The sequence below is a fragment of the Actinokineospora xionganensis genome, assembly GCF_014323725.1.
Taxonomy (GTDB): Bacteria; Actinomycetota; Actinomycetes; order Mycobacteriales; family Pseudonocardiaceae; genus Actinokineospora; species Actinokineospora xionganensis.
The window spans coordinates 230,685-346,027 of record NZ_JABVED010000004.1 but is presented as its reverse complement, the minus strand read 5'-3'; the positions used below and the strand labels follow the sequence as shown (position 1 = coordinate 346,027).

Annotated in this window: 87 protein-coding genes (2 of these 87 cut by a window edge); 66 read left to right on the top strand and 21 right to left on the bottom strand. The window is 70.5% G+C overall.

What is annotated here, in order from left to right; all coding sequences use genetic code 11:
• The 6 genes in view from GPZ80_RS10200 to GPZ80_RS10175 are tightly spaced (at most 24 nt apart) and all read right to left on the bottom strand, a layout consistent with a single transcriptional unit that may run on beyond the window.
• Nucleotides 1–1,004 carry the 5' portion of a TrpB-like pyridoxal phosphate-dependent enzyme gene (locus tag GPZ80_RS10200; protein ID WP_187220054.1) on the bottom strand. 361 nt of this gene lie to the left of the window's left edge, so only the first 1,004 of its 1,365 coding nucleotides appear in the window; the start codon lies at nucleotides 1,002–1,004; the stop codon falls past the left edge of the window.
• 24 nt (nucleotides 1,005–1,028) lie between these two features.
• On the bottom strand, nucleotides 1,029–1,703 hold the full coding sequence (locus GPZ80_RS10195) for a transglutaminase-like domain-containing protein (RefSeq protein ID WP_187220053.1): 675 nt from the start codon (nucleotides 1,701–1,703) through the stop codon (nucleotides 1,029–1,031).
• A gap of 16 nt (nucleotides 1,704–1,719) precedes the next feature.
• Nucleotides 1,720–2,859, bottom strand: coding sequence for an acyl-CoA dehydrogenase family protein (locus GPZ80_RS10190; protein WP_187220052.1), 1,140 nt, complete (start codon nucleotides 2,857–2,859; stop codon nucleotides 1,720–1,722).
• A gap of 18 nt (nucleotides 2,860–2,877) precedes the next feature.
• Complete coding sequence (locus tag GPZ80_RS10185; RefSeq protein ID WP_187220051.1) at nucleotides 2,878–3,252, bottom strand: ectoine synthase; 375 nt, start codon at nucleotides 3,250–3,252, stop codon at nucleotides 2,878–2,880.
• On the bottom strand, nucleotides 3,249–3,518 hold the full coding sequence (locus tag GPZ80_RS10180; protein WP_187220050.1) for a phosphopantetheine-binding protein: 270 nt from the start codon (nucleotides 3,516–3,518) through the stop codon (nucleotides 3,249–3,251). Before GPZ80_RS10180 ends, GPZ80_RS10185 begins: the two co-directional genes overlap by 4 nt.
• Nucleotides 3,502–4,878 carry an AMP-binding protein gene (locus GPZ80_RS10175; protein ID WP_187220049.1) on the bottom strand — a complete coding sequence of 459 codons (1,377 nt, stop codon included), beginning with the start codon at nucleotides 4,876–4,878 and terminating at the stop codon, nucleotides 3,502–3,504. Before GPZ80_RS10175 ends, GPZ80_RS10180 begins: the two co-directional genes overlap by 17 nt.
• A gap of 685 nt (nucleotides 4,879–5,563) precedes the next feature.
• Here GPZ80_RS10175 and GPZ80_RS33655 point away from each other — a divergent pair.
• Both GPZ80_RS33655 and GPZ80_RS10165 read left to right on the top strand, forming a co-directional pair.
• Entirely contained in the window at nucleotides 5,564–7,411 is a 1,848-nt protein-coding gene (locus tag GPZ80_RS33655; RefSeq protein ID WP_187220048.1) for an ABC transporter ATP-binding protein, read from the top strand.
• Between the two features lie 144 nt (nucleotides 7,412–7,555).
• On the top strand, nucleotides 7,556–9,292 hold the full coding sequence (locus GPZ80_RS10165; RefSeq protein ID WP_187220047.1) for an ABC transporter ATP-binding protein: 1,737 nt from the start codon (nucleotides 7,556–7,558) through the stop codon (nucleotides 9,290–9,292).
• Between the two features lie 76 nt (nucleotides 9,293–9,368).
• Here the strand turns inward: GPZ80_RS10165 and GPZ80_RS10160 are convergent, their stop codons facing one another.
• Together GPZ80_RS10160 and GPZ80_RS10155 are read right to left on the bottom strand one after the other, a co-directional pair.
• Nucleotides 9,369–9,725: a DUF5684 domain-containing protein gene (locus GPZ80_RS10160; RefSeq protein ID WP_187220046.1), complete on the bottom strand. Its 357-nt coding sequence runs from the start codon at nucleotides 9,723–9,725 to the stop codon at nucleotides 9,369–9,371.
• 129 nt (nucleotides 9,726–9,854) lie between these two features.
• Nucleotides 9,855–12,245 carry an HAD-IC family P-type ATPase gene (locus GPZ80_RS10155; RefSeq protein WP_187220045.1) on the bottom strand — a complete coding sequence of 797 codons (2,391 nt, stop codon included), beginning with the start codon at nucleotides 12,243–12,245 and terminating at the stop codon, nucleotides 9,855–9,857.
• Nucleotides 12,246–12,557: 312 nt separating this feature from the next.
• Between GPZ80_RS10155 and GPZ80_RS10150 the strand changes: the two genes are divergently transcribed.
• Nucleotides 12,558–12,695, top strand: a complete 138-nt coding sequence (locus tag GPZ80_RS10150; protein WP_187220044.1) for a hypothetical protein — start codon at nucleotides 12,558–12,560, stop codon at nucleotides 12,693–12,695.
• Between the two features lie 430 nt (nucleotides 12,696–13,125).
• Nucleotides 13,126–14,817, top strand: coding sequence for a fatty acyl-AMP ligase (locus GPZ80_RS10145; RefSeq protein ID WP_187220043.1), 1,692 nt, complete (start codon nucleotides 13,126–13,128; stop codon nucleotides 14,815–14,817).
• Between the two features lie 29 nt (nucleotides 14,818–14,846).
• On the opposite strand, the gene GPZ80_RS10140 is transcribed toward GPZ80_RS10145, so the two are convergent.
• Nucleotides 14,847–15,128, bottom strand: coding sequence for a hypothetical protein (locus GPZ80_RS10140; RefSeq protein ID WP_187220042.1), 282 nt, complete (start codon nucleotides 15,126–15,128; stop codon nucleotides 14,847–14,849).
• On the opposite strand from GPZ80_RS10140, the gene GPZ80_RS10135 reads away from it, so the two are divergent.
• The 4 genes from GPZ80_RS10135 to GPZ80_RS10120 all read left to right on the top strand — a co-directional run bounded on the left by GPZ80_RS10135 (nucleotide 15,127) and on the right by GPZ80_RS10120 (nucleotide 19,368).
• Entirely contained in the window at nucleotides 15,127–15,357 is a 231-nt protein-coding gene (locus GPZ80_RS10135) for an MbtH family protein (RefSeq protein WP_187220041.1), read from the top strand. The genes GPZ80_RS10140 and GPZ80_RS10135 overlap by 2 nt on opposite strands.
• On the top strand, nucleotides 15,354–16,793 hold the full coding sequence (locus GPZ80_RS10130; RefSeq protein WP_187220040.1) for a cation:proton antiporter domain-containing protein: 1,440 nt from the start codon (nucleotides 15,354–15,356) through the stop codon (nucleotides 16,791–16,793). The genes GPZ80_RS10135 and GPZ80_RS10130 overlap by 4 nt, the downstream gene beginning before the upstream one ends.
• A 168-nt stretch (nucleotides 16,794–16,961) precedes the next feature.
• Entirely contained in the window at nucleotides 16,962–17,462 is a 501-nt protein-coding gene (locus GPZ80_RS10125) for a helix-turn-helix domain-containing protein (protein ID WP_187220039.1), read from the top strand.
• Nucleotides 17,463–17,559: 97 nt separating this feature from the next.
• Entirely contained in the window at nucleotides 17,560–19,368 is a 1,809-nt protein-coding gene (locus tag GPZ80_RS10120; RefSeq protein WP_187220038.1) for a non-ribosomal peptide synthetase, read from the top strand.
• A 121-nt stretch (nucleotides 19,369–19,489) separates the two neighbouring features.
• Here the strand turns inward: GPZ80_RS10120 and GPZ80_RS10115 are convergent, their stop codons facing one another.
• From GPZ80_RS10115 to GPZ80_RS10100, 4 genes are all read right to left on the bottom strand, one after another.
• A complete protein-coding gene (locus tag GPZ80_RS10115; protein ID WP_187220037.1) occupies nucleotides 19,490–21,064 on the bottom strand; it encodes a flavin-containing monooxygenase in 1,575 nt (524 codons plus the stop codon).
• A gap of 57 nt (nucleotides 21,065–21,121) precedes the next feature.
• A complete protein-coding gene (locus GPZ80_RS10110; protein WP_187220036.1) occupies nucleotides 21,122–22,333 on the bottom strand; it encodes a cytochrome P450 in 1,212 nt (403 codons plus the stop codon).
• Nucleotides 22,334–22,411: 78 nt separating this feature from the next.
• A complete protein-coding gene (locus tag GPZ80_RS10105; protein ID WP_187220035.1) occupies nucleotides 22,412–23,089 on the bottom strand; it encodes a response regulator transcription factor in 678 nt (225 codons plus the stop codon).
• Nucleotides 23,086–24,318 carry a sensor histidine kinase gene (locus GPZ80_RS10100; protein ID WP_222719112.1) on the bottom strand — a complete coding sequence of 411 codons (1,233 nt, stop codon included), beginning with the start codon at nucleotides 24,316–24,318 and terminating at the stop codon, nucleotides 23,086–23,088. The genes GPZ80_RS10105 and GPZ80_RS10100 overlap by 4 nt, the downstream gene beginning before the upstream one ends.
• A 164-nt stretch (nucleotides 24,319–24,482) precedes the next feature.
• Here GPZ80_RS10100 and GPZ80_RS10095 point away from each other — a divergent pair, with 164 nt between their 5' ends.
• Both GPZ80_RS10095 and GPZ80_RS10090 read left to right on the top strand, forming a co-directional pair.
• Nucleotides 24,483–24,902: a DUF6220 domain-containing protein gene (locus GPZ80_RS10095; protein WP_187220034.1), complete on the top strand. Its 420-nt coding sequence runs from the start codon at nucleotides 24,483–24,485 to the stop codon at nucleotides 24,900–24,902.
• A complete protein-coding gene (locus GPZ80_RS10090) occupies nucleotides 24,899–26,860 on the top strand; it encodes a multicopper oxidase family protein (RefSeq protein ID WP_187220033.1) in 1,962 nt (653 codons plus the stop codon). Before GPZ80_RS10095 ends, GPZ80_RS10090 begins: the two co-directional genes overlap by 4 nt.
• A gap of 13 nt (nucleotides 26,861–26,873) precedes the next feature.
• Here GPZ80_RS10090 and GPZ80_RS10085 read toward each other — a convergent pair whose 3' ends face one another.
• The 5 genes from GPZ80_RS10085 to GPZ80_RS10065 form a co-directional block, all read right to left on the bottom strand.
• Nucleotides 26,874–27,398: a winged helix-turn-helix transcriptional regulator gene (locus GPZ80_RS10085; RefSeq protein ID WP_187220032.1), complete on the bottom strand. Its 525-nt coding sequence runs from the start codon at nucleotides 27,396–27,398 to the stop codon at nucleotides 26,874–26,876.
• 68 nt (nucleotides 27,399–27,466) lie between these two features.
• Nucleotides 27,467–28,015: a flavin reductase family protein gene (locus GPZ80_RS10080; protein ID WP_187220031.1), complete on the bottom strand. Its 549-nt coding sequence runs from the start codon at nucleotides 28,013–28,015 to the stop codon at nucleotides 27,467–27,469.
• A gap of 37 nt (nucleotides 28,016–28,052) precedes the next feature.
• Nucleotides 28,053–29,285 (bottom strand): pyridoxal phosphate-dependent aminotransferase, encoded by a 1,233-nt coding sequence (locus GPZ80_RS10075; protein WP_222719111.1) that lies wholly within the window; start codon nucleotides 29,283–29,285, stop codon nucleotides 28,053–28,055.
• Nucleotides 29,286–29,344: 59 nt separating this feature from the next.
• The gene (locus GPZ80_RS10070; RefSeq protein ID WP_187220029.1) at nucleotides 29,345–30,091 is read right to left on the bottom strand and encodes an SDR family NAD(P)-dependent oxidoreductase; all 747 of its coding nucleotides are present in this window, start codon (nucleotides 30,089–30,091) and stop codon (nucleotides 29,345–29,347) included.
• Nucleotides 30,088–30,858, bottom strand: a complete 771-nt coding sequence (locus GPZ80_RS10065) for a thioesterase II family protein (RefSeq protein WP_187220028.1) — start codon at nucleotides 30,856–30,858, stop codon at nucleotides 30,088–30,090. The genes GPZ80_RS10070 and GPZ80_RS10065 overlap by 4 nt, the downstream gene beginning before the upstream one ends.
• Before the next feature lie 120 nt (nucleotides 30,859–30,978).
• Here GPZ80_RS10065 and GPZ80_RS10060 point away from each other — a divergent pair, with 120 nt between their 5' ends.
• The 14 genes from GPZ80_RS10060 to asnB all read left to right on the top strand — a co-directional run bounded on the left by GPZ80_RS10060 (nucleotide 30,979) and on the right by asnB (nucleotide 55,225).
• The gene (locus tag GPZ80_RS10060; protein ID WP_187220027.1) at nucleotides 30,979–32,595 is read left to right on the top strand and encodes a (2,3-dihydroxybenzoyl)adenylate synthase; all 1,617 of its coding nucleotides are present in this window, start codon (nucleotides 30,979–30,981) and stop codon (nucleotides 32,593–32,595) included.
• 45 nt (nucleotides 32,596–32,640) lie between these two features.
• Nucleotides 32,641–33,402 carry a tryptophan 2,3-dioxygenase family protein gene (locus GPZ80_RS10055; RefSeq protein WP_187220026.1) on the top strand — a complete coding sequence of 254 codons (762 nt, stop codon included), beginning with the start codon at nucleotides 32,641–32,643 and terminating at the stop codon, nucleotides 33,400–33,402.
• 71 nt (nucleotides 33,403–33,473) lie between these two features.
• Nucleotides 33,474–35,078: a tryptophan halogenase family protein gene (locus GPZ80_RS10050; protein ID WP_187220025.1), complete on the top strand. Its 1,605-nt coding sequence runs from the start codon at nucleotides 33,474–33,476 to the stop codon at nucleotides 35,076–35,078.
• 77 nt (nucleotides 35,079–35,155) lie between these two features.
• Nucleotides 35,156–36,184: an alpha/beta hydrolase gene (locus tag GPZ80_RS10045; RefSeq protein ID WP_312880231.1), complete on the top strand. Its 1,029-nt coding sequence runs from the start codon at nucleotides 35,156–35,158 to the stop codon at nucleotides 36,182–36,184.
• A complete protein-coding gene (locus GPZ80_RS10040) occupies nucleotides 36,132–40,631 on the top strand; it encodes a non-ribosomal peptide synthetase (protein WP_187220024.1) in 4,500 nt (1,499 codons plus the stop codon). Before GPZ80_RS10045 ends, GPZ80_RS10040 begins: the two co-directional genes overlap by 53 nt.
• On the top strand, nucleotides 40,628–44,674 hold the full coding sequence (locus GPZ80_RS10035) for a non-ribosomal peptide synthetase (protein ID WP_187220023.1): 4,047 nt from the start codon (nucleotides 40,628–40,630) through the stop codon (nucleotides 44,672–44,674). Before GPZ80_RS10040 ends, GPZ80_RS10035 begins: the two co-directional genes overlap by 4 nt.
• Nucleotides 44,674–45,750, top strand: a complete 1,077-nt coding sequence (locus GPZ80_RS10030; RefSeq protein ID WP_187220022.1) for a Gfo/Idh/MocA family oxidoreductase — start codon at nucleotides 44,674–44,676, stop codon at nucleotides 45,748–45,750. Before GPZ80_RS10035 ends, GPZ80_RS10030 begins: the two co-directional genes overlap by 1 nt.
• A 133-nt stretch (nucleotides 45,751–45,883) precedes the next feature.
• Entirely contained in the window at nucleotides 45,884–47,725 is a 1,842-nt protein-coding gene (locus GPZ80_RS10025) for an ABC transporter ATP-binding protein (protein ID WP_187220021.1), read from the top strand.
• Entirely contained in the window at nucleotides 47,722–49,437 is a 1,716-nt protein-coding gene (locus GPZ80_RS10020) for an ABC transporter ATP-binding protein (protein ID WP_187220020.1), read from the top strand. The genes GPZ80_RS10025 and GPZ80_RS10020 overlap by 4 nt, the downstream gene beginning before the upstream one ends.
• 5 nt (nucleotides 49,438–49,442) lie before the next feature.
• Nucleotides 49,443–50,243, top strand: a complete 801-nt coding sequence (locus GPZ80_RS10015; protein ID WP_187220019.1) for a thioesterase II family protein — start codon at nucleotides 49,443–49,445, stop codon at nucleotides 50,241–50,243.
• 51 nt (nucleotides 50,244–50,294) lie between these two features.
• The gene (locus tag GPZ80_RS10010; protein ID WP_222719110.1) at nucleotides 50,295–50,912 is read left to right on the top strand and encodes an MptD family putative ECF transporter S component; all 618 of its coding nucleotides are present in this window, start codon (nucleotides 50,295–50,297) and stop codon (nucleotides 50,910–50,912) included.
• On the top strand, nucleotides 50,909–51,679 hold the full coding sequence (locus tag GPZ80_RS10005) for an energy-coupling factor transporter transmembrane component T family protein (RefSeq protein ID WP_222719109.1): 771 nt from the start codon (nucleotides 50,909–50,911) through the stop codon (nucleotides 51,677–51,679). Before GPZ80_RS10010 ends, GPZ80_RS10005 begins: the two co-directional genes overlap by 4 nt.
• On the top strand, nucleotides 51,676–53,106 hold the full coding sequence (locus GPZ80_RS10000; protein ID WP_187220018.1) for an ABC transporter ATP-binding protein: 1,431 nt from the start codon (nucleotides 51,676–51,678) through the stop codon (nucleotides 53,104–53,106). The genes GPZ80_RS10005 and GPZ80_RS10000 overlap by 4 nt, the downstream gene beginning before the upstream one ends.
• 274 nt (nucleotides 53,107–53,380) lie before the next feature.
• Nucleotides 53,381–55,225 carry an asparagine synthase (glutamine-hydrolyzing) gene (gene asnB, locus GPZ80_RS09995; protein ID WP_187220017.1) on the top strand — a complete coding sequence of 615 codons (1,845 nt, stop codon included), beginning with the start codon at nucleotides 53,381–53,383 and terminating at the stop codon, nucleotides 55,223–55,225.
• Between the two features lie 64 nt (nucleotides 55,226–55,289).
• On the opposite strand, the gene GPZ80_RS09990 is transcribed toward asnB, so the two are convergent.
• The gene (locus tag GPZ80_RS09990) at nucleotides 55,290–55,991 is read right to left on the bottom strand and encodes a TetR/AcrR family transcriptional regulator (protein WP_312880230.1); all 702 of its coding nucleotides are present in this window, start codon (nucleotides 55,989–55,991) and stop codon (nucleotides 55,290–55,292) included.
• 145 nt (nucleotides 55,992–56,136) lie between these two features.
• Here GPZ80_RS09990 and GPZ80_RS09985 point away from each other — a divergent pair, with 145 nt between their 5' ends.
• From GPZ80_RS09985 to GPZ80_RS09975, 3 genes are all read left to right on the top strand, one after another.
• Nucleotides 56,137–57,573, top strand: a complete 1,437-nt coding sequence (locus tag GPZ80_RS09985) for an MFS transporter (RefSeq protein ID WP_187220015.1) — start codon at nucleotides 56,137–56,139, stop codon at nucleotides 57,571–57,573.
• A 762-nt stretch (nucleotides 57,574–58,335) separates the two neighbouring features.
• Nucleotides 58,336–58,926, top strand: a complete 591-nt coding sequence (locus tag GPZ80_RS09980; protein WP_187220014.1) for a response regulator transcription factor — start codon at nucleotides 58,336–58,338, stop codon at nucleotides 58,924–58,926.
• A 662-nt stretch (nucleotides 58,927–59,588) separates the two neighbouring features.
• Nucleotides 59,589–61,337: a fatty acyl-AMP ligase gene (locus GPZ80_RS09975; RefSeq protein WP_187220013.1), complete on the top strand. Its 1,749-nt coding sequence runs from the start codon at nucleotides 59,589–59,591 to the stop codon at nucleotides 61,335–61,337.
• A gap of 51 nt (nucleotides 61,338–61,388) precedes the next feature.
• On the opposite strand, the gene GPZ80_RS09970 is transcribed toward GPZ80_RS09975, so the two are convergent.
• The gene (locus tag GPZ80_RS09970) at nucleotides 61,389–62,357 is read right to left on the bottom strand and encodes an alpha/beta hydrolase (RefSeq protein ID WP_187220012.1); all 969 of its coding nucleotides are present in this window, start codon (nucleotides 62,355–62,357) and stop codon (nucleotides 61,389–61,391) included.
• 312 nt (nucleotides 62,358–62,669) lie between these two features.
• On the opposite strand from GPZ80_RS09970, the gene GPZ80_RS09965 reads away from it, so the two are divergent.
• From GPZ80_RS09965 to GPZ80_RS09890, 16 genes are all read left to right on the top strand, one after another.
• Nucleotides 62,670–64,469 (top strand): carbamoyltransferase family protein, encoded by a 1,800-nt coding sequence (locus GPZ80_RS09965; protein ID WP_187220011.1) that lies wholly within the window; start codon nucleotides 62,670–62,672, stop codon nucleotides 64,467–64,469.
• Nucleotides 64,470–64,543: 74 nt separating this feature from the next.
• Complete coding sequence (locus GPZ80_RS09960; protein ID WP_187220010.1) at nucleotides 64,544–64,870, top strand: hypothetical protein; 327 nt, start codon at nucleotides 64,544–64,546, stop codon at nucleotides 64,868–64,870.
• 304 nt (nucleotides 64,871–65,174) lie between these two features.
• Nucleotides 65,175–66,149 carry a hypothetical protein gene (locus GPZ80_RS09955; RefSeq protein WP_187220009.1) on the top strand — a complete coding sequence of 325 codons (975 nt, stop codon included), beginning with the start codon at nucleotides 65,175–65,177 and terminating at the stop codon, nucleotides 66,147–66,149.
• Between the two features lie 38 nt (nucleotides 66,150–66,187).
• Nucleotides 66,188–67,069 carry a diiron oxygenase gene (locus GPZ80_RS09950; RefSeq protein ID WP_187220008.1) on the top strand — a complete coding sequence of 294 codons (882 nt, stop codon included), beginning with the start codon at nucleotides 66,188–66,190 and terminating at the stop codon, nucleotides 67,067–67,069.
• A complete protein-coding gene (locus GPZ80_RS09945) occupies nucleotides 67,066–67,311 on the top strand; it encodes an acyl carrier protein (RefSeq protein ID WP_187220007.1) in 246 nt (81 codons plus the stop codon). Before GPZ80_RS09950 ends, GPZ80_RS09945 begins: the two co-directional genes overlap by 4 nt.
• The gene (locus GPZ80_RS09940; RefSeq protein WP_187220006.1) at nucleotides 67,308–68,135 is read left to right on the top strand and encodes an aminoacyl--tRNA ligase-related protein; all 828 of its coding nucleotides are present in this window, start codon (nucleotides 67,308–67,310) and stop codon (nucleotides 68,133–68,135) included. The genes GPZ80_RS09945 and GPZ80_RS09940 overlap by 4 nt, the downstream gene beginning before the upstream one ends.
• Nucleotides 68,135–69,121 (top strand): NAD(P)H-dependent flavin oxidoreductase, encoded by a 987-nt coding sequence (locus tag GPZ80_RS09935; protein ID WP_187220005.1) that lies wholly within the window; start codon nucleotides 68,135–68,137, stop codon nucleotides 69,119–69,121. The genes GPZ80_RS09940 and GPZ80_RS09935 overlap by 1 nt, the downstream gene beginning before the upstream one ends.
• Entirely contained in the window at nucleotides 69,121–69,987 is an 867-nt protein-coding gene (locus tag GPZ80_RS09930) for an alpha/beta fold hydrolase (protein WP_187220004.1), read from the top strand. Before GPZ80_RS09935 ends, GPZ80_RS09930 begins: the two co-directional genes overlap by 1 nt.
• Nucleotides 69,980–70,252: a phosphopantetheine-binding protein gene (locus GPZ80_RS09925; protein ID WP_187220003.1), complete on the top strand. Its 273-nt coding sequence runs from the start codon at nucleotides 69,980–69,982 to the stop codon at nucleotides 70,250–70,252. The genes GPZ80_RS09930 and GPZ80_RS09925 overlap by 8 nt, the downstream gene beginning before the upstream one ends.
• Before the next feature lie 9 nt (nucleotides 70,253–70,261).
• A complete protein-coding gene (locus GPZ80_RS09920; protein WP_187220002.1) occupies nucleotides 70,262–70,846 on the top strand; it encodes a 4'-phosphopantetheinyl transferase superfamily protein in 585 nt (194 codons plus the stop codon).
• A gap of 74 nt (nucleotides 70,847–70,920) precedes the next feature.
• Nucleotides 70,921–71,181 carry an acyl carrier protein gene (locus tag GPZ80_RS09915; RefSeq protein WP_187220001.1) on the top strand — a complete coding sequence of 87 codons (261 nt, stop codon included), beginning with the start codon at nucleotides 70,921–70,923 and terminating at the stop codon, nucleotides 71,179–71,181.
• Nucleotides 71,178–73,907 carry an aminotransferase class III-fold pyridoxal phosphate-dependent enzyme gene (locus GPZ80_RS09910; protein ID WP_187220000.1) on the top strand — a complete coding sequence of 910 codons (2,730 nt, stop codon included), beginning with the start codon at nucleotides 71,178–71,180 and terminating at the stop codon, nucleotides 73,905–73,907. The genes GPZ80_RS09915 and GPZ80_RS09910 overlap by 4 nt, the downstream gene beginning before the upstream one ends.
• Nucleotides 73,904–75,592, top strand: coding sequence for a fatty acyl-AMP ligase (locus GPZ80_RS09905; RefSeq protein WP_187219999.1), 1,689 nt, complete (start codon nucleotides 73,904–73,906; stop codon nucleotides 75,590–75,592). The genes GPZ80_RS09910 and GPZ80_RS09905 overlap by 4 nt, the downstream gene beginning before the upstream one ends.
• 177 nt (nucleotides 75,593–75,769) lie before the next feature.
• The gene (locus GPZ80_RS09900; protein WP_187219998.1) at nucleotides 75,770–76,210 is read left to right on the top strand and encodes a hypothetical protein; all 441 of its coding nucleotides are present in this window, start codon (nucleotides 75,770–75,772) and stop codon (nucleotides 76,208–76,210) included.
• Entirely contained in the window at nucleotides 76,207–76,386 is a 180-nt protein-coding gene (locus GPZ80_RS09895; RefSeq protein WP_187219997.1) for a cupredoxin domain-containing protein, read from the top strand. Before GPZ80_RS09900 ends, GPZ80_RS09895 begins: the two co-directional genes overlap by 4 nt.
• Before the next feature lie 70 nt (nucleotides 76,387–76,456).
• The gene (locus tag GPZ80_RS09890) at nucleotides 76,457–76,873 is read left to right on the top strand and encodes a hypothetical protein (RefSeq protein ID WP_187219996.1); all 417 of its coding nucleotides are present in this window, start codon (nucleotides 76,457–76,459) and stop codon (nucleotides 76,871–76,873) included.
• A 105-nt stretch (nucleotides 76,874–76,978) separates the two neighbouring features.
• Here the strand turns inward: GPZ80_RS09890 and GPZ80_RS09885 are convergent, their stop codons facing one another.
• The gene (locus tag GPZ80_RS09885; RefSeq protein ID WP_187219995.1) at nucleotides 76,979–84,940 is read right to left on the bottom strand and encodes a non-ribosomal peptide synthetase; all 7,962 of its coding nucleotides are present in this window, start codon (nucleotides 84,938–84,940) and stop codon (nucleotides 76,979–76,981) included.
• A gap of 334 nt (nucleotides 84,941–85,274) precedes the next feature.
• Between GPZ80_RS09885 and GPZ80_RS09880 the strand changes: the two genes are divergently transcribed.
• The 23 genes from GPZ80_RS09880 to GPZ80_RS09770 form a co-directional block, all read left to right on the top strand.
• The gene (locus GPZ80_RS09880; protein ID WP_187219994.1) at nucleotides 85,275–85,502 is read left to right on the top strand and encodes a hypothetical protein; all 228 of its coding nucleotides are present in this window, start codon (nucleotides 85,275–85,277) and stop codon (nucleotides 85,500–85,502) included.
• A 236-nt stretch (nucleotides 85,503–85,738) separates the two neighbouring features.
• Entirely contained in the window at nucleotides 85,739–87,004 is a 1,266-nt protein-coding gene (locus GPZ80_RS09875; RefSeq protein WP_187219993.1) for a helix-turn-helix domain-containing protein, read from the top strand.
• 525 nt (nucleotides 87,005–87,529) lie between these two features.
• On the top strand, nucleotides 87,530–88,486 hold the full coding sequence (locus GPZ80_RS32585; protein ID WP_187219992.1) for a LuxR C-terminal-related transcriptional regulator: 957 nt from the start codon (nucleotides 87,530–87,532) through the stop codon (nucleotides 88,484–88,486).
• A gap of 241 nt (nucleotides 88,487–88,727) precedes the next feature.
• Nucleotides 88,728–89,990, top strand: a complete 1,263-nt coding sequence (locus GPZ80_RS09865) for a beta-ketoacyl-[acyl-carrier-protein] synthase family protein (RefSeq protein WP_187219991.1) — start codon at nucleotides 88,728–88,730, stop codon at nucleotides 89,988–89,990.
• Complete coding sequence (locus GPZ80_RS09860; protein ID WP_187219990.1) at nucleotides 89,987–91,114, top strand: beta-ketoacyl-[acyl-carrier-protein] synthase family protein; 1,128 nt, start codon at nucleotides 89,987–89,989, stop codon at nucleotides 91,112–91,114. Before GPZ80_RS09865 ends, GPZ80_RS09860 begins: the two co-directional genes overlap by 4 nt.
• Entirely contained in the window at nucleotides 91,111–92,058 is a 948-nt protein-coding gene (locus GPZ80_RS09855) for a beta-ketoacyl synthase N-terminal-like domain-containing protein (protein WP_187219989.1), read from the top strand. Before GPZ80_RS09860 ends, GPZ80_RS09855 begins: the two co-directional genes overlap by 4 nt.
• On the top strand, nucleotides 92,058–92,906 hold the full coding sequence (locus tag GPZ80_RS09850) for an alpha/beta fold hydrolase (protein ID WP_187219988.1): 849 nt from the start codon (nucleotides 92,058–92,060) through the stop codon (nucleotides 92,904–92,906). Before GPZ80_RS09855 ends, GPZ80_RS09850 begins: the two co-directional genes overlap by 1 nt.
• The gene (locus GPZ80_RS09845) at nucleotides 92,903–93,901 is read left to right on the top strand and encodes a thioesterase family protein (protein ID WP_187219987.1); all 999 of its coding nucleotides are present in this window, start codon (nucleotides 92,903–92,905) and stop codon (nucleotides 93,899–93,901) included. Before GPZ80_RS09850 ends, GPZ80_RS09845 begins: the two co-directional genes overlap by 4 nt.
• Entirely contained in the window at nucleotides 93,898–94,251 is a 354-nt protein-coding gene (locus GPZ80_RS09840) for a DsrE family protein (RefSeq protein ID WP_187219986.1), read from the top strand. Before GPZ80_RS09845 ends, GPZ80_RS09840 begins: the two co-directional genes overlap by 4 nt.
• On the top strand, nucleotides 94,251–94,658 hold the full coding sequence (locus tag GPZ80_RS09835) for a hypothetical protein (RefSeq protein WP_187219985.1): 408 nt from the start codon (nucleotides 94,251–94,253) through the stop codon (nucleotides 94,656–94,658). Before GPZ80_RS09840 ends, GPZ80_RS09835 begins: the two co-directional genes overlap by 1 nt.
• Nucleotide 94,659: 1 nt before the next feature.
• The gene (locus GPZ80_RS32580; RefSeq protein WP_187219984.1) at nucleotides 94,660–95,046 is read left to right on the top strand and encodes a hypothetical protein; all 387 of its coding nucleotides are present in this window, start codon (nucleotides 94,660–94,662) and stop codon (nucleotides 95,044–95,046) included.
• A 37-nt stretch (nucleotides 95,047–95,083) separates the two neighbouring features.
• Nucleotides 95,084–96,196 carry a beta-ketoacyl synthase N-terminal-like domain-containing protein gene (locus GPZ80_RS09825; RefSeq protein ID WP_187219983.1) on the top strand — a complete coding sequence of 371 codons (1,113 nt, stop codon included), beginning with the start codon at nucleotides 95,084–95,086 and terminating at the stop codon, nucleotides 96,194–96,196.
• Nucleotides 96,193–97,635 carry an acyl-CoA carboxylase subunit beta gene (locus GPZ80_RS09820; protein ID WP_187219982.1) on the top strand — a complete coding sequence of 481 codons (1,443 nt, stop codon included), beginning with the start codon at nucleotides 96,193–96,195 and terminating at the stop codon, nucleotides 97,633–97,635. Before GPZ80_RS09825 ends, GPZ80_RS09820 begins: the two co-directional genes overlap by 4 nt.
• A 41-nt stretch (nucleotides 97,636–97,676) precedes the next feature.
• Nucleotides 97,677–97,937: an acyl carrier protein gene (locus GPZ80_RS09815; protein WP_187219981.1), complete on the top strand. Its 261-nt coding sequence runs from the start codon at nucleotides 97,677–97,679 to the stop codon at nucleotides 97,935–97,937.
• 2 nt (nucleotides 97,938–97,939) lie between these two features.
• Nucleotides 97,940–98,332, top strand: coding sequence for an ApeI family dehydratase (locus tag GPZ80_RS09810; RefSeq protein WP_187219980.1), 393 nt, complete (start codon nucleotides 97,940–97,942; stop codon nucleotides 98,330–98,332).
• On the top strand, nucleotides 98,329–98,814 hold the full coding sequence (locus GPZ80_RS09805; protein WP_187219979.1) for a 3-hydroxyacyl-ACP dehydratase FabZ family protein: 486 nt from the start codon (nucleotides 98,329–98,331) through the stop codon (nucleotides 98,812–98,814). Before GPZ80_RS09810 ends, GPZ80_RS09805 begins: the two co-directional genes overlap by 4 nt.
• 26 nt (nucleotides 98,815–98,840) lie before the next feature.
• Nucleotides 98,841–99,587, top strand: a complete 747-nt coding sequence (gene fabG, locus GPZ80_RS09800) for a 3-oxoacyl-[acyl-carrier-protein] reductase (RefSeq protein ID WP_187219978.1) — start codon at nucleotides 98,841–98,843, stop codon at nucleotides 99,585–99,587.
• Nucleotides 99,588–99,782: 195 nt separating this feature from the next.
• A complete protein-coding gene (locus tag GPZ80_RS09795; protein WP_187219977.1) occupies nucleotides 99,783–100,490 on the top strand; it encodes a 2-hydroxychromene-2-carboxylate isomerase in 708 nt (235 codons plus the stop codon).
• Nucleotides 100,491–100,540: 50 nt separating this feature from the next.
• On the top strand, nucleotides 100,541–104,461 hold the full coding sequence (locus GPZ80_RS09790; RefSeq protein WP_187219976.1) for a non-ribosomal peptide synthetase: 3,921 nt from the start codon (nucleotides 100,541–100,543) through the stop codon (nucleotides 104,459–104,461).
• A gap of 23 nt (nucleotides 104,462–104,484) precedes the next feature.
• Complete coding sequence (locus GPZ80_RS09785) at nucleotides 104,485–104,685, top strand: MbtH family protein (protein ID WP_187219975.1); 201 nt, start codon at nucleotides 104,485–104,487, stop codon at nucleotides 104,683–104,685.
• A 298-nt stretch (nucleotides 104,686–104,983) separates the two neighbouring features.
• Entirely contained in the window at nucleotides 104,984–105,235 is a 252-nt protein-coding gene (locus tag GPZ80_RS09780; RefSeq protein ID WP_187219974.1) for an acyl carrier protein, read from the top strand.
• 132 nt (nucleotides 105,236–105,367) lie between these two features.
• The gene (locus GPZ80_RS09775) at nucleotides 105,368–113,308 is read left to right on the top strand and encodes a non-ribosomal peptide synthetase (protein WP_187219973.1); all 7,941 of its coding nucleotides are present in this window, start codon (nucleotides 105,368–105,370) and stop codon (nucleotides 113,306–113,308) included.
• Nucleotides 113,305–115,343, top strand: the start of a protein-coding gene (locus GPZ80_RS09770; RefSeq protein WP_187219972.1) for a non-ribosomal peptide synthetase. Its footprint extends 5,056 nt past the window's final position; 2,039 of the gene's 7,095 nt are visible here — the first part of the coding sequence; its start codon is at nucleotides 113,305–113,307; its stop codon lies beyond the right edge, outside the window. Before GPZ80_RS09775 ends, GPZ80_RS09770 begins: the two co-directional genes overlap by 4 nt.

Sequence of the window (115,343 nt, the reverse complement as noted above, 5' to 3'; positions counted from 1 at the left end):
GCGTGGAAGGCGGGCGGGACGAACTTGTGTCCCAGGGTGTGCATGCGGAACAGCGGCGTCAGGCCCTGGGAGTCGGCGTGGTCGTAGGCGATGCGGCCGCGGGTGAGCGTCGGGCAGGCGGCGGGCTCGACGGCGATGAGCCGCAGGTCCGGACCGCCGCGCAGTTTGTTGCGCAGGAAGGGGAAGGCCAGGCCCGCCAGGTTGCTGCCGCCGCCCGCGGCGCCGACGACGATGTCGGGGTAGTCGTCGGCGAGTTCCATCTGCTTGATCGCTTCCTGGCCGATGACCGACTGGTGGGCGCACACGTGGTTGAGCCCGCTGCCCCTGGTGTAGCCGTAGTCGGGGTTGGCGAAGGCGAACTGCAGTGCCTCCGACTTGGCGGTGCCGAGGCTGCCGGGGTGGTCGGGGCGTTCGCCCAGGATCGTGCGGCCCGCCTCGGTCTCGGTGCTGGGGCTGGCCGAGCAGGTCGCTCCGTAGGTCTCCATCAGGGTGCGGCGGTAGGGCTTCTGCTCGAAGCTGACCTTGACCATGAAGACCTTCGCCGCCATGCCGAAGAAGGCCGCGGCCAGCGCGACCGCGCTGCCCCACTGGCCCGCGCCCGTCTCGCCGACCAGGCCGGTTTTGCCCGCGAGCTTGTTGTAGTACGCCTGCGGAATCGCGGTGTTGGGCTTGAAGCTGCCGGTGGGCGCGACGCCCTCGTACTTGTAGTAGATCCGGGCGGGCGTGCCCAGCGCCTGCTCCAGGGCGCGGGCGCGGTAGAGCGGGGTGCAGCGCCACTTGGCGTAGTGCTGGCGAACCGGCTCGGGGATCTCGAACTCGTCCGCGGTGCTCAGTTCCTGCTCGACCAGCGGCGGCGCCATCGTCGCGGCGAGCGCGTCGAAACTCACCGGCTTGCGGCTCACCGGGTCGATGATGGGGGCCACCTCGCCGATGTCGGCGGCCGGGTTGAGCCAGGTGCGGGGGATCTCCGACTCGCCGAGCTCGTATTTGATCGGGTCGGTCATGTGCTTCGTCCTTAGTGTGCGTTGCTAGCGAACGGCTTCGGTGGCGAGCGAGCCCTCGGCCTTGAACAGCAGCGGATGCGCCTGGCTGATGCCCTCGACGACGGTCTCGTAGGGGAAGTCGGCGAACTCGCCGCGCATCCGCAGGAACTCCATGTGCCTGCGGCCTTCCTCGTCGTACGGGTGGTAGAGGCTGTCCGTGCGGCCGTCGAAGTCCAGCGGGGCGATCCGGTAGACGCGGCAGAGCAGCTTGTTGAACACCGGCGTGGCCTTCACCCACTTGCCGTCGAGGAAGACGGAGGCGAGGCTGTGGAAGCAGAAGACGTCCCCGCCGACGAGTTCACGTAGTCGGGGTGAGGACAGGTGGTTGCGGACGTCGCCGTAGACAATGCGGCTCGGGATGCCCAGCGCGCGCACGGCGGCCGCGTACACGATCGACTTGTGCACGCAGAAGCCCATGCCGCGCTGGATGATCGCGCTCGCGCGGAACGCGCCGCGGGCGGCGTCCGCCCCGTAGACCTCGTAGTGCAGGCCGTCGCGCACCGCGTAGTACAGTGCGACGGCGCGCTCGATCTCGTCGGTCGGGTCGCCCTTGCCGCGCAGCGCCTTCTCGATGAACGCCTGGACCACCGGGCTGGTGAAGTCCAGGAACTCGGTCTCCCGCAGGTCCTCGTCGGTGACTTGGACCGTGGATTCGGTCATGCTTCCCCCTCGTGATTCACAGGCCGACCATCGCGGCGATGCGCTGGCGCTGGACTTCGGAGGTGCCCGAGTAGATCGGGCCCGCCACGGCGTCGCGCAGTTCCTTCTCGATCCCGTACTCGGCCAGGTACCCGTAGCCGCCGTGGATCTGCACGGCGGCCATGGCCGAGGCGACGTTGGCCTCGCTCACCACCAGCTTGGTGATGGCGATGTCGGTGGTCACGTTCTCCCGTCGGACGAGCTTCGCGGCGGTGTCGTAGAGCCACTTGCGCGAGGTCTCGAGGCCGACCAACATGTCGACGATCTTGTTGGACACCGACTGGTACGACCCGATCGGCTGACCGAACTGCTCCCGTGTTCTCGCGTAGTCCACACAGGACTGGAAGCGGTGCCGCATCTCGCCGGTGTTGATGACGAACGAGACCAGGATCTCCCACTTCATCACGTGGTCGAGCACCAGGAAGCCGGATCCGACCCCGCCGACCGCGTTCGCGCGCGGGACCCTGCAGTCGTCGAAGAACAGCTCGCACAGCGGCGAGGTCCGCAGGCCCATCTTGGCCACCGGCTTGCCCACGTGCAGGCCTGGGGTGTCCCGCTCGACGAGCAGAGCCGTGATCGCCCCGGGACTGCCCGGTTTCCCGGTCAGCGTGTAGACCACGTACAGCCCGGCGATCGGGCCGTTGCTGACGAAAGCCTTGCTGCCGTTGAGGACGAACACGTCACCGTCGGCCTTCGCCGTCGTGCGCATCGCCATCATGTCCGACCCGGCGTCGGGTTCGGTGATGGCGTGCGCGCCGATCGCCGAGCCGTCGCACACCATCGGCAGGTACTTGGCCTTGAGCGCCGCCGAGCCGAACCGCTGCAACGCCACGCCGGTGCTGACCATGTGGGTCGACACCGAGAAGTTGAACCCGCCGTCGCGGCAGCTCTCCCCGAGTCCCTCCAGGACGTACATCGTGGTAAGCAGGTCCGCGCCCAGCCCGCCGAAGGCCGGGTCGAACGGCAACCCGAGCAGGCCGGTGTCGCGCACGAGGTCCCAGGCGGACCGGTCGAACTCGCCCGCCTGGTCCCGTTCGACGTGACCGGCGCCCAGCTTCTCCCCGAGATCGACCATGGTCCTGCGCAGCGCCCGCTGCTCGTCATTCCAGTCGATCACCACATGCTCCTCGCCGAATCAGTACTGGGAGAACCCGTCGGCATCCAGGTTGTGCCGCTCGTCGCCGCGCAGAGGCGGGTTGAAGATGCTGATCAACTCGAGGTCCGTGTCCGGGTCCGCGATCAGGAAGTGGGCGTCGTGCTGGTCGAGCGCGTAGAGCACGCCCGGCTCGATCCGGTAGGAGCGGCCGTCGGGGGTCTGTACCTCGCCCGCGCCCGCGATGCAGTAGCAGGCCTCCAGGTGCAGCCGGTACTGCAGGCGCGACTTGGTGTTGGCCCGCACCACCGTGTGCGCGACGGTGAAGCCCATCCCGTCGGCATCCAACAGGAAGCGGTAGCTGAGTCCATTGCCCCAGTCGACGCACTTCACCTCGGATCTGGCACGCACGATCATCGCAAGCCCTCCTGGGCCAATAAGGGGAGGTGGGAGTCGACGAAGTGGGCGATGGCCTCGACCGAGCGGAAGTCGTCGGGGGTCAGTTCGACCTCGTCGACCGCGATGTCGTAGCGCTCGCCGACCCAGGCGATCAGCCTCAGCAGCCCGAGGCTGTCGACGATGCCGTTGTCGAGCAGGTCGAAGTCGTCGGCCAGGTCGTCGGCCACGACATCGGGGGCGAACTCGTCCAGCACGAACCGTTTTATCTCAGCGAGCCGCGACATGTTCTCGAACTCCTTCACGCAGGGATGCCTGTACTGCCGCGCGGTCGACCTTCCCGTTGGGACTGACGGGAAACGGATCGAACACGATGTCCATAGTGGACGGAATGGCCGTCCGGGGCAGCCGCGTCGCGCAGTGCTGTCGCAGCTGGAGGCTGTTGAGCGTGGCGTCCGGACACAGCCGGACCACCGCGTGCAGCCGGTGGCCCGCGACGTCGTCGGGCAGGCCGAGCACGACCGCCTCGTGGACCGCGGGGTGCGCGGTGACGACGTGCTCGACCTCGAGCAGGTTCGTCCGCACGCCGCGCACCTTGACCTGCAAGTCGGACCGGCCGTCGAGCCGCAGCACGCCGTCGGCGTCGCGGGTCACGTTGTCGCCGGTGCGGAAGTAAGTGCCATCGCCGGTCGGGGCGTCGACCCAGCCGCGGGCGGTGAGCGCGGGGTCGAGGTAGCGGCCGGACTGGAAGGGCGTCGCGGTCCACAACTCGCCCGAGCCCGCCCCGGTGACCACCTGTCCATCGCGCACGACCAGCGCCCGCACGCCGTCGATCGGTCTGCCGATCGGCGTGGCCACCCCGGCGACCGGGTCAATGTCGTGGATGAAGCTGTCGTTGGTCTCGGTGGATCCGTAGACGTTGCGCAGGCGGGCGTTGGGGAACGCCTCGGGCAACCGAGCCGCCAGCGCGGGCGGCATCGCCTCGCCGGTCGAGACCAGTTCGCGCACGGCCGGGAAGCTTCGGCCGTCGGCGGCGTCGAGCAGCAGGCGGAAGAACAGTGGGACGGCCTGCACGACCTCGACAGCGGCTTCGGTGAAGACCCCGAGCAGGTACTTGCCGTCCACCGCCCGGTCCTGTTCGGCCAGCACGACGTGCCCGCCCTTGGCCAGCGTGGTCCACACGTCGAGCAGGCTGAGGTCGAAGTTCAGCGGGGCATAGCTGAACACCACCGTTCCCGGCCCGATGCCGAACTCTGTGGCCGCCCAGTCGATGAACGCCGCCGTAGCGTTGCGCGGCAGGGGGACGATCTTGGGGATCCCGGTCGACCCGGACGTGGTCAGGAGCAGGCTGACACCGTCGAGGTTCGGCGCCGCCGCGGGCGCGCGGACCTCCTCGACGGCGTGGGTGTCCGCGCGCAGCAGGAATCGGCATCCGGCCTGGTCGAGCAGGGCCGCGCGGCTCCGCGCGCCAAGATCGACCGGCAACAGCAGGCAGGGGCGTTCGAGGTGGGTGCTCGCGGCGACCAGGGCGAGGCCTTCTGGCGACTTGTGCGAGATGATCGCGAGGGGCTCCTCGCCCGGCAGTCCGGCCAGCAATTCGGCCGCTCTGGCGACCTTGGACCGCAGGTCACGGTATCCGATGGCCACCCCTTGCCACGAAAGTGCCGTGGCGGAATCGCCAGGCCATAAATGTCCTGCCGGCGCGTCAGACATCATTCTCCCGACATTCACGGCCGACAACGAGTTCGGCGAATAACGACATTGTTAAACGACATTGAGGACCGCGTTCGGGGGAGAATTCCCGGCCCGTCGCGGGCCAAACACTAGCTACGAAATCGGCCCACGCCAAACCTCCAACCGGGTGATCACCTGAATGGAGGTGCCGCTGATACGGTCGCCCTGTGTCGACAAACCGGTCCAATCCGGACGGCTGGACTTGGGCTTTACGGGTGAACAGTCGTCCTGATCGGCCTAGTGATTCGGCATGCTCAATCGCCAAAGTGACGACAACTCGTCGGGTGGGGACATACACAGAATTGCGTAAGACAAATGGGAACGGTGACGAGGGTGCAACGCCATTACGCTTAATGCCTCAGCGGCAACTGGTACGAGCGAACTAGGTGCGGATCTCGCGGCCGTGCCGGAGTGCTTGACCCGCGTCCGGCGGGTGGTCTCGCCTCGAACTTGACAGTGGGGACGGGCTCGGCAATGGTCTTGCCAGGGATTGGGGAGCAGTTGGTCCAAGGGCGTTCTGGGGGAATGCTGAAGTGCTTACACGCGTTGGTGGCGATTCGCGGGCGGGGTATGCGGTATTCACACTGAGGGTTTCCGCGTGAGGCGTGCCGAGGTCGGGCACCGGCTTGAGGTGTTGCGCCTGCGTCGCGCGCTGCTCGCCCTGCTGCCCGGGGCGGGCCGTGGTGTGCTGGGCGCGTTGGTGGGCGCGCACCTGCTCGGGAGCCTTGCCCCAGGCGGCATCGCCGTCGCGACGGGTTGGCTGCTCACCAGCGCGCTGGACACCGCGGGTGCGGGCGGGATCGTGGCGCCGCTGGCGCTGGTCGCGGTCCTGGTCCTGCTGGGGCAGTGCGTCGAGATCGCCAGGGAGCCGCTCGACCTGCTGGCGGTTCGCCGGATCGACGGCAGGCTGCGCTCCGAACTCCGACGGCGGGTGACCGGACCCCGGGGGATCGCCCACCTCGACGAGGTCGGCTACGCCGACGACGTCGCCAGGGTCTCGGAAGCGGGCGGCTGGCGTACGCGCACCCCTGGCACCGGCGCGGTGGGTCAACTCACTCTGGCAGGGCGCCTGCTCGGCGCGACTCTGTCCGCGTTCGTGCTCGCCTGGTACGCCCCTGTGCTGGCTGTCGGGCTGCTGGGTGTAACGCTGCTGATGCGTGCGGGCATCCGCCGCCAGTGGGTTCGCCTCGGCGGGATCTGGGACTCGCGGTCGGGCGACCGGCGCCGGATGAAGTACTGGGCAGACACCCTGAGCGGTCCACGGGATGCCAAGGAGATCCGGCTTTTCGGCCTCGGGGTGTGGATGACCGAGCGGCACACCGACCACGGGCGAGCCTGGCTGACCGAGATCTGGGCCGAGCGCCGTGGCATCCTGCGCCGCCAGTGGTGGACGTTCCTGCTCGCCCTGGGCGCGGGACTCGCCGCGCTCTCCCTGCCGGGTGCCGCCCTCGCCGCGGGCGAGATCGGGGCGGGCGAGCTGATCACGATGGTGCTCGCCGCGTGGGGCGTGTTCACCGCGGGCGCCATGGGACACGAGGCGTTCGACATCGAGTACGCGGTCGGGGCGCTGCGGGCGTTCGAACGGCTGGCCGCACACCCGAGCGCCGCCGAGGGCGGTTCGGGCGGGACTCTCCCCGCGCCCACGGCACCCACCCACATCTGTTTCAAGGGAACGGGATTCCGGTACCCCGGATCGGACCGCGTCGTCCTCGACGGACTGGACCTCGACATCCGGCCCGGCGAGGTCCTCGGGATCGTCGGGCGCAACGGTGCGGGCAAGACCACGATGCTGAAGCTCCTCACCGGGCTGCAGAGCCCCACGGCGGGGTCGATCACACTCGACGGCGTCGACCTCGCCGACTTCGACGTCGACTCCTGGCGGCGTCGGGTCTCGCCCGTGTTCCAGGACTTCCTGCACTATCCGCTCACCGCCCGCGAGAACATCGCTCTCGGCGCCCCCGAAGTCGACGCCGACGACGCGGCCATCCTTTCCGCCGCCGACGCCGCGGGCGCCCGCGAGCTGATCGAGCGGCTGCCCGACGGGCTGGACACCTTGCTGACCAGGGAGCACACGGGCGGGGTCGACCTCTCCGGCGGCCAGTGGCAGCGGATCGCCATCGCCAGGGCGCTGTTCGCGGTCGCCCACGGAAGGCACCTGCTGGTGCTGGACGAGCCGACCGCCCACCTCGATGTCCGCGCCGAGACCGAGTTCTACGACCGGGTCGTCGCCGCGGTCTCGGGAGTGCGCGGGTCGACGGTCGTGCTCATCTCACACCGGCTGTCCACCGTGCGCAGAGCCGACCGCATCGTCCTGTTGGAGGGTGGGCGCACGACCGAGGCGGGCAGCCACAGCGAGCTGATGGACCTCGGCGGCGACTACGCCGACCTCTACCAGTTGCAGGCGAGCCGGTTCGTGGCCGACGAGACCGAGTGGACGGTGGTATGAGCGAGCTTGCGAGTGAATCAGTGTCACAGTGCCTTCGCGAGTGGAGTCACCGAGCTTGTGAGGTGGCCGTATGAGCGAGCTTGCGAGTGAATCAGTGTCACAGTGCCTTCGCGAGTGGAGTCACCGAACCTGTGAGGTGGCCGCATGAGCGGGCGTCCCTCGGTGGTGACAGGAATCCTGCGTATCGCCTACGCCGCCGATCCTCGCGCCACCAGCGCCGTTCTGGTCCTCGCGTGCGTCAACGCCCTGTCGGTCGCCGCCAGCGGGCTCAGTGTGCGCCAGTTGGCCAATTCGTCGAGCACCGCCGCCTTGTGGCTCGCCGTCGTCGTCGGAGCGGTCGCCTACGCCATGATCGCGGCAGTGCTGCGGGTGCAGCACAACCTGCAGGTCGACCTGACCGAACGTGTGGACCTGGTGCTCTCCCAGCGATTGTTCGGCCTCGCGTCCAGGACGCCGACACTGGAACACCTTGAGCGCCCGGAGTTCCTCGATCGGCTCAGCTCCATCCGATCGGGCACCGAGACCTTGGCCGGTGCCTGCTGGGGCGCGGTGGGCGCTGGATCGTCGATGCTCAGCCTCGGGCTCAGTGTTTGGCTGCTGACCGACGTGCACCCCGCGCTCGCCTTGCTGGTGTTGCTCGCCGTGCCGCCGCTGGTGTTCTCCCGACGCGCATCGAGGCTCCTCGGGCAGGCCAGGGACCGTATGGCCGACGCCGAGCGGCGCGAGGAGCACCTGCACCGGCTGGGCACCGAGGCGGAGGCGGCGAAGGAGTTGCGCATCAGCCAAAGCCACCGGGTGATCGGCGCACGCGCGGACGCGTACTGGGAATCCGCCACGGCGGTGTTGGTCCGCGCGCAGGGACGCGCGGCGCTGTGGCAGGCGGCGGGCTGGGGCTGTTTCGCCGTGGGCTACGTCGGTGCGCTCGCGTTCGTCGCGCACCTGGTGGCGCGGGGCAGCGGAACCGTCGGCGACCTGCTGATGGTCGCGAGTCTTTCCGGGTACCTTCGGATGCAGCTGCAGGCCACGGTCACCGGCGCGAGCCAACTCGCCGAGGGCAGGCACACCATGCGGCGCCTTTGGTGGCTGGAGGACCACGCCGAGCGGCAGTCGCACACCGGCACCGAGCCCGCGCCGCGTGGGCTGACCCGAGGCATCTCGCTGCGCGGCGTCAGCTTCACCTACCCGGGGACGGACAACACGATCCTGCGCGAGATCGACCTCGAGCTGCGCGCGGGCTCGACGGTGGCGATCGTCGGTGTCAACGGGGCGGGCAAGACCACCTTGGTCAAACTGTTGACCGGCATGTACGAGCCCACGGCCGGGGAGATCGCCGTCGATGGCGTCGCGCTCAAGCGACTCGACCTCGACGCCTGGCGCGCCCGACACGCGATCGGCATCGGCGACCTGCCGCGCGCCGACGATCCCGACGCGGTGGCGCGGGCGGTCGAGTCCGCGCACGCGCAAGCCGTGGTCGACCGGCTGCCCGCGGGCCTGGACTCCCAACTCGGCCGGATCTTCGACGGCGCGGAGCTGTCGCGGGGTCAGTGGCAGAAGGTGGCGCTCGCCAGGGCGATGATGCGCGGGGAGTCGCTGCTGTGGATCCTCGACGAGCCGACGGCGGCCCTGGATCCGCAGACCGAGCACGATCTCTACGAGCGATTCGTGGGCGCCGACAGCGCGGGCCGTGGCGCGGAGGGCGCCATCACCCTGCTGGTGTCGCACCGGTTCTCCACGGTGCGCATGGCCGATCACATCGTGGTGCTCTCGGACGGCGAAGTGGCCGAGGAGGGCACTCACGCCCAGCTGATGGAGCGCGCGGGCCCGTACGCCGAGCTCTACGGCACCCAGAGCCGCGCGTACACCGCCGCGCAAGACTCATGAGCTGCGGTCACTGGTGGGCGGCCGCACCCTCGGGTGTGAGTGGATCCGCGCCGCGAACCCACTCACACCGGAAGGCTTACGCAGCGGCCAGGTCGTCCTGATACCGGGCGTCGCCGAAGCCGAGCATCGGTGCGCCGATGAACGGGAACAAGAACAGGCCGACCACGCCGAAGGCCGTGCTCTTGCCGAACTTCTTCGCGAGGTCGATGGCGACGATGACCGCGATCACGATGTTGACGACCGGGATAAGGAACAGCAAGATCCACCAGCCTGCGCGGCCCGCGATCTTGATCGTCACGAACAGGTTCACGATCGGGACGATCGCCCACCAACCCGGCCTGCCCGCCTTCTTGAACACCATCCACAGGCCGGCGATCGCGATGATCGACAATACGAGGCTCACCACTGTGTACGCGGTGGATTCCGATTCCATGATTCTCCTTGGCACAGCAAACCCACAAGCGGACAGTGGCTTGCGGTATGCGCCACGGTAGTGCCGCGACAGAGCGGAAAGCAGCCGCCGACTGTCCACTTGACCCCGCCAGGTGGCTGGACTCGTCCGCTAGTTCTCCGGCAGCGGTGCGGGCTTCTCGCCGCGCAGCCTGGCGCCGATCCACCAGGACGCCTCGATCAGCACGACGCCGACGCCCGCGCACGCCACCGCGATCCCGGTGTACGCGCCATTGCTCGGGTCGAGCAGGAACAGCCGCTGCGTCAGCGGAAGCAGGAACATCAGCGCCGACGCGGCGGCCATGACCACGACCAGCGTCACCTTCCACCACGTGTACGGCCGCGCCACCATCGCCAGCACCCACAGCGCCAGCGCTATCACCGTGATCAACGCCGTGGTGCTGGCCTGCACGACCTGCGTCTGGCTCGCGCCCGCACCCGGGTAGGTCAGCACGTAGGACACGAAGCAGGCCACCGAGATCACCACGCCCGCCGGGATCGCCATCCGCATCACCCGGGCGACGAAGCCGCTGCGCGCGCGTTCGTTGTTGGGCGCCAGGGAAAGCACGAACGCGGGCAGGCCGATGGTGAACCAGCCGGTGATCGTCACATGCCGGGGGAGGAACGGGTACGGCAGGGCGTCGAAGCCGATCAGGCCGGGGATGCCGACCAGCAGGGCCAGCAGCACCGAGTACACCGTCTTGGTGAGGAACAGGTTCGCGACCCGCTCGATGTTGCCGATCACCCGCCTGCCCTCGGCGACGACGTGCGGCAGCGTGGCGAACTTGTTGTCCAGCAACACGATCTGCGCCACCGCGCGCGTCGCCGGGCTGCCCGCGCCCATGGCGACGCCGATGTCGGCGTCCTTGAGCGCCAGTACGTCGTTGACGCCGTCGCCGGTCATCGCGACGGTGTGGCCCTTGGATTGCAGGCCGCCGACCATGGCCCGCTTCTGCGCGGGGGTGACCCGCCCGAACACGGTGCCCGCCGCCACGGTCTCGGCGAGCTGTCCCGGGTCGGTGGGCAGGGTGCGGGCGTCGACCGCGTCGCGCGCGTTGGGCAGGCCGAGTGAGCAGGCGACCGCCGACACCGACAGCGCGTTGTCTCCGGAGATCACCTTCACCGTGACGTTCTGCTCGGCGAAATACTCCAAAGTGGACTTGGCGTCCGGCCGGACCTTCTGTTCCAGCACCACCAGCGCCACAGGCGTGACCTCCCCTGGGGCGTCCGGTGCGGACACCGGCAGCGCGCACCGGCCCAGCAGCAGCACCCGCAGACCCGTTGCCCCGATCTGCTCGGCGTCGGTGCGCTGCGGGCTGTCGGCGGGCAGCAGGACGTCCGGGGCACCGAGCACCCAGTCGCCGTTGTCGGTGAAGCTGACGCCGCTCCACTTGCGTGCCGACGAGAACGGCACGACGTCGGCGATGTCCCAGCCCGGGTCGTCCGGGTGCGCCTCGGCGATGGCCAGCAGGCTCGCGTTCGGCCGGGACTCGGCGGCGACCAGCGCGGCGAGCACGTCGGACACCGACTCGCCGCTGTCGAGGACGCGGGTCTCGGCGAGTCGCATCGCGTTCTCGGTGAGGGTGCCGGTCTTGTCCGCGCACACCACGTCGACCCTGGCCAGGCCCTCGATCGCGGGCAGCTCGTTGACCAGGCACTGGCGCTTGCCCAGGCGGGTGACGCCGACGGCGAACGCGATCGCGGTGATCAGGATCAGGCCCTCGGGGACCATCGGCACCAGCGCGGCGACCATCCCGCGCAGCGCCTCCGGCAGCGCCTGGTCGCCGGAGAGCTGGTTGTAGATCGACAGGGCGCCCGCCGGGATCAGCAGGTAGGTGATGAACTTGAGGATCTTGTTGATGCCGTTGCGCAGCTCGGAGTCGACCAGGGTGAACTTGCTGGCCTCCTCGGCCAGCTTGGCCGCGTACGCCTCGCGGCCGACCTTGGTGGCCCGGTAGGCGCCGCCGCCCGCGACGACGAAACTGCCCGACAGCACCGGGTCGCCGGGACCCGCGACGACGGGGTCGGACTCGCCGGTCAGCAGGGACTCGTCGATTTCCAGGGCCTCGCCGTGCAGCAGTTCGCCGTCGACCACGATCTGGTCGCCAGCGCCGATCTCGATCACGTCGTCGAGCACGACCTCGTTGGGCGCGACCTCTTTCGACACGCCGTCGCGGAGGACTCGCGGCTTCGTCTGGCCGACGATCGCGAGCCGGTCCAGGGTGCGTTTGGCCCGCACCTCCTGGATCACACCGATGACGCTGTTGGCCACGATCAGGCCGCCGAACAGGCCGTCGAGGAAGTACCCGGTGGACATGATGATCAGGAAGAGGACGCCGAAGATGGCGTTGATCCTGGTGAACACGTTGGCCCGGACGATGTCCCACACACTGCGGCTCGCCCTGGTGGGAACGTCGTTGGTCTGCCCGTCGGCCACGCGCTGGGCGACCTCGGCCGCGGTGAGCCCGGTTTCCGGCGCGACCATGGTCTGTTCTGCTGACATGGCGGCACTGTATTGGCCTGCCGCGCTTCCGGCAGCCCACGTCACCACCGGGCAGGCTGCGCCGAACACACGACCGCGTGAACTTTGACCAGCATGACGAGGGATAGGTCCGAAAGCCGATCCCCGTGACAACAGCGAGAACAGCCCGAGTACCGGCGGCTTCGCGTCTCTCCGTCCCGGGCAGGCGCCGACCGTCGGCGGCGCGGGACGACCAGCCAAGTGGCTGGACGGTCTGGCCGGTCGTCGGGGCCGTTCGTGGCGGTGACGGGGTTAATCTTCGGCAGTCCGCGCGAAGTCCTTGAAAGGAAGCACATGGACGCGCTTTTCCCGCTGCTGCGGACCTTGGGGATCGTAGTCGTCGCGGGGATCACGCTCGCCGTGGTGCTGGGTGGGAGCACTTCGGAGGAGGACCCGCCGCGGGGTGGGGGAGCGGGCGGCGGGAGCCGATAACCGTCCGGGTGCTCGGTGGATCTTCGATGTCCAACCGACGTGTGCTCTCGCTTGCCACGGTGAAACCGTGGCCGAAAGCCTCTGCTGATGAGTTCCTAATACCCGCCCAGGCGATCCTCACTACTGTGGTCGACCGGCGGGTCACGGCCTCTTGCCCGTGCTAGCGTCGAATCGAATCAAGGGCGGCACTTGGGGTGGGGCGATGCCATTGAGGGGCAGCGACGGGTGGCGGGCCGCGAATGTCGGCGGGTCTTATCCGTATTTTTTCGAATGATGTCCGCATCTTCTTCACGCTTTTGTCGCGGGCTTTTGTGCGCGTCGGATGCGACGCCTGTGCCTGGTGAATCTCGGGCGATGTTTCGAATGGTGAACAAGACCTAGGAGACAAGGGTTCGTGGTCGATTTGGGGTCCGCCGCGAGCGTTGCCGTGGTGCTTCGCGAAAACATCCTTTCGGTGCCGGAGCGCACCGCGGTGGTCTTCGTGGACGACGTGGAGGCGCCCGACGGCGCGCCCCGGTGGTCCTACGCCCGGTTGGACGCCGAGGCGAGGAAGTCCGCCGCCTGGCTGAGCGCCCGCGTTCGTGCCGGTGAGCGTGTCCTGCTCCTGCACCCGACCGGGCTCGACTTCGCCGCGGCCCTCGTCGGCTGCCTGTACGCCGGAGTGGTCGCGGTGCCCGCGCCGCTGCCCGGCCGGTATCGGCACGAGCGGGCGCGGCTGTGCGACCTCGCGGCGAACGCCGGGATTTCGGCGATCATGACCGACGTCGACAACCTGGCCGCGGTGACCGAGTGGGCCGTGGAGGAGGGATACGCCGGCCTCGCCGTGGTTGCCACGAATTCCGGTGACCTCGCGGACGCCGACTCGTGGACACCCGTGGCGGTCGACCGCGACTCGCTCGCGGTGATCCACTACACCTCGGGTGCCACCGGCGCGCCCAAGGGAGTGGCGCTTACCCACGACAACCTCCTGCGCAACATCGAGAACCAGTGCGCCGCCTCGGGTCTGGCCCCCGGTTGGCGGGTGGGCGGATGGCTGCCGCACCACCACACGATGGGGCTGCTCGGCCAGCTGCTGCCCGCCCTCGTGGCCGGCGCCACCGCCGTGGTGATGCGCCCCTCGGCCTTCCTGAAGCGGCCGTACCACTGGCTACGGGTGATCGACAAATTCGACGTCACCGCCACCGCCGCACCCGGTTTCGCCTTCGAGATCTGCTGCGGCCGGGTGACGGACGACGAGGTGGCGGGCCTCGACCTGTCGCGGTGGCGGGTCGCCGCCATCGGCGCCGAGCCGCTCCACGCGTCCACAGTGGACGCTTTCGTCAAGCGGTTCGCGCCCGCCGGGTTCCGGGCCGACGTGTTGAGCCCGTGCTACGGATTGGCGGAGGCGACGGCCTTCGTGGCGGGCGACGCGTTCCGCCCGGCCGTGGTCACCAAGGTCGACCCCCACGAACTGGAGCTCGGCCGGTTCGTCCCCGCGACGGCGGGTGTCGACCTGCTGAGCTCGGGGACGCCGCGCGACTTCGAGGTCCGCGTAGCCGACCCGCGAACCGGGGAGGTGTCGGTCCCCGGCGCCCTCGGCGAGATCTGGCTGCGCGGTCCGAGCGCTGCCCGCGGCTACTGGCGCGACGACGCCGCGACGGCCAGGACGTTCACCCCCGACGGCTTTGTCCGCAGCGGTGACCTCGGCACCCTGTACGACGGCGAGCTGTACGTCGTCGGACGGGTGGACGAGGTGCTGCGCGTGGAGGGCCGCGTGTTCACCCCGCAGGAGGTCGAAGGGCGGATGCGGTCGGGCTACGCCGAGACCGCCCTGATCGGCGCGGTGTTCACCGTCTCGGCCGCCGAAACCGGGGTCGGCCCGATGCTGGTCGCCACCCACGAGATCACCGGCAGGCCCGGCGACGAGTGCCTCCGCGACCTGTCGGCCCGGATCAAGGCGATGGTCGCCGACGAGTTCGGGGTCCGCCCCTCGGTCGTGGCCTTCTACCGGCGCAACGGCATTCCACGCACCGCGGCGGGCAAGATCCAGCGCACGGCGATGCGGAGATTGTTCTTGGCGCGTTCCCTGAACGCGCTGTATATCGATTACGATCCGTCGGTTCCCGAATCGCTGCGGGAGTAGCGGCTTTAAGAAATGCGCTTGACAGTATTTCACTTCGCCGCGACGCGCTGAGTCGCGGCGGGTGGATCGGTATTTATCGCTCCGCCCGTGATATGTGAAACGCATGGCCAGGTATGTGAACCTAATCTGTTGTCGGGGTGGGCGACGCTGGTACGGTCGATATCGTTGGCGCGGATCGTCGCGGCGCAGTCGAGGGATATGTAAAGATCGGCGCAAATGCGGCCGCGGTCGGAGAGTCGGAAAAAGTCGGCGATTCCGTCCGCGTGTTTCCGGATCCTAAGCAGGCAGACAGGGAAAAGGTAGAAACGCATGTCCACTCCGTTCGAGGACGACAGCCGGGACTGTCTGGCACTGGTCAACGACGACGAGCAGTACTCGGTCTGGCCCGTCGACCTGGCTGTTCCGCGGGGCTGGCGGGTCGCGCACGGTCCGGCGTCGACTCGGGAGATCGCCGACTACATCGACCAGACCTGGACTGACATGCGGCCCAAGAGCCTGCGGGACGCGATGGCCGGGCATGCGGGCGGGTCGTCGGCATGAGCGCGCCCAACGATGTGCTGGTCGAGCAGGCCGAGCAGCCGCGGTTACCCGGCGCGGGCCGCACGGGGGGCAGGCCTCCGTCCGGCCGCGCGCGCACGGCGCTCGGAGCGGTCGCGGGGCTTGCCGCGCTCGGGGCGTCGACGCCCCTGTGGGGCGTGTTCGGCTCGCACGCCACCGACGCGGTCACCCACTTCCTCATCGCGGTCGTCGTCATCCTGGTCACCTGCCAGCTGCTGGCGGCGCTGGCCCGCATGGTCGGCCAGCCGCCGGTGCTCGGCGAGATGGTCGGCGGCCTGCTGCTCGGTCCGTCGCTGCTCGGCATGACGTGGCCGCAGGGCAGCGCGTTCCTGTTCCAGAAGCCGGTCATCGAACAGCTCGACAAGGCCGCGCAACTGGGGCTGGTCATCTTCGTCTTCCTGCTGGGCTGCGAGTTGCGCACCGACCGGATCAGCCGCAAGGGAATGGTCGCGGGGTCGGTGATCGGCGGCATGGCCCTGCCCCTGCTGGCGGGCATGGGAATCGTGTACGTGACCGGCGACCTGCTGGCGGGCGACAAGGCCACCCCGCTGCGGGCGATGCTGTTCGTCGGGCTGGCCATGGCGGTGACAGCGCTGCCCGTGCTGGCGCGCATCCTCACCGACCTGAAACTGGAGAAGTCCAGCATCGGCGCGCTCTCGATCTCGGCGGCGGCCATCGGTGACGGCGTGCTCTGGGTCGGGCTCGCGTTCCTGCTGGCCGGGGCGGGCAGCGACGGGCACGGGATCAAGATCCTGGTGCTGGCGTTCGTGCTGGTGCTCGTGACCGCGCTGTGCGTGCGGCCGCTGCTGGCGATGCTCGTGCGGCGGCTCGGGTCGAGCCCGTTCCTGACGATCGTGCTGGTAGCGGGGGCGATCGGCTATTCCGTGCTGACCCAGACCATCCAGCTGCACGCGGTGGTGGGCGCGTTCCTGTTCGGTGTGGTGGTGCCGAGGGACTCGCCCGCGGTGGAGGAGATCGGCCGCAAGCTGGAGGGCTTCACGCTGATCATCCTGCTACCCCTTTTCTTCGCAGGCGTCGGACTCAAGATGTCGGTCGGGCTTCTCGGCACGGACCCGACAGCCTGGCTGGTGCTCGCCGCGGTCCTCGTCGCGGCGGTGGCGACCAAGGTGATCGGCGCGGGCGGCGCGGTGCGGCTGGCGGGCCTGCCCGCCCGGGAGGCGTGGTGCTTCGGCGTTCTGATGAACTGCCGCGGCGTGACAGAGGTAGTGGTGCTGACCATCGGCTACCAGGCCGACCTCATCAACCAGCTCGCCTACACGGTCATGGTCATGGTCGCGGTGATCACGACGGCGCTGACCGGGCCCCTGGTGCGCCGGTCACTGAACCGGATACCGCACGACACCCTCGCGGCGCCCAGCACGCGCACCGCGGGGAAGGGCGACACCGTCAGGCAATGACGAGGCAGGCGAACCGGTCGCACGGGGGCGAACTGGGTGGATCACCCGTGCGGCACGTGCCGGGCAGGCGGTCGGGGACAGCGATCCAGACACCGCCATGACGCCCGCTTCTCAACAGCGACAAGGCAATTCTCGGCAGCGACACCGCAAGGAGTTCCGGGGGGTCCAGTGAAGTTGGATGTCAAGAACCGTGTCAAATTCGTCCGCTGGCCCGCGGAGAGCGATCTCCGCGAGGAGTGCACCGCGTTGCGTCACCTCTGCCTGCTCATCGTCGAGCACGGCGCGCCACCGCCGGAGGACCTCAGTCCCAACGAGGACTGGGTTCGCCCGCCCATCGTGCCGCAGGACCTCCAGGCCAGGGTCCGCCAGCTCGCCGCGCGGGCGGTGCTCAACACCAAGCCCGTGCTGGATCCCGCGGGGATCCTGTACTTCAGGGACGCGTCGGTCACCTTGTCCCTGACCCAGTGCGACATGTTGGCTCCGCTGATCTCCCGCTTCTGCGGGCTCGTCTACCGCGACGAGCTTCGGGAGATCCTCGAGCAATCCGGTGCCAGCTCGTCCAGCAACGCGCTCGACCTGCACGTCATGCGACTGCGGCGCAGGCTGCAACTCGTCGGGCTCGGCGTGCGCAACGTGTGGGGTCGGGGGTTCGTCGTCGAACCTCTGTAAGCCGCTCCACCGAACGGTTCCAGTGTCGCGGACTTCTCGACCGGACGGGTCGCGGCCGAAAGAGATCTTTCACGGTCGGAGTCTCAACGCAATGATCATGACGCATACACAGTCGGAGGCGGGCGAGTTGACAACGGTGCCTGATTTGTTCGAGTCCATGGTCGCCAGGTCGGGTGACACCGCGGCGGTTGTCTTCGGTGACACCGAAGTCGGCTACCCGGAGCTGAACGCGCGCGCGAACCGACTCGCCCGAAGGCTGATCGCCGAGGGCGTCGGGCCGGACGCGCTGGTCGCGATCGCGGTGCCCCGCTCGACCCGGCTGATCGTGGCGGTCCTGGCCGTGCTGAAGGCAGGCGGGGCCTACCTGCCGCTGGACCCGACCTACCCGGCCGACCGGCTCACCCACATGGTCGTCGACGCCAAGCCGATCCTGTTGCTGCGCACGCAGTGCGTCACCTCGCTCGACCTCGGCGTGCCCGAGCTGGTGGTGGACGACCCGGCGGTCGACGCCGCCGTGGCGGGGGAGCGGGACGACAATGTCACCGACGCCGCGCGCCGCGCGCCGTTGTCGCGTGACCACCTGATGTACGTCATCTACACCTCCGGATCGACGGGCGTGCCCAAGGGCGTCGCGCTCACCCACGACGGTGTCGCCGACCTGGTCTCGACCCAGGCGAAGCGCTACGGCATCGGCGCGGGCGAGCGGGTGCTGCAGTGGGCGTCGTTCAGCTTCGACGCGTGGTTCTGGGACGTCACCCTGGCCCTGCTGCAGGGCGGCACGCTGGTGATGGCCGAGCAGCACGAGCTGCTGCCGGGGGAGTCGCTGCGCGAGACAATGCTGCGCCACGACGTCAGGCACGCCGTGCTGCCGCCGGTGGCGCTCGGGATCACCGAGAGCGATGGCCTGCTGGTCGACGGAACGATCACCTCCACCGGCGACGTGTGCACCCGGTCGCTGGCCGAGGAGTGGTCCAAGGGCAGGCGCCTGCTCAACGGCTACGGTCCGACCGAGGTGACCGTCGGCGCGTCGCTCGGCGGCCCGATCGAGGGCGTGCAGGACGAGGTCACCATCGGGACGCCCTGGGAGGGCTCGGTGGTCCACGTTCTCGACGAGAAGCTCGACCAATGCGGCGACGATGGGGAAGGCGAGTTCTACCTCGCGGGCACGGGTTTGGCCCGCGGCTACCTCAACCGGCCGAGTCTGACCGCGAGCCGTTTCGTCGCGAACCCCTACGGGCCGCCCGGCAGCCGCATGTACCGGTCGGGCGACAAGGGCAGGCGGGCCGCCGACGGCGAGCTCTACTTCACCGGCCGAGTCGACAACCAGGTCAAGGTGCGCGGTTTCCGGGTCGAACTCGGCGAGATCGAGACGCGGCTGGAGAGCCACCCCGCCGTGGAGCTCGTCGCGGCGGTCGTCGGCGGGGAGGACGCCTCGACCGAGTACATCGTCGCCTACGTCAGGACTTCGGCCCGGCACGAGCCCGCCGAGGCGGACACCCTGGCCGCCGACCTGCGCGAGCACGCCCGCCAGGCCTTGCCCGAGCACATGGTTCCGTCGATCGTCCTGGTGGACGAGTTCCCGACCCTGCTCAACGGCAAGATCGACCGCAAGGCCTTGGCCGAGTGGGCGGCCGGCGCCAGGAGCGAGCAGGCGGCCCCGGCCTCCGCGCCCGCCGAGGGTTCCTTCGAGCAGCTCCTCATCGCCATGGTGATGGACACGCTGAAGATCGCCTCGGCGACGCCGCGGGACAACTTCTTCGACCTCGGAGGCCACTCGGTGCTGGCCGCGAAGCTGGCCGGACGCATGCGCAAGGAGCACGGGGTGGTCGTGCCGATGCGGTCGCTGTTCGAGGCGGAGAACTTGGCCGACCTGGCCAGGATCATGCAGGACGCCAAGCAGGGTTAGGGCATGTCCTGTGGATCACGAATCCCACCTACCATGATCCACAGGACAAGCCCTGGCCGTCACGAACCCGGGCCCCGCACCCGGATCACCGGGTGCGGGGCACGGAGGTTTGTCGCGTCGATCAACCGCGGTAGACCGGGTCCGGCTTCAGCAGGCCCAGGGCGATCAGCAGCCGGGACACCGCGATGACGGCCAGGGCGCCGACGACCATCCGCGGCTTGAACGCCACCGGCACGCCCATGATCGAGCGTCGCGCTGCCGTGAAGTCGGCGTGCGGGCCGAACAGACGGAACACGGTGGGCATCTGGGAACCCGCGAACAGGCGGTAGACCAGGCGGGGGTCTCGGAAGGCGGCGGCACGCCACGGCGAGCACCCGAGCACCTCAGCGAAGTCGAGCATGTAGTGGTTGTAGTGCACCAGGGTCCGCAGGTCCGGGTTGCCGTGGAACACGGTGTTCTCGTAGGCCGACTGCCGCTCGATCAGCTTCTTCAGCTGGTAGCGGTCCGGCAGCTCCCGTTTGCCGCTGAGCAGCAGGGCGAAGTAGCGGGCCTGCATCTCCGAGCAGGCGGGCACCCCGCCCGCGGCGGGCCGCGCCCAGCCGATGAACACCACGCCCGCGCCCAGATCCGGGTGGATCATGTGCTTGTACATCGTGCGCACGTCGCTCGCGTCGACATCCTTGACGATGTTGAAGTCCTCGCGGTAACCGGTGTTCAGCATGATCGTGTCGATGGGCCGCCGGGTGCCGTCCTTGAACTGGACGTAGTCCTTGCCGAGCCGTTCGATGCCCGAGGCGTTCACCGTCAACCTGCCATCGACGATGCGGTGGATGAAGCCTTCGTTCTTGGTCAGGAAGTGGTTGAAGAAGTCGGGATTCTTCGAATTCCACTCGGCCACCGCCCGGCTGACCGGGTTGTCGGCCTTCTTCCGGTTGCGCTTGTTGCCCAATCGCATGACCGGGTTTGCGACCGCCAGCGGCACCGAGAGCAGCAGCTGCGAGGTGAAGGCGTCGTTGGTGTGCGGGCCGTCGCCGGGGTAGCGCTCCACCACCGGCTGGAAGCGTCGCACCGACAGCGTGCAGGTCGCCGCGACGCGGGCGATCTCGTCGACGACATCGGCCGCCGTCTCGCCGATGCCGACGCAGAGCACCTTGCTGCCCTCGAAAGGTTTGTTGTTGCGGTAGTGCGCCGAGTGGAGGATCTCGCCCTCGAACTTCTCCTGGCCGGGCAGGTCGGGGTAGTTCGGGACGCGGTGAGTGCCCGTGGAGATGGCGACCGCGTCGAACCGGTGCGAGACAACACCCTGAGGGTCGTCGGCGGTGGCGACGTCGACGGTGTAGCCGCCCGCGTTGTTCTTCGCGATGCCCAGCACCTCGGTCCGGTACCGGATGGTGTGGCCGAGGTCGAACATCTCGGCGAAGTCCAGCAGGTACTGCCGGTACCTGGCCGCCGACCAGAACTGGCGTGGCTCGTGCGACGGCGGCGGGAAGCTGGAGAACGTCATCATGTAGTTGGAGATGGTCAGCATCGTCGAGTCATAGGCCCCCGCCTCGTCGCTGCCGATGTTCTCGCGGAACACGCCGCCGAGCTCGCCCGCCTGGTCGAAGCAGGTCACAGAGTGGCCTTCGTCCAGCAGTTCCTTGATCGCGACCAGGCCGGACGGTCCCGCGCCGATCACACACACATTCCTTTTCATGGCCCCCCTTGGCAATCGATGGTGCTTCCGCATGTGCCTGGTCTCGCGCCGCTCGGATCAGCGGCCCCGGAACGTGACCGGCAAACTCTTGTAGCCGTTGAGGAAGTTCGAGTAGATCGGCCGGGGCGCGCCGCGCCGCTCCATCCGGCCGACCTTGGCGACCAGAGCGCTCAGCAGCGCGTTCAGCTCCGCGCGCCCGAGGAAGGCGCCCAGGCAGAAGTGGGGTCCGTGGCCGAACGAGAGGTGCTTGTTGGGCGAGCGCGACAGGGTGAACCGGCGTGGCTCGTCGAAGACCGCCTCGTCGTTGTTGCCCGAGATGGTCCACAGGGTGACGATGTCGCCCTCGCGGACCTCGTGCCCGTCGATGGTGAAGTCCGCCTTGGCCGTTCGGGCCAGATGCATCGCGGGCGACGACCAGCGCAGCACCTCCTCCACGGCCGACTCGACCGACACGTGTCCCGCGCGCAGCGCGTCCCACTGGTCCGGGTTCTCGATCAGCGCGAGCACGGCGCAGATCGCCGACACCCGGGAAGTCTCGTCACCGCCGAGGATCAGGCTGTAGCAGTTGACCGCCAGCTCGGCCTCCGTCAGCCGCTCGCCGTCGACCTCCGCGGCCGCGAGGGTGCTGATGACGTCGTCGCCCGGGGTTTCCCGGCGCTGCGCGGCCAGCTCCATGAAGTAGAGGACGATCTCGTTGCGGGCGCCCAGCGCCTCGAACTCGTCGCTGTCGGCGTGGTCGGACGACAGCGCCATCTTGTTCCACCGCAGCAGATCGGCGCGGTCGGCGGCCGGGATCGACAGCAGGTCGCAGATCGTGGTCATCGGCACCTGCTCGGCGACCTCGGTGGCGAAGTCGAAGGTGTCCAGTTCGATGACCTTGGCGATCAGCTCGTCGGTGCGCTGCCTGACCTTCTCGACCACGGCGCCGAGAACGCGGGGGGTGAACGCGCTCCAGATCAGGTTGCGCAGCGGGCGGTGCCGCGGCGGATCGGTGACCGCCACCATGCTCCCGCCCGCGGAGTCGTCGCCGCGCAGCACGACGTCGAGAACGTTGCCCCGCGCGGAACTCAGCGCCTCGTGGTGCAGCAGCGACTGGATGTCGCGAAAGCGGGAAACCACCCAGAATCCCGGGTTGCGGTCCGTGGGCTCATGCCAGTACACGGGACTGTCCGCGCGCACCGCGCGCCAGAACTCGTGGACGTCGTTCTCGACGAAGGTGGCCGGGGCGGCGAGGTCCAGGGCACGAACACCGAGAGCTGGCTGAGTCATTGGCCGATCGTGGCAGGCTGCGGGGACGGGCCGCCCGAACTCTTCCGGATTCCTTTCCTGGGTGTTCCTCGCACGGACTCAGTCGCTGAAGTGGCTCAGCCCGGTCTGGTAGGCGATCGCGACCAGCTGAGCCCGGTCCCGCCCGCCGAGTTTGCCCATGATGCGGCTGACGTGGGTCCGGGCGGTCGCCGGGCTGAGGAAGAGCGTGGCGCCGATCTCGTGGTTGCTCATACCCTGTCCGACCAGGGCGAGCACCTCGCGCTCCCGGTCGGTCAGCACGGCGAGCCGGTCCTCACCGGACTTCGCGGCGCGGCGCTGTGCGGTGAACTGGCTGATCAGCCGTCGGGTGATCCGGGGAGCGAGCAGCGCGTCGCCCGCGGCGATCACCCGGATGGCGTGCAGCAACTCGGCCGGGCCCGCGTCCTTGAGCAGGAACCCGCTCGCCCCGGCCTGCAGCGCCTCGAACACGTTCTCGTCGGTGTCGTACGTGGTCAGAATCAGGACCTTGACCTGCTCGAGGCCCGCCGTCTCCGCGATCTCGCCGGTGGCGCGAATGCCGTCGAGGCGCGGCATGCGGATGTCCATGAGCACGACATCCGGGCGGGTGGCGCGAGCCAACTCCACGGCCTCCGCGCCATTGGTTGCTTCCCCGACGACGGTGATGTCGTCCTCCAGGTCCAGCAGCACCTTGAACCCGGACCGCACCAGCCTTTCGTCGTCGGCCAGCAGCACCTTGATCGGCGAAGGTGCGGTCACAGCCGGGACCCGACCGGGGCCAGGGGGAGCAGGGCGGTGACCTCGAACCCGCCGCCCGGGCGCGACTTCGCGTCGAGCTCGCCGCCGAGCAGCCTGCAGCGTTCGCGCATCCCGACGATGCCGCGGCCCGAGGTGGGCGCGTCCACGGCCGCGGCGGCGCCCCGGCCGCCGCGGCCGCCGCGGCCGCCGTCGTCGGTGACCCGGATCCGCAGCGCGTCGTTCCCCGGTTCGAGGGAAACCGTGACCTTGGTCGGGCCGACGTGGCGGATCACGTTGGTGATCGACTCCTGCACGATGCGGTAGGCGGCGCTGCCGACCGCGCTGGGCAGCGGCGTGTCCGGCTCGGTCTGCCGCAGGGCGATCTCGAGCCCGGCGTCGCGGGCTTTGGTGGTCAGCTCGTGGATCTGGTCGAGGCCGGGGTAGGGCTCGCGGTCGTCGCCGTCGCGCAGCACACCGAGGATGGCGCGCATCTCCCGCAGCGCCCGGGAACTGGTTTTCTCGATGGTGCCCAGCGCCTCGCGGGCCTGCTCCGGCCGCTTGTCGAGGACGTGGGCGGTCACCCCGGACTGCACGTTGATGATGGCGATCGCGTGGGCGACGGTGTCGTGGACCTCGCGGGCGATTCGCAGCCGCTCGGCGTTGACCCGGGCCCTGGCCTCCTCTTCGCGGGACCGCTCGGCGAGTTCGGCCCGCCGCTGCGCGTCGGCCGCGATGACCCGGCGGGAGTGGATCGACACCCCGAGCGTCATGCTGATCACGGCCGCGCCGATGCGGAAGAACACCCAGCCGATGGCGGCGGGTGGGTTGATGTCCGCCGCGGCGATGAGCCAGCCGAGGGAGGTCAACCCGGTGCCCACGCCCGCGATCAGCAGGGACCTGCGTCCGCCATGTGCGGCCAGGGTGTAGATGGCGACGAACAGCCCGAGGCAGGCCAGTCGGTCGGGGTAGCCGAGCGCGAAGTAGACCAGGCTGGCCAACGACGTGATCGCGAACACCGTGACCGGCAGGCGGCGGCGGGCGGCCACCGAGAGCCCGCTGATGGCGAGCAGGAGGTAACCGGTATTCCCGTAATCGGTGACCGGGCGGGCCACCGGTTCGGCCCCCATCGCGTATCCGGCGCTCTGGAGTTGGACCGCGGTGACGAACAGCGCCAGCACGACGTCGAGGAACCAGGCAGGCCGCCGCGACAACCACGCGGAGATCTGTCGCGACATCATCCGCGGATCCATACCATGATCGTAGGGTATCCCCGGTTTCCCCGACTCCCGTTCGAAGGCGCGTTCCGGTACGACGACAGGCGTAGTGCGCGCCCCGGCTCGTACGCGCACTGGCGTACCCGGTCTCATCTCCACGCCGGAAGCGGAACACCCTGCCGGGTCGAGAAGATCACGGTATGAAGAAGGCAGTCAGCATCCTGGCCACCGTGCTTCTCGCGGCCATCATCGTCCAGTTCTACCTAGCCGCCAGCGGCGCGTTCGACAGCGCGCCCAAGGAGGAGTCCTTCGCGCTTCACCGCGGCCTCGGCAACGGCATCCTGCTCACCGCGGTCCTGCTGGCCATCGGCGCGGCCATCGCCCGCTTCCCCGGCAAGCTGATCGGGATGTCGGGTCTGGTCGCCGTGCTGGTGCTCGTCCAGTCCCTGATCCGCGAGGTCTCGAAGTCCATCGCCGACGGCGGATCCGACGCGGGCAACTACATCTTCGGTCTGCACGCGGTGAACGGGGTGATCATCATGGGCATCACCATCATGCTGGTGCGGACGTTCCGGCAGGTCGCCTGGAAGACGGCGGAACCGGCCGCTGTCTCGTCATGACGACTGGCACGTTACTTATCCTGGACCACGCGATCGCGGCGCTCACCGTGGTCGCGTGGTTCGCCGCCGCGGTCACCGCGGCGATGCGCTCCAAGCCCGCCTACCTCTTGCTGGTGGTCGCGTTGGCCGTGACCGCGGTCAGGGCAGTCGCGATCGTGCCGCTGGCCGACCGCGGCTGGTGGTTCGTCGAGGAGAAGGTGGTGTTCGGCCTGCCGATTCTCGGTGTCGCGGCGGTCGTCGCCGCGGTGCTCGCCGGGCCCCGGCTGCGTGCCGCCGCCCGGTCGCGGGAAACCACCCGATCCGGTGACACCACCGCGGCGATCGTCGCACTGTTCGCCGCCGCGTTCACGGCGCTGGTCTCGTTCGCGGTGGCGTTCGTCATCGGCTATCCCCTGACTCTCCCGACCGTGCTGATCACACTCGCGGTCGTCGTCGTGGCCACGATGCTGACCGCGCGCGTGCTGACGAACCCGGATGAGGACAAGTCCGACAGCGCGAACCCGGCGCCCACTGCGTCGGAGTTGAGTCGCCGCCGGTTCCTCGGCGTCGCGGGAGGCGTCGTCGCGGTCGGCGCGGGCGGCACCGGGATCGGCCTGGCGCTGACCTCCGGCGCGAGCATGACCCAGGGCGGCGGGCCCGGCCCGGCCTCGGTGCCGACCATCTCGGTCGCCGACCTGCGCGGCCCGCGGGACCCGGCGCCCGGTGGAGTCGTGCGCACCCAACTCGTGACCGCGCGCAAGGCCACGGTGAAGCTGGAGTCGGGCCGCGACATCGACGCGCTCACCTTCGACGGCACCCTGCCCGGCCCGCCGATCACGGCGACCCAGGGCGACGTCATCGAGGTCAGGCTGCGCAACCAGGACATCGACGACGGTGTGACCATTCACTGGCATGGCTACGACGTGCCGTGCTCACAGGACGGCGCGGAACGGCTCACCCAGGACACGGTCAGGCCGGGCGGCGAATTCGTCTACCGGTTCCGCGCCGACCAGGTGGGGACCTACTGGTACCACACCCACCACGCGTCGCACGTCAACGTCCGTCGGGGTCTCTACGGCACGCTGGTGGTGAAGCCACGCGACGACGGCGAGATCGAGGGGGCGCTCGACCTTCCCTTGGCCGTGCACACCTTCGACGGCGGCGTCACCGTGATCTCGGGCGGCGGCGAGCATGTCGCGGCGCCGGGCACGAAGGTCCGGCTGCGGCTGATCAACACCGACTCCGACCCGCACCGGTTCACGCTGTCCGGCACCCCGTTCACACTCGTCGCCGTCGACGGCCGCGACCTCAACGGGCCGGGTGAGATCAGCGAGCAGGTGCTGAGGTTGGCCGCGGGAGGCCGCTACGACGTCGTGTTCACCATGCCGGGTGAGCCGGTGGTGCTCAGCCTCGACGAGGGCAACGCGAAGGTGTCGGTGCTGCCCAGGGCAGGCGCCCACACCATCACCGGGCCCGATACGGGGGCGTGGCCGGAGCTCGACTTGCTGGCGTATGGCACTCCCGCCCCGGTCGCACTGCGCGACGAGGCCGCGAACCGGCACTTCACCCTGGTGCTGGGCCGAGGGCTGGCCATGGTCGACGGCGCGCCGTCGTACGCGCAGACCGTCAACGGCCTCGGGCACCCGTCAATCCCGGACCAACTCGTCGCCGAGGGCGACACCGTCCGGTTCACCGTGGTGAACCGGAGCCTGGAGACCCATCCCTGGCACCTCCACGGCCACCCGGTGCTGGTCCTGTCCAGGGACGGCGTGCCGTCGTCGGGCAGCCCGCTGTGGGTCGACACCTTCGATGTGCGCCCCGGCGAGGTGTGGGAGGTCGCGTTCAAGGCCGCCAACCCCGGCATCTGGATGAACCACTGCCACAACCTCCCGCACGCCGACCAGGGCATGATGCTGCGCCTGCGCTACGACGGCGTCATCTCCCCGTTCGGCGGTGGGCACTCGGGCCACCATGGCTGATCCGCGGGCGGGGTCACCGCAGCCGGGGGATCCGCGGGTAGCGGGCCCTGATCGGCCCGCTCGCCCGGGGGCCTTGGGCGAAGACGTAACCGGGTGTGTCCACCCGCGCGCCGGTGACCCGGTCCACCACGACCGGGTGCACCGGCGCCCCCGACTCCGCGTCGACCAGGACGACGCCGCGGTCGTCTTCGGCCAGCCGGTGATTCCCGAACGCGGCCATGACCAGCAGGACCGGGCGCAGCGAACGGCCGAGATCGGTCAGCCGGTATTCGGGGTCGGCATCGGCGTCGTCCACGGTCTCCAGCAGGCCTTTCGCCACGAGGTCGCCGATCCGCTCCCGCAGCACGTCGGGCGCGGTGGTGAGGTTGCGCGCGATCGCCGCGAACCGGGTGTGGCCGTCGAAGACCTCGTGCACGATCTCCAGCGTCCACCAGTGCCCGATCACCTCGACGGCCCGCCCCAGCGGGCAGTCGGGCACCCGGGCTGTCGGCCCCGGCAGTCGCGCACCCCGCTGGGTGTCAGTCAGTCTGGCAATCATGTTTCACTCCAACGGTTTCGAACGTGAATGCCGTTCCCAACCAGCCGGCGAACGCGGGTGGGGTCGGGTCAGGTGTGGGGGGTGGGTGGGGTCGGGGTGTTCAGTGACCAGTAGCGGCGCATTCCGTAGAGCAGGGGGCTCGGTTCGTCGTCGGCGTGGGTGGTGACGCCGACGACGTCGCCGAAGACCACCACGTGGTCTCCTACCGACAGCGTCGCGCTGACCCGGCAGGCCGCGACCGTGTGGGCGTCCTCGACCAGTTGCGGCACACCGGTTTCCGGATCCCTGATCCAGGTGATCTTGTCGAACCGGTCCGCGTCGCCTGAGGCGAAGAGCTTCGCCGCGCGTTCGGCCTGGTCGTGCAGCAGGTTCACGGCGAACACGTTGCGTTCCAGCAGCGCCGCCAGGGTCGGGCTCTCCGCGCGCAGGCACGCCAGCAGGGTCGGCGGCTTCAGCGACACGCTGCACACCGACGAGCAGGTCATTCCCCATGGCTCGCCGTTCGGGCCGGAGGTGGTCACTATGGCCACCGCGGCCGGATGGGTGGTCATGAGGGACCGGAACTGCGCCGGGTCGACGTGGGTGTACTCGGCCGTGGCGGTCAACGGATCCGGCATGGTCGGCTACCTCCTCTTGGGGCCACTGGTCCGACGGTCAGACGCATTCGTCCACGAAGTCGAGCAGCAGCCGGACCCCGGTTTCGAGCTGCGCGGGGTCGACACAGAAGGCGATCCGGATCAGGCTCCTGGCCCAGGGCGCGTAGTCGTGGGAGACGATCCTGCCCTGCTCGTCGAGCGTCGGGCGCATCGCGAAGCCGTTGCCGGGCACCACGGCGACGCCCTTGCTCTCCAGCAGCCGCAAGGCGAATGTCTCCGCGTCCAGCCCCGTCCTCGCCACGTCCAGCATCGCGTACCACCCACCGGCGGGCAGTTCGCGCAGCAACCCGGCCCGGGCGAGCGCGGACAGGGCGACATCCCGGTTGCGCTGCACCGCCTTGCGGTTGGCCGCCGCCGCGTCGGCCCGGCTCTTCAGCGCGGCGATGCCCGCGTGCTGCACCGGGGTCGAGGTGCCGATGATGTTGGCCTCCTGCACCACCTTCATCACGTCGGCGGCCCTGTCGTTGGCGAGTGCGACATAGCCGAGGCGGTAGCCGGTCATGGCGAAGCTCTTCGAGAACGTGAAGACGCTGTGCACGATCCGCTCGTCAACGGGCAGGTCGCGTTCGAGCGAGGCGACCGACAGGTGCTCGCGGTCGTAGCAGAAGTGCTCGTAGGCCTCGTCGCTGATGACGTGCCAGCCGCGGCCGCGGGCCAGCCCGAGCAGGGCGCCGATCTCGGCGGCGTCGAGCACGACGCCCGTCGGGTTGGCGGGCGAGTTGATCAGCAGCACCTTGGTGCGCGGGGTCGCGGCGGCGGCGATCACCTCGGGGTCGGGCCGGAAGTCCGGACCGAGCGGGTAGAGCACGGGCCGAAAGCCCGCGAGCAGGGCCTGCTGCAGGTGCACCGGCCAGTGCAGTTCCGGCAGCAGGATCTCGGCGCCGGGTTCGGCGAGTGTCTTGAGCAGCGAGAACAACCCCTGGCAGGACCCCGGCGTGACCAGCACCCGCGAGGCGGTGGTGTCGATGCCGTTGTCGTCGCGCAGTTTCTCGACGATCGCCTCGCGCAGGTCGACATGGCCTTCGATGCCCATGTAGCGGGTCTCGCCCCGCCGGACGGCGGCGACGAACGCCTCGGCCACGTCGTCGGTCGGGGTGTAGTACGGCTCGCCGACGTGCAGCTTGACGACCGCTTCGCCGGTCTGCCGCTCCCGCGCCTCGGCCGCCCGGAAGATGCCGTGCAGGCACGATGAGGGGATCGATCCCGCGGCGGACAGGATGTCTGGACTCACGCTGGTACCACCTTCTGATCGGAGTAGGGCTGGTTCCGTGCTGGGCTGGTTGAGGTTCGTCATGCGGTGCGGCCGCCGTCGATCGGGATCAGCGCGCCGGTGACCCAGCCCGACAGCTCCGGGTCGAGCAGCATCGCGACCCAGTGGCCGATCTCCGCCTCGTCGCCGAAGCGGCCCATCGGGGTGGAGGCGACCAACCCCACCCGGAGTTGGTCGATGCCCGCGCTGTCGAGGCCGGTCGCCGTCCACATCGGGGTGTCCACCGGGCCGGGGAGGATCGCGTTCACCCGCACATCGGGAGCGACTTCGCGCGCCAGCGAGCGGGTGAGGCTGTTGAGGGCCGCCTTGGTCGCGCCGTAGTACGCCCGGCCCGGCATGGACAGCACACCGCCGACCGAGGAGATGTTGACAACGCTGCCTTTGCGGGCCCGAAGCTCGGGCAGCGCGCACCGGATCAGGTCGGCGGGCGCGCGGACGTTGACGGCGAACATCGCGTCGAAGTCCTCGGGGTCGGCCGCGTCGAGGTTGCCGAAGCGGGCCATGCCCGCGTTGTTCACCACCGCGTCGAGCGCACCGAACCGGCCGGTCGCCGCCGCGACGATCCGCTCGGCAGCGCCTGCGGCGCAGACATCCAGCGCGACGATCGCGACGGCGTCGCCGTAGCGGTCCGCCAACTCGCGCAGCGGCTTCTCGCGGCGACCGACGACGGTGACGAGAGCGCCCGACTTCAGCAGGCACTCGGCGATGCCCCGGCCGATGCCGGTGGCCGCGCCCGTGACCAAGACCGACTTCCCGGCGAGGCTCATCGCGCCGCCTCGGCGTTCTCGGCGAGGCATGCGACGAGGTCGGCGATCAGCTCGGTCGAATTCTCGGCGAACGCGAAATGGCCGCCCGGCCACGCCCGCGTGCTGAACTCGCCACCTGCCACCGACGCCCACCTCGCCACTGTCTCGGCGTCGACCAACGGGTCCTCGGTGTTGTGGTAGGCGTGGACAGGGGCCGTCAGCGGCACCGCGTGCGGATCGGGCGCGTAGGTCTCGTGCAGGGTGATGTCCGACCGCAGCGCGGGCAGCAGCAGTTCCCGGAAGTCGGGGTCGTCGGCGATCTCCGGCTCGATCCCGCCGAGTTCGCGCACGGCCGCCCAGAGTTCGTCGTCGGATCGGCGGTGGGTGGTTCCGCCGCCCGCGTGCCGGGGTGCGCGCGCACCCGAGACGAACAGCGCCCGCGCGGACCTGCCGTCGTCCTGCAGCACCCGCGCCGTCTCGTAGGCGACCAGGGAGCCGAAGCTGTGCCCGAACAGCGCCCAGTCCGCCGGGCCGAACCGGCCGAGTTCCGCCGCGACGGCCGATGCCATTTCGGCGACGCCACCCGCGGGGTCCTCGGCGATCCGGTCTCCGTGGCCGGGGTACTGCACCGCGAGGAGCTGCACGTCCTCGGGCAGCCCCGCCGCCCAGCCGCGGAAGGTGGCCGCCGACCCACCGGAATGCGGGAAACAGAGGAGCCGAACAGCAGGCTCCTCGCCACTGGTGATGGCCCGTACCCAGCCTCGATCGCGTGTGCGTACCCGGTTCACACGAACGAGGGTCACGATGGCACTGGTCCACTCGCCGCAAACTTTCAAAGCTCTGTCGGGGCTCGGTGCGGGCTCGGGGCGGCTGACCGAGTCTGGAGGTGTCGCAACCGAGGAGGACACATGCTGGACGGGTTCGTGCCGTGGCCACCCGAGCTCGCCGAGCGCTACCGGAGCGCGGGCTACTGGAAAGGCGTCGCCCTCGGGCAACTCGTCGCCGAGAGCGCCCGGCGCCATCCGGACAAGATCGCCGCGGTCGACGCGACCCGTCGGGTCACCTACACCCAACTCCTCGACGAGGCCGACCGGATCGCCGCGGGCCTGGCCGGGCTCGGCGTCGGCTCGGGCGACCGAGTCATGCTGCACCTGCCCAACGTCATCGAGTTCCTGACCACCATGGTCGGTCTGTTCCGGCTCGGCGCGGTTCCCGTGATGGCCCTTCCCGGCCACCGCCGCGACGAGATCACCCAGCTCGCGATCGCCTCGGGCGCCGTGGGCTATGTCGGCCCCGACCGGTTCCAGGGCTTCGATTTCCGCGTGCTGGCCCGCGAGGTCCAGACCGACGCCCCACACCTGAAGCACGTCGTGATCGTCGGCGACGCCGCCGAGTTCACCGCCCTGGCCGACCTGGCCAAGTCCGAGATCAGGGACCTGCCGCCGGTCGACGCCGCCGACGTGGCGCTGCTGCTGCTCTCGGGCGGGACCACCGGCGTGCCGAAGCTGATCCCCCGGACCCACGACGACTACGCCTACAACATGTTCGCGTGCGCGGAGGTGGTCGAGTTCGCCGAGGACAGTGTGTACCTCGCCGCGAACCCCGTCCCGCACAACGCCGCGCTCGGCTGCCCTGGTGCGCTCGGCGCGCTGGTTGTCGGCGGAAAGGCTGTGCTGGCGGGCAATCCCAGCCCGGAGCTGGTGTTCCCGCTGATCACGAACGAGGGCGTCACCCACACCGCGCTGGTGCCTGCCCTGGCTTTGCTGTGGGCCGAGACCGCCCACACTTCGCCCGTCGACATGACCGGCATGGTGATCCAGGTCGGCAGCTCGAAGTTCAGCGCCACGGCGGTCGATCGGGTCCGCACGAGCCTGGGTTGCCGCCTGATGAACGTCTACGGCATCGGCGAGGGTCTGATCACCTCGACCCGCCTCAGCGACCCGATCGAGCTGGTCTACACCTGTGAGGGCAGGCCGATCTGCCCCGAGGACGAGATCCGCGTCGTCGACGCGGAGGGCAACGACGTCCCCACGGGGGTGACCGGCGAACTGCTGACCCGCGGCCCGTACACGATCCGCGGCTACTTCGCCGCGCCCGAGGTCAACCGCCGCTCGTTCACCGCCGACGGCTTCTACCGCTCCGGTGACCTGGCCAGGCTGACCGACGACGGGAACCTCGTCATCGAGGGCAGGCTGAAGGACATCATCCACCACCTCGGTGAGAAGGTCTCCGCCGAGGAAGTGGAGAGCCACGTGCTGACCCACTCCCAGATCCGCGACACCGCCGTGGTCGGCGTCCCCGACGAACAGCGCGACGAGCGCCTGTGCGTCTTCGTGGTGCAGGCCGCCGACACCGGCGCGCCGCCGACGCTGCGGGCGATCCGTGAGCACATCCGCGGCCGCGGCCTGGCCTCGTACAAGCTGCCGGACGAGTTGATCGTCGTACCCGATCTCCCGCGCACGCCGGTCGGAAAGGTCGACAAGAACGCGCTGCGCGCGCGCCTGACGCAGCCGCAGGGCAGCTGAGCGCCCGATCCGCGCGGCGATGGCTGGTGAGAAGGGACTTACGCGATGACCAAGCCGGTAGACGCAGGCCAATCCTTGGCCTACGGGGAAATCCTGCACCTGGACGAGTTCCTCGAACTGGCCTGCGTGCACGACACGCCGGACCGCACGCTGTTCTTCGCGGCGCACCAGTCCTGCGAGATCTGGTTCGCCGTGGTGCTGCGCCACCTTGAGCAGGCGCGGGACGCGCTGACCCGCGACGACGGGCTCGTGGCGGTCGCGCTGCTCGAACGGCTGCCCCACGTGATGCGGGTCGTCGCCGAGCATTTCGCCGTGCTGATGACGCTGACTCCCGAGTCCTTCGACGAGATCCGGGCGACGCTCGGGACCTCCAGCGGGTTCCAGTCGGCCCAGTACCGCGAGATCGAGTTCCTCTGTGGCGCCAGGGATCCCCGGTTCCTCAACATCTCCGGGCTCAGTGCCGCCGAGCGGGCCAGGTTGGTGGCGCGCCTGGACGAGAAGTCCGTGGGCGCCGCCTTCGTCGAGTATCGGGAGCGGGCGGGCGCCGACGCGGTGCCCCCTGGTCTCTCCCTTGTCGAGCGCGTTCACGACGTGTTGTCGAACCTCGACGACTCGGTGCGGGCGTGGCGGGCGCTGCACGCCGAACTGGCGGACAAGCTCCTCGGTGGCGCGCTGGGAACGGCGGGTTCGTCGGGTGCGGCGTACCTCTGGCGATCGACCAAACGAACGTTGTTCCCCGAGGTCTTTCCTCGGCACGAGTGCAGCGACGGCGAGCACCCGCTGCCGGGCGCGGGCGGCTGGGCCTGACTCGCCTCGCCGAACACCAAGCGCTCACCAAACACCAAGCGAGTCACCTGTTTAAGGAGAACGCAGTAATGATGAACAGTGGCGCTGCCGCCAACCTGACCGACCCGGGCAAGACCAAGAGCGTCGTCATCGTCGGTGGCGGCACGGCAGGCTGGATGACCGCCGCCTACCTCAAGGCAGCCTTCGGCGACCGCGTCGACGTCACCGTGGTGGAGTCGGCCCAGATCGGCGCCATCGGTGTCGGTGAGGCGACCTTCAGCGACATCCGGCACTTCTTCGAGTTCCTCCGGCTGGAGGAGTCCGACTGGATGCCCGCCTGCAACGCCACCTACAAGCTCGGGGTGCGGTTCGAGGACTGGCGCGAGCCCGGCCATCACTTCTACCACCCGTTCGAGCAACTCGGGTCCGTCGACGGCTTCTCGCTGAGCGACTGGTGGCTGCGGATGCCGCAGTCGAGCCGGTTCGACCGCGACTGCTTCGTCATGGCCGCGCTGTGCGACGCCGAGCGCTCGCCCCGCTACGCCGACGGCACCCCGCTGGCCCAGGGCGTGTTCGAGAACGTCGGCGACGGCCAGTCGGCGCGGTCGAACATCGCCGAGTACCAGGGCGCGCAGTTCCCGTACGCCTACCACTTCGAGGCCCACCTGCTGGCGAAGTTCCTGACGAAATACGGCACCGACCGCGGTGTCAAGCACATCACCGACAACGTCGTCGATGTCGCGTTGGACCACCAGGGTTTCGTCTCGCACGTGAACACCGCCGAGAACGGCACGCTCTCCGGCGACCTGTACATCGACTGCACCGGTTTCCGCGCGCTGCTGCTGAAGCAGGCCCTCGGTGAGCCGTTCGTGTCCTTTCAGGACACCCTGCCCAACAACAGCGCGGTCGCCCTGCAGGTCCCGATGGACATGGAGCGCAAGGCGATCCGGCCGTGCACCACCGCGACCGCCCAGGACGCGGGCTGGATCTGGACGATCCCGCTGATCAGCCGGATCGGCACCGGATACGTCTACGCCGACGAGTACCTCTCGGCCGAGGAGGCCGAGAAGACGCTGCGCGAGTTCGTCGGCCCCGAGGCCGCCGACGTCCAGGCCAACCACATCAAGATGCGCATCGGCCGCAGTGAGCGCTCCTGGGTGAACAACGTCGTCGGGATCGGGCTGGCCAGCGGCTTCGTCGAGCCCCTGGAGTCGACCGGCATCTTCTTCATCCACCACGCCATCGAGCAGATCGTCCGGTACTTCCCGGGCGGCCGCGACGACGACGTGCGCCGCGACGCGTACAACCGCTCGATCGAGCACGTGATGGAGGGTGTCCGCGAGTTCCTGTGCCTGCACTACGTCGGCGCGAAGCGGGCCGACAACCGGTACTGGAAGGACACCAAGACGCGCAAGATCCCGGACGCGCTCGCCGAGCGCATCGAGATCTGGAAGCACAAGGTGCCTGACTCGGAGTCGGTCTACCCGTACTACCACGGCCTGCCGCCGTACTCCTACAACTGCATCCTGCTCGGCGCGGGGGGCATCGAGGTCAAGCACTCCCCGGCGCTGGACCTGGCCGACCCGACCGCCGCGCAGGTCGAGTTCGACCGCATTCGCCAGAAGGCGGACAAGCTGGTTCAGGAACTGCCGAGCCAGAACGAGTTCTTCGCCGCCATGCGCGCCAACGCCAAGTAGCCCCGCGTGCGTTCGCCGGGGCCGGACCGCAGCCGCGGGATCCGGCCCCGGCCCGCGACCGACCGGTGGAAGGTCACGTGACGATCTACCTTTCGTACGACCAGGAAACCCTGGACACCCAGTATTCGCCGAGTTCGTGCGTCCCCGACATCACCGTTTACATGACCGAGTACGCGCAGCGGAGCGCGGCGGCGCGGGAGCGGCTCGACGTCGAGGTCGGCGTCCGATATGGACAGAGGCCGGAGGAGTCGTTCGACCTATTCCCGGCTCGGGATCCGGGTGGGCCGTTGCTGGTGTTCGTCCACGGCGGGTACTGGCAGGAGGTCAGCAAGAACGAGTCGGCGTTCATGGCGCCCGACCTGGTGCCCGCCGGGGTGTCGGTCGCGGCGCTCGGGTACGGACTCGCTCCGGCATACACCCTGCCCGAGATCATCGCCATGGCGGCGGGCGGCATTCGCTGGATCTGCGCCAATCTCGACCACCTGCCCGGCAAGCCCGGATCGGTCTACCTCGCGGGCTGCTCGGCGGGTGCGCACCTGATCGCCATGGCGTTGCTCGACGAGGTGGGCTGGCGGCGGACCGGGACCCGTGCCGTGGACGCGGTGGCGGGCGCGATCCTGCTCAGCGGGGTGTACGACCTCGAACCCGTGGCGCGCACCTACGTCAACGCGCCACTCGGACTGGACACCGCCACCGCGCGCGCGTGCAGCCCGACGCACCACCTCGGTCCGGCGCTGCCGCCGCTCGTGGTGGCGCGGGGGGAGCACGAGACCGACGAATTCGGCAGACAGCAGCGGGAGTTCGTCCACGCCGTCCGCGCCCTCGGCGGCGACGTCACCGACCTGGTCGCCCGGTCCCGCAACCACTTCGACTTGGCCTACGACCTCGGTCGGCCGGGCACGGAACTCGGCGACGCGACCGCCAAGCTCTTGGGGCGTAGGGAAAAACGGCGCGCCCCACACGGCGTCGAGGTGTCTGAGGGGTCCACAACAGACGGTATTCGTGATCTTCACGGCAGGGGCATCGATGGACAGCGCGCAAGGGAGCTTGGAAATGTCACCGGAGAACCACGAATCGGGGTCGGCGGGCGTGACCGCCGCGGCTGATCGCGACGCACTGCGCGAGACGGTGTCCGGCGTCCTCGGCATCGAGCTGACCCCGGAGGACGACGAGACCAACCTCTTCGAACTCGGTCTGCAGTCGATGGACCTGATGCGGCTGACCCAGCGGCTCAACGGCGCGCGCTCCGAGGTCACCTTCGCGCAGCTGTCCGCCGACCCCCGGCTGTCGGCGTGGGCCGAGTTCGCGATCACCGCTGAACCCGCGGCCCCCGAACCGGAACCAGAGCCCGCCGCCGCGAGCGCTCCGCTGAGCACGTTCCCGCTGACGCCGGTGCAGCAGGCTTATTTGTTCGGCCGCGCCGACCACCAGGCCCTCGGCGGGATCGGCTGCCACAACTACATCGAGTTCGACGTGCCGGAGCTTGAGCCCCAGCGCCTTGAGGCCGCGGTGCGCGCGCTCATCGAGCGCCATCCCATGCTGCGGGCGCGGTTCAGCGAAGACGCGATGCACCACATCCTCCCCGAGTCGCCGTGGCCGGGCCTGACGGTCAACGACTGGCGCGACCAGACGCCCGAGCGGGCCGAGGCGTCCGCGCTCGCGGTGCGCGACAAGCTGTCCCACCGGTGGCTGCGCGTCGACGAGGGCGAGGTCATCGACGTCTCGCTGACGCGGCTTCCCGGCGGAGTCGACCGGCTGCACCTCAACATCGACCTCGTCGCCGCCGACCTGGCCAGCTTCCGGGTGATCCTGGTCGAACTGGTCGCGTTGTACGACGACCCCGACGGGCTGCCCGAGCTCACCTACACCTTCGGCCAGTACCAGGCCGACCAGGCCGCGACCCGCGAGGCCGACCGCGAGCGGGCGCGCCCGTACTGGCAGCGGCGCGTGCCGTCGCTACCCGGCGGCCCGAAGCTGCCGCTCGCCGTCGACCCGGAAACCGTCACCAAGCACAAGTTCGTGCGCAGGCACTGGGAGTTGAGCGCGGACGAGTGGGTCGCGCTCGAGCGACGCTGCGGCGAGGCGGGCCTGACGCCCGCCGCGGTGCTGGCCACCGCCTACTCGCTGGTCCTGTCCCGGTGGAGCGGGGACGATCACTTCCTGCTCAGCCTGCCGCTGTTCGACCGCGACCTCGCCGCGCACCCCGAGATCGGCAGGCTGATCGGCGACTTCTCCGGCCTGGTGCTGGTGGAGGTCAAGCTGGCGGGCGAGAGCTTCGCCGACTGCGCGCGCGACGTGCAGCGGCAGCTGCATTCCGACATCGGGCACGCCGCCTACACCGGTGTCGACGTGCTGCGCGATCTCGCCCGCGCCGACGTCGACGCGCCCCGCACCGCGCCGGTCGTGTTCTCCTACGACCTGTCCGCCCCGCTGATCCCCGACGAGTGGGCCGACCGCTTCGGCGACGTCTCGTGGATGATCTCGCAGACCCCGCAGATCTGGCTCGACCAGCAGATCTACCGCACCTGCGACAACAACGTCCGCCTCGTGTGGGACGCGGTCGAGGAGCTCTTCCCCGCCGACGTGCTCGACACGATGATCGCGGCCTACGAGGCGCTGGTGCGGTCGCTGCTCGTCGGGTCGTGGGACGCCCTGCCGGAGCTCGCGCTGCCCGCTGCGCAGCGCGCGGTGCGCGCCGAGGTCAACTCCGACACCCGAGAGCTGACCGACAACCTGCTGCACACCGCGTTCTTCGAGCACTCGGAGGCGCGGGCGGGCCTGCCCGCGTTGCTGTGGGGCGATGACGAGTCACTGGCGCACGACGAACTCGCTCGGCAAGCGCTGGCCGTCGCGGGCGCCCTGTCGCGACGCGGTATCGGCCGCGGCTCGTATGTCGCGGTGGTCGCGCCGAAGGGCGACCGGCAGATCGCGGCGGTCCTCGGCGTGCTCGCCGCCGGTGCGGCGTACGTCCCGATCGGCGTCGACCAGCCGGCCGAGCGGCGCGCGCGCATCCTGGAGTTGAGCGGCGCCAAGGTGATCCTCGACGGCACCGGTCAGCTGGAGTCGGCCGAAACGGGCGTCGAGGTGGTCCTGATCGAGGCCGCACTGGCCGAGGCCCCGCTGAGCGCTCCGGTGCCCGCCGAGCCGGACGACCCCGCCTACGTGATCTTCACCTCGGGCTCCACCGGTCTGCCGAAGGGCGTGGAGCTGAGCCACCGCGCCAGCGTCAACACCGTCGAGGACATCAACGAGCGGTTCGGCGTCGAGGCGCACGATCGGGTGCTGGCGGTGTCCGCCCTCGACTTCGACCTGTCGGTGTACGACATCTTCGGCCCGCTCGCGGCGGGCGGCGCTGCCGTGTTGGTCTCCGAGGCCGGTCGGCGCGACGCCGCCGAGTGGCTGGCGCTGTGCCACCGGCATTCGGTGTCCATCTGGAACACGGTTCCCGCCCTGCTCGACATGGTGCTGATCGCGGCGGAGGGCAAGCCGCTGCCCGAGTCGATGCGCGTCGCGCTGCTCTCCGGTGACTGGATCGGGCTCGACTTGCCGGCGCGGCTGGCCGAGGCGACCAGCGGTCGGTGCCGGTTCGTCGCCGCGGGCGGCGCCACCGAGGCCGCGATCTGGTCGAACTCGTTCGACGTCGCCGCGGTCGAGGATGGCTGGCGATCGATCCCGTACGGCAAGCCCCTGAAGAACCAGAAGTTCCGCGTCGTCGACGGCCGCGGCCGCGACTGCCCGGACTGGGTGCCCGGCGAGCTGTGGATCGGCGGCGTCGGTGTCGCGCTCGGCTACCGAGGCGACGCCGAACTGACCGCCGCGCGGTTCCCGGTCGTCGACGGCGAGCGCTGGTACCGCACCGGTGACCTCGGCCGTTACTGGCCCGACGGCAACCTCGAGTTCCTCGGCCGCCTCGATCACCAGGTCAAGATCAATGGATTTCGGGTGGAGCTCGGCGAGATCGAGTCCTGCCTGCAGGCCGACGCCGAGGTGGCCCAGGCCGTCGCGGTGGTGGTCACCGAGGGCCGCCGCGGGGTCGTCGCCGCCGTGACCGAGCGTTCGGCGGCGGGGGAGCGCGGCCACCAGGACGGAGACCGCCCAGCCGCCGCGGGCAGCGAGTTCCTGCCGCCCGTCGCGGACGCCGAGGCGAACCCGCTGGAGCACCAACTGGTGGAGGCACTGCTCGCGGGTGTCGTCGCGCCGCTGGTCGACGGGCCCGCCGCCGCGCTGCCCGTGTGCGCGCAGCAGCGCCCTGTCCTGGACATCTGGCTCGGCTACCTCGCCCAGCGTGCGGTGGTGCGCCGCACGGGTGCCGCCCGCACGCAGGGTCCCCGGTGGGCCGAGGTCACGGACCAGGCGTGGATCAAGCAGGTGCGCGAATCGGCCGTCGGCACGCCGTTCGCGGCCGTCGCGACCGCGCTGCAGTGGGCGGTGCCGCTGTTCACCGGGATCGTCTCCGGTGGCGCCGACGCCACCGCGCTGCTCGACGATCCGGTGCTGGCCCCGGAAGCGCTCAACGACCTGATGCCCGCGACGGCCGACTGCCTCAAGGCCATCGGCGCGGACCTACGCGGCCGGTCCGGCGCGGTGGCGCAGTGGGCGGTGACGGGCGGCAACGGCGCCGCGCGGGTGCTCACCGAACTGGCCTCCGACGCGGTCGAGTACACCCTGCTCGGCTCCTCGGCGCCCGCCCTGGCCAAGGCCGAGATGCTGCTGGCCGAGCAGGGGCACCGCACGCGGGTGTCGCCGCAGGGACCCGAGGCGATCGCCGAGCAGCACGTCCACGCCTTCGCCGCCGTCGTCGCCGACAACGTGCTGCACCGGATGCCCGACCCGGACGTTGCCGCGGCCACGATGGCTGTGCTGCTCGCCCCCGGCGGCAGGCTCTACCTGCTCGAACGCGCCTACCCGACGCCGCTGGCGTTGATCACCGCGTTGCCGCTGGAGGCGCGGGCGGGCCGGTTCGAGGACGGCGCGCACGGCACGGGCTGGCTGCACGGCCCGCGGCGCTGGACCCAGGCCCTCACCGATGCCGGATTCGGCGACATCCAGGTGCTGCGCGCGGAGCGCACCGGCGAGATCCTGCTGACCGCGGACCGGCCGGTGTCGGCGCGCGGAGTCGACCTGGCCGCCCTTCGCCGGCAGGCGGTCGGCCGCCTGCCCGAGCACATGGTGCCCGCGCACCTCGCGGTGCTGCCGGTGCTCCCGCTCAGCGCGAACGGCAAAGTCGATCGCGGACGGATCCTCACCGCGCTCGAACAGTCCGTCGACCGGCCGCGCGACGTGGGCGACCCGCCGCGCGGCACGACCGAGGAGTTCGTCGCCCAGCTGTGGATGAAGCTGCTCGGGCTCGACTCGGTCGGCCGCGACGAGAACTTCTTCCGGCTCGGCGGCGACAGCCTGCTCGCCACCCGCTTCGTCGCCGAGGTGCGCGGGGAGCACGGCGTCGACGTGCCGATGCGCGAGGTCATGCGCACGCCGACGGTCGCGGGCCTGAGCGCGTTGATCGACGCGTCCGCCACCGCGGCCGAGGACATCGAGGAGGGTTCGCTTTGAGCGCGGGGGAACTGATCGAGGAACTCGGCGCGGCCGGGATCGAGCTGTGGCGCGAGGAAGGGCAGCTGAGGTTTCGCGCTTCCCGCGGCGCCATGACCGAGGAGCGCAAGGCGAAGTTGCGCAGCCTCAAGGCCGACCTGCTCACCGTGCTGCCCGAGGGGCAGCCGAGCGCGCGGCCCGCCGCGGGCGAGTCGCTGTGGCAGGACGACCCGGAGGCGCGGCTGGAGCCGTTCCCGCTGACCGATGTCCAGTCCGCGTACCTGTTCGGCCGCAACGGGGCGTTCGCCTACGGCGGCGTCTCCTGCCACATCTACGAGGAGTTTGAGTACCCGGCCGACCTGGACCCCGAGCGGTTCCAGCGGGCGTGGGACAGCCTGGTGCGCAGGCACGACGCGCTGCGGGTGGTCATCGGCGAGGACGGCACCCAGCGCGTCCTGCCCGACCTCGCCGACACCCGCATCCCCGTCGCCGACCTGCGCGGCGCGCCGGCGGAGGCGGTGCTGCGGGCGATCGACGCTGTCCGGGACGAGATCTCCCACCAGGTGCACCCCGCGGGCGTGCGCCCGATGTACGAGCTGCGCCTGACCCGCGCCGACGACCGCAGCGTGCTGCACGTCTCGGTGGACTTCATGGCCCTGGACTGGATCAGCATCCGGCTGCTGCTGTCCGAACTGGACCGCCGCTATCAGCGGCCCGACTGCGAACTGCCCGCGCTCGACGCGAGCTTCCGCGACTATGTCCTGGCGGAGAAGCGGCTGCGCGACACCCCGCGGCACACCCGCGACCGCGAGTACTGGATGAAGCGCCTCGACGACCTGCCCGGCGCGCCCGCTCTGCCGACCCGTGACGACCACGACCCGGCGACAGCGCCCCCGTTGTTCCGCAGGCTGAGCACCACTGTGGACAGTCGGGTGTGGCAGGCGCTGAAGGAGCGCGCGGGCGGGCACGGGATCACCGCGGCGAACGCGGTTCTCGCGGCGTTCGCCGAGACGATCGGCCGCTGGAGCGGGGGCGAGCGCTTCTGCCTCGGCTTGCCCGTGCTCAACCGGATTCCGCTGCACCCGCGGGTCGACCGGATGCTCGGCGACTTCACCTCGCTGAGCGTGCTCGCCGTGGACCTCGAGGGCAGGGCGAGCTTCGCCGACCGCGCCCGCGCCATCGGCGAACGCGTCTTCGACGACCTCGACCACCGGCTGTTCAGCGGTGTGGAGGTGCTGCGCGAACTCGCCAGGCGCCGTGGCCGCGACGCGGCGACCGCGCTTGCGGTGGTGTTCACGGGCAGCATCGGCGTCGGCGGCGAGACGGCCTCGGCGGCGGGTCGCAAGGCGCGCCCGGTGTACGGGATCAGCCAGACCCCGCAGGTGTGGATCGACTGCCAGGTGGGCGACCAGCTCGGCGGCCTCGACATGAACTGGGACGTGCGCGAGGGGATCTTCCCCGACGGCCTGGTCGACGACATGTTCGCCGCGTTCGTCGGGCTCCTGCATGGGCTGGCGGCCTCGGACGCGACGTGGTCGGCGGTCGACCCGCAGCCCTTGCCCGAGTCGCAGCGGGCCCGTCGGGCCGAGGCGAACGCGACCGAGGCGTCTACCCCGGGCGGCCTGCTGCACGAGCCGCTCATGGCCTACGGGCGCGAGTTCCCCGACCGGGTCGCGGTGATCGACGCGACCGGGTCGATGACCTACGGCGAGTGGCTGGGCAGGGCGGCCGCGGTGGCCGAGCGGCTGCGCGCCGCCGGGTGCGCGCCGGGGGACTTCGTCGGCGTCCTGGTCGACAAGTCGCGGGCCCAGGTGGTCGGCGTTCTCGGCGTGCTGCTCGCGGGCGGGGTGTACGTCCCGGTCGACCTGGGCCAGCCCCGGGTGCGCCGCGACGGCATCCTGACCGCCGCTGGGGCGAAGTTCGTGGTGGTGGCGGAATCCCCAGATGCCGCCGCGGCCGACGCGCCGCCGCCGGGCGTTCACGCGGTCGACGTCACCGACGTGCGGCCGATCCCGGTCGCCGAACTGCCCGAGCCGCCCCGAGTGGCCGCGAGCGAACTCGCCTATGTCATGCACACCTCGGGATCGACCGGCACGCCCAAGGGCGTGATGATCAGCCACGAGGCCGCGGCGAACACCGTGCACGACATCAACGCGCGCTTCGCCGTCGGCGCGGCGGACCGGGTGCTGGGCCTGGCGGCGCTGAGCTTCGACCTGTCCGTCTACGACCTGTTCGGCCCGCCCGCCCTCGGCGCCGCCCTGGTGCTGCCCGACGCGACCCGGCGCGGCGATCCGTCGCACTGGGCCGCGGTGGTCGCCGAGCACGGTGTGACGCTGTGGAACTCGGTGCCCGCGCAGCTGCAGATGCTGATGCACTACCTCGACGTCGAGCCCGTCGCGCTGCCCACGCTGCGCCTGGCCCTGCTGTCCGGCGACTGGATCCCGTTGTCGCTGCCCGCGCACGCCGGACGGCACGTGCCGGACGCCGAACTGATCAGTCTCGGCGGCGCCACGGAGGCGGCGATCTGGTCGAACTACCACCGGATCACGACCGTCGAGCCGCACTGGCGCAGCATCCCCTACGGCCTGCCGCTGGCGAACCAGCGCTTCCACGTGCTCGACTCCGCGCTGCGCGACCGGCCGGAGTTGGTCCCCGGCGACCTCTACATCGCGGGCGCGGGCCTGGCCGACGGCTACCTCAACGACGCCGAGCGCAGCGCCGAGCGCTTCTTCGCGCACCCGGACACCGGCGAGCGGCTCTACCGCACCGGCGACCTCGGCCGGTACCTGCCCAACGGCGAGATCGAGTTCCTCGGCCGCGCCGACCAGCAGGTCAAGATCCGCGGCCACCGGATCGAACTCGGCGAGATCGAGGCGGTGCTCGGCGAGCATCCGGACGTGGGCACCTGCGTGGTGCTGGCGGCGGGCCGCGACGCGTTCGAGCGGGCGCTGGTCTCGTTCGTGATCCCCGCCCGGCCGGGCGAGCCGGTCGACCCGCTGGATCTGGTCGGCTGGGTGGCCCAGCGCCTGCCCGGCCACATGGTTCCCGCGCGGGTACAGGTGGTTGACGCCCTACCGCTCACCGCGAACGGCAAGGTGGACCGCAAGCGGCTGCTCGACTCGACGCCCGCGTCGGCCGGGTCGACTGTTCCTGGCGGGGAACCCGCCGAGCCGCCGCACCCGGGTGTCGAGGAGCGCATCGCGCAGCTGTGGGTCGAAGTGCTCGGCGGTCCGGTTCCCAGCCGCACCAAGGGATTCTTCGACGCGGGCGGAAACTCGCTGCTCGCCGCGCAGTTCGTCGGGCAGGTGCGCGAGCGCGTCCCCGCTGCCGCGCGGATCGCGTTCGACGTGTTGCTGCGCGCCCTGCTGGACACGCCCACGGTGTCCGGGCTGGGCAAGTGGCTGCAGTCCGGCGCCGCGGCGGAACCGGTGGCGACGCCCGGCGCGGTGCCGGCGCGGCAGGCGCTTGTCCCGCTCGTGATGGAGGGGACCGGTCCGGTGCGCCTGCTCGTGCACGACGGCACGGGAACCCTTGCCGCTTACCAGGAACTGATCGAAGGCCTCACCGGCGCCGGGCCGCTGTTGGGACTCACCGCGCCCGACGCCGACGGCTACCTCGGCATCGCCGCGGCGGAGCTCATCGAGACGCTGGCCGGGGGATACGCGCGCGAGGTGCTGGCCGCGGGCTTCGGCGAGGTGGAGGTCATCGGATACGGCCTCGGCGGTCCGATCGCGCTGGAACTGGCCAGGGCGCTCGGCGAGGCGGACGCGACGGCACGGCTGACCATCCTGTCCGGCACCGCGGGCCAGGATGCGGGGGAGAGCGGGTCGGTGCTCTCGCACACCGCCGAGGCGGTGGCCTGCTACGACCCCGCGCCCTACGCCGACGACCTCACGCTGCTCCGGCCCACCGAGTCCGAAAAGGACACAACGGAGTTCTGGAGCGAACTGTGCCTTGGCGACGTGACTGTTGTGGACGTGCCCGGTGATCACGTCACCTGCCTTCAGCGGCCCAACGTGTCCAGGACCGCGGACGCGATCTCGACGGCGTTGACGGGCCGATGATGACCCAGCCGCCCCGCCCGATGCGCGTTGTCGTGTGCGGCACGCGCTTCGGCCAGATCTACCTCTCGGCCCTGGCTCGCGCCGAGGGCTACGAACTCGCGGGCATCGTGGCCAGGGGCAGCGCCCGGTCCACGGCACTCGCACGGGACTACGGAGTCCCGCTGTATCCCTCGGTCGAGAGCCTGCCCGACGACATCGACGCGGCCTGCGTCGTCGTGTCGACCGCGGTGGGCGGCGGGTCCGGCACCGAGTTGGCCAGGGCCCTGCTCGAACGCGGAATCCCTGTGCTGCAAGAGCATCCGGTGCATCCGACCGAGCTGGCGGACTGCCTGAAGGTGGCGCGGCGCACCGGGTCGCAGTACCTGGTGAACACCTTCTACCCGCACCTTGAGCCGGTTCGCCGGTTCACCGCCGCCGCACGGAAGCTGGTGACCCTGCGCAAACCGGTGTTCGTCGACGCGATGTGCGCCGTCCAGGTCGCCTACGACCTGATCGGCATCCTGGCCGAGGTCTTCGACGGGCTCAAACCGTGGTCGCTGGCCCCGGTTCCGCGGTCCGCGGGCCAGCCGCTGGCCTGCGCGCAGGGTCAGGTCGGCGGGGTGCCGCTGACCCTGCGCGTGGAGAACCGAATGCAGGCGGGCGACGACAGCACCAGCTTGTTCCTGCACCGGATCACCATCGGCACCGACGCGGGCAACCTGACGCTGGTCAACACCCACGGGCCGGTGATCTGGAGCCCGGTGCTGCGCGTCCGGTCCGACGAGGTGGGCCGGTTCCTCCCCGTCGCGGCCGGGGACGGATCGTGGGCCGACGACTTCGGCGGACGAACCGCCGACTACCTCGGCCCGGCCGAGTCACCCACCTGGGCGACGGCGGTGGACGAGCTGTGGAGTGGCGGGGTGGTGACCGCGATGGACGACCTGCGCGCGCGGGTCGAGGCGGGCGCGGATCCGCTGCGGGGCGGCAGGCGCGCCCTGGCGGTCGCGCGGGCCTGGAAGGAACTGACCGAGGCGATCGGCTACCCCGACGTGGCCGCGCCGGACGCGGGCGGCCCGCTGACTGTCGCCGACTTGTAGGTCCGGTGGCGTAGGCGCGTACGTCCACGCGCGTACGAGAACCCTGGTGGAACACGACGCATTGTGGTATCGCGCCGGGACCGGGGTCGATAAGTTCAAGATCGTCGGAGTGTCGAAATCGAGTGGGAGACCGATGAACGTGACCGACCTCGTTGACGCAAGGGAGCAGGCCACCCCGCCACCGGAGGTCGATTCCGCGGCGACATCGGGCGCGCGGGTAGGTTCCCTGCTTCGCCCGTTCGCAGGCAAGTTCGCCGTCGTCGTGGCCCTGCAGGTCATCGGCGCGCTCGCGGGCCTCGCGCCGCTGCTCGCGGTCGTCGAGATCGGACGCGGCCTGCTGGCGTCGGGGCCGGTGGACCGCGACCACATCTGGACCGTCGTGATCATCGGCGCGGTCGGCCTGCTGGTCCGGCTGGTGTTCACGTCCGCGTCGTTCGGGCTCGGCCACTATGTCGACGGCGCGGTGCAACTCGGCTTCCGCCGGATGCTGGCCGCCCAGTTGGGCCGCGTCCCGATCGGCTGGTTCTCCCGCCGCCGCAGCGGCGAGCTGGCGAAAGTCGTGGGAGACGACGTCTCCGCCGTCCATCCGTTCATCGCCCACGCGCCCGGCGAACTCGTCGCGGCGTTCGTGGTGCCGCTGGCGTCGCTGATCTACCTGCTCTCGATCGACTGGCGGCTCACGCTGATCACGCTGATTCCCGTGCTGCTCGCGATGCTGATGGTCCCGTTCTTCATGCTGCCCGCCCGCACCCAGGAGCAGAAGGACTTCGACGCGGCGATGGGCCGCATCGCCAGTTCGGTCGTCGAATTCGTGCAGGGAATCTCCGTGGTGAAGGCGTTCGGCGGAGCCGAGCGCGCCCACCAGAAGTTCCTGCGGGCCGCCGACGACTTCGTCGACATCTTCTCCAAGTGGGTGCGCGGCATGTCCGTGGTGGCCGCGGCGATGCAGCTGTGGCTCTCGCCGCCGTTCGTGCTGCTGGTGGTGCTGATCGGTGGCACCTCGCTGATCACCGGTGGCGATCTGCCCGCGGCCGACCTGCTGCCGTTCCTGCTGCTCGGCCTGGGCCTGACCGCGCCGATCGCGGCGCTCGGCCACGGCTTCGACGACATGCAGACCGCCGGCCGCGCGGTCGGGCGCATCAAGGAGGTGCTCGACGTCGAACCGCTGCCCGAGCCGGAGAACCCGGTGGTTGCGCGGGGGCACCGGGTGGAGCTGCGGGATGTCCGGTTCGGCTACGAGGACGACCAGGAGGTGCTGCGCGGAATCGACCTGACCCTGGAACCGGGCACGGTCACCGCGCTCGTCGGCCCTTCGGGCAGCGGCAAGTCCACGCTGGTCCAACTTCTGCCGCGATTCTTCGACCCGACGCACGGCTGCGTCATGCTCGGCGGCGTCGACCTGCGCGAGCTCGGCTCCCGCGAGCTCTACGGGACGGTCTCGTTCGTCTTCCAGGACGTCCGGCTGCTGCGGGCCTCGGTCGCCGAGAACATCGCCCTCGCGGTGCCCAAGGCCGACCACGACGACATCGTCCGGGTGGCCAGGCTGGCCAACATCCACGACCGGACGCTCGAACTGCCGCGAGGCTACGACTCGATCATCGGTGAGGACGTCAAGCTGTCCGGCGGTGAGGCGCAGCGCATCTCGATCGCCCGTGCGCTGCTCGCCGACGCGCCCGTCCTGGTTCTCGACGAGGCGACCGCCTTCATCGACCCGCAGACCGAACACGCGGTGCGCCAGGCGCTGACCGCGCGCGGCACCGACCGCACGGTGCTGGTCATCGCGCACCGGCTCGAGACCATCGCCCACGCCGACACCGTGGTGATGCTGGAGGACGGCGCCATCGTCGAGCGCGGCTCGCCCGAGGACCTGCTGGCCCGCGGCGGGAAGTTCGCGGCGTTCTGGCAGGCGCAGCAGTCGGCTGTCGCCCAGGTCGAGCCCAGCGGCGCCGCGGTGCCAGGAGAGGAAACCCGATGATCGGATTGCTGCTGCGCGTGCTCGGGAACGAGTACGCCAAACCGATGCGCCGCACGGTCGCCCTCATGACGGTCACCGCGATCGTCGAGGGTCTGCTCTACGCGCTGCTGGTCCCCGTGCTGCACAAGCTGTTCGGGGCCAACCCCGCGGACGCCTGGCCCTACCTGCTCGGCTTCGCGGGCGCGGTCGCGGTCTACGCGGTGCTGCGCTACCTCAGCGACGTGTCCGGCATGCGGGTCGGCACCTCGATGCTGCGCGGGATGTACTACAAGCTCGGCGACCACCTGGCCCGCCTGCCGCTGGGCTGGTACGACGCCACCCGGGTCGGCGACGTGTCCACAATGGCCAGCAAGGGTCTGCTCGCCGCCCTCGGTGTCGCCGCGCACCTGCTGTCGCCGTTCATCTCGGCGATGGTGACCCCGCTGACGATCGTCGCCGTGATGATCGCCTACGACTGGCGGCTGGGTCTGGCCGCGCTGGCCGCGGCGCCGCTCGTCGCGGTGATCCAGAAGTGGACCGCGCGCTCGTCCGCCGCTGTCGACGCCGAGCGCCACGAGCGGGACAACGAGGCCGCGGGCCGCGTCATCGAGTTCATCCAGGCGCAGCCGGTGCTGCGCGCGGGTGGCCGGACCGGTGAGCGCTTCGGGCTGCTGGACGACGCCCTGCGGGACGTGGAGCGCACGTCGCGCCGCGGTGTCGGCGCGGTGCTGCCGGGCGCGGTCAGCCTGACCGTCACGGTGCAGACCGTCTTCACGCTGCTTCTGGTCCTGGGCACGTATCTCGGGCTCGGCGGCGACATCGGCGTCGCCGAGCTCCTGAGCATCCTGGTGCTGGCCGCCCGCTGCGCCGACCCGCTGCTGTCGCTGTCGGACATCGGCGGCAAACTGCGCGGCGCGCGAGTCGAACTGGAGCGCCTCGACACCGTGCTGCGCACCGCGCCGCTGCCCGAGCCCGCCGAACCGGTGCGCCCGGACAGCCACGGTGTCGAGTTCGATTCCATCACCTTCAAGCACGGCGACCGCGTGGTGTTCGACGACGTCTCGCTGACTGTCCCGGTGGGGCAGCGGCTCGCGGTCGTCGGCCCGTCGGGCGCGGGCAAGAGCACGCTGCTCCAACTCCTGGCGCGCTTCTACGACGTGGACGCGGGCGCGGTGCGCATCGGCGGGGTGGACGTGCGCTCGATGGACACCGAAGATCTGATGTCGCGGATCGCCATCGTGTTCCAGGACGTCTACCTCTTCGACGGCACCATCGAGCAGAACGTGCGGCTCGGCAGGCCCGACGCCACGGACGCCGAGGTGCGGGCGGCGGCGAGCGCCGCCCGGCTCGACGAGGTGATCGACCGGCTGCCCGAAGGGTGGTCCGCCGACGTCGGCGAGGGCGGCGCCCGGCTCTCCGGTGGTGAACGCCAGCGCGTGTCGATTGCCCGCGCCCTGCTCAAGGACGCGCCGATCGTCCTGCTCGACGAGGTGACCTCGTCGCTGGACCCGGTCAACGAGGCGGCCGTGCACGAGGGGATCGAGCGGCTGATGGCGGGACGCACCGTGGTGACCGTCGCCCACCGCATGCGCACGGTGCGCCGTGCCGACCGTGTCGTGTTCCTCGACGGCGGCAAGATCGTCGAGGAAGGCAGCCACGACGAGTTGCTGCTCCAGGGTGGCCGCTACGCGGACTTCTGGAACATCTCCACGGCGTCCACAGCGAGCGGGTGAGTGCCATGACGAGCGGTTCCCCGGTGTGGGACGGGCGGGCGGGCGCGTTTCGCCCGCTCGCGGCCCGCCCGTACGCGCGGGCGCGAGTGGTGTTGTTCCCGCACGGCGGCGGCAGTGCGAGCTACTACAAGCCCTGGACCGCGGCGGTGCCGTGGGACCTCGAGTTCGTGGCCGTGCAGTATCCGGGCCGCGAGGACCGGTTCCACGAGCCGCTGCCGTCGACCATCCGGGACCTCGCCGCGGTGCTGGCGCGCGACCTGCCGTTCGGGCGGCCGCTGCCGACAGTCCTCTTCGGACACAGCATGGGCGCGCTCGCCGCGTTCGAGGTCGCCCGCCGCATGACGGTCATGGGAGTCGCCCCGGCTCGCCTGGTGGCCTCGGGGCATCCCGCCCCGGCGCTCGCCCGGCCGGGCACCGTGCACCTCGGTGACGACGACGAACTGATCGAGGAACTGCGCCGCACCGAGGCGACGAACCTCGACGTCCTGGACAACGAGGCGCTCATCAAGACGTACCTGCCGATCATCAGGAACGACTACCGCCTGAGTGAGACCTACACGATGGCGCCCGGGGCGCGCCTGGACGCGGCGGTGTCGGTGTTCCACGGCGACCGGGACGCCGAGATCGACGAGCGGGAGGCCCAGGGCTGGGCCGACGTCACCGACGGCTCGTTCGACGTCACTGTCTTCGAGGGTGGTCACTTCTACCTCGACCACCACCGCGACCAGGTGATCGGTCTGGTGACGGCCCACGCGCGCGCCGCGGCGGCCCGCGCCTCGGCGGTCCCGTGGCCGTCGGCGCCCTGACCTGACTCCTTCCACTCCGAGCTCCCATACCAAGACGAGAGCAGAGACACCGTGACCATCGATTCCACCGCCCAGCCACGCCTCGATGTCAAGATGAGCCCCCGGGACCTGATCAACATCGGTATCTTCGCAGCGCTCTACCTCGCGACGGTGGGGGTGCTCAACGCGCTCGAGTTCATCGGTCCACTTGCGACACTGGTGTCGATCGTGGTCAGCATCATCGCGGGCGGCGTGCCGTTCATGCTGTTCCTCACCCGGGTGAAGCACGCGGGCATGGTGACCGTGTTCGCGGTGATCGTCAACGCGTTCATGCTCCTGATCGGCAGCCCGGCGATCGCCCTGGTCCTCGGCGTGCTGCTGGCGCTCGTCGCCGAAGCGCTGCTGTGGCTTGGCCGGTACCGGTCGCGCAAACTCAGCGTGGTGGCCTACGCGGTGTTCAGCATGTGGTTCGCCGGGCTGTTCCTGCCGATGTTCTACGCGCGTGAGGACTACTTGTCCGGCGAGTACATGCAGTCGATGGGCCAGGAGTACCGCGACGCGCTGGACGCGTTCCTGTCGCCGGGCGTGCTGGCCGCCTTCGACCTGTCGACGTTCCTCTTCGGCCTGATCGGCGGCGTGTTGGGGCTGCGCCTGCTGGACAAGCACTTCCGCAAGGCGGGCATCGCGTGACGGTGGCCCGGTCGCACACGGAGCGGGCCGTGCCGCACCACGTCGGGTTGCCCGCGGCGGCCGGGACACCCGGGCGCTGGACGATGGACCCGCGCACCGCGGTCGCGCTGCTGCTGGCCGCGAGCATCACCATCATGGCGCCCGGCGGGCTGTGGTTCGTGCCCGCGGCGCTGGTTGTCGGGGTGCTGCTCGCGGTGACCGAGCGGGCCTGGCGGCGGGCGGTCGTGATCCCGGTGGCCGCCCTCGCCGCCGCCGCGGCGAACTACCTGCTTCCGTTGGCGGCTCCCTGGCCGGTCCTGGGCATCGTGGCGATCACGGCCGGGTTCGTGCTGCGCCTGATCGCCATCGGCGGTATCGCCGCGCACCTGGCCCGCACCGTCTCGCCGACCAGGCTCACCGCCGCGCTGCGGGCGGCGCGGGTGCCGTCGGCGTTCACCGTGTCCGGCGCGGTGCTCCTGCGGTTCATGCCGACCATCATCGCCGAGACGGCGGCGGTGTGGGACGCCATGCGGCTGCGCGGACTCGGTGGCGTCGGCGGGATGCTACGCCACCCCCTCCTGGCGATCGAGTACTTCACCGTGCCGCTGATGGCGTCGAGCCTGCGGTCGGCCGAGGACCTGTCCGCCTCGGCGCTGTTGCGCGGCCTGGGTGCGCGCAAGCGTCCGACGGCCATGCACCCACCGCGATTCGGCCGCGCCGACCTGGCCGTCGTGGCCGTGGTAGCCGTGCTCATCGCCACGACCGTGGTGTGGAGGGGCGCGCTGTGATCGAGTTGACGGGCGTCCGGTGGACCTACCAGGGCGGTGACGTGGCCGTGCTCGACGGGCTCGACCTGCGCGTCGAGCGGGGCGAGACCGTGGTCCTGTGCGGGCCGAGCGGATCGGGCAAGAGCTCCGCGCTGCGCCTGATGAACGGCCTGATTCCCTTGTTCCACGAGGGAAAGCTGGAAGGCGAGGTCCGTGTCGACGGTGCGCCGATCACCGACCTCGCCCTGGTCGGACAGGTGACCGGGACCGTGCTGCAGCACCCGCGCCGCCAGTTCTTCACCGACGCCATCGACACCGAACTCGCGTTCGCGCTGGAGAACTTCGGCGCCCCGTCCGAGCGGATCCGCCGTCGGGTGGCCGAGGTGACCGCCGAGTTCGGGCTCGACGAGCTCACCGGCAGGCTGCGGGAGCTGTCGGGCGGCCAGCAGCAGCGGGTGGCGTGCGCGGCGGCGATCACGCACGGTCCGCCCATCCTGCTCTTCGACGAGCCGACGTCCAACCTGTCCGCGCGGGCCGTGGACGACTTCACCAGGGTCCTGAGCCACCTGCGGGACCTGGGGATGACCCTGGTCATCGCGGAACACCGCCTGCACTACCTGCGTGATCTCGCCGACCGGATCGTCATCCTGCACGGCGGCCGGGTCACCAGGCAGTGGACCCGGCCGGAGATCGCGAAGCTGACCGACGAGACGATGCGCGCGGAGGGACTGCGCGGCCTGCGGGCCCCGGTGCGGGCCGCGGTCGCCACGGCGGCGGCGCGCGGTCCCAGCATCGAGACCGCCGACGCCGGACCGACCGACGCGGTCGCGGGGGCGGACTCGGGTGTGGCGCTGCGCGGCGTCCAGTGCGGCTTCCGCGGCCGCCGCGTCCTCGACATCGAGGAGGCGCACCTGCCCGCGGGCCGGATCACCGCGGTCACCGGTCCCAACGGCGCGGGCAAGAGCACCCTGGCCCGGGTTCTCGCGGGCCTGCAGCGCCACCGCGGCAACGTGCTGCTCGACGGCCGGGCCCGCTCGCGCGCGCAACGCCAGCGGGAGACCGCGATCGTCATGCAGGACGTGCAGCGGCAGTTGTTCACCGACAGCGTCGACGCCGAACTGCGCCTCGGCATGACCCCCGAGCAGGCCGACCACGCCGCGAGGGTGCTCGCCGACCTCGACCTCGACCACTGCGGGGACCGGCACCCGCTGTCGCTGTCGGGCGGCCAACAGCAGCGCCTTGTCGTCGCCACGGCCCGGCTGAGCGGGCGCCGGGTCGTCATCTTCGACGAGCCCAGTTCGGGTGTCGACCGCCGCCACCTGCGGTCGATGACGCGGACGATGCGCGATGTCGCGACCGGCGGTGCGGTCGTCGTGCTGATCAGCCACGACGCCGACTTGCTCGACCTCGCCGCGGATCAGGAACTACGCCTGCGCCCGCTGTCGTGACCGGAATTTCACCCGTGCGGATAAGTGTGCTCGTGTTTCTTCGCCGGTAAACGATGTGCGCTTCGCGACGCAGTTCGAAATAGTCGAATCGAGGGCGCCACGCGCGGGTGTATCCAGGTAGACCCGGTTGGGTCGGGTGGATGTGAGAAACCCACGCGGACCTGGGTGGAACGAATATTGTCCCGCCGAGTTGGCGCTGGATAACATGACGATGGCAATAAATGTGCGATTTGTTGTCGGGCGAAATCCATTTACGGGGAATGGGGTTGTGCGTATGTGCGGGATCGCGGGCTGGGTGGCGTTCGACGCCGACCTGACGCGCCGGGGTGACGCGCTCGATGCGATGACCGAGACGATGGCGTGCCGCGGCCCGGACGCGCGTGGCACCTACCTGCGCACGCACGTCGGACTCGGCCACCGCAGGCTCGCCGTCATCGACCTGCCGGGTGGCGCGCAGCCGATGACCGTCACCACCCCGGTGGGCGAGGTCGCCATGGTCTACTCCGGTGAGTCCTACAACTTCCAGGAGCTGCGCGACCGCCTGAAGGGCAAGGGGCACACGTTCCGGACCGACAGCGACACCGAGGTCGTCCTGCGCGCCTACCTTGAGTGGGGCGAGAGCGTCGTCGACCACCTCGACGGCATGTACGCCTTCGCGATCTGGGACGGGCGCGACCAGAAGCTGGTCCTGGTCCGCGACCGCATGGGCGTCAAGCCGCTGTTCTACTACCCGACCCCCGACGGCGTGCTGTTCGGCTCCGAGCCGAAGGCGATCCTGGCCAACCCAGGGGTGCGCAAGGTTGTCGACACAGCAGGCCTTCGGGAGCTGTTCGCCCAGACCAAGGCGCCGGGCTGGGCCCTGTACAAGGGGATGCGGGAGATACTCCCCGGCACCCTGATCACCGTGGACCGCGGCGGGGTGAAGGAGCGCACCTACTGGCGGCTGCGCGCGCAGGAGCACACCGACAGCCGCGAGGACACCGTCGCCCGCGTGCGCGACCTGCTCACCGGCGTCGTCGAACGGCAGATGATCTCCGATGTGCCCCGCTGCGTGCTGCTCTCGGGCGGGTTGGACTCCAGCGCGATCACCGCTCTCGCCGCCGACCGGCTGGCCGTCAAAGGCGAGCGGGTGCGGTCGTTCTCGGTCGACTTCCTCGGCCAGGAGGAGAACTTCGTCCCCGACGAGATGCGCGACACGCCCGACTCGCCGTTCGTCCGCGACGTGGCGCGCCACGTGAACTCCGAGCACCACAACGTGATGCTCGACCCGGCCGACCTCTCCGACCCCGCGGTGCGGCGTGCGGCGGTCGCCGCCCGCGACATCCCCAACGGGTTCGGTGACCTCGACAACTCGCTGTACCTGCTGTTCAAGGCGATCCGCGAGCACTCGACGGTGGCGCTTTCGGGTGAGTCCGCCGATGAGGTGTTCGGCGGCTACCCGTGGTTCTTCCACGAGCAGGTGCTGCGTTCCGGCACTTTCCCGTGGATGACGGTGATCCCGCCGCTGAGCCTCGCCGGCCGCACCGACCACGTCGAGCCGGGGCTGCGCGAGCGGTTGGACGTGGCGACCTACACCGCCGACCAGTACTCCGCCGCGGTCGCCGAGGTGGAACCGCTCGACGGCGAGTCCGAGTTCGACCGGCTTATGCGGATCACCTGCCACTTGCACCTGACCCGGTTCGTCCGGTCGCTGCTCGACCGCAAGGACCGGTTGTCGATGGCGGTCGGGCTTGAGGTGCGCGTTCCGTTCTGCAACCACGAACTCGTCGAGTACGTCTACAACACGCCGTGGGCGATGAAGACCTTCGACGGCAGGGAGAAGAGCCTGCTGCGGCACGCCGCGGCGCCCGTGTTGCCGCGCTCGGTGGTGGACCGCGTCAAAAGCCCGTACCCGTCGCCGCAGAACCCCGGCTACGCGGCACGACTGCAGGAGCAGGTGAGGGAACTGCTCGCCGAGCCCGGCGCACCGCTGTTCGCGATCATCGACAGCGGTTGGGCCAAGCAGACCGCTGAGGCGGACCCGGCCGGGATGTCGCTCGCGGTGCGCGGTGGGCTGGAGCGGGTGCTCGACGTCGCCGCCTGGCTGGACCTGCACTCACCCGAACTCGACCTGGACTGACCGGAAAACGACGCGCGGACGGTGATCAGGCCCGGAACCGGGGCCGGATCACCGTCCGCGCCGTTCAGCCTGTGGTGTCACGGGCCTCGGCGGTGGCCTGAGCGAGTAGTCCGTCGACGAAGGCGCGAACGCCCTGGACGTAGGTGTCCTGCGCCGCGAGGACGGCCCACCGGCCGCCGATGGCGGCCAGGTGCGGTGTGCGGGACGGGTCGAGGTCGACCAGGCCCGGGTCGGTGAACGCGGGCCGTTCGACCTTTTCGTGTTTGCGTGAGGAGTGGGCGCGGACCAGGACCTCGCCGACGGTGTAATACCAGAGGTCGCGGAAGAGGTGGACCGCCCGCTCCGGCGAGCACCCGTGGTCGATGGCGCCCGCCACGATGGCCTCGACCAGCCACAGCGCGGAATCGCCCAGCCTGCCGATGAATCCGTCCGTGGTCAGCACGTCCGCGGCCCACGGCCAGGCTGTCAGGGCGTCGCGGATCGTGATGGCCGCGGCGATGATGCGTTCCCGGGGTTCGCTGGGCAGCGTCGGCTGCGGGAGTTGGGCCGCGTACTCGGACATCAACAGCAGGAGCAGGTCCTCCTTGTCCCTGACGTGGCGGTACAGCGTCGTCCCGCCGATGCCGAGCTCGCCTGCCAGTGCGCGGATGGTCACCTTCTCCCAGCCGTGGCGGTCGATCAGCTTGCGGGCCGCGGTCAGGATCTCCGCACGGGAGGTGACCGGCGGTCTGCCGGTGCGGCCGGTCTTCGCGTTGGGGCTTGGCACCGTCCCATCATCTATTTCCGCCGTGCGGCCCGCAAAACCCCCCGTACCGCTCGACAGCCCGGCGCGGGTGGTGATACTTTCGGAACATGCTCGCAAAGTCCGTTGACCGGAGCACTGCGCAGAGGACTGGGTTGCGTTGACCAACATGGAATCAACAAAGGAAGCATCGAACGTCCAGCAGGCCGTCAAGCCGGGGCTCATCCTGGCCGTGGTGGCGGTCGTGCAGTTCATGGTGTCGCTCGACCTGTCGGTCGTGAACGTCGGCCTGCCGGAGATCGCCACCGGCCTGGGCTTCAGCGCGGTGGGCCTCACCTGGGTCATCCACGCCTACGCTCTCACCTTCGGTGGGCTCCTGCTGCTGGGCGGCAAGCTCGCCGATCTGTTCGGGCGCAAGCAGATCCTGGTGTTCGGCCTCGCGCTGTTCGCGATCGCCTCACTGGTGGGCGGTTTCGCGCAGGAGCCCGGGCACCTGGTGGCCGCGCGCGCCGCTCAGGGCGTCGGCGCCGCCGCGCTGGCGCCCGCCGCGCTGGCCCTGCTGAGCGCGACCTTCCCCGCGGGCAAGGAGCGGGTGAAGGCCTTCGGCATCTGGAGCGCGATGAACGCCGCGGGCGGCGCGCTCGGTGTGCTGATCGGCGGTGTGCTCACGCAGTACGCGGGCTGGCGCTGGGTCATGTTCATCAGCGTGCCCATGGCCGCCATCGCGCTGTTCATGGCCTTGCGCGTGCACAGCACCCCGCCGACCGCCCGCAACGGCCGCCCGGACGTCATGGGCGCCGTGCTGGCCACCGCGGGCATGAGCCTGCTCGTGTTCGGCGTGGTCCGCACCGAACAGCATGGCTGGGGCTCGTCGACCACACTGACCACGCTGGGGATCGCGGTCGCCATGCTGGTCGCGTTCGTCTACGTGGAGAAGACCACGAGCCGCGACCCGCTGATCCGCCTTGGCATGCTGTCGAACCGTTCGGTGGCGGGCGCCAACATCTTCAACCTGGTCTTCGGGGCCACGATGGCCTCGTCGTTCTACTTCGTCTCCCTTTACCTGCAACGGGTTCTGGACACCAGCCCGGCGCTGACCGGCGTCGAGTTCCTGCCGCTGGCCATCGGCGTGGTCATCGGCTCGGTCGTCGCCATCAAGCTCGGCCTGACGGTCCCGGCGCGCACGCTGATCGTCGTCGGCGGCCTGGTGACCGCCGTCGGGTTCTTCTGGTTCGGCCTGATCGACTCGAACGGCTCGTTCTTCGCCGACGCGTTCGGCCCGTCGATCATCACCGCCATCGGCTTCGGCATCTGCCTTGGCCCGACGGTCTCCACCGCCACGGTGGGCGTCGACCCGGCCGAGACGGGCGCCGCGTCCGGGCTGCTGAGCAGCAGCAGGCAGATCGGCGCCTCGCTCGGCCTGGCGGCCCTGGGCACCGCCGCCCAGGTCCGCACCGGTCCGACCGCCACCCCGGCGGCCCTGACCGACGGGTACGCGTGGGGACTGACCCTCGGCGCCATCCTCCTGGTGGCCGCCTCGGCCATCGCCCTGCTCGTGATCCCCGCCGTCCGCCCGGAAGCCGCCAAGGCGGTCGCCGCGGAATAAAAGCAGGTCGGGCGCGTCCATTGTGGAGTCGGGCGGCTATTCGAAAATCGTGTCGGGGCGACAATGGCGTCGCCCCGACGAATGAGGTCGCTGGTTGAGCCGTCCCCCCGGCTCAGCCGGCGACCCCTTCCTTTTGTCCGCAGGTTCGCGGAATTCGAACGGGGATGCGCGGCGTCGGGCCTGGTTCCGGCCCGCGCTTCATTGTCAAACCCGACGATCGAAGGGTTGTGTTCCTCGCGCGCGAGTGCGTCGAATCAACAGATCGTGTACAACGCATTATGTCGCGGTGACCTGCCACAAAGTCGCTGTGGTCGCGGTGCACACTTTTTGGCATGATGGAGTCCGTGGGGGTGGGGATTGATGGCACGCGCGTCGGCTCGGATCTCGTCGGCGGCGTAGCGACTTCGGCCGACCGTTTTCGCCGAAATGTCCATTTTCTCGGTTGCCTATCCGCAGGGGGGAGGAATATTCGAACATCGGAGTCGGTTTAAACCGCATGCTCATCGCCGGTTGGCGCCGTGTTGTCGCCACCGCTGTTTCATCAGGGGCTACTGTCCACTATTTCCACCCAGGTGCCAGATTGGCCGAAATCGGCCATGAATGTAACCGACACGTCGATGACGGGGAATGTCGACGGGGGGTTCGTTAGGCTGAGTGCGCGATTGAGCTCGGTCGAATCGAACGCGTAGAATCCGGTCCCAGGGGTGGGTTACCGATCAATAGTGGGATCGTAACAGGGGAGAAATCATGGGGATTAATGTTATGGTGTCCGACGACGTGCACCTTTCGCGTTTCGCGCTTACCGCCTTACTGGAGCAAAGCGACGAGATGCACGTCGTAGGGGCGTCCGACACCAGTCTTGACGCCCTGGAACTCGCCGAGTTACATCGGCCGGACGTCGTGATCGTCAGCTTCGAGGGGGCCGACGACGGCGTCCTGGCCGTAGCCGAGAAAGTCGCCGCGCTGCCGGGTTGCCGCAGCTTGCTGCTGGCGACCGCGTTCACGCGGTCGGTCGTGCGCCAGGCCTTCACCGGCGGCGTCGACGGGATGGTGCAGCGCAGCGCGCCGCCCCGCCGGTTCTTCGACGCGATCCACCGGGTGTACCAGGGCGAACGGGTTTTCGACGCGGAACTCACCGTCGCGGCGCTCGGCAATGAAAACTGTCCACTGACACTCAGGGAACTGTCCGTGCTCGAATATGTGGCCCGCGGCGACGCCGTGGTCGAGATAGCGTCGCGCTTGCATCTGTCCGAGGGGACGGTCCGCAATTACCTCTCGTCAGTGGTGGCGAAGCTGGGTGCCCGCAATCGTATTGACGCGCTGCGGATCGCCAGGGCCTCGTACTGGATCTGAGCAGGCTTTCGCTGAATGTTCAATTATGTCGGGCGTGATCCGGCGGTGACCTCCCAGTCGCTGTGCTCCCGATCGTGCGCCGCCATGGTGTGACTCAGGGATTCGCTGCCCGTCCGCGCGGGCAGCGAATCCCTTTGGCGAAGTGTCGTGGCGGAGAACAGGTGGCGGCGGGCAGGTGCGGCGATGCGCTGTGATCGCATCCCGGCCGCTGGTTTCTCAAGTCTCAAGTATTGGCTGTGTCTCACGCTATCGCGAGCGCGATCGGTTTCGCAACTTCTGCCCGGGTGTTGAGATCTCGATATCAAGTGCTTGCGTCAGACGGGTGGTGTATGTCCCACCGTCGGGTCGGCCCGCTCGCGTCGGTAATTGTTACCGATGAGTTCCTAATACGACTCCGCGCGATTCGCACCTTTGTCGAGCGACCCGCGGGTCGTTAAGCGACTTCGTGCTAGCCTCCAATACAGTCGATGCGACTGTTCTGCTGGGGCGATGTTCCTCCAGGTAGAGCATCCGACAGAAGGCTGAAATAGGCGTCGATGCGCTCGCTCCCCGAATTGCGCGGGGTCGGTGCGCCGCACATGCATATCCCTTTCGCGTTTCTCGGACGGCGCTTCTCACGGAGAGGCCCAGTCGTGCGCGCGGCAGAAGGAGAAACCAGCTCCATGGTCGATTCGCAGAACGTCACAAGCATCGCCGCGGTGATTCGAGATCATGTCCGCACGGCGCCGGACGACCTGGCGGTGATCGTCGTGCACGACGTGGACGAGAGCGACGACACCCGGTGGACGTACGCCCGACTCGACGCCGAGGCGAGGAAGGTCGGCGCGTGGCTGCGCGCGAGGTTCCCGGTGGGGGAGCGGCTGTTGCTGCTCTACCCGACCGGGGTCGACTTCGTCGCGGCCTTGGTCGGCTGCCTCTATGCGGGGATGGCCGCCGTGCCCGCGCCGCTGCCCGGCCGCTACCGCGAGGAGCGGTCGCGGGTGCAGGGCATCGCGGAGAACGCGGGCGTGTGCGCTGTCCTCACCGACTCCGAGAACTTCTCGGCCGTCGCGGAGTGGGCCGACGCCGAGGGCCTCGGGACGCCGGTGGTCGCTACCGACGGCGGCGACCTGCCGGACGCGGGCGCGTGGCAGCCGGAGGAACTCGACCGGTCGGCACTCGCGCTGCTGCAGTACACCTCCGGCACCACAGGCGCGCCGAAGGGTGCGATGCTCAGCCACGGCAACATCCTGCACAACGTGACGAACCAGCGCGTCATGTGCCGCCTGACCCCGCGGACGCGGCTGGGCGGGTGGCTGCCGCTGTACCACGACATGGGCCTGCTCGGTCAGCTTCTGCCCGCCCTGCTCGTCGGCACGTGCTGCGTGCTGATGCGCCCCGCGTCGTTCCTCAAGCGCCCGCACCAGTGGCTGCGGCTGATCGACAAGTACGACATCCACTCGTCGGCGGGACCCAGCTTCGCCTATGACCTGGTCCGGACCCGGATCACCGACGACCAGGTCGCCGAACTGGACCTGTCCAGGTGGCGGTTCTCCGCGATCGGCGCGGAACCCGTGCGGCCCATGACACTCGACCGGTTCGTCGAGCGCTTCGCGCCCGCCGGGCTGCGCGACGACGTGCTGACCACGTGCTACGGCATGGCCGAGGCCACGGTCTACATCTCGGGTCAGGCCTACCGCAGGCCCAAGGTGATCACAGTGAACCCCGAAATGCTTGAGCGGCAACGCTTCGTCGCCGCCGACGGCGGCGTGGGGTTGGTCAGTTGCGGGACGCCGCACACCTTCGACGTCTTGATCACCGATCCGACGACCGCCGAGCCACTGCCGCCCGGATCGATCGGCGAGATCTGTCTGCGCGGCGGCAGCGTCGCCGCCGGGTACTGGAACGACACCGCGGCCAACGCGTTCGCCTGGACGGCGGACGGCTACCTACGCACCGGTGACCTCGGCGCGGTGTACGACGGTGAGATCTACGTGACCGGGCGCTGCGCCGAACTGGTGACCGTGGCCGGGCGCACGTTCGCTCCCCAGGACATCGAGCGGACACTGCGGGCGCGGCACCCCGAACTCGGCTCGGTCGGCGCGGTGTTCAGCGTGTCGCTCGGCGCGGCCGCCGCCACGATGGACGCCCTGATCGTCACCCACGAGATCAACGGTCGGCCACCCGCCGACCGGCTGCGCGCCCTCGCGGAGCAGATCCGCGCGACGGTCGCCTGTGAGTTCGGCGTCCCGGTCGACGGCATCGGCCTACTGCGGCGAGCCGCGGTGCGCCGAACCACGAGCGGCAAGATCCAGCGAGCGACGATGCGCAGAATGCTTTTGGCCGACGAACTGACAGCCGTTTACGCCGACTACGAACCATGGGTGGTGCAAGCGCTGCGGGCGCGCCGCCGGGAACCCGCGAGCGTGTGACGAGCGACCGGAACCGGGGGCGTCGCAGCCGGAGCGCCCCCGGTTCGCGGATCAGCGACCCGGAACCGGATCGATCCGCGCGGCGGCTGCGTCCTCATGCGGCGCGGCCAGCATCGCGGTCAGTTCGTCGAGCACCCCTTGGGCGCACTTGGCCGCTGCGGGCACGACGTCCTGCATCAGGAAGTAGCCGTGTACCAGTCCCGGGCCGGGCACCTGCCTGGCGGGCACACCCGCGGCGGCCAACCGCTCGGCGAAGGCGATCCCCTCGTCGCGCAGCGGGTCGAACTCCGCCGTGGCGACCACCGCGGGCGGCAGGTCGCGCAGGTCCGCGCTCAGCAGGTCGACCGCGGGGTCGCCGCGCCGGGCCGGGTCGGGGACGTAGAGGTCGTAGTGGTGGGCCATGTCGTCGACGGACAGCAGGTAACCCTCGGGATACTCGCCCGCCGCGGCCAGCCGCAGGCTCGGGTCCGTCGGCGGGTACAGCAGCAGCATCGCCGCGAACCGGGGGCCGTCGTTGTCGCGCGCGTCGAGCGCCACGCCGACCGACAGGTGCGCGCCCGCGCTGTCGCCCGCGAGGACCTGCGGGAGACCCGGGAACTCCTGGGCGGTCCATCGCGCGACGGCGATCGCGTCGTACAGCGGGACCGGGTACGGGAACTCCGGCGCACGCCGGTAGTCCGCGGCGACCACGACCGCGCCGAGCGCCGAGGCCGTGGTGCGCACGGCCCAGTCGTGGCTGTCGAGGTCGCCGACGACCCAGCCGCCGCCGTGCAGGAAGGTGAGCGACATGCTCGGCGCCGTGTCCGGGTGGTACACCCTCGCCCGGATCGACGAACCGTCCGTGGTCTCGACCGTCCGGTCGACGGTGGTGACCGTGTCCGCGGGGCCGCGACGCGGGCGGACCGCGTTCGCCAGGTACCGCGCGCGGGCGTCCTCAATGGACAGTTCGCGCATCGGCGTCGGCGGACCGTCCGCGCGCTGCCAGGTGATCAGGTTGCGGAGGATGCGGTCCAAAGGCATGGTGGCCCCTTGTGCGGAGTGGTTCAGAAAGGGATCTCGTTTCGCTTATCCGCAAATATATGTTTTGCCCTCGGTGTAAGGTTGCGAACTCGGTCCGCGCGTGAGGACTGCATCCGCAATGGTGTGGTTCTCACATTGCTGGTGCGAGTTTTGTGCTGGTAGCCTGGCTGGGAATTAGAATCGAGTATGTCCGCTCCATTTGACGTGCGCTGAAGTCTATCTTCGTGATGAATTCGTCGCTCCTTGCCGCACGGCGCGTTCCGTGCCGTCAGTGTGCCCGCGACCCAGTGCGACAGAGAAGGAACATTGGTCATGATTGTCTTGGGGTGCAACGGTTTCTCCCGCAGCGCTGAGATCTTCGCCGAGCACTATGACGCGGTCGGCAAGGAGAAACACTACGGTCTCGGCCACGACGCCGGCGCGTCGCTGCTGGTCAACGGTGAACTCGTCGCCGCGGTGGAGGAAGAGCGCCTCAACCGGGAGAAGAAGACCTCCGACTTCCCGATCAACTCGGTGAAGTGGGTGCTCGACCACGCGGGCGTGAAGTTCGAGGACATCGATCTGATCGCCATCCCGTGGAGCTTCAACGACGTCGTCTTCAACGCCGCCCTGTTCGACCTGGCGATGCAGCCGCTCGCCCCGCTGGACAAGCTGGGCAGGCTGAACAAGATCGGCCAGTTGTTCGTGCACGTCCTCGGCCAGGAGGCGATCCTCGCCGACTTCGCCGCCCGCACCGGCTTCACCCCCGACCGCGAGAAGGTCGTCTTCGTCCCCCACCACCTCGCCCACGCGACCACCGGCTGGTACTTCGCGGGCATGAAGGACGCGGCGTTCCTCATCAGCGACGGCCGCGCCGAGCTGTTCTCGTCGGTGGTCGGCGAGATCCGCGACGGCAAGATCAAGCTGTTCGACGACCAGATGGTCACCGCGCACGACTCGATCGGCATGCTGTTCTCCGCGATCACCCGTTTCCTGGGCTTCGTGCCGAACAACGACGAGTACAAGGTCATGGGCATGGCGGGCTACGGCGAGGCGCCGTCGCCCAACCCGTTCCTCGAGCACGTCGTCAAGCTGGAGGATGGCGGCCGCTACACCCTCTGCCAGCAGCACGACCTGGAGAACCCGCGCAGCTTCGAGCCGCTGTTCGAGCAGCACTTCGGCCCGTTCCAGGACACCCTGGAATACCAGTCGACGGTGTCCGCCGCGGCGCAGGAGATGCTGCTGGCCGTCACCAACCACCAGCTGCGCGCGCTCGAGTCGAAGACCGACCTGCCCCACCTGCTGTTCGAGGGCGGTGTGGCGCTCAACTGCCTGAACAACACCCCGATGCTCGAAGAGTCGCGCTTCGAGGACATGTCGGTCAGCTTCGGCGCCAGCGACACCGGCATCGCCATCGGCGCCGCCGTCTACGCCTGGGTCAACGACCCCGCGGCCGAGGGTGAGGTCAAGGCTCCCGAGTCGGTCACCCCGTACCTCGGCCCCGAGTACGACGAAGACGCCATCGAGACGGCCCTGCGGGAGTTCGCGGGCAAGGTCGAGTGGACCAGGCTGACCGACGACGAGGTCGTCGACCAGGTGGCCAAGCTGCTGACCGAGAAGGTCATCGTCGGCTACTTCGAGGGCCGCATGGAGCACGGTCCCCGCGCCCTCGGTCACCGCAGCATCCTGGCGAACCCGAGCTTCTCGGACATCAAGGACGTCATCAACCTGCGCGTCAAGCACCGGGAGCCGTTCCGGCCGTTCGCGCCGCTGGTGCTCGAGTCGGACGCGGCGAAGGTCTTCGAGCTGGGCAAGAAGAAGTCCTCGCCCTACATGACCTTTGTCTTCCCGGTGAAGGAGGAGTACCGCGAGAAGATCCAGGGCGCGGTGCACGTCGACGGCACTTCGCGGGTGCAGACCCTCACCGACGAGGAGACTCCGCGGCTGGCCGCCCTGCTGCGCGAGTTCACCTCGCTGACGGGCGTGCCCTGCCTGATCAACACGTCGTTCAACGTCGCGGGCGAGCCGATCGTCTGCGCCCCGGCCGACGCGGTGAACTGCTTCCTCGGCACCGAGATCGACTACCTGCTGCTCGGCAACCACCTCGTCACCAAGATCGAGAAGTCCGCGTGACCACGTGACCGGATCGCTGGGACGCCGCGCCGCGGCGTCCCAGCCCAGGTCGGGAAGGTGATGAGGTCCGGCCCATGAGCACTGCCCATGAGGCGGCCGCGGACTTCGCGTCGGCCGTCGAACTGCTCGAAAAGCTCGCCGTGGAACTGCGGGGCTCGCGCGGTTGGCGCGTTCCCGAGGTCAGCGCCGCGTGCGACGCCCTGAACTGCGCGGCCGCCCTGCTGCGGACGCAGCAGGACAGCGTGAACGGCGACCACTCGCACACCGAGCTCCTGCATGACGCCATCGGACTGGCCCGCAGCACGGTGGAGGCGACCAAGTGGGCCGCCCGGGAGCGCATCGGGTCGCATCGCGTGCCACATGTGGTCGATGGCCGCGGGCGCCACGTCGACGAGGACTGAATCAACCCGCACCCGTCGCGTGGATGAGGTCCGGTCGGCGAAGATCGCCGCGACCCGCTCTCTGGTCGGATGCATTCCGGCCGCGCTGGTGAGGAATCGTTTCTCCAATTCGTATATGTGGAACACATGGGCGTCCATGTGGAACTGATCTGTTGCCGCTTCGTGTCCGGCTGGTACGGTCGATATCGTTCGGTTGGTCCGTCTCATAGGGGATGACGGAATGCTCTCGTAATCAACTGGACCATTTGCCGCCGGTGTCCGAATCAGTGATCGTCGGCTTTCGTTCTGCCCAGGGAGAGGGACTGTGTCGTTGCAAGCCGCATCCGCGAGCACGCACTGGGAACAGGTGGCGGATTCCATCGAGTTCGTTCCCGCGGAGTACTCCCACAAAACCCAGTCCGACACCGTGGCGCGGGAGATGCTGCGCTGCGATCAGGCCGAACTCGACCGGTTGGTCGACGCGGGCCTGCCGTTCGAGGACCGCGACGGGGTGCGGCACTTCGACGTCAACGACCTCTACAACCTCGGCATGTACTCCGGCAAGGGGAACACGCAGCCCGAACTCGCCTTCCGCATGCTGTTCCGGTTCGCCACCAGGTCGATGGACGACCTGCTGCGCGACAAGACTTGGGACTTCCGGGTCCGGATGGACTGTGTGGACTGTCGCGGCGAGGCGCCGTGGCGGCTGGAGGCGCCCGACGTCGAACGCTTCGGCGGGCGCGTCGAGGTGCACGAGGTCATCGGGCCCAGCGCGGCGTCGTCCGGCGAGTACTCGGCCACCGTCACCACCACCGGCGCGCGCACGCCGCTGGTCGCGCCGCGACTGCGGCGCCTGGTGCGGGACTACCTGGACTCGGGCTACCGCTGGCAGATGATCCCCATCGCCATGCAGGCCGACCCCGACCTGGTGCACGGGCTGGGCGCGACCAGCTGCATCGCCGCGAGTCTGCTGCTGGCGCAACGGTTCCGGGACGCGGGTTATGCGGCCGAGGCCAAGCGCGGCTGGTTCTGCGGCGTGCTGGGCGGGGCCCTCGACCTGCCGCACGCGTGCGTCGAGGTCACCGATGACGACGGCTCGGTGAAGACCGTCGACATCGCCAAGGCCCAGCTGGCCGCCCGGCTGTCGCCCGACACCGGCGACTTCCAGGAACTGTGCCAGGGATCGGTCTACAACAAGGTGATCCCGTCCACCGCCTCCGGTAACGCCTCCTTCGGCTACCACGACTGCGGTTCACCGGAGCCGGTCCATGTGCGTGCGGATATCCGATCGACGCGGTGACGCTGGAATGTCGAGCCACTCCGTAGGAAAGAGTAGAGATGGCAGTACGTGAGATCGAGCCGATCGACCTGGCGCTGGACCGGCTGGAGCTGATGGCCGAGTCGGGCTACTACAACCCGTACACGATGTTCGACTGGCCCGAGGCCATCGAGCCGGACAAGCCATGGATGAGTGAGAGCCTCACCACGCTGGCGGGCACCCCCATGTGGGACGAGCTCACCCGCGAGCAGCAGCTCGCCTTGACCAGGTACGAGGCGATCAACTTCTTCAGCCTCAACATCCACGGCATCCGTGAGCTGTTGAGCGAGGTGGTCATGCGCATCCATGACCGCACTTACGCCGGTGTCTCGGAGTTCCTCCACCACTTCATCGGTGAGGAGAACGAGCACATGTGGTTCTTCGCGCAGTTCTGCCTGCGCTACGGCGGCAAACTCTACCCGGCGCAGCCGTCGCTGCGGGCGGACTCGGTCGAGCACCTCTCGGCGGTGGCCCGCGAGCTGATCGTGTTCGCGCGCATCCTGATCTTCGAGGAGATCGTCGACCACTACAACGCGCACATGGCCACGGACATGGGCCTGCCGGTCATCGCCCGTGAGATCAACCGGGTGCACCACCAGGACGAGAGCAGGCACGTCGCCTTCGGCCGCATGATCTTCGTGAACCTGCTGGAGCAGGTGGCCAAGCGCGACCCGGACGAGGTGCCGCTGGTCGCGGAGTACCTCGAGAGCTACCTGACCTACAGCATCGGCACCCTGTACAACCCGGCGGCATACCGCGACGCGGGCATCCCGGACGCCCTGGCCCTGCGCAGGCGCGCGCTCGAACACCCGGCGCGGCTGGCGGCGCACGAGCAGATCCTCAAGCGCACCAGGAAGTTCCTGTCCAAAGTGGGCGTCGGCCGGGAACTGGTCAAGCGATGAACGACCAGATGCGGGCGGTCCGGGACTTCATCCTGCAGCGCAATTCCACAATGGACACCCTGTCCGACGACCTCGACCTGATCGACAGCCGGGCCATCAATTCGCTGGCCTTCGTCGAGTTCATCTTCCTGCTGGAGGAACTCACCGGCGAGTCGATCGACCCCGAGGACCTCGACCTGGACGACTTTCGGACCTTGACGGCGATCGAGGCCCGGTTCTTCACGCGGGAGGCGGTGCGATGACCACGGCGACCGACAACGGCTTGCGAGTGCTCGACGGAGACCAGCTGCGGCTGTTGCGCGCGATCGAGGCGGTGTTCCTGCGGCTCGCGGCCGGATGGAACGCCCCGGAGTTCCGGTACCCGCACCTGATCAGGTGCTCGGACCTGGACAAGTTCGACTACTACGACAACTTCCCGCACCTGGGCCTGGCCGCGGTGCGGCTGGACCCGGCGCGGCTCAGCGCCTCGCTGGCCGGCGCGGAGCGGCCGGTGGAGCGCGTCGTCCCGGAGGTGATGGAGCCGACCGCGTTCGCGCTGCCGTCCGCGGCCTGCTACTCGATCTACGTCGACCTCGCGGGCACGGTGCTGCCCGCCGAGGGCGTCATGCGCACGACCGTCGGAACCTGCTTCCGCAACGAGGACCACTACAACGGTCTGCAGCGGCTGCTGGGCTTCACGATGCGCGAGATCGTGTGCGTCGGGCCGGAGGACGCGGCCAAGGCGCACCTGGCGCGGGCCAAGGACGCCGTGATCGCGCTGCTCGTCGAGCTGGGCATCGAGTACGGCATCGAGGTCGCCAACGACCCGTTCTTCGACAAGAACAGCGGCAAGGCGAAGATGCAGAAGCTGTTCCCCGTCAAGGAAGAGTTCGTGGTCAACGGCCTGGCGATCGGCTCGGTCAACTACCACCGGAACTTCTTCGGCGAGCGCTGCTCGATCCGGGCTGGCGAGGAGACGGCGCACACCAGCTGTCTCGCCTTCGGCCTGGAGCGGTGGATCCACACCCTGACCGACCGGTTCGGCAGCGCCGTCGCCGCGCTGGACGCTGTCGAGGCGCTGGGCTGATGCGTACCACCGCGGCCGAGGCGCTCGGCGTCGAGGTGGGAGTGCTGCTGGCGGGAATGGGCGGGGTCTCCGGCCCGGAGCTCGCGGCCGCGGTGTCGAACGCGGGTGCGGCGGGCTGCGTCGGCGGCTACAAGCTGGTCGGCGAGCACCTTTCCACCATGCTGAAGCGGCTGACCGCGGCCACCGACAAGCCGGTCGGGGTGAACTTCATCCCCGAGGTCGTCGGCGCCCACGAGCTCACCGAGCAACTGGAGCAGCTGCTCGGTGAGACTCCGGACTCGGTGTACGTCTCGCTGTTCGGCATGCCCGAGGACGCCGTGTTCGACCGCGTGGCCGCCTCGGGCAGGCGCCTCGTGGTCCAGGTCGGCACGGTCGATGACGGCGTGCGGGCCGCCGAGCGCGGCGCCGTCGTGATCGCCCAGGGCGTCGAGGCGGGCGGACACCTGCTCGGCCACGACCCGCGCGATGAACTGGTGGCGCGGCTGCGCGACCGGCTGCCCGACGCGTGCGTCGTCGCCTCCGGCGGGATCGGGTCGCCCGGCGACGCCGCCGTCGCGCTGGCCGCGGGCGCCGACGGAGTGCTGCTCGGCACGGCGTTCGTCGTCTCGCGCGAGTCGGCGGCGCATCCGTACTTCAAGCAGGCGGTGATCGGCGCCTCGGGAGCCGACACCGTGATCACCGGTGTCTACGAGATCGGCTGGCCGAACCGGCGGCACCGGGTGCTGTCCACCGCCGTCACGGCGAACCCGTTGCAGGCCAAGAACTTCATCGGCCGCACGACCGTGGGAGGCCAGTCGTTCCTGGTGCCGCGGTTCAGCGCCGCGGTGCCGACCGACTCGACCACCGGGCGCGTCGAGGAGATGGCCATGTACTGCGGCCTGTCCTGCGCCGCGATCACCCGTGAACCCTCGGCGGCCGAGATCGTCGCCGCGTTCGACCGTGTCCTGCGGGGCCATGAAGTCGCCGAAACAGAAAAGGAACGATGATGTCAGCTTCCGACGTGCTCGAACGGCTCGACCTGAAGTACCGCGAGGACACCCTCAAGGTCCGCGTCCGCGACGGCGTCGAGCTCTACTACGAGTCGACCGGTGACGGCCCGGTTGTCACCACCCTCAACAACTTCTTCATGACCACCCCGACGTGGCGTGTCCTCACCGACGACCTCGCCAACGACCACCGCGTCATCAGCTACGACCTCGCGGGTCACGGGCAGTCGACCCACCCGGAGACCTACCCGTCCTGGGCGCAGCACGCCGCCGACGCCATCGCCCTGCTCGACGCCCTGCAGGTCGAGAAGACCTACCTGGTCTCCACCTCGATCTCCACCGTCCTCGCCCGTGACATCGCGCTGACCTACCCCGACCGGGTGGCGGGGATCGTGCTCGCCGGGCCCGCTCTGGGTCCCAAGGGCATGCGCAGGCACCGCCAGATCCAGCGCGCGTGGCTGCTCACCCTGGAGAACCACGGCATGGCCGCCCTGTACAACCACCTCTACCCCGAGGTGTTCGGCGCGGACATGAACGAGGAACTCGGCACCCCCGGCTTCCTGGGCCTGCGGGAGAGCTTCCTCGCGCTGTCCACCAAGGAGGACCTCGCCAACGGCCTCAACCTGGCGCTGACCGGCGAGACCAGCCCCGAGCTGCTCAAGCAGATCCAGTGCCCGGCGCTGGTCGTCATCGGCGACGACGACATCCTGCTGAGCAACACCGGTGCCCGGGAACTGGCCGAGCACTTTCCCAAGGGCGGCTACGAGATCATGCCCGGCGCGGGCCACCTGCCCTTCCTCGACGACGCGATGGGCTTCCAGGCGATCGTCCGCAAGTTCGTCGCGGAAGCCGAAGCCGGTGCCTGATCCAGTCGCCGAGTCCGATTCGGTGGTCGAGGCCAGGGCGCGTATCCGTGCGCTCCTGCTGGACATGTTCGGCCCCGACAGTTTCGTGACCGAACTGGCGGACACCGTGTCGCTGCGCGAGGGCGGAGTCTCGTCGGCCGCGCTGGTGAGCCTGCTGGTGGCCATGGAGGACGAGTTCGGCTTCGAGTGGCAGGACGACGTCGCGCCCGAGGCGCTGCGCTCGATCAGCTCGCTGGCCGGGCACGTCGCGTCCCTGCCCGCATAGGGGACGGCGGTGTCGCTCCAACTGACGGTTCCGGAAGGGGTCGCACCGGGTGCGCACTTCCAGTGGCGCCCGGTGCGGCCGCCGCGCGGCCGCGACGAGCAGTCCGCGGCCGGGCGAGCCGCGGTCGCGGCGGCCTTGGCCGAGTCCGGGTCCACCGACTTGGTTGTGCCGCGTGAACCCGATGGGAGGCCGAGGTTTCCCCCAGGGTTCGCCGGGGCCATCGCGCACACCGACAGGGTGGCCGTGGCGGTGGTCGTCCCGGGTGCCGAGGCGGTGGGCGTCGACATCGAGGACGCCGTGATCAGTCCCCGCGTGGCCAGGTTCGTCCTGCGCGACCGGGAGCGCGCCGCGCTGCTGAGGCCCGCCGGGGCGTACAGCGCGCGGGACCTGTTCGCGGCGAAGGAGGCGGCCTTCAAGGCTCTCTGCTCGCTGGGTGGCGGGGGCGGCCTTGGTGGGCCGGATCAGTTCTTGTTCTGGTGGATCGAGTTGGACCAGACAGACGCGACGCTCGTCGCGTCCTACCGAGGTGTGTCCGTGCCGGTGTGGGTCCGGTCTGAGCCGCGTCTATCGCTCGCCGTGGCGATACGGCGGTGACGCGGTCCGTCGTGTTCGGCCGCGCCCATAGAGGCCAAGCAGTGTGCGTGGAGTCGGGTGAGAGGAAGCAATCCATGGATCGCGACATTTTCGATGTCGTTGACAAGCTGTTCCGTCAGCGGCTGCAACTGCCCGAACTCGACCCGGACCGCCGGCTTGTGGACTACGGACTCGACTCCGTCCGCTCCGTGGACCTCATCGTGGAGATGGAGGACAGGTTCGACGTGAGTATCAGCGACGAGCAGGCGGGATCGATGGTGACCCTGCGGGACGTGGTGGCCACCGTCACCGCGGCGCTGACTGTTTCGGTCGGACAAGGACACCCGGAGAAATGAGCGCTCCCAACGGCTTCGCCCGGCACACCCGGCCCGAACTCGCCAGGCTCTTCCGGGCGCTCAACCTGGATGTCACCTACCGGGCGGGCCAGGGTGACTACCTGACCCTGGAGCACCCCGCCTGCGCCGACGACCCGGCGACGGGCGAGCGGGTGCTGGACCTGGTCGGCGGCGCGGGGGCCTCGCTGTTCGGCCACAACCACCCCGCACTTGTCGAGGTCGCCCGGCGCGGCCTCGACGAGCGGTTGCCGTTCAACGCGCAGGGAAGCGTCCGCCCGTGGGCGGGGGAGTTGGCCGAGCGGCTCTCGGCGATGGTCGGCGCGTCCACCGGGGCGAGCTACGTCGTCACGTTCGGCAGCACCGGCGCCGACGCCGTCGAGGGCGCGGTGAAGCACGCGTCGGTCGAGCACAGCCGCGGGCTCGGCGCGCTGCGGGAGGAACTCGAGCAGACGCTGCGGGGGCTGCGGCGCGACGGTGTGGACGACCTGCCGTGCGCGGACGGCCCCGCGCGGGGGCGGCCATGCGGTGACGTGGTGGCCGAGGCCATCGCGTGTGTGGAGGCGATGGGCAAGGCCGAGCCGATCTTCGTCTCGCTCAGGGACTCGTTCCACGGCAAGACCTCCGCGGCCGGTGCGCTGACCCACGGCGCCAACGTGCCGAAGGACCTGCACGTCCACGGTCCCAAGCGGATCCGGCTGCACGACTGGGCCCCACGCTCCGTCGTCTCCGCGCTCGACCCCGTGCGGGTGCGCCTGGACACGGTCACCGTCGACGCCGCGGGCGTGCCGCATTCGGCCGCCCGCCACGTCTCGCCGGTCGCGGCGTGCTTCGTCGAGCCGATCCAGGGCGAGGCAGGCGTGCGGGAGGTGCCGACCGCGACGCTCGCCGCGCTGCGCGAACTCGCCGACCGGCACGGCGCGGTCCTGGTGTTCGACGAGATCCAGTGCGGAATGGGCCGCACCGGGACGTTTCTCGCCTCCGAGCCGTCCGGCGTGGTCGCCGACTACTACCTGCTCTCGAAGTCCCTCGGCGGCGGCCTGGCCAAGATCTCGGCGCTGCTCGTCGCCGAGGACCACTACATCGCGGAGTTCGGGCGCCACCACACCTCGACCTTCGCCGACGACGACCTGTCGGCCAGGGTGGCCCTGGCGGGTCTTGACCTCTCCGTCCAGTACCGGGACCGGATCGCCGAGGTCGGCGCCGAGCTGCGGGAGCGGCTCACCGAGGTCGCGAAGCGTTGGCCAGAGGCCATCGCCGAGGTGCGCGGGCGCGGGCTGCTCCTCGGTGTCGAGTTCAGGCTGCCCAAGCCGGACTCCGCGCTGCTGAAGCAGGTGTTCGACGCGGAGACGCTCGGCTTCCTGATCGCGGGCAGGATGCTGCACGAACACCGCGTCCGCGTCATCCCCACCTTGTCCGCGACGAAAACGCTGCGCGTGCAGCCCTCCGCGCTGCTGGAGTCCGCCGACATCGACCGGGTCGTCGCCGCGTTCGACGACGCGGCGGGCCTGTTGGCCAAGGGTGACTACGCGACGCTGCTCGGCCACCTCACCGTGCCGGCCACCGGCGCCTGGCGGCCGCGCCAGCACGTTCCGGACCCGCGCGGGAACCGGCGGCCCGGCGACGGCCGCAACGAGGACGTGCCCCGGGTCGTGTTCCTCGCGAACCTCGACACCGCGACCTCGCTGCGCGCCCTGGCGCCGGAGTTGGCGAGTTGGTCCGAGGACCAGTGCGAGGCGGCTGTCGACCGGATCTGCGGCGAGTTGGGCCCGTTCGAGGTCGTCCAGCGGCGGATCCTCTCCGATACCGGCCGGGCGGTCGAGGTCAACCTGGTGGCCGTGCCGTTCACCGCGGCCCAGGCGGTTGAGGGACAGCGCGCCGGCCACGGGGCCTGGCTGCGCCGCACCGTGCTCGACGCCGTCGACCTCGGGTTCTGGCTCGGTGCCGACGCCATCGGTCTCGGCGGCTACACCTCGATCGTCACCGGCGCCGGGCGCGACGTGGTGGAGAACGAGGTCAGGGTCACCTCGGGCAACTCGCTGACCGCGGCCTGCGCCTACGACCTGGTGCGCGGGCACCTGGCCCAGGCGGGTCCAGGGGAGCGCAGGGTCGGGCTCGTCGGCGGCCTCGGCAACATCGGCGCCGTCATGGCCGAACTCATCGCCCCGCACTGCGAGGCGCTGGTGCTGGTCGGCAGGCCGGGGTCCGGCCGTCGGCTGGCCCGCGTCGCCGAGCGGCTGGCGCACCTGACCGAGGTCTCCATCGCCGAGGACATGGCCGCCCTGCGGGACTGCCCGACCGTCGTCAGCGCGACCAACTCGGCCGACCCGGTGATCCTGCCGAACCACCTCGCGGGTGACCGGGACGTCCTCGTCTGCGACCTCGCGGTGCCGGGTGACGTGCACCCCGCGGTGGCGAACCTGTCGAACGTGACGCTGGTGTCCGGTGGCCGGATCCAACTTCCCGACGGGCAGGCGCCGCGGTTCCCGGGCATCACCCTCCCGCCCGGGATCGTCTACTCGTGCATGGCCGAAACGATTCTGCTCGGCTTCGAGCCGCGGACTCCGAGTCCCTCGTACGGAGGCCTTTCCGTAGCGGGCGTGCAAGCCGCCCGGGATCTGGCCGCGCGGCACGGGCTGCATCCGGCCCGCGTTGTCGCCGATGACGTGACTGTGCGGCCGTGGTTCGTCAACGGGTCCAGCGACACAATCGAGGAGCGCATTCGATGACCGCACTACACCCGCGTCACCAGAGCATCGTCCACGCACTGGTCGCTCTGGCCGAGAGCGGGTCGACGACTGAGCTGACCATGGTGCCGGAGCCCGCACGGGTCGAGCCACGGCGCTATGACGCCGTGTTCGACCTCGCGGCCCGCAGCGCGGCGATCCTCGCCGAGCACGGTGTCGGACCAGGTGACCGGATCCTGATCTGTCTGCCCGCGGGGTGGCCGTTCGCGGCGGCCTTCTTCGGCGCCCAGGTGTGCGGCGCCGCCCCGGCCTCCGTGGCGCTGCCGACCACGTTCGGCGCCACCGCGGGCTTCGACGGCCAACTCAAGGAGCTGGTCGGCTACCTGCGGCCTGCCGCGATCGTCACGACAGCGGCCATGATCGAGGCGGCGGGCGAGCTCGCGGACACCGTCCTGATCGACGGCGACGCCTTGGTCGCGCGGGCCGCCGCGGCGCAGGTGGCGCCCCACCCCGTGCACCTGCCCGGCCCGGGCGACTTGGCGTTCATCCAACTCACCTCCGGGTCGACCGGCGCGCCCAAGGGCGTCATGGTCTCGCACGGCAACCTGATCACCCACCTGGAGCAGCTCGCGCTGGCCACCGGCTGGTCGGCTGAGGACGTGAGCGTGAGCTGGCTGCCGCTCTACCACGACATGGGCCTGGTCGCCGGCCTGATGTTGCCGATCTACACCGGCGGCGGCGGCGTGGTCATGCCACCGACGCGGTTTCTGCGCGCGCCCGCGGAGTGGCTGCACCTGATGAGCCACTTCCGCGGCACGACCGCCGCGGCGCCGAACTTCGCCTACGGCTACCTGGCCGACCGGGTGAAGGACGAGCACCTCAAGGGCGTCGACCTGTCGTCGTGGCGGATGGTGTTCTGCGGCGCGGAGCCGATCAACCCCGCCACGATCGCGCGCTTCACGGATCGCTTCACCAAGTGGGGCCTGAGGCCGAACGTCGTCGTGCCTTGTTACGGGATGGCGGAGGCGGTCCTGGGCATCACCATGACGCCACCCGCCGAGCCGATGAGGTACGACACGATCGACCGCCAAGCCGCCGTGGCCGACGCTCGCGTGGTCGACGTCGAGGCGGACAGCCCCCACGCCTTGCGGGTCGTCGACTGCGGCGCCCCGGTGGTGGGCACGGACCTCCGGATCGTCGACGACCAGGGCACCGAACTGGGGGAGGGCCGGATCGGCCACATCCAGTTCCGCGGGCCGTCGCGCACCGTGGGCTATTTCGACCTTCCGCGGGCGACCGCCGAGGCCCTCGACGGCCCGGGCTGGTGGAAGACCGGCGACGTCGGCTACCTGCGCGACGGCAGTCTGCGGATCACCGGCCGCGCCAAGGACCTCGTCATCATCCGCGGCGCGAACTACTTCCCGTCGGACTTCGAGCAGGCCGCCGAGACGGTGCACGGTGTCCGGCTCGGCGGTGTCGTCGCCGTCGGGTACCTGGCCGAGGACGGCGACTCCGAGGAACTGCACCTGGTGGTCGAGACCGAGCTTGAGGCCGAACACCACGACACCCTGCGGGCGTCGATTCGCTCCGCGGTCAGCGCGCGCACCGGCGTGCCGCCGATCGCGATCCACATGGTGCCGCGCCGCAGCATCCCGAAGACCACCAGTGGGAAGGTGCAGCGCTCGCTCACCCGCGGGCGGTTCGTCGATGGCTGGACACGTCCCTGACTGGCGCGGGCCGAGCTGACCGTTCCCAAGTGGACGGTCGCAGGCCCACGCGCCACTTCGGTTCGACCGACCTGAATCCGGTCGTCGGCCCGAGGTGGCCTCCCGGTCACCGCGCCCGGTGCGGCGCTCACCGGGCGCGGTGGGCCCGACGGCGGACGAGCAGGCTAGTTTGCTCGGATGAGTCTCCTCGATGAAGTGGCCGAGCGTGATGGCTGGCGGTGCTGGGTGTGCGACGAGCCGGTCGACGCCGACATGTCGGTGAACGACTCGCGGGGGCCCAGCGTCGACAGCCGCACCGCCGACCGGAAAGCCAAGGTCGCGGAGCGGCTCGCGCACCGCGGGTGCAACACGCGCAAGGGTGCGGTCAAGGTGGTGATCGCCTGGCCGGACCGCCTGCACGTGGTCGAGCCCGCGCCGCTGATCACCGTCGCGGGCAGGCTGGAGCGCAAGGGGGGCCGCGAAATGGTCGCCCGCTGCCCGACCAGGCAGGACGCGCAGGAGACCGCGCAGTGGCTGGTGGACCGGTTCTCCCGGCTGGTGCCGGGGCTGCCGGTGACCGCGAACGTCGAACCGGGTGGCGGCCAGTTCCTCGTCATCCTGGCAACCGGCAGGCGGTGACCGCGCGGGTCGATCAGTTCACCTTCAGGCCCCAGTCGCTCACCGTGCCGGTGGGGACGAAGGTGATCTGGCGGATCGAGGACTCGGCCGAACACAACGTGACGGCAATCGACAAGTCCTTCGGCTCCGAAGACCTTGGTGACGGGCTACATGACCGGCGCGTCACCGTTCGATAGCCATGCTCACCAGCCCCGGCTCCCTGCCGACGTCGTCGGCAGGCCCCGGCCCCACCCGCCTGGAGACACCATGTTCGGTCCGGGACTGTTCCTGCGAATCCTCACCGCCGCCGGACTGGCCGTGAGCTCCTACATCCATTTCGACCTCGCCGAGGCCTACGCCACCAACGGGGCCGACATCAGCCAGGGCACCCTGTTCCGTGTCCAGGCCTCGGTCGCCGCCCTCGCCGCGGTCCTTGTCCTCATCACCGCCCACCGCGCGGTGACCGCGCTCGCGCTGGTCGTGTCCGCGGCGTCGCTGGCCGCCGTCGTCGCATCGGTGTACGTCGACCTCGGCGCGATCGGTCCCTTCCCCAACATGTACGAGCCCGCCTGGTACGGCGACAAGACCATCAGCGCGATCGCCGAAGCGGTCTCGACCGTCACGGCCGCCGCCGCCATGCTCGTCTCCAGGCACCGAACCGCCCGCGACGCGGCGACCGCCTGACGTTTCACCCACCGGGGACGCGGTCAGGCGTCCGGCCATTCCCAGACCAGCCCGCAGCGAGGTCGAGCTTCCGTCGCGAACCTTCGGGCCGACGCTGATGGCCGGTCAGGTGGTGAGCCAGTCGGCCTCCAACAGGTCGATCTCCTCCTGGGACAGGGTCACCATCAGGTCGGACGGTGTGTGGCCACCCGAGTCCGGCGTGTCGCCCAGCCCGGCCAGGAGGTCGAGCGCCCGGAGCCAGGTCTGTGCCAGGTCGCGGACATCCGGTTCGGTGAGCAGCCTGCGCGGCCAAGACCAAGTAGCGACCAACCGCGGCCCGTCCGGGTGGTCCTCGGTCTGTGCGTTGACTTCCAGCGCGTGGGTGGCGGGCATCTCGCCGTCGGCGCTGCTGCCGAGCGGTTCGGCTTCGGGCGCCGCGGACCAGTCGGTGGAGTCCGCGGTGACCGGGAACCGGCCGAGGTAGTTGAACCCGACTTGCGGTTCGGGCAGTTCGCCGAGCACCCGGGCGGTGTCCGGGTTGAGGTGTCGCAGCAGCCCGTAGCCGATGCCGCTGTCGGGAAGCTCGCGCAGTTGCTCCTTGACCTGCTTGAGCACCCGGCCAAGCTCCTTGCCGCCGCGCCACAGGTCGGCCCAGTCGCGCACGCCGGGGTCGAGACGGGCCGGGTACAGGCTGGTGAACCAGCCGACCGTGCGGGAAAGGTCGGCCCCGCCGACGGATTCCTCACGGCCGTGGCCCTCAAGGTCGACGAGCGTCGTGCCGTCGCCGCCGTGTGAGCGCCTGCGCCGCCAGTCCGCGACGGCGATGGCCAGCCCCGTGAGCAGCACGTCGCTGACTCCCGCGTGGTAGGCGGCGGGGACCGTGGTCAGCAGGGGCGCGGTGCGGTCCGTCGGCAGTGTGACCGTGATGTCCCGGACGGTGGAGATGACGTCCTCGGCCAGGTCGAGCGCGTGCGCGCCGAGGCGTGGATCCGGGCCGTCGAGCGTCCGTGTCCACAGTGGAAGTTCGGCCACCCGTTCCGTCGCGCCCTCGCTGAGCAGGCGCGACCAGGTCTTCAGGGAGGTGCCGACCGGTTGCGGCGCGGGCGTCCGGCCCGCCGAGACGGCTTGCCAGGCGGCGGCGAGGTCGGGCACCAGGATGCGCCAGGACACGCCGTCGACCACCAGGTGGTGCACGGTGATCAGCAGTCGCCCGGCCCGGTCCGCCCCGGCGTCGAACCACACGACCCGTACCAGCTCACCGGCCGCCGGGTCGAGCAGGGCGGGTTCCTGCCTGGTGTGTTCGGCGATGACCGCGCATAGGCCCGCGTCGTCGAGGTCCGAGACGTCGACCCGCCGTACCCGGTCCCGCGCGCGGACCGCGCCGGGAGCGGGCACTTCGAGCGTCCAGTCGGCCTCGATCAGCTTGGCACGCAACGCGTCGTGCTGGTCGAGGATCACCTGGACGGCCGCGACGAGGTGGTCTTCGCCGAGGGCGGCGGGCACCCGCAGCAGCATGGACTGGGTGAACTCGCCGATCGGGCCGCCGCGATCCCGAAGCCAGCGCATGACCGGCGTCGGAGACACCAGTCCGACGCCGTTGTCGACGACCGCGACGGAGGCGTCGACCAGACGGGCGACCGCGGCGAGCGACTCCGGTGTCTTGTGCTCGAACACCTCGCGCGGGGTGAGCGCCATGCCCGCCTTGCGGGCTCGGCTGACCAACTGGATGGAGACGATGCTGTCGCCGCCGAGATCGAAGAAGCTGTCGTCCACACCGACCCTGGGCAGGCCGAGCACCTCAGCGAACAGTGCGCACAGGGTCCGCTCGGCAGGCGTCCGCGGTTCCCGATGACTGGCCACAGTGCACAGATCGGGGGCGGGCAGCGCCGCGCGGTCCAGTTTGCCGTTCGGCGTCTGCGGCAGCTCGGCGAGCGTGACGAACGCGGCGGGAACCATGTAGTCGGGCAGCGCCTCGGCGGCGTGCTTGCGCAACTCACCAATTTCTAGTCCGCCGCCGGCAACCACGTAGGCGACGAGTTGCCGGACGCCGGGTCGGTCCTCGCGCACGATCGCCGCCACCTGGGTCACCCGCGGGTGCCGCCCGAGTACCGACTCGACCTCGCCGAGTTCGATGCGGAAGCCGCGGATCTTCACCTGGTGGTCGGCCCGGCCGTCGAAGACCAGCTCGCCGTCGGCACCCGCGCGGACGAGGTCGCCGGTGCGGTACATCCGGGAACCGGGCGGCCCGAACGGGTTGGCGATGAACCGTTCGGCGCTCAGGCCCGGCCTGCCCAGGTAGCCGCGGGCGAGCCCGGCGCCGGCGATGTAGAGCTCACCGCGCACCCCGGCCGGGACCGGCAGCAGGTTGGCGTCGAGCACGTAGACCTGGGTGTTGGTGATCGGCTTGCCGATCGGCGGGGTGAGCGTGCCGCTCAGCGGAGCGCTCATGGTCGCGCACACCGTCGACTCGGTCGGCCCGTACGCGTTGATCACCCGCCGGCCGCGCGACCACCTGGCGATGAGCTCGGTCGCGCTCGCCTCGCCCGCCACCACCAGCGTGCCACCCGCGAGCAGGTCGTCGGCGGCGGGCATCGCCGCCAGCGCCACCGGCGGGATGGTCGCGTGCGTCACCTGGTGCCCGCGCAGCACGGCCGCGAGCGGCTCACCGGGCAGCAACTCGTCCGCGGGCGCCACCACCAGAGCGGCGCCGGACAGCAGTGACATGCACAGCTCCCAGAACGCGGCGTCGAAGCTGGCCGAGGAGAACTGCAGCACCCGGCTGCCGGGGCCGACGTCGAACCGCTCGACCTGGGTGGCCAGCAGGCTGGCGACACCCTGGTGCGACACCACCACGCCCTTGGGCCTGCCGGTCGAGCCGGAGGTGTAGATCAGGTAGGCGGGATGCCGCGGAAGCACCGGCGACCCATCCACCGGTCCCTCGGCCTCGATCAGGTCGACGGTGCCCGCGTCGTCGAGCAGCAGGGCGTTCGTGTTGCCCGGCAGCCGGTCCGCCACGTCGGTGGTGGTGAGCACCAGGCTGGGTTTGGCGTCGTCGAGCATGTAGGCGATGCGGTCGCGCGGGTAGTCGGTGTCGATCGGGAGATAGGCGGCACCCGCCTTGAGCACCGCGAGCAGCGCGACCACCATCTCGATCGACCGCGGCACCGCGACCGCGACGAACTGCTCCGCGCCGATGCCCCGGGCCACGAGAAGCCCGGCCAGCTTGCCCGCGCGTTCGTCCAGTTCGGCGTAGGAGAGCACATGGTCGGCGAAGAGCAGCGCCGGTGCCGCACCGTCGCGCCGGACCTGCGCGGCGAACAGGTCGGGCACAGTCGCCACGGCCACGTCGGCGGCGGTGTCGTTCCACTCCTCCACCACCATGCGCCGCTCGGCGGGCTCCAGCAGGTCGAGCGTGCCGACCAGCCGATCCGGTTCCGTCACCACGAAATCGAGCAGCCTGACGAACGCGCGCATGATCGCTTCGACCACCGCCGAGTCGAACACGTCGGCCCGGTAGTCCAGGCGCAACCGCAGCCGGTCGCCCGGCGTCACCACGACCGCGAGCGGGTAGTGGCTGGTGTCCCGGTCCACCACGCCCGCGACCCGCAGCCCGCCATCCGCGGCGCCGTCGGTCTCAAAGGGATAGTTCTCCACCATCGTGGTGGTGTCGAACAGCTCGCCGAAGCCGACCAGGCGCTGGATGTCGGTCAGCCCGAGGAACTGGTGCGGCATCAGCGTCGCCTGCTGGTCCTGGATCCGCACCAGCAGCTCGATCAGGGACTCGCGGGGGTCGAGGGTGACCCGGACCGGCAGCGTGTTGATGAACAGGCCCACCATGTTCTCGACGTCGGGCAGCTCGGGCGGCCTGCCGGACACTGTGGTGCCGAAGACGACATCGCCGCGGCCGGTGAGCCTGCCGAGCAGCAGACCCCAGATCCCCTGCAGGATCGTGTTCGTCGTCAGGCCGTGCCCACGGGTCCGGTCGCGCAACCCGGCGGTCAGGTCCGCGGAGAGGTCGACGGTCAGCTGTTCGGGCAGGACCGAGATCCGCCCGGGATCGGCCGGGGCGAGCCGGGTCGGCTCCGGCAACCCGGCGAACGCCTGCCGCCACGCGCCCTCGGCCGCCGGGCGGTCCTGCTCGGCGAGCCAGGCGAGGTAGTCCCGGTACGGGCGGACCGAAGGGAGCGAAGCGCTGCCGGAGGCGTAGAGAGCGAGCAGGTCTCGGGTGATCAGCGGGGTCGACCAGCCGTCCATCAGGAGGTGGTGGCTGGTGATCAGCAGTCGGTGCGTGTCGGGGCCGAGCCGGATGAGGGTGCAGCGCATGAGCGGCGGTCGCGCCGGGTCGAAGCTGCCGCGCTGGTCTTCGGCCAGCAGTGCGGCAAGCCTGTCCGACCGCACCGACTCATCCAAAGCGGACAGATCGACCTCCCGCCAGGGCAGCTCGACCTCGCGCGGGATGAACTGGACGGGCGAGGCGACGTCGGTGTGCCAGAACCCGGCCCGCAGGTTCGAGTGGCGGTCGAGCAGGGCCTGGCCCGCCGTCCGCAGGGCCGACGCGTCCAGCGGGCCGTCGAGGTCGACGACGGTCTGCCCGACATAGACGTCGAGCCCGCCCTCGTCGAACAGCGTGTGGAACAGCAGGCCCTCCTGCAGCGGGGACAGCGGCAGGAGGTCGTCGAGCGCGGGCAGCCGCGCTTCCAGGTGGTCGATCTCGTTCTGGGACAGGGAAAGCAGGGGAAGGTCCGACGGTGTGCGCCCGCCTGGACCCGCGTGCCGCACGAGAGCGTCCAGCGCGGTGAACCACGACTCGGCCAGATCGGTGACGTCGGCCTCGGAGAGCGCTTCGCCCGCCCACGTCCAAGTGGCGCTCAGCCGCGGCCCGTCGGCGTGGTCCCGGGTGAGCGCGTTGACCTCCAGCGCGTAGGGCAGCGGGAGGTCCGCGGCCATGCCGCTGTCGAGAACGTCCTGCCCGCCGACCATCGTCCACTCCGCGTCGGCGGCGACCGGGAACCGGCCGAGGTAGTTGAAGCACACCTGGGGCGGGGGCGACGCGGCCAGCTCGGCGCCCGTCGCCGGATTCAGGTAGCGCAGCAGCCCGAAGCCGATTCCCTTGTCCGGCAGGGCATTGAGCTGCTCCTTGACCCGCTTGATCGCCGTGGCGGCGACGGCGCCCGCCTGGGCCAGGTCGGCCGAGCCCGCATCCAGTCGGACCGGGAACACGCTGGTGAACCAGCCGACCGTGCGGGAGAGGTCCGCGCCGTCGACGATCTCCTCGCGGCCGTGGCCTTCGAGGTCGATCAGGACCTCGCCGCTGTCGACGCCCCGGCGCCTGCGGCGCCAGTCCGCGACCGCGAGGGTGAACGCCGCGAGCAGCACGTCGTTGACACCGGCGTGGAACGCCGCGGGCAGGGTGGTCAGCAGCGGCGCGGTGTTCTCGGCGGGCAGTTCGAGGGTCAGCGTCCGCAGGGTCGCCGCGACATCGCGGGACTGCTCCAGCGGCCGGTCGGTCAGCACCGGGTCGGCGCCCGCGAGGATGTCGGTCCAGATCGGCAGTTCGGCGACCCGGGCGGGCGAGGTCGCCTGCTCGGCCAACCCCTCGGCCCAACGTCGCAGGGACGTGGGCACCGGCTCCAGCTCGGGCGCGCGGCCTGCCGTGACCGCCTCCCACGCGGCGGCCAGGTCCGCGAGCAGGATTCGCCAGGACACCCCGTCGACCACGACGTGGTGGATCACCAGCAGCAGCCTGCCGGGGCCGCTCGGGCCCGCGTCGAACCACACCGCGCGCAGCATCGCGCCGCGGGCCGGGTCCAGATTCCGCTCGGCCTTCCTGGTGTGCTCGGCGACGGCCGCTTCGAGCCGCTGCTCGTCCAGTCCGGTCACGTCGACGCGAACGACGTGGTCCGCGGCGTCGGTCGACCCGGCGGGCGGGATCTCGGCGGACAGCGTGCCCTCGACGGGCGCGTGCGCCATCCGCATGCGCAGCGCGTCGTGCTTGTCGAGCAGCGCCTGGGTGGCGGCGACGAGGTGGTCGAGGCCGAGTTCGGCGGGCACCCGCACCAGGATCGACTGGTTGTACTCCTTGCTGGAGGCTGTCCATTCGCGCAGCCAGTGCATGATCGGGGTCGGCGGGACGGCCCCGATGCCCGCGCCCGCGGGCTCGGCGACCGGCCGGTCCATGGTCGTGGCGACCCTGGCGAGCGCTTCGACCGTCTTGCGCTGGAACACGTCCCGCGAACCGAACCGCAACCCGGCCCGACGGGCTCGGCTCACCAGCTGGATCGCCACGATGCTGTCGCCGCCGAGGTCGAAGAAGCTGTCGTCGACGCCGACCCGGGGCAGGCCGAGCACCTCGGCGAACAGGTCGCAGAGGAGCTTCTCCCGGGCCGTTCGCGGCCGCGCCGAACTCGCCGAGTCCGCGAGGTCGGGCGCGGGTAGGGCCAAGCGGTCGAGCTTTCCGTTGGGATTGAGCGGAAGCGTGTCGAGCGCGACGACCGCCGCGGGGACCATGTAGTCGGGCAGCCGCTCGCCGACGTGCTTGCGCAGGACCGCCATGTCCGGCAGCGCCCGGCCCGTCTCCGAGGTCACGTAGGCGACGAGTTGCTTGGCGCCCGGCCGGTCCTCGCGCACGATCACGGCGGTGTGGGCGACGTCGGGATGGGCGGCGAGCACGGTCTCGATCTCGCCGAGTTCGATGCGGTAGCCGCGGATCTTCACCTGGTCGTCGGCCCGGCCGACGAAGTCTATGGTGCCTTCCTCGGTCCAGGTCACCAGGTCGCCGGTGCGGTACATCCGCGACCCGGGCGGGCCGAACGGGTCCGCGACGAAGCGCTCGGCGCTCAGCGCGGCCCGGTTCAGGTAGCCGCGCGCGAGACCCGCGCCCGCGACGTAGAGCTCGCCGGTCGCGCCGGGCGGGACCACCCGCAGCTGCGCATCGAGCACGTAGAGCCGGGCGTTGCGGATCGGGCGTCCGATCAGCGGCCGGTCGCTGTCGGCGATCCGCCAGAACAGCGCGTCGACGGTGCACTCCGTCGGGCCGTAGGTGTTGAAGCCGGTCAGGTCGTCGCGGCAGGCCAATTCGGTCCACAGCGCCTGCGGGACCGCCTCCCCGCCCAGGTTGATCGCGCACGGCACGTGCCTGCCGGGGTCGACCAGACCGACCGCGGCGAGTTGCTGGAAGTAGGTGGGGGTGAGGTCCAGGTAGTCGATGCGCTCGTCCGCCACATAGTCGGCGACCGCGTCCGCGTCCCGGCGGGTCTCGTCGTCGAGCAGGTGCAACTCGTGGCCCGCGGCCATGCCCGCGATCGGCCCGAGCGACGCGTCGAAGGAGAACGACGCGGAGTGCAGCAGCCGCAGCCGTTCGCCGCGGCCGGTGGGGCCGAAGATGTTGACCTGATAGTTGTGGACGAGGTTGGTGAGTCCGCCGTGGCAGACCACGACGCCTTTCGGCTTGCCCGTGGAGCCGGAGGTGTAGATGACGTACGCGGGCTGGAGCGCCGATAGGGGGCCCCTGCCGTCGGCGGCGGTCAGGTCCGAGTCCGGCAGGCCCGCCACCGCGTCGGCGACCGCCGGGTCGTCGAGGACAAGCAGTCCGCTCGACGCCTTGGCGAGTTCAGGCAATTCGCCCGCGACCGCGGTCGAGGTCAGCAGCTGCGTGGGCCTTGCGTCGGCGAGCAGGTAGGCGATGCGCTCGGCCGGATAGCCGATGTCGACCGGGAGGTAGGCGGCTCCCGCCTTGAGCACGGCGAGCAGGCTGACCACCAGGTCGACCGATCGGGGCAGCACCAGCGCGACGAGCTGTTCCGGGCCCGCTCCGCGCTCCACCAGAGCCCGCGCGAGCTGGTTGGCTCGCGCGTTGAGCTCCGCGAAAGACACCCGTCGGCCCTGGAAGACGACCGCCGTGTCGTCCGGCGTCCTGGTCGCCTGCCGCTCGAATAGCTCGGGCAGCGTCTCCTCGGGCGCGGGATCGTCGGTGTCGTTCCACTCCAACAGGATCTTCGAGCGTTGCGCGGGAGTGAGGAGTTCGACCGCCGCGGCAGGCCAAGGCTCCTGGTCGCTGGGGTCCGCAATCACGGGCGCGGCTTCAGGCATTGTGGTCCACCCTCGAACTCTGTCGCCTTGTCCGGCGAGGCGGAGACGTCGGTCGTTCGACGCGGTCAGGGTCCGATTATGTTGCGGTGGAGGCGATGCCGGTGGGCCACTGCATCAAGCTGCAGGGACCGGCGGACCATCGGTCCACAGAGGACAGTGGCCGTCGGCCGAGCCGTCCGTGGGTGCGTGTCCCGTGCGAGAGGTGACCAGGGGGCGAAGGTTGGTGGATGTTCCACCAACCAGTGCGTGTCCCGTTCCGCACGTTTTCCGGCCAGGCTGCCTGATCCTGCACCTTCTGTTGTGCCGATCACGTCGACTACGTTAGACCTGAGTCATGACAACAGTAAACATCACCGCACAGCACAGCCTGCCGACCACGCACAAGCTCGCCAAGACCCTGGTAGCCGCGGCATTAGCCCTGGTCGCCGGCGGTTTAGCGACGCATCTCCCGGCCGAGCAGCCGGTCGCCGCCGCCGACGCGCCTGGCGGACAGCTCCTTGGCGGGCCGGATGACTGGCCCTGGAACGTCGTGAAGAACACCGGCCAAGGGTCGGACAGCTGATCTTGACTGGTCGGAGTGGCCGGGGGGCGGAGACTCGACGGGTGGCGAGAGGGGCGGTCCGGTGTCGGGCCGCCTCTTTGTTCTCGGATACGGAGGCCTGCGACAGTGGTGTCCTAGGTGTTGCCCGCGGGTAAAGAACCGACTCCAGTTATGCTACCGTTGACTTTCCGGCAAACATGTTGACTGGAGACAGCTGTTGACTGGGCAACCAGTCATGAGACTAGAGGATCGATTGCGTGAGCATCGTCGGCGTCCGCCAGCCTGAGTTCGGTCAGCGACTGCGTCAGCTGCGCCAGGAGCGCGGGCTGTCGCAACGCGACGTGGCGGGCGACGTGGTCAATCCGAGCTATATCTCGCTTCTCGAGACCGGAGCCCGGGTTCCGACGCTGGAAGTGGTGTTGCAGATCGCGCAGGCCCTCGACGTCAACCTCGAGGCCCTCGTCGCCGACGCCACGCTTCCGGTCAAGGCCGCCGCGGACGAGAACCCGGAGGCGGGTCGCGCCCTCGTCCTCGACATCCTCGCCAGGAGCGCCCTCGACTTCGGCGACCTGGACGACGCGGGGGAGCGCTACCAGCGGGCCTACGACTCCGCGGTGCGCGACGGCGGGCCCTCCTGGGTGCTCGAGCGCGGCATCGCGCTGCAGGACATCCTGATCCTGCGCGCGGACCACCATTCGCGGTACGCGCTGCTCAACGACCTGGTCGAGGTCGCGGAGCAGGTCGGCGTGCCCGAACTCATCGTGAAGCTGCGCCTCGACAAGGCGGCGGCGGCCCGCGACTGCGGGCACATGGCCGAGGCGCTGCGGCTCACCGAGAGCGCCATGGCGATCCTGCCCGACACCGAACTGGCCGACACCGGCGAGCACGTCCGGGCCTTGGGCGTGCTCATCTCGGTGAAGGTCGATTCCGGTGACACCGCAGACATCGCGCCGCTGGTCGACCGCATGCTCGCCTGTGCCGAGCGGCTGGGCAGCCGGACGGTTCTCGGTCGCTCGCACTGGGCCGCGTCGGTCGCCTACGCCCGGCTCGGCGCCGGTGAGCTGGCCGAGCGCCACGTCCGGCAGGCCAAGGACATGCTCGCCCAACCTGGCACCTCGATCCGGGAGTGGGGCCGGTTCGCCCGGGCCGCGGCGTCGGCGCTGCTCGACGCCGACGCCGAACTCGCCGAGATCGATCAGTACGTGAACTGGATGCGGGCCGCCCTGGAACTGGTCGACTCGCCCGCCGACCACGCCAAGATGGTCAGCATCGAGGCGCGGTACGCGCTCGCGCGCGGCGAGTACGAGCGTGCGCTGGAGTTGTCGGAGAACGAGCCGGACGAACTGCCGAGCGTGGAACTGGTGCGGCTGCGGCGCGCCCGTGGGCGCGCCTTGCACCGGCTCGGCCGCACCGACGAGGCCGTCGACGCGCTGCGTTCGGCCGCGCACCTCTGCGAGGAACTGGCCGCGTACCGCGTGGCCGCGCAGGTCTGGCGCGAGATCGACGACGTGCGATCGGCCTGACGACAGCTGATCGCCCGCACGCCGGACCGCGCGCTGGACGCCTGTGGGCCGGCACGTCAGCACGCCGAATGCCGCACCTCCACCCTGATGTCGCACCGCACGTCCCTGTCACACCACCACGTCGCACCCCCCACGCTCGCGGGCTGGACGCCCGCACGCCTGAGGTCGGCCCACCCGACGGACCGTGGCTCGCGCTTTGCGCGAACCTGAACGCGCCGTGTGGTTCCGGTGGGCGCGGGACCAACTCTCTGTTTACCTGAGTAATGTTCGTGTCGTCACACGCCGGGGTGCTGTTTAATGCACCCCCGGGTGCGCGCGGACCCCGTTGACCCCTAACGCACCCCTATCCACCTGCGTTTATCGGGGCATGGCGGGTGAACGCTTACGGCCCGTCATTGACACCATGACTGGTCGGACTTTACTGTCATGACAGCTGTAAAGCGGTGGAGGCCGCAGTCACCCGGAGGGGGTCGTTATGAGTCACCACTCGGACTTAGGAACCGATGGCGGGAGGCGTGAGATCGGATGACCGCGCCCGCCATCGGACTCGAAGCCAACGCCGACTTGCTTTACCGGACCATGCTCGGCAGACGCCACTGGACGACGACCGAACTGGTCGGACGGTTGGGCTGGTCCACCGACCGGCTCAGCGCGGTACTCGACGACCTCAGCCGGGAGGGGCTGGTCGCCGAGTCCGCCGAACAGCTGGGCGCGCTGCGGGCCGTGGAGCCCTGTCTCGCCCTGCCCGCCATGGTGGCGCGCCGGTTCCGGGGCCCCGTCCGGGACGGTCTGCCGCCCGCCGACGAGGTCGCCCGCTTCGTCGCGATGAACCAGCCCCCCGCGGGACGCGTCGGTGAGCGGTCGCGGTTCGAGGGCCTCGACGACGTGGCGTCCTTCGTGGAGCGAATGGCCGCGACCGTCCGGGGTGAGGTCGTGCAGCTGGTCCCCACCTTCGTGCCCGGCTCGTTCGAGTTCTCCCGCCAGGTAGCCGAGGCGGTCCTGCGGCGCGGCGCGACGCTGCGCATCGTGTGGAGCTCGAAGGTCTTGGAGGAACCCGCCGCCGCCGAACACGCGAAGTGGCTGGCGGTCCGGTGGTCGGCGCCGCGGGTGGTGGACCACGTGCCGATGCGTGTGACCTTGGTGGACGGCGCGACCGCGGTCCTGCACGACGACGAGGGCTGCGCCGGGGTGATTCAGAGCACCCGTGCCCTGGACTCGCTCACCCTGATCGCCGATCGGTTGTGGCGCAACGGTGTCGAGGTCGGCAACACGCAGGTCCACGCCGACGCGCGGTCCGGTGGCGCGCGCAACGAGATGGTCCTTCGGCTGCTGGCCGACGGCCTGACCGACGACGCGATCGCGCGCCGGATCGGGGTCAGCGTGCGCACCGTGCGCAACGACGTCGCCGGGGCGATGGCGGGCCTCCGGGCCCGCAGCAGGTTCCAGGCGGGCGTGCGCGCGGTCCAACTGGGACTCGTCTGAGACAGGTCCTTCCCCTACGTGTCCCCCCCTGACTGACCACAGTAGACAGAGTGCGCAGAAGCCGCCCCGGCGCCGCCGGTGGCGGCTTCTCGCTGTTCGGCGCGAAGTCTTGCAGGTTCCTGAAACCGTTGCGGGTCAATGCTTGCAGCATTGTGCAGCACCCTTGAACGCGTCGGCCGATCGCGGTGAAGTAGGTGTCGACAGAGACGGCATCGCGAAGATCGGACGGGCGGAGAACGTCATGACGTCAGGTTTGTCCCCGGCGAGGCACCCGAGTGGACCGCCGCGGCGCAGGGTGGTGGTCACCGGCCTCGGAGTGTTCTCCAGCATCGGCACCGGTGCGGTGGAGTTTGTGGACGGTCTACGCGCGGGTCGCAGCGGCGCTCGGCCGATCTCCGTCTTCGACACCGAGGGCTATGCGCACGCCAACGGCTGCGAAGTCGCGGACTTCGTGCCGGACAAGTGGATTCACACCCTTGATCCGGCCTCGCTGGGTCGGGCGACCCAGTTCTCGGTCGCCGCGGCGGGCATGGCGGTGCGCGACGCCGGGCTCGACCCGGAGCACCTGCGGGCCCGGCACGGCGTCATCTCGGTGGGCACCACCGACGGTGAGTCTCGTGACCTCGACCAGCTCGTGGAGACCGAGGTCCGCCATGGGCCCGAGCACATGGACCCCGTGCAGACCAGCCGGGTCCCCGCGGGCAGGCTCTCCGCGGCCATCGCCCAGGAGCTGGGTCTGTCCGATGTGGAGGCGGTCACGCTGCCCACGGCCTGCGCGGCGGGCAACTACGCCATCGGCTACGGGTTCGACGCGGTCCGCTCCGGCGAGGCGGAGTTCGCCCTCTGCGGCGGCGCGGACGCGATGTGCCGCAAGACCTTCACCGGGTTCTACCGCCTCGGCACGATCGCGCCGGAGCGCTGTCAGCCCTTCGATGTGGACCGCAAGGGCATCCTCACTGGGGAGGGCGCCGGGATACTCCTGCTGGAGAGCCTGGAGTCGGCGCTGGCCAGGGGTGCGCGTATCTACGCCGAGGTCCTCGGCTACGGGCTCAACTGCGACGCCTACCACCAGGTCGCCCCCAACCAGGACAGCGTGGCCGAGTGCATGCGCCGCGCGCTGGAGAACGCGGGCGTCAAGCCGGGTGAGGTCGACCTGGTTTCCGCGCACGGCACCGGAACCAAGGCCAACGACGTGACCGAGTCCCGGGCGATCCGGCACGTGTTCGGCGACGAGCCGCCGCGCACGATCTCCATCAAGTCGATGATCGGGCACACCATGGGCGCCGCCAGCGCGCTCGCCGCGATCGCCTGTGCGCTGGCCATCACCGAAGGCTTCATCCCGCCGACGATCAACCACACCGAGACCGACCCGGAGTGCGATGTCGACTGCGTGCCGAATCACGCGGTGCCCGCCGACCTGAAGATCGTGCAGAACAACGGTCTCGCCTTCGGCGGCAACAACTCGGTGGTCATTCTCGGCAAGTACGAGGAGCGCATGTCATGAGCTGGTACATCACCGGCTCCGGCGCGGTAGCCAGCGTCGGACGCGGAGTCGAGCAACTGTTCACCAACCTGTGCCTGGGGCAGACCGGGCTCGCGCCGTTGCGTGGGTTCGACCCCGAGCCGTACCGGGCGCGCAGCGCCTACGAGATCGACGACCGGCCGGAGCCGGGCCGCGATGTGCCCGGCCGGGCCACCAGCGTCCTGGTCGAGGCCATCACCGAAGCGGCCCGCGGCGCGGGCATCGAGGACCTGACCGACGTGCCGATCCTGGTCGGCACCGGCCTGCGCGAGCTGCGCTCGCTCGAACTGTGGTGGCGCGACGGCGTGGACTTCAGCGCCGACCGGCTGCACTTCGGCACCGCACTGCGCGAGCGGCTCGGCGCGGAGATCACCTACACCTTCTCCAACGCGTGCTCGGCATCGCTCTACGCGCTGGCCATGGGAAGCGATCTGCTCGCCCTCGACGCGGCGGACACGGTGATCGTGGCGGGCGTCGACGTGCTGACCGAGAGCATGCACGGCCTGCTGGAGCGCGTGCACGCCACGCCGCCCGACCGGGTTCGGCCCTTCGACCGCAACCGGACCGGCGTGCTGATGGGCGACGGCGCGGCGGCGATCGTGCTGCGGCGACACCCCGGCCCCCGCACGCAGGGGCTGTTGCGGTCGGTCTCGGTCAACTGCGACGCCTACCACGTCACCGCGCCGGATCCCGCGGGCATCGCGAACGCGATGCGCGCCTCGCACGAACTGGCGGGCGTCAAGCCCGAGGACATCGACCTGGTCCTGCTGCACGGAACCGGGACGCTGCTCAACGACGAGGCCGAGGCCACCGCCATGGCCGAGGTGTTCGGCGAGCACTCGGGCGGGCCGCTGATGACGGCCATCAAGTCGATGACCGGCCACACCTCCGGGGCCTCCGGGCTGATGAACCTGGTGGTGGGCCTGGAATCCCTGGGCTCGGGCGTGGTCCCGCCGGTGGTCGGGCTCAGTGACCCGGTCGACGAGGCGGCGGACTTCCGTTTCGTGCTCGGTGAAGCCGCCACCGCCGACGTGTCGGTGGCCCAGCTCAACGCCTTCGGCTTCGGGGGCATCAACGCTGTCGCGATCGTGGAGGCTGTTCGATGAAGGTCGTTGTCACTGGGGTCGGTGTCACGCTGCCGCGGGCGAGTTCGGCGCAGAGCCTGCTCACCGCCGTGGCGCGGACCGCGGAGCCGGTGAACCCGGAGACGCGGGTCGGCAAGAAGGGCCTGCGCTACAAGGACCGGGCCACCCAGCTCGGCTACTGCGCGGCCGACGCGGCCCTGCGGGACGCGGGCCTGCTGTCGGAGACCGGGCTTGCCGTCGCGGACAACTCGGTCGGTGTGGTCGCCAGTTCGAACCTCGGCAACGTCGACACGGTCACCGGCGCCCTCGACACCATCGCCGCCGAGACCACCATGGGCACCAGCCCGATGCAGCTGCCCAACGCCTCGAGCAACGTGATCGCGACCTCGGTGGCGATCCGCTTCGGGTTGCGCGGGCCGAACCTGATGGTGTGCAACGGCGCCACATCCGGCCTCGACGCGGTGTACTGGGCGGCCAACATGATCTCGGCGGGTCGGGTGACCCGCGTGCTGGTGCTCGGTGTCGAGCCGGACAACGAGCCGGTGCGCAAGCTCCTCGGCGGTCGCCGGGCCATCGACGGCGCGGTCGGCCTGGTGCTCGAGGACGCCGACGCCGCGGCTGAGCGGGGTGCCCGGGTGCACGCCGAAGTCGGCCGCTACACGCGGGCGGGCGGCGTGCGCAAGTGTGTCGACCAGCTGTCCGATATGGACGGTGGGGTGCCCGCGCTGCTGCAACTGCCCGAGACCGGCGGCGCGGTCGTGCCGCCGGAGATCCTCGACGGCGTGCCCCGCTACGACCTGGCCAAGGCATGGGGCGTGGCCTCGGGCGCGCTGGGCGTCATGCAGTGCGCCGCGACGATCGGCTGGTTCGAGGGGCGCGGGGCCGGTCCGGTCTACGTGCTCGCGGGCAGCGACGACGACGACGCCACCGCCGGTCTGGTGCTGCAGCGGGCCGAGGTGCGGTGATGAGCCTGGCGACCGAGGTCGAGCGGCCGGTGGTGCTGCGCAGGCACACCACCGGCGACCGCGCCCGGCTTCTGCTGCTGCACGGCTTGGCCAACAGCGCCACGGTGTGGCACGGCTTCGTCGAGCGGGCCGACCCCGACCTCGACATCTGGTCGGCCGACCTGCCGTGGCGCGGCGAGGGCGTCGCGGGCTGGAGTGACCGCGGCGACCTGCCGGGCTGGGTCGCCGAGGCCCTGCGCGCTGTGCCGGGCGGCGCGGGCGTGGTCGTGGCCCACTCCTTCTCGGCCAACCTGCTGCTCGCCCTGCTCGACCGCGAGCTGGCCGCGGGACTCGACCCGTTCGACCGCTACGGCATCCACGGCCTGGTGCTGGTCTCGCCGTTCTACCGGACCGATCCGGCGGCGTTCGAGTGGGCCGACATCTCGCGCTATCTCAATGACTTCCACCTGATCATGGAGGACGGCATCCGGGTGCACGCGGCGGGTCGGATCAGCGACCGGCTGTGCCGGGACATGGCCTACCGGGTGCGCGACCAGGTCGGCCCGTACGGCTGGACCCGGTTCTTCCAGACCTATTTGGACACACCGTGGCTGCGCACCGAGGCGATGCGGGTGCCGTGCCTGGTGCTGTCGGGTGAAGACGACTTCGCCGCGTTGCCCGGCGAGGCGGTCGAACTGGCCGCCCGGCTGCCCGACGCCCGCGCCCGGGTGCTGCCCGGCTGCGGCCACTTCCTGATGTCAGAGCAGCCCGCGAACTTCGCCGCCGTCATCGCGGAGTTCGCCGGCGCACTACCGACCGGAGGCCGACCGGCGTCCGGGTCCCGACCAGTAGGGGAGCACATCCGATGACCGCGGTCGCCGAGTCCATCACCCACGAGCTGTTGACCACCCCCACCACGGTGGCGCTGCGGCCAAGGTACGAGGGCAACAACATCTGCACGTGGATCGGCTTCAAGCACGTGAACTACCTCGTCGAGGAAGCCGTGCTGGAGCACTTCCGCGCCGCCGGGCTGGCCAGCAGGCGGCTCTACGAGGAGTTCGGCCTCGGGGTCGACATCGTGGCGATCGACACCCGCATCCTCAACGCCTTCCACCTCGACGACGTCGGCATCGCCACGGTGCGCCCGACCGTCGCGGACGGCTCGGACAAGCTGACCTTCGCGGTCACCATCGTCAAGGACGGCGGCGAGACCAAGGACGTCACCGCCAAGGTGACTGTCGCGCTGCGCAAGGACTCCTACATCGAGCCGACCGACGACTACCCGGCCGACCTCGCCCGGTTCGTGGTCGACCGGATCGCCACCGCGGAGCCCGGCACCGAGGTCGCCGTGCTGGACAACACCGAACTCGGCGCCGGTCGCGGCACCAGCGCGGCCGACGACCCGGTGCTGCGGCACCTGACCGCGGGCCGCAACTCCTTCGGCTGGAAGTGGCGCATCCCGTACCCGTACTGCCACAACAACGAGCGCCTGCAGATGTCGGGCTACCTGCGGCAGATGGAGGAGGTCGTCGACCTGTTCCTCGCCGACCGCGGGATCTCCATCAAGACGCTGCTCGACGACCGCCGGTGGATCCCCGTCGTGCCGCACTCGAAGATCGAGTTCCTCGACGAGGCGCTGATGGAGGAGGACCTCTACACCATTTACACGGTCGAGGAGATCTTCAAGGACTTCACCTACCGGTCCAGGATGGACACCTACGTCGTGCGCGACGGCAGGCTGGTGCAGACCTCGACGGGCACGATCACGCACGGCTACGCGGTGATCGAGAACCGGCGCGACTGGAAGCTGGTGCCCTTCGACCAGCGCGTCCTCGACGCCTTCGGGCGGGTGAACCCGGCATGAGCGCGAGCGGGGTGACCGACACCGCGCCCGGCCACCTGCTGGTGGCCTCGCGCGGACCGTGGTCCGGCCCGGGCGCGGCCCGGTTCCTGGCCGACGCCGCTGCGCTGGCCGAGACCGGTGTCCCGGTCACGGTCGTGCTGCTCGGCGACGGGACGCCGCTCGCCGTGGCGGGCGGCACGGTCGAGTTGGTCACCCTGCTCGACGCCGGCGGCGAGGTGTGGGTCGACCGGTTCGGCGCGGCGCAGCGCGGTATCGCGGAGATCGCTCTGCCCGAGGGCGCGCGGTGGGTCGACATGGACGACGTCGCCGCGCGGCTGCTGGACCCGGACGTGCGGGCGGTGTGGCACTGATGGGCCGGACGATCCCGCCGACCGACGTGCTCATCACCCTGATGGGCGCGCCGCACGCCGACGACACGACGACCAGCGCGGTCCGGCTGGTGCAGGCGATGCTCAGGCAGGGCGCCCGGGTCCAGGTGTGGACCTGCGGCTACGCCACGATGCTCACCCAGCGGGCGCTCGGCGAGAGCAAGCCGCGCAACCTCGCCGACTGGTCGGTGGACTACCCGTCGACGACGGCGCTGGTGGCCGAGCTGCTGAACGCCTTTCCCGACAGTCTGTTCTGGTACGGCTGCCGGTTCTGCAGTGACGACCGGGGCGCGGGCGAGCACCTCCCAGGGGTGGTGCTGCGGGCCCCGGCCAAGTACGCGGACAACGTCGCCGCGGCGGGCAAGACCCTGCTGCTCGGGGTGATCTGAGATGGCCGAGACGCTTGCGATCATGGAGCGCGCCTACCGGGGCGCCCTGGAGAAGCAGTTCTTCGACGCCCTGTACCTCGCCGTCGAGCTGCACCGCCAGCTCGGCGGGATGGATCTGCTGCTGCGCGGGCCCGCGGTGAGCTACGCGGTGGCCGTTGCCCACGTCGGCTCGATCGAAGTGGGCGGGCGCAAGGTCGACACCCTCAGCGATCCGCGCCGCGACCTCATCCGGCTCCAGGAGTCCGGTGTGGCCGTGTGGGTGGAGGAATCCGACCTCGCCGAGTTCGGAGTGGACGGTCCGGCCGCACTGCTTCCCGGCGTCCGCGCAGCCGCCCCCGGCGAGATGGCCAGACGCTGGCCCGACTACCGCACGGTGTGTTTTTTGTGACCGCGTTCAACCACGCACGAGAAGGAGTGAGTCAGCCGTGAACACCACGACGGTCGCGAGCAACCCCGTGATCACCGCATGGTCCGCGGTCTCCCCGTTCGGAATCGGCCGCGACGCGTTCGTCGACGGCCTGCACGCCGGGCAGGTGATGAACCGGGCGCTGGACAAGCAGCAGTGGGCGGGCCCGGACACCGAGGCCTGCCTGGTCCCCGACTTCACCGCGGCGGGCGCGCTCGGCAAGAAGGGCACCCGGTCGATGGACCGGGCCACCGGCCTGGCCGTGGCCACAGTCGGCCGGATGCTCGACGACCAGCCGCGCGGGCGGGAGATCGCGACCGGCGACCACGCCGCGCTCGTCCTCGGGACCACCACCGGCAGCGCGCAGAGCATGATGGACTTCACCCGCGACTCGATCACCGGTGAGAAGCCGTTCTTCGTCGACCCGGCCAGGTTCCCCAACACCGTGATGAACTGCGCGGCCGGGCAGTGCGCCATCTGGCACAAGCTGCGCGGCCCGAACGCGACCGTCGCCGGTGGCCGGGTGGCGGGGCTGCACGCGCTGAACTACGCGCGCAGGCTGCTGACCTCCGGCCGGGCGAACACCGCGCTGTGCGGCGCCGTCGAGGAGTACTCCGCCGCCCGGTCCTGGCTCGACCGCACTGGCAGGCAAGGTGAGGCGCCCGTGCTCGGCGAGGGATGCGCCATGCTGCAGGTCGAGCACGCCGACGACGAGTCGGTCGCCGGGCGGGCGCTCGCCGAGGTCCTCGCCGTGGAGTTCGGCGCCTACACCGACGACTGCGCACCCGCCCTGGCCGCCTGTGTGCGCCGGGCACTGGAGCGCGCGGGGACGCCGGTCGGCGACCTGTGGGCGCTGGCGCCCTGCGGCACGGCCGGATCGGGCGAGCGCGACGCGCTGCGCGAGGTCCTCGGCGACACCGTGGGTGTCCGCACCCCCGACCTCACAGTGATCGGCGACACCGCCGGAGCCGCCTCGGCCATGCAGGTCGCGGCGATCCTGGCACTGGCCGAGCGCGACCCGTCGTCGGCGGGTCGGACCGCGCTGATCACGGCGGTGGACGAGGGCGTCGTCGGCTGCGCGGTGCTTCGCCTCGCCCACCCGGGCGCCATCCCGAGGCAGGACCGGCGATGACCGCCGTCGTTCCCCGCTGGGAAGCGGAACTTCCCGACCTCCATGTGGATCCGCGCGATCCCGAGGTCCGGCTTGCCCGCTTGCTCGACCCAGGTTCGCTGCGGCCGCTGAACCCCGCGGACGCGAGCGGGGTGCACGCCGCCGTCGGCCGGATCGATGGCGCGAAGGTGGTCGCCTACTGCACCGACGCCACCCGGATGGGTGGGGCGATGGGTGTCGAGGGCTGTGCGCACATCGTGGCGGCGATCGACCTCGCGGTCCGCGAGCGCTGCCCGGTCCTGGGCGTGTGGCACTCGGGCGGTGCCCGACTGGCCGAGGGCGTGTCCGCGCTGCACGCCGTGGGCCAGGTGTTCGCGGCGATGATCCGGGCCTCGGGGAAGGTGCCCCAGCTGTCGGTGGTGCTCGGCCCGGCCGCCGGTGGCGCGGCGTACGGCCCGGCGCTCACCGATGTGGTGATCATGTCCTCGGCCGGGCGGGTGTTCGTCACCGGGCCGGACGTGGTCCGCAGCGTCACCGGCGAGCGGATCGACCAGGAGGGGCTCGGTGGCGCCGACGCGCACGGCCGCCGCTCCGGCGTGGTCCACGTGCTCGCCGACGACGAGTCGGACGCCTACGACCGCGCCCGTCGGATCACCGGGCTGCTCGCCCGCCCGGGACTGTTCGACCTGAGCAGCGTGCAGGACTCGCGTGACCTGTCCGCCCTGCTGCCCGAGCGGCCCCAGCGGGCCTACGACGTGAAGCCGATTCTGCGCGGGGTGCTCGATGTCGACTCCCACGGCGTGCCCGTGTTCGAGGAGCTGCAGGCGAAGTGGGCGCCGAACATCGTCGTCGGCCTCGGTCGTCTCGGCGGCCGCTCGGTCGGCGTGATCGCCAACAACCCGCTGCGCAAGGGCGGCTGCCTGGACTCGCTCTCGGCGGAGAAGGCGGCCCGCTTCGTGCGCATGTGCGACGGCTTCGGCGTGCCGCTGCTGGTCCTGGTCGACGTCCCCGGCTACCTGCCCGGCGTCAGCCAGGAGTGGGGCGGGGTGGTGCGCCGCGGCGCGAAGCTGCTCCACGCCTTCGCGGAGGCCGTCGTGCCGCGGGTGACGCTGGTGCTGCGCAAGTCCTACGGCGGCGCGTACATCGCGATGAACGGCCGCTCGCTGGGCGCGACCACGGTGTTCGCCTGGCCCGGGGCCGAAGTCGCCGTCATGGGCGCGAAGGCCGCCGTCGGCATCCTGCACCGCAAGAAGCTCGCGGCGGCGGCGGAGCACGAGCGCGACGCGCTGCTCGCGGGCCTGGTCGCCGAACACGAGCGCGTCGCGGGCGGGGTCGAGCGGGCCATCGCGATCGGCGTGGTGGACGAGGTGATCGACCCGGCCCAGACCCGGCGCAGGCTCGCCGAAGCTCTGGCGGCGGCCCCAGCGGGCCGCGGCCACCACGGGAACATTCCACTGTAGAGAAGTCACAGTAGACAGTCCTTTCTAGACAGGAGAGATCGATGACCAGGATCGCCGAACCGCTGCTGGACAAGGAAGACCTGCGACGCACCGTCGCCGCCGTGCTCGACGTCGACGTCAACGACGTGACCGACGACGCGTCGTTCGTCGACGACCTCGAGGTCGACTCGCTGATGGCCCTGGAGGTCGTCGTGGTGCTGGAGAAGAAGTACGGTGTCCGGCTGCGCGAGTCGGAGCTCAAGCAGGTCAGCTGCCTGTCCCGCGCCTACCAGCTCATGCACGACAAGCTGACGGCGGCCTGAGCATGGCCACCACGTGCTCCCCGGTCCGCGAGGGCATCCGCGTCGACGAGCTATCCGGCGACCCGCTGCGGTCGCGCACCACCACCATCGCCATCGACGCGACGAACCCGATCTTCGCCGGGCACTACCCCGGCTTCCCGATCTTCCCCGGGATCGGGCTCGTCGAATGCGTGCACCGCAGCGCCCTGGCCACCGCCCCGGACAACCGCGACCTCGAACTGGCGGCCATCGAGTCGACCCGGTTCGTCGGGCCGACCTTCCCCGGGGACGAGCTGACCACCGACCTCGAGTGGAAGCCCGCCGACGGCGGCTGGACGTGCCTGGCGGTCATCTCCTCGCCGCGCGGCGAGGCCGCGAAGGTCCGGCTCCGCTACCGCGAGGCAGGACAGCCGTGATCACCGCCGCCGACATCCGCCGGGTGCTCCCGCACCGCTACCCGATGCTGCTCGTCGACGCCGTCACCGAACTCGTGCCCGGCGAGCGGCTGACCGCGCGCAAGGCCGTCACCGTCAACGAGCCGTGGTACGCCGGGCTGCCCGACGACCTGCGCGCCGAACAGCTGGCCTACCCGGAAGTGCTGCTCCTCGAATCCTGGGCCCAGGCCGCGGGCCTGCTCGCCACCTGGGCCGAACCGAACCCGGATGTCCTGGCGGGCAAGGTGATGCTCTTCGGCGGCATGTCCGGCGTCGAGTACCTGCGCCCGGTGCTGCCCGGCGACGTGGTCGAACACCGGGTGACCGTCCAGCGCGCGCTGTCGGACACGGTGATGTTCGAGGGGGACAGCGCGGTCGACGGCGCGACCGTGATGACCGTGTCCCGCATGGTGATGGCGTTTCGCCCCGCCGGGGTGCTGCGCCCCGCTTCCCTGGATTCCTGACCGACACGCGACATGAGGAGACACCGATGACGGACGACGCTGGGCGGGTGGCGCTGGTGAGCGGCGGCTCGCGCGGGATCGGCCGGGCCGCCGTGCTGCGGCTCGCGGCCGACGGCTACGACGTGGGGTTCTGCTACCGGTCCAATGAGGACGCCGCGCGGGAACTGGAGAAGACGGCGGGTGAACTCGGCGTCCGGGTCCGCGCGGTGCGCGCCGACGTGTCCGACGCGGGCTCCGTGCGCGGGCTGCTCGCCGAGATCAACGGCGAACTCGGGCCGCCGGACACCGTGGTCACCGCGGCGGGCATCACCAAGGACAACCCGCTGCTGATGATGCGCGACGAGGAGTGGAACGACGTCATCGACGTCAACCTCACCGGCGTCTACAACGTCTGCCGCGCCGCGGTGTTCGAGATGATGAAGCGCAGGCGCGGCACCATCGTCAACATCTCGTCGGTGGCGGGCGTGTACGGCAATCCGACGCAGACCAACTACTCCGCGTCCAAGGCCGGGATCATCGGGTTCTCCCGCGCGCTGGCCAAGGAGGTCGGGCGCTACGGCATCCGCGTCAACGTGGTCGCCCCCGGCTTCATCGACACCGACATGACCTCGGTGCTCTCGGCCAAGGTCAAGGACAACGCGATCGCCTCGATCCCGCTCGGCAGGCTCGGCACCGCCGACGAGGTGGCGGACCTGGTCGGCTACCTCGCCTCGGACCGGGCCGCCTACATCACCGGAGCCGTCTTCCAGATCGACGGCGGCATCACCATTTAGTGTCCTGCGCCGGAAATCCGACATCTTTCTCGGCGGCCCAGCTTCCCGCTGACCGCACGGACGAAAGGCCCACGGACAACCAGTACGCGAACCTTCCGCCCGCACGCCCAGCGAAAACCTGGACCACCGATAAGACGCCGGATTCCGGCGCAGGACACAAACTCTCGCAGGACATCAGATCGGAGACGGCAGCCCATGGCCAAGCGACCACCCCGCTGGTACTTCTCGTTCCGCAGCCCATACTCCTGGCTGGCCTACCGGGACCTGATCGACACCTACCCCGACGTCGCCGCCCGGATCGAGTGGCGCCCGTTCTGGGAGCCGGAGCCGCGGCTGCACGATCGGCTCGAGGCGGCGGGCGGCGGGTTCCCATACGTCCCGATGTCGCGGGAGAAGCACCACTACATCCTGCAGGACGTCCGCAGGCTCGCCGCCGAGCGCGGGCTGACGTTCTCCTGGCCGGTCGACCGCGAGCCGCGCTGGGAGGTCGCCCACCTCGGCTACCTCGTCGCCGCGGACCGCGGCCTCGGCCGGGAGTACATCGCCCAGGTGTACCGGGCCCGCTGGGAACTCGGCCTGGACATCTCCGACCCGCTGACGATCACCTCGATCGCCAGCGACCTCGGCACCGACCCGCGCGGGCTGGCCGACGCCGAGCGGTTCCCGGCGATCCAGGAGCGCGGTGTCGCCGCGCTGCTCGACGTCAGCGCCGACGGCGTGTTCGGGGTGCCGTTCTTCGCCCGCGGCTTCGACAAGTTCTGGGGCCTGGACCGGCTTCCTGGCTTCGTCGCGGCGATGCGCGCAGCCGCGGCGGACGCCAAGGCGAGCACGGTCGCCGAGCACGCTCACGCCCCGGCCCTGGCCTCCGCAGGCGACTTCGGTCACGCCGGCGGGTGCGGCTAGGGCACGCCCTGGACCTGACCGACCAGCACACCACACGAGGATGGATCGCCATGCCTGACTCCGGGTCGGGCCGTTTCCCGTTGACGGCCGCACAGTCGGGAATCTGGTACGCACAGCAACTGGATCCCGAGAATCCCATCTACAACGCGGGGGAGTACCTGGAGATCCAGGGCACCGCGGACGAGGCCCGACTGGAGGAGGCGCTGCGGCAGGTCGTCGCGGAGGCGCAGACCCTGCGCGTGCGGATCGTCGCCGACCACGACGGGCCGTGGCAGGTGCTCGACCGCGAACCCCGGTGGTCGCTCGACGTCGTCGATGTGAGCGCCGAGCCGGACCCGCGAGCCGCCGCCGTCGCCGCCATGCGGGCGGACCTGGGCAGGCCCGTGGACCCCGCGCACGGACCGCTGTTCCGCTTCGCACTGTTCCGTGTGGACGGTGAACGGGATCTCCTCTACTACCGTTACCACCACGTCGTCGTCGACGGGTACACCGTGGCGATGATCGCGCAGCGGATCGGCGAGGTCTACACCGCGCTGGGCGACGGCATCCCGGCGCGGGTCTCGCCGTTCGCGCCGCTGTCGACCCTGGTCGAGCTCGACGCCGACTACCGGGCGTCGGAGAAGTTCGCCGCGGACAAGGAATTCTGGCGGGAAGCGCTGGCGGGCGCCGCCGAGCCGGTGAGCCTGGCCGCGCGCAAGCCGACGATGGCGCACGGCCTGGTGCGGCACACCGAGTACCTCGCCGAGCCGATCGCCGACGCGCTGCGCGAGCTCGCCAGGGAGGTCGGCGTCCCGTGGCCGTCGGTGCTGATGGGGGCCGTGGGCGCGTACCTGCAGCGGTTCACCTCGGCGCCCGAGGTCGTGCTCGGGCTGCCGGTCACCACCCGTCTCGGCAAGTCCGCCCGGTCGGCCCCAGGCATGGTGTCCAACGTCGTGCCGCTGCGCCTGGCGGTCACGCCGGGACAGACCGTGGCGGAATTGCTGGCGCACACGGCGGAGCAGCTTCGGTCGGCGATGCGCCACCAGCGCTACCGCTACGAGGACCTGCGTCGCGACCGCGGCCTCCTCGGCGACGAGCGGCGCCTGGTCGGGCCCGAGGTCAACGTGATGATGTTCGACTACGACCTCAAGTTCGGCACGCACCGCGCGCTCGTGCACAACCTGTCGATCGGCCCGTCCGACGACCTCTCGGTCAACGTCTACGACCGCGGCGACGGCCGGGGGCTGCAGATCGACTTCGACGCGAACCCTGAGCTCTACGCCGACGAGGAGATCGCCGCGCACCAGCGCCGGTTCGCCGCTTTCCTGGGGAACCTCGCCGTGGCCGGGCCGCGACGGGCGGTCGGCACCGTGGAGGCACTGCTGCCGGGGGAGCGGGACCAGGTCGTCACCGCGTTCAACGACACCTCGGCGCCGGTCGCCGCCGACACCCTGACCGAACTGCTGCGCCGGCAGGCGGAGCGGTCGCCCGAGTGCACGGCCATCGTGTTCGAGGGATCGTCGATCACCTACGCCGAACTGCACGCCCGGGCGAACCGCCTCGCCCACGTCCTGGTCGAGCGCGGCGCGGGTCCCGAGCGGGTGGTCGCGCTCGCCCTGCCGCGGTCGGTGGACCTGATGGTCGCGCTGCTCGCCATCCTCAACTCCGGCGCGGCCTACCTGCCCATCGACCCGGACTACCCGGCCGACCGGATCGCGTTCACCCTGGCGGACGCGCGGCCCGCGCTGCTGCTGGCGAGCACGGCGACGGTGGCGGTGCTGCCCGCCGAACTCGACGTCGACGTCCTTGTGGTGGACGGGCCGGACGCGGAGCGGCTGGGCGAGCGGCCCGCGCATCCGCCCGCTGTGATGGTGGACCCGGCGAACCCGGCGTACATGATCTACACGTCGGGCTCGACCGGGCGCCCCAAAGGCGTGCTGGTGCCGCACCAGGGGATCGTCAACCGGCTCAAGTGGATGCAGGACCGCTACCGGCTCACCGCGCGCGACCGGGTGCTGCAGAAGACCCCGTCCGGCTTCGACGTGTCGGTGTGGGAGTTCTTCTGGCCGCTCATCGAGGGCGCCACCCTGGTGGTCGCCCGACCGGAGGGCCACCGCGAACCCGCCTACCTCGCCGAGCTGATCCGCGAGGCCCGGGTGAGCACGCTGCACTTCGTGCCGTCGATGCTGCAGGTCTTCCTCGCCGAGCCCGCCGCGGCCGAGTGCACCGGGCTGCGCCAGGTCATGTGCAGCGGCGAGGCGCTGCCCGAGGAAGTGGTGGCGCAGTTCCACCAGACCCTGCCGGGCGTCGAACTGCACAACCTCTACGGGCCGACGGAGGCGTCGGTCGACGTCACGTCGTGGGAGTGCGCCGACGCGCCGGGTCCGGTGCCGATCGGGGCACCGGTGTGGAACACGAGCACCTACGTGCTCGACGCCGCGCTGAACCCGCTGCCGGTCGGCGTGGTGGGCGAGCTCTACCTGGCGGGCGTGCAACTCGCCCGCGGCTACCACGACCGCCGGGGGCTCACCGCGGAGCGTTTCGTCGCGGATCCGCTGGGGCCGCCCGGATCGCGCATGTACCGCACCGGCGACCTGGCCCGCTGGGACGCCGCGGGCAACCTGCACTACGCCGGGCGCGCCGACCACCAGGTGAAGATCCGCGGCCTGCGCATCGAACTCGGCGAGATCGAGACCGTGCTCGCCAGGCAGGCGGGCGTCGCTACGGCCGCGGTGATCGTGCGTGAGGACCGTCCGGGGGACAAGCGCCTGGTCGGCTACCTGGTCCCGGATGACGGCCAGGGTCCCGACCTCGACCAGGTGCGCGCCGCCCTGGCCGGAGCGCTGCCCGACTACATGGTGCCGTCGGCGTTCGTCGTGCTCGCCACGCTTCCGTTGAGCGCCAACGGGAAGCTGGATCGCAAGGCGCTGCCCGCGCCGGACATCGCGGCCACCGTGTCCACTCGGGGGCCGCGCACCCCGCAGGAGGAGATCCTCGCCGGGTTGTTCGCCGAGGTGCTCGGCCTGCCCAGGGTCGGGGTCGACGACAACTTCTTCGACCTGGGCGGGCATTCGCTGCTGGCCACCAAGCTGATCAACAAGATCAGGTCCGCGTTCGGTGTCACGCTGACGATCCGAACGGTGTTCGAAGCCCCGACCGCGGCGACGATGGTCGGGAAGCTGGGCTCCGACGCGCGGGCCTCCGACGCACTCGACGTGCTGCTTCCGTTGCGTCCGCACGGCGATCGGCCCGCGGTGTTCTGTGTCCACCCCGCGGGCGGGCTGTCCTGGTGCTACGCCGGGCTTATCAAATACCTGGAGGGCGGATATCCGATCTATGGTCTGCAGGCGCGTGGACTCGACGGAGAGGAGCCGCTCCCGGGCAGCTTCGCCGAGACCGCGGCCGACTATCTGCGGCTGATCCGCGAAGTTCAGCCCACTGGTCCCTATCACTTCGTCGGCTACTCCTCCGGGGGAATCCTGGCGCAGGTCATGGCCGCGCAGTTGGAGGCGGCGGGCGAGCAGGTCGGCCTGGTGGCGATCCTGGATACCTACCCCGGCCAGACGCTCGCCGAGCTCAACGAGCAGGACGTGCTCGCCGACCTGCTCAGCTGGGTCGGCTACGACCGGCGCCACCTCGGCCGCAAGCCACTGACCCACCAGAAGGTCACCGACACGCTGCGCAAGTTGGGCAGCTCGCTGGCGAGTCTGGAGCAGCGGCACATCGAGGCCATCGGCCGGATCTACGCCAACAACCGGAACCTCGTCCACGAAAGTGTCCCGTCGTTCTACAAGGGCGACGTGGTCGTGATCGCCGCGACTCTCGACAAAATCGACATCTCGCCGACCCCGGAAACGTGGCGGCCTTATGTGGGCGGCCGGATCAAGACCCGCCGGGTTGACCGCAAGCACACCGATCTGATGAAGCCGGGACCACTGGCGGAAATCGGCGGAATTCTCGCGGAAGAACTGCGAGAAATCCACGGAGAATAATTCGAGAATCGAGGAGGCTCGATATGACAAACCCGTTCGAGAATGCCGAGGGCACGTTTTTGGTGCTCGTGAACGACGAGAACCAGCACTCGCTGTGGCCCGCGTTCATCGACGTGCCCGCGGGCTGGCGCACCGTCCACGGCGAGGCGAGCAGGGACTCCTGCCTCGCCTACGTCGAAGAAAACTGGACCGACATGCGCCCAGCCAGTTTGGTGAATGTGTGAGTCGGTGACATGGCGCGCCCTCCGGGCGCGCGGCTCGGTCGCCTTTAAGTGACGGCTCGGGGCCCTGGATTCGGAAACCTGCGGACACGACGACTGCGTCGCGTGCCCACAGCCTCCCGAATCCAGGGCCCCGAGCCGTCACGCGACCGAGCGTGTCGGTTGGCTTCAACCCCCATCCCTGCAGCAATAGGAAACAGGCTTCCGTGTCTATGTGTGGGGTGTCAGGATTGGTTTCGAAGATGGGATCGGCGCCGCTGGAGCCCCGATTCTCGTCGCTTCCACCGAAAGGAAACTTGAGATGACTGCCGCCGTCGACGAGCGCATGGACCAGATCAAGGACATTGTCTGCGAGATCCTCGAGATCGACGCCGACGAGGTCACCCAGGAGAGCCTGTTCAAGGAGGACCACGGCGCGGACTCGTTGCGCGCCATCGAGATCCTGGCCTCGCTGGAGAAGCAGTTCTCCACCGTCATCGACCAGACCGAGCTGGGCCGCATGGTCAACCTTCGGGGTGTCTACCAGGTCGTCGGCGAGTCCGCGGGCTGGTAGGGCGCGCCGACTGCCCGGGCCGGCTCAGGGTTCCCCCTCCCTGAGCCGGCCCACCCCGCTCCTTCCCCGCTTTCCTTCCCTTGCGCCAAAGAACGAGATCGACCGCACGAAGCTGACTGGAGGCTGTGAAAGATGACCAAGCCTGGCATCGCGGACGTGCTGCCGCTCTCGCCGCTGCAGGAAGGTCTGCTGTTCCACTCGCTCTTCGACGAGCAGGGTGTCGACGTCTACACGGTGCAGCTGCTGTTCGACCTCGACGGCGCCCTGGACACCGCGGCGCTGCGTGCGGCGGCCCGTGCGTTGCTGCGCAGGCACCCGAACCTGCGGGCGGCGTTCCGGCACGAGAAGCTGAACCAGCCGGTGCAGGTCATCCCGCGTGAGATCGACCCGCCGTGGTCGGAGGTCGATCTGTCCGAACTGGACGGTGCCGCCCAAGCGGCCGAGCTGGACCGGCTGATCGCCGCGGACCGGGCCACCCGGTTCGACCTCTCCCGCCCGCCGCTGCTGCGGTTCACCCTCTTCCGGCTCGGCCAGGACCGCCACCGGCTCGTGCTGACCAACCACCACATCCTGATGGACGGCTGGTCGATGCCGATCCTGGTGGCCGAGTTCTTCGAGCTCTACACCCGCGACGGCGACGAGTCCGGTCTGCCGCCGGTGACCCCGTTCAAGCAGTACCTCGCCTGGCTCGCCTGCCAGGACCGCGCCGGCGCCGAGTCCGCCTGGGCCGCCGCGCTGGACGGGCTGGCCGAGCCCACGCTGATCGCCCCGGACGCGGTGGAGAACACCGGGATCGCGCCGGAGCACCACATCGTCGCCCTCGACTCCGAAGCCACCCGGCGCATCGCCGAGCAGGCCCGCGGCAACGGCCTGACCATGAACACCGTCGTGCAGGGTGTCTGGGCGCTGCTGCTGGCCCGCCACGTCGGCCGCGAGGACGTCGTCTTCGGCGCCACCGTGTCCGGCCGTCCCCCGGAGATCCCCGGCATCGAGTCGATGGTCGGCCTGTTCATCAACACCCTGCCGGTCCGGGTCCGGCTGACCGCCGCCGAGTCCTTCGCGGACGTGCTGCGCGGTGTGCAGGACGAGCAGTCGCGGCTGATGGCGCACCAGCACCTCGGACTCACCGAGGTGCAGCGGGTCGCGGGCCACGCCACGCTGTTCGACACCATCGCCGTGTACGAGAACTACCCGATGGACCCCGCCGCGCTGCGCCCGGCCGCGGGCGACATCCAGGTCGCGTCGGTCAGCGCGATCGACGCGACGCACTACCCGCTCGGCCTGATCGCCGGGATCGAGGACGGCCGCCTCGTCCTGCGCCTGGACTACCGGCCCGAGGTGCTGGCCGCCGACACCGTGCGCCGCCTCGCCGACCGGCTCGTCCACCTCTTCGAGACGCTGTCCGCGGGCCTGGACCAGACGGTCGGCCGTGTCGACGTGCTCACCGCGCCCGAGGTGCACCAGGTCGTCGAGCTGTGGAACGACGACTCCGACGCCCAGCCGCCCGCGCACGCCTCGATCGTCGAGGCGTTCGACCGGCAGGCCGCGCGGACACCGGACGCCACGGCCGTGGTGTTCGAGGAAACCCGTCTGTCCTACCGGGAACTGGACCAGCGGGCGAACCGGCTGGCGCACCTGCTGGTGGCGCGCGGCGCCGGGCCGGAGCGCTTCGTCGCCCTGGCCGTGCCGCGCTCGGCGGAGCTGGTGGTCGCGGTGCTGGCGGTGCTCAAGTCCGGCGCCGCGTACGTGCCGCTCGACCCGGACTACCCGCCGGAGCGCCTCGCCTACATGGTCGCCGACGCCGAGCCCGCGCTGATCGTGGGAACGCGCGACGGTGTCGCCGCGCTCGGGCGGGACGTCGACGTCGACGCGGTCGTCCTGGACGACGACGAGACCGTGGCCGCGCTCGCGCTGCTGCCCGCCGAATCCCCCGCGGTCGAACTGCGCCCGGAGCGGCCCGCGTACGTGATCTACACCTCGGGTTCGACGGGTCGCCCCAAGGGGGTGGTGATCCCGCACGGCAACGTGCTTCGCCTGCTGTCGTCGACCGACCACTGGTTCGGGTTCGGACCCGACGACGCGTGGACGCTGTTCCACTCCTACGCCTTCGACTTCTCGGTCTGGGAGCTGTGGGGCCCGCTGCTCCACGGCGGCAAGCTTGTCGTGGTCCCGCATTCGGTGACCCGGTCCCCCGAGGAGTTCCTGCGCCTGCTCGCCCGCGAGCGGGTCACCGTCCTCAACCAGACCCCGTCGGCGTTCTACCAGCTCATGCAGGCCGACCGGGAGAACCCGGCGATCGGCCGCGAGCTGGCGCTGCGCTACGTGGTCTTCGGCGGCGAGGCGCTGGACCTGTGGCGGATGTCGGACTGGTACTCCCGCCACGGTGACGACGCCCCGGTGCTGGTCAACATGTACGGCATCACCGAGACGACGGTGCATGTCAGCTACCTGGCCCTGGACGCGCGCACCGCGGCGGTCAGCCCGGGCAGCATGATCGGGCGCGCGATCCCGGACCTGCGTGTCTACGTGCTCGACAGCGGGCTGCGCCCGGCCCCGCCCGGGGTGGCGGGCGAGATGTACGTCGCCGGTTCCGGCCTGGCCCGCGGCTACCACGGCCAGTCCGGCCTGACGTCGCAGCGCTTCGTCGCCGACCCGTTCGGCGCGCCCGGCACCCGCATGTACCGCACGGGCGATGTCGCGCGCTGGGCGCAGGACGCGAACCTGGAGTTCGTGGGCCGCGCCGACGAGCAGGTGAAGATCCGCGGGTTCCGGATCGAACTGGGCGAGATCGAGTCGATCCTCGGCGCGCACGACAGCACCGGCGACGTCGCGGTGTTGGTGCGTGAGGACCAGCCGGGCGACCGGCGGCTGGTGGCCTACGTCGTGCCCGCCGCGGGCGGCACGCTGGACACCGCGACCCTGCGCGCCCACGCGGCGGGCCTGCTCCCGGACTACATGGTCCCCTCCGCGTTCGTGGTGCTCGACGCGCTTCCGCTGACCCCCAACGGAAAGCTCGACCGCAAGGCGCTGCCCGCGCCCGAGTTCGCCTGCGCCGCGGGCGGCCGCGCGCCCCGGACCCCGGTCGAGGAACTGCTGTGCGGGCTGTTCGCCGAGGTCATCGGCGTCGCCTCGGTCGGCGTGGAGGACAGTTTCTTCGACCTCGGCGGGCACTCGCTGCTGGCGACCCGGCTGGTCAGCCGGGTGCGCTCGACGCTCGGCGTCGAACTGTCGATCCGCACGCTGTTCGAGGCGCCCACCGTGGCCGCGCTGGCGGGCAGGCTCGCCGGCGCGGACGGCGCCCGTCCCGCCGTGCGCCCGGCGGTGCGTCCCGACGTGATCCCGCTGTCGTTCGGCCAGCGGCGGCTGTGGTTCCTCAACCGGTTCGAGAACCAGTCCGCGACCTACAACATGCCGCTGACCATGGACCTCGACGGCGAGTTGGACATCGACGCGCTGCGCCGCGCGCTCGACGACGTCATCGCCAGGCACGAGCCGCTGCGCACCCGGTTCCCGGACATCGACGGCACGCCACGCCAGGAGATCGTCGACGACGCCCGGCTCCCACTGTCCGTCGTCGACGTCGCCGAGTTCGAAGTGGACAACGCGGTGGCCAGGGCCGCCGCCCGTGGCTTCGACCTGGCGACCGAGTTGCCGGTCCGCGCGCACCTGTTCACCGTCGGCGCCGACCGGCACGTCCTGGTCCTGGTGATCCACCACATCGCGGCCGACGGCTGGTCGATGGCGCCGCTCCTGCGTGACATCTCCACCGCGTACGGGGCCAGGCGCGCGGGCGGGGAACCGCGCTGGGAGCCGCTTGCGGTGCGGTACGCGGACTACGCGCTGTGGCAGCGGGACATGCTGGGCGACGAGCACGACCCCGACAGCGTGCAGTCACGCCAGCTCGCCTTCTGGAAGGACGCCCTGGCGGGCATCCCGGAGCAGCTGGACCTCCCGACCGACCGGGCCCGGCCCGCTGTGGCGGGCCACCGCGGCGGGTCGGTCGAGTTCGAACTGGACGCCGACCTGCACCGAGGACTGCTCGGGCTCGTCCGCGGCAGCCGGGTCAGCCTGTTCATGACGCTGCAGGCCGCCCTCGCCGCACTGCTGACCCGGCTCGGCGCGGGCACCGACGTGCCGATCGGCAGCGCCATCGCGGGCCGCACCGACGAGGCACTCGACGACCTCGTCGGCTTCTTCCTCAACACTCTGGTGCTGCGCACGGACACCTCGGGCGACCCGACGTTCCGCGACCTGCTCGGCCGGGTGCGCGAGACCGACCTGGCCGCGTTCGCCAACCAGGACGTGCCGTTCGAGCGACTGGTCGACGCGCTCAGCCCCGACCGGTCGCTGTCGCGGCACCCGCTGTTCCAGGTGATGCTGACCGTCGAGAACAACCCGGCACCCGAGTTCGACCTGCCCGGCGTGCGCTGCGCTCCGCGCGACGCAGGCCTTGAGGTGTCGAAGTTCGACCTGTCCTTCGGTTTCGAGGAGCGTACGGGCCGCGACGGCGCGCCCGCGGGCATCCACGGCGCGATCGACTTCACCTACGACCTGTTCGACGAGGAGACCGTCGCCGCCCTCGGCAGGCGCATGGTCCGCGTGCTGGCGGCGATGGTCGCCGACCCCGGCGCGCGGGTCAGCCAGGTCGAACTGCTCGACGCCGACGAACGCGAGCGGGTGCTCGTCGAATGGAACGGCGCGCGCCGGGAGGTGCCGGTCGTCCCGCTGCCGGAGCGGCTGCGGGCCACGGTGGCCGCCCACCCGTCGGCGACCGCGCTGATCCACGGTTCGGAAAGCGTCGACTACGCCGAACTCGACGCCCGCGCCAACCGGCTCGCCCGCACCCTGATCGAGCGCGGTGTCGGGCCGGAGCGCTACGTCGCGATCGCCCTGCCGCGCTCGGTGGACCTGGTGGTCGCCCTGCTGGCCGTGGTGAAGACCGGCGCGGCCTACCTGCCCGTCGACCCGGAGTACCCGGCCGAGCGGATCCGGTTCATGCTCGCCGACACCGCTCCCGTGCTGCTGCTGACCGCCGCCGACGCCAACCTCCCCGAACTGTCCACAGAGGTCACCCGACTGCGGCTGGACGACCCCGCGGTGGTCTCGCACGTCGCGTCCCGACGCTCGGATGAGATCACCGACGCGGACCGGGTCGCGCCGCTGCGGCCCGAGAACCCGGCCTACGTGATCTACACCTCCGGCTCCACCGGCAGGCCGAAGGGCGTTGTCATCGACCACGCCGCCCTGTCGGCCTACCTGGCGTGGACGTCGGCGAAGTACCCGAGCACCGGCGGGCTCACCGTGCTGCACTCGCCGATCTCGTTCGACCTGACGGTCACCGGCCTCTACACGCCGCTGGTCGCGGGCGGGACGGTGCTGCTCTCCGCGCTGGAGGACGACGAGCAGGTGCGCGCCGCGCTCGCCGAGCGCGAGTGCACCTTCCTCAAGGCGACACCGAGCCACCTCGCGCTGCTCGCCGCGCTGCCGGGGGAGTACTCGCCGAGCGGGCACCTGCTGCTGGGCGGCGAGATGCTGCTCGGCGAGGCGCTCACCGACCTGCGCACCCGAAAGCCCGACTGCACGGTCCTCAACGTCTACGGCCAGACCGAGACGACGGTGAACTGCGCGGAGTACCGGATCGAGCCGGGCTCCGAGGTCGACGCCGGGCCGCTCGCCGTGGGCAGGCCGTTCGACAACATCGACGTCTACGTCCTCGACGCGGCCCTGCGCCCGGTGCCGCCCGGTGTCACCGGCGACGTGTACGTCGCGGGCAGCCAGACCGCCCGCGGCTACCTGAACCGGTTCGCCCTCACCGCGGAACGCTTCGTGGCCAACCCGTTCGGCCCGCCCGGGTCGCGGATGTACCGCAGCGGCGACCTGGCCAAGCGGCGCAACAACGGCGACCTGGTGTTCATCGGCCGGGCCGACGACCAGGTCAAGGTCCGCGGCTTCCGGATCGAACTCGGCGAGATCGAGTCGGTCGTGGTCGGCCACCCGGGCGTCGCCACCGGGTCGGTGATCGTGCGTGAGGACCGGCCGGGCGACCGACGACTGGTCGCCTACCTGGTCCCGAACGGCGCCGGTCTGGACCAGGCCGAGGTCCGCGTCCACGCCGAGGCCGCGCTGCCGGACTACATGGTGCCGTCGGCGTTCGTCGTGCTCGACGCGCTTCCCCTGACCCCCAACGGAAAGCTCGACCGCAAGGCGCTGCCCGCGCCGGACCTGACCCCGGTGTCCACCGGGCGGGGTCCGCGCGACGCCACCGAGGAAGTCCTGTGTGGACTGTTCGCCGAGGTGCTCGGCGTGTCGACCGTCGGCATCGACGACAACTTCTTCGAGCTCGGCGGCGACAGCATCATCTCCATCCAGTTGGTGAGCCGGGCCCGCCGGGCCGGGCTGGTGATCACCCCGCGCAACGTGTTCGAGGGCAAGACCGTCGCCGCGCTCGCCGCGGTCGCGGGCACCCTCGACAGCGTGGTCAGCGCGGGCCCCGACCAGGGCACCGGGACCGTCGCGCTGACCCCGGCGCTGCACCGCTTCCGCGAGCGCGGCGGACCGATCGGCCGGTTCAACCAGTCGACGGTGCTGCAGGCCCCCGCCGACCTCGACCTCGACGGCCTGGTCAAGGTCGTGCAGGCGGTGCTCGACCGGCACGACGCGCTGCGGATGCGCCTCGACCGCGACGACACCGGCTCGGAGTGGAAGCTGGAGATCCCCGAACCGGGCACGGTTCCCGCCGCGCGGTGCGTGCGCCGGGTCGACGTCGCCGGGCTCACCGGGGCCGCCTTGCGCGAGTCGATCGCCGCGCACAGCGACCAGGCCTGGGACCGCACCGAGCCCGGCGCGGGCCGGATGGTGCAGGTCGTCTGGTTCGACGGCGGACCGGGCGAGGCGGGCCGGGTGCTCGTCGTCGCGCACCACCTCGTGGTCGACGGCGTGTCCTGGCGGATCATCACCGAGGACCTCGCCGCGGCGTGGGCGGCGGTGAGCGCGGGCCGCGAGCCCGCGCTGCAGGAGGTCGGCACGTCGTTCCGGCGCTGGTCGGAGCACCTCACCGCGCAGGCGCACGACGCGCGGCGGATCGCGGAACTGCCGATGTGGACCGAGATCCAGGACGAATTCGACCCGCTGTTGGGCGACCGGCCGTTCGACCCCACCCAGGACACGATGGGCTCGGTCGGGTTCGTCACCCAGACCCTGCCCCCGGAGCTGACCGCGCCGCTGCTCACCGTGGTTCCCGGCGTGTACCGCTCGGGTGTCAACGACGTGCTGCTCACCGGCCTCGCGCTGGCGGTGGCGCGGTGGCGGGCGAGCCGCGACGAGGACGAGACCTCCGTCGTGCTCGTGGACCTGGAGGGCCACGGCCGCGAGGAGTCCAGTGTGGACGCCCCGGTTGACCTGTCCCGCACGGTCGGCTGGTTCACCACCCGCTATCCCGCGCGGCTCGATCCCGGCGAGGTCGACTGGACCGAGCTGGCCCAGGGCGGGCCCGCCGTCGGCGCCGCGCTCAAGCGGGTGAAGGAGCAACTGCGCGGGCTGCCGGACAGCGGAATCGGCTACGGCCTGCTGCGTTTCCTCAACCACGACACCAGGGCGGAGCTGGCGGACCTGCTCGACCCGCAGCTCAGCTTCAACTACCTCGGCAGGCACAGCGTCGCCACCGCGGCGAAGCCGACGCCGTGGGCGGCGGTGACCGACGCGGGAACGGTCGGCGGCGTGGATCTGGAGGGCCCCAGGCCGGATCCGGCGACCCCGCTCACGCACAGCCTGTCGGTCAACGCGATCACCGAGGACCACGCGGACGGGCCGCGCCTGGTGGTCATCTGGTCCTGGCCGCGGACCCTGCTCACCGAGCCGGACGTCCGCGAGCTGATGGACGACTTCGCCGAGGCGCTGCGCGGCCTGGTCGCGCACGCCGAGCGCGACGACGTCGGCGGGCTTACCCCGTCCGACACCGGGCTGGTCGCCATCACCCAGGACCAGCTCGACCGGTTCGAGTCGCGCCTGGACACCCCTGACGACGGCGGCGACGACGCGGACGAGTTCAGCGACGAGTGGGAGATGGCGCAGTGAAACAGTCCAGGCTCGAAGACGTCCTGCCGCTGTCCCCGATGCAGGAGGGACTGCTCTTCCAGACCCTGCTGGATTCCTCCGGCGAAGACCTCTACCTCTCCCAGCTCCTGCTCGACATCGAGGGCCCGCTCGACGTCCGCGCCCTGCGCGTGGCGGCCACCGCCCTGCTGAACCGCCACTCCAATCTCCGCGCCGGGTTCCAGCACCAGGACGTCGAGCGACCGGTCCAGGTCATCCCGCGCAAGTTCACCGTGCCGTGGCGCCAGGTCGACCTGTCCACACTGGACCCGGACGCGCAGGCGGCGGAACTGGCCGCGCGGCACGCCGCGGACCGGGCGGAGCGGTTCGACCTCGCCGCGCCGCCGCTCATGCGGTTCAGCGTGTACCGGCTCGCCCCGGGCCGGTTCCGGCTGGCGCTGAGCAAGCACCACCTGCTGCTCGACGGCTGGTCCATGCCGATTGTGGTGCGCGAGCTCTTCGAGCTCTACGCCGCCAAGGGTGATGACAGCGGCCTGCCGCCGGTCACGCCGTACAAGAACTACCTGTCCTGGATCGCGCGACAGGACCGGGCGGCAGCGAACGAGGCCTGGCGCGCGGCGATGGCCGGGCTCGACGAGCCGACCCTGCTGCTGCCGACCGACCCCGGCGCCGCGCCCGGACGGCCGGTCACGGTGACCCGCGTGGTGCCCGAGGCCGTCGCCGAGGCGGTGCACGGCTGCGCCCGGACGCGGAGCCTGACCCTCAACACGCTGGTGCAGGGGGCCTGGGGCCTGGTGCTCGGCACCCTCACCGGGCGCTGCGACGTGGTGTTCGGCAGCACGGTCTCCGGCAGGCCGCCGGAGGTCACCGGTGTCGAGTCGATGGTCGGGCTGTTCATCAACACCCTGCCGGTGCGGGTGCGCTGGAGCCCGGCCGAGCCGGTGGTCGACCTGCTGAACCGGCTGCAGGTCCAGCAGTCCGAGCTGATGCCGCACCAGTACGTCGGCTTGGCCGAGGTCCAGGCGATGGCGGGCTACCAGCGGCTGTTCGACACGGTCACCGTGTTCCAGAACTACCCCGTCGAGTACGACGACGACACCGCCACCATCGGCGGGCTGCTGATCCGCGGTGTGCCCACGAAGGACGGGACGCACTACCCGCTGAGCTTCGCGGCCGGTGTCGCCGGACGCGAGATGCAGCTGCGGCTGTCCTACCGCACCGACGTCTTCGACGCCGAGCAGGTCGAGTCCATCATGGACAGACTGGTCGGCACGCTCGCCGCGGTCGCGGCGGACCCGGAGCGGCCGGTCGGCCGGATCGACACGATGTCGGCCGCCGAGCGGGAACGGGTGCTCGTCGACTGGAACGCCACCGCCGCCGACGTTCCGGCCGCCACCATCTCCCAGCTGTTCGAGGCCCAGGTCGACCGCACCCCGGACGCGCCCGCCCTCATCCACGGCGACACCACCCTGACCTACGCCGAACTCGACGAGCGGGCGAACCGGTTGGCGCACCTGCTGATCGCCCGCGGCATCGGGCCGGAACAACTCGTGGCGGTCGCGGGCGCCCGCTCGGTCGACCAGATGGTGTCCGTGCTGGCCGTCGGCAAGGCGGGCGCCGCGTACCTGCCGGTGGACCCCGACTACCCCGCCGACCGGATCGCCTACATGCTCGACGACGCCCGCCCCACGCTGGCACTGGTCGACGCCGCCGCCGACGAGGTCATCGCCTCCGCGTCCGACCTGCCCCGGCTGGCCGTCGACGGTCCGGACGCGGTGGGGGAGCGCGCGACCCGCCCGACCGACGCCGACCGGGTCACGCCGCACGTTGCGGCCAACCCCGCCTACGTCATCTACACCTCGGGCTCCACCGGACGCCCCAAGGGCGTCGTGGTGTCCCATGGTGGCGTCGCGAGCCTGGTCCACACGCACACCACCAGGCTGGGTGTCGGGCCGGGCACCCGCACGCTGCAGTTCGCCTCGCCCAGCTTCGACGCCGCCTTCTGGGAATACGTCATGGGTCTGCTCTGCGGCGGTGCCCTGGTGCTGGCGAGCCG

Excerpts from the sequence above, each read along its gene's own strand:
- GPZ80_RS10195 (WP_187220053.1), bottom strand. The coding sequence starts at position 1,703 with ATGACCGAATCCACGGTCCAAGTCACCGACGAGGACCTGCGGGAGACC.
- GPZ80_RS10185 (WP_187220051.1), bottom strand. The coding sequence starts at position 3,252 with ATGATCGTGCGTGCCAGATCCGAGGTGAAGTGCGTCGACTGGGGCAAT.
- GPZ80_RS10180 (WP_187220050.1), bottom strand. The coding sequence starts at position 3,518 with ATGTCGCGGCTCGCTGAGATAAAACGGTTCGTGCTGGACGAGTTCGCC.
- GPZ80_RS10165 (WP_187220047.1), top strand. The coding sequence starts at position 7,556 with ATGAGCGGGCGTCCCTCGGTGGTGACAGGAATCCTGCGTATCGCCTAC.
- GPZ80_RS10160 (WP_187220046.1), bottom strand. The coding sequence starts at position 9,725 with ATGGAATCGGAATCCACCGCGTACACAGTGGTGAGCCTCGTATTGTCG.
- GPZ80_RS10155 (WP_187220045.1), bottom strand. The coding sequence starts at position 12,245 with ATGTCAGCAGAACAGACCATGGTCGCGCCGGAAACCGGGCTCACCGCG.
- GPZ80_RS10150 (WP_187220044.1), top strand. The coding sequence starts at position 12,558 with ATGGACGCGCTTTTCCCGCTGCTGCGGACCTTGGGGATCGTAGTCGTC.
- GPZ80_RS10135 (WP_187220041.1), top strand. The coding sequence starts at position 15,127 with ATGTCCACTCCGTTCGAGGACGACAGCCGGGACTGTCTGGCACTGGTC.
- GPZ80_RS10140 (WP_187220042.1), bottom strand. The coding sequence starts at position 15,128 with ATGCGTTTCTACCTTTTCCCTGTCTGCCTGCTTAGGATCCGGAAACAC.
- GPZ80_RS10130 (WP_187220040.1), top strand. The coding sequence starts at position 15,354 with ATGAGCGCGCCCAACGATGTGCTGGTCGAGCAGGCCGAGCAGCCGCGG.
- GPZ80_RS10120 (WP_187220038.1), top strand. The coding sequence starts at position 17,560 with ATGACGCATACACAGTCGGAGGCGGGCGAGTTGACAACGGTGCCTGAT.
- GPZ80_RS10115 (WP_187220037.1), bottom strand. The coding sequence starts at position 21,064 with ATGAAAAGGAATGTGTGTGTGATCGGCGCGGGACCGTCCGGCCTGGTC.
- GPZ80_RS10110 (WP_187220036.1), bottom strand. The coding sequence starts at position 22,333 with ATGACTCAGCCAGCTCTCGGTGTTCGTGCCCTGGACCTCGCCGCCCCG.
- GPZ80_RS10100 (WP_222719112.1), bottom strand. The coding sequence starts at position 24,318 with ATGGATCCGCGGATGATGTCGCGACAGATCTCCGCGTGGTTGTCGCGG.
- GPZ80_RS10095 (WP_187220034.1), top strand. The coding sequence starts at position 24,483 with ATGAAGAAGGCAGTCAGCATCCTGGCCACCGTGCTTCTCGCGGCCATC.
- GPZ80_RS10090 (WP_187220033.1), top strand. The coding sequence starts at position 24,899 with ATGACGACTGGCACGTTACTTATCCTGGACCACGCGATCGCGGCGCTC.
- GPZ80_RS10085 (WP_187220032.1), bottom strand. The coding sequence starts at position 27,398 with ATGATTGCCAGACTGACTGACACCCAGCGGGGTGCGCGACTGCCGGGG.
- GPZ80_RS10080 (WP_187220031.1), bottom strand. The coding sequence starts at position 28,015 with ATGCCGGATCCGTTGACCGCCACGGCCGAGTACACCCACGTCGACCCG.
- GPZ80_RS10070 (WP_187220029.1), bottom strand. The coding sequence starts at position 30,091 with ATGAGCCTCGCCGGGAAGTCGGTCTTGGTCACGGGCGCGGCCACCGGC.
- GPZ80_RS10060 (WP_187220027.1), top strand. The coding sequence starts at position 30,979 with ATGCTGGACGGGTTCGTGCCGTGGCCACCCGAGCTCGCCGAGCGCTAC.
- GPZ80_RS10055 (WP_187220026.1), top strand. The coding sequence starts at position 32,641 with ATGACCAAGCCGGTAGACGCAGGCCAATCCTTGGCCTACGGGGAAATC.
- GPZ80_RS10050 (WP_187220025.1), top strand. The coding sequence starts at position 33,474 with ATGAACAGTGGCGCTGCCGCCAACCTGACCGACCCGGGCAAGACCAAG.
- GPZ80_RS10040 (WP_187220024.1), top strand. The coding sequence starts at position 36,132 with ATGTCACCGGAGAACCACGAATCGGGGTCGGCGGGCGTGACCGCCGCG.
- GPZ80_RS10030 (WP_187220022.1), top strand. The coding sequence starts at position 44,674 with ATGACCCAGCCGCCCCGCCCGATGCGCGTTGTCGTGTGCGGCACGCGC.
- GPZ80_RS10025 (WP_187220021.1), top strand. The coding sequence starts at position 45,884 with ATGAACGTGACCGACCTCGTTGACGCAAGGGAGCAGGCCACCCCGCCA.
- GPZ80_RS10020 (WP_187220020.1), top strand. The coding sequence starts at position 47,722 with ATGATCGGATTGCTGCTGCGCGTGCTCGGGAACGAGTACGCCAAACCG.
- GPZ80_RS10015 (WP_187220019.1), top strand. The coding sequence starts at position 49,443 with ATGACGAGCGGTTCCCCGGTGTGGGACGGGCGGGCGGGCGCGTTTCGC.
- asnB (WP_187220017.1), top strand. The coding sequence starts at position 53,381 with ATGTGCGGGATCGCGGGCTGGGTGGCGTTCGACGCCGACCTGACGCGC.
- GPZ80_RS09985 (WP_187220015.1), top strand. The coding sequence starts at position 56,137 with ATGGAATCAACAAAGGAAGCATCGAACGTCCAGCAGGCCGTCAAGCCG.
- GPZ80_RS09980 (WP_187220014.1), top strand. The coding sequence starts at position 58,336 with ATGGTGTCCGACGACGTGCACCTTTCGCGTTTCGCGCTTACCGCCTTA.
- GPZ80_RS09975 (WP_187220013.1), top strand. The coding sequence starts at position 59,589 with ATGGTCGATTCGCAGAACGTCACAAGCATCGCCGCGGTGATTCGAGAT.
- GPZ80_RS09970 (WP_187220012.1), bottom strand. The coding sequence starts at position 62,357 with ATGCCTTTGGACCGCATCCTCCGCAACCTGATCACCTGGCAGCGCGCG.
- GPZ80_RS09965 (WP_187220011.1), top strand. The coding sequence starts at position 62,670 with ATGATTGTCTTGGGGTGCAACGGTTTCTCCCGCAGCGCTGAGATCTTC.
- GPZ80_RS09960 (WP_187220010.1), top strand. The coding sequence starts at position 64,544 with ATGAGCACTGCCCATGAGGCGGCCGCGGACTTCGCGTCGGCCGTCGAA.
- GPZ80_RS09950 (WP_187220008.1), top strand. The coding sequence starts at position 66,188 with ATGGCAGTACGTGAGATCGAGCCGATCGACCTGGCGCTGGACCGGCTG.
- GPZ80_RS09945 (WP_187220007.1), top strand. The coding sequence starts at position 67,066 with ATGAACGACCAGATGCGGGCGGTCCGGGACTTCATCCTGCAGCGCAAT.
- GPZ80_RS09940 (WP_187220006.1), top strand. The coding sequence starts at position 67,308 with ATGACCACGGCGACCGACAACGGCTTGCGAGTGCTCGACGGAGACCAG.
- GPZ80_RS09935 (WP_187220005.1), top strand. The coding sequence starts at position 68,135 with ATGCGTACCACCGCGGCCGAGGCGCTCGGCGTCGAGGTGGGAGTGCTG.
- GPZ80_RS09930 (WP_187220004.1), top strand. The coding sequence starts at position 69,121 with ATGTCAGCTTCCGACGTGCTCGAACGGCTCGACCTGAAGTACCGCGAG.
- GPZ80_RS09915 (WP_187220001.1), top strand. The coding sequence starts at position 70,921 with ATGGATCGCGACATTTTCGATGTCGTTGACAAGCTGTTCCGTCAGCGG.
- GPZ80_RS09910 (WP_187220000.1), top strand. The coding sequence starts at position 71,178 with ATGAGCGCTCCCAACGGCTTCGCCCGGCACACCCGGCCCGAACTCGCC.
- GPZ80_RS09905 (WP_187219999.1), top strand. The coding sequence starts at position 73,904 with ATGACCGCACTACACCCGCGTCACCAGAGCATCGTCCACGCACTGGTC.
- GPZ80_RS09900 (WP_187219998.1), top strand. The coding sequence starts at position 75,770 with ATGAGTCTCCTCGATGAAGTGGCCGAGCGTGATGGCTGGCGGTGCTGG.
- GPZ80_RS09890 (WP_187219996.1), top strand. The coding sequence starts at position 76,457 with ATGTTCGGTCCGGGACTGTTCCTGCGAATCCTCACCGCCGCCGGACTG.
- GPZ80_RS09885 (WP_187219995.1), bottom strand. The coding sequence starts at position 84,940 with ATGCCTGAAGCCGCGCCCGTGATTGCGGACCCCAGCGACCAGGAGCCT.
- GPZ80_RS09880 (WP_187219994.1), top strand. The coding sequence starts at position 85,275 with ATGACAACAGTAAACATCACCGCACAGCACAGCCTGCCGACCACGCAC.
- GPZ80_RS32585 (WP_187219992.1), top strand. The coding sequence starts at position 87,530 with ATGACCGCGCCCGCCATCGGACTCGAAGCCAACGCCGACTTGCTTTAC.
- GPZ80_RS09865 (WP_187219991.1), top strand. The coding sequence starts at position 88,728 with ATGACGTCAGGTTTGTCCCCGGCGAGGCACCCGAGTGGACCGCCGCGG.
- GPZ80_RS09860 (WP_187219990.1), top strand. The coding sequence starts at position 89,987 with ATGAGCTGGTACATCACCGGCTCCGGCGCGGTAGCCAGCGTCGGACGC.
- GPZ80_RS09855 (WP_187219989.1), top strand. The coding sequence starts at position 91,111 with ATGAAGGTCGTTGTCACTGGGGTCGGTGTCACGCTGCCGCGGGCGAGT.
- GPZ80_RS09850 (WP_187219988.1), top strand. The coding sequence starts at position 92,058 with ATGAGCCTGGCGACCGAGGTCGAGCGGCCGGTGGTGCTGCGCAGGCAC.
- GPZ80_RS09845 (WP_187219987.1), top strand. The coding sequence starts at position 92,903 with ATGACCGCGGTCGCCGAGTCCATCACCCACGAGCTGTTGACCACCCCC.
- GPZ80_RS09840 (WP_187219986.1), top strand. The coding sequence starts at position 93,898 with ATGAGCGCGAGCGGGGTGACCGACACCGCGCCCGGCCACCTGCTGGTG.
- GPZ80_RS09835 (WP_187219985.1), top strand. The coding sequence starts at position 94,251 with ATGGGCCGGACGATCCCGCCGACCGACGTGCTCATCACCCTGATGGGC.
- GPZ80_RS32580 (WP_187219984.1), top strand. The coding sequence starts at position 94,660 with ATGGCCGAGACGCTTGCGATCATGGAGCGCGCCTACCGGGGCGCCCTG.
- GPZ80_RS09820 (WP_187219982.1), top strand. The coding sequence starts at position 96,193 with ATGACCGCCGTCGTTCCCCGCTGGGAAGCGGAACTTCCCGACCTCCAT.
- GPZ80_RS09815 (WP_187219981.1), top strand. The coding sequence starts at position 97,677 with ATGACCAGGATCGCCGAACCGCTGCTGGACAAGGAAGACCTGCGACGC.
- GPZ80_RS09810 (WP_187219980.1), top strand. The coding sequence starts at position 97,940 with ATGGCCACCACGTGCTCCCCGGTCCGCGAGGGCATCCGCGTCGACGAG.
- fabG (WP_187219978.1), top strand. The coding sequence starts at position 98,841 with ATGACGGACGACGCTGGGCGGGTGGCGCTGGTGAGCGGCGGCTCGCGC.
- GPZ80_RS09795 (WP_187219977.1), top strand. The coding sequence starts at position 99,783 with ATGGCCAAGCGACCACCCCGCTGGTACTTCTCGTTCCGCAGCCCATAC.
- GPZ80_RS09790 (WP_187219976.1), top strand. The coding sequence starts at position 100,541 with ATGCCTGACTCCGGGTCGGGCCGTTTCCCGTTGACGGCCGCACAGTCG.
- GPZ80_RS09785 (WP_187219975.1), top strand. The coding sequence starts at position 104,485 with ATGACAAACCCGTTCGAGAATGCCGAGGGCACGTTTTTGGTGCTCGTG.
- GPZ80_RS09780 (WP_187219974.1), top strand. The coding sequence starts at position 104,984 with ATGACTGCCGCCGTCGACGAGCGCATGGACCAGATCAAGGACATTGTC.
- GPZ80_RS09775 (WP_187219973.1), top strand. The coding sequence starts at position 105,368 with ATGACCAAGCCTGGCATCGCGGACGTGCTGCCGCTCTCGCCGCTGCAG.